Source organism: Arcticibacter svalbardensis MN12-7 (genome assembly GCF_000403135.1).
GTDB lineage: Bacteria > Bacteroidota > Bacteroidia > Sphingobacteriales > Sphingobacteriaceae > Arcticibacter > Arcticibacter svalbardensis.
Genome location: NZ_AQPN01000116.1, coordinates 1 through 96,145 on the forward strand (window position 1 = coordinate 1; position 96,145 = coordinate 96,145).

Genomic DNA, 96,145 nt, shown 5'->3' on the forward strand with positions numbered 1-96,145 from the left:
GCTCTACCAGCTGAGCTACGGAATCATACTTTTTCTTGTTCGTTTAAGCTGTTATACAGTCTCCGTTTCCGTTAAAGTGACGCAAAGATACAGCTACAGGGTTTACAGTGCAAGTATTTCCTAGTCTTTTTTGGTAGTTTTAGTATAAGCACTTCTATTTCAGTTATAAAAAATTTAATTATTGTTTCAATTACATTAATTAAAAGCAAGAATTAGGCATGTTTTACTAAATATGGCCTTCATGAAGCTGAAGTTGACATTTGCAACTATAGAAACGTTCCTGAATTACAATTCCTCCAAATTTAGAAAGAACGATAACTATTCAATTGATTGCAAAACTCTGTTCGATCAAGGCTGGTTGTTTAAGTGAAAAGTCATCACCATGATTTAGCAAAATCTCCCCCCTTATTTTTGAGAGCGGATCCATGCCTTCCCTGCCCGAAGTATCAATTGAGAAATTAAGATCGAGAATAATAAGTTCAAGGTCTTTCGTTTTGATCATTTCCATGGCCAGATCCGTATTATCTTGGCAATACTTCATATCCCGCACTTTTCAAAAGCAACAGTAATGAAGTTCTTACGGCAATATCATCGTCTACGATTAATATCATAAGAGATGTTAATATAGTTATTATTCTTCATGTAATGCTACTGCCGGATATATCGATGACGCTTGTTTTCCAGGATACAGCGAACAAGCAAAAACCAGCATATAGATAAAAATCAAAGAAAGAACAGTGCAATTAAATTAAGAGCTAATTTATCTTAAGAACAAATAAAAAGGGGCTGTTTCTAACGTATAAGAACAGCCCCTTTTTTTATTTATTCAAGTAAGGGTTGGTGGACCCTATCTTATTATCAGAAACTTAAACTGACTTCTTTACAAACTTGGTAAGAATCACAATGGTATCCCCATTAATTTTTCCTTCAAGTTGTTCAGCATTATCAGATACTAGTCTAACTTTTCGTACCATAGTGCCTTTTGGAGCAATATAGCTTGTTCCTTTTACATTGAGATTTTGAGTAAGAATAACGTTGTCTCCCGTTGTCAAAAGAATACCATTGGCATCTTTATGAATTACTTTTTCAGCTACCTGTGTATCTTCATCATTGGCCCACTCGATAAGCGATTCTTCTAAAAATACAGCGTCAACTGCATCCATTGCCCATTCATTTGAAGTTAATTTCTTCAGTATTTTATAGGAAAGAACCTGTACTGCGGGTACTTCACTCCAAATACTGCCTTCAAGACAACGCCAATAATGACTGTTTGAATAATCTCCAGCCTTAATCTGATCAAAACATTCAGTACAAAGTACCACCTGGTTTTCTACCAACTCATCCTTTTTGGGAGGTACAGTATATGAATATAGGTTATTATCCTGTTTCATGCAAAGTTCACAGGTTTGATTACTTCTGTTCTGTAATTGTGTATTTATCGCCATTGGCGGCAAAGTAATTTTAAAAAAGGGGAAAAGGACTATAAAAGTCAAATAATAAAGCTTAATTATTTACGATTTGGTGTTTGAAAGAAACAACAATGCTGTTTAATGTATTTTACGATGAAAATAATTTGTAGGATATTTACACCATGAAACTTTTCTACTTTGCTTTTATTGTTTTGCTTGCAACTTCTTGTTCAACGAAAAGAGAAGCTGATATGCTAGTTTACCATGCGAAAGTGTATACGGTTGACGAAAGCTTTAGTCTAACTGAAGCTTTTGCGGTTAAGGACGGCAAGATTATTGAAACCGGCACATCTGATTTTATTAAGAATTCGTATAAAGCAGCAAAAGAAATAGATGCTGGCGGAAAGCCAATATACCCTGGCTTTATTGATGGACATGCACACTTTTTTGGTTACGGATCAAGTTTGCAACAAGTTAATCTGATAGGTACTAAAAGCTGGCAGGAAGCAGTGGATAGGTTGACTGCCTTTGCTCAAAACAATAAGGAAGGCTGGCTCATCGGGTATGGTTGGGATCAGAATGACTGGGAAAATACAAGTTTTCCTGACAATTTGCTACTCAACAAATTGTTCCCAGACCGTCCTGTTTCTCTTTCCCGAATAGATGGACACGCAACTATTGTGAATGATGCTGCAATAAAAGCTGCAGGTTTAATGCCTGACTTTAAACTTGACGGTGGCGAAGTAGAAACAAAAGAGGGCAAGTTAACCGGTATTCTGATAGATAATGCAACAAAATTGGTAGAAAAGGTTATTCCTTCCAGGACAATCAAACAAAAAACGAAAGAACTTCTTGACGCTCAAAAAAACTGTTTTGCTAAGGGATTGACTACTGTAGCGGATTGTGGAGTCGATTATGAGGCTATTTCTTTTGTCGATAGCTTGCAGCGAGCCAATCAGTTAAAAATGCGCATTTACATGATGCTCTCTGATAAACCAGCTAACTACGATTATTTATTCAAAAATGGGGCGTTTAAGACAGACAGACTTGATGTCAGATCTTTTAAAGTATATGCCGATGGTGCGCTAGGATCCCGTGGGGCTTGTTTATTACAACCTTATTCAGATCAGCCCGGCCATTATGGTTTTTTATTAAGTGACAAAGCCCACTTTGCAGAGGTTGCAGAAAAGATCTTTGCAAAGGGTTTCCAAATGTGTACACATGCTATAGGCGACTCTGCAAACCGGGAAATATTAACCGTTTATGGGAAGGTTCTTAAAGGTTCAAATGACCGGCGTTGGCGAATAGAACATGCGCAAGTAGTCTCTCCTGAGGATTTAAAGCTTTTTAAACAATTTTCTATTATCCCTTCTGTACAATCAACCCATGCTACTTCCGATATGTATTGGGCAGGTGAAAGATTAGGTGCAGAACGGTTAAAAGGGGCTTATGCCAATAAACAACTTATGCAACAAAATGGCTGGATTATATTGGGTACTGATTTTCCGGTTGAAAAGATTGATCCGCTTATCACATTTTATGCAGCAGTTTTCAGAAAAGACGATAAAGCTTATCCAGCAAACGGTTTTCAAATGGAAAACGCTTTAAGTAAAGAGGAAACTTTAAGAGGAATGACAATATGGGCTGCAAAAGGTAATTTTGAAGAGAAAGAAAAAGGAAGTCTCGAGAAAGGCAAATTTGCTGACTTTGTTATCCTAGACCAGGATATAATGACTGCTCAGCCAAAAGATGTGCTGAAAACTAAGGTGCTGAACACATATCTAAACGGTGAGCAAGTTTTTGAGTTCGAATCTGGTGAATAGTTTTATCATATTACTCCCCTATTCTAATAGCCAATACATCCTATGTCTGTTATAATAGACACCATAAAACAAGAAAACTTCTTCCATAGCTTACTTTAATTCACAATTTTCGAATAAGATAGAGTTCTAAGACATTTTTTTACAATTTTATGATTTTAAATTTTAAAGGATCTTCCCTTCCTTGCATTTTTAATAAGATGTGGTCAAATAAATTGCGCTGAAGATATCTTACTGCACTATATGCATTAAAATTCATACTTAAATGTATAATAAAAATGACGTTTTTTATTAAAATCAAAGTTTTAGCTGTAAATTATTCTTATTGAAAATCAAACATTTGAGATGTTTTGCTTTTATAAAACCGCTTTTGGCAGGATTATAGAAACAGGGTGTTCAATCAGATTAATTAGCTCTGAAATATTAATAAGAAAATCATGTTACTAAAAATTACAAAATCTGCAATGATACTATCCTTATTAGGGATATCTTCATCTTTATTTGCCCAGGAAATGAGTTCGGATTCTACAACCCGTTTTGATAAGAAATCATTTCGTACCTGGTCAATCGGTTTAAATGGTGGTATGTTGACACATTATACTCCTTTTAACAGTAAAACTAATGGCGACTTTATGACTCCACAAGAGAGTTGGGGTTATGGTGGTTATATTAAAAAACAAATTGTTCCAGGATTTGGAATCCAAGCAGACTTTCTTGCTGGTAAATTGAAAGGAATGCGGGCAAACAGTCTTGCTACTCCTGATGCACAGAATAACAGTGGATTTAATTCACGTATTGACTGGTCAGCTGCATTAAGTGGTAATTTTACTATTGCGAACTTAAGTTTAAATCAGAAAAGAAACTTTATATCTCCTTACTTCACAGCAGGTGCAGGATATATGTCCTCTAAAGGAAACGCATATGGGGTTACCGGTGCAACTACAAATGCTTATGATGAAAACTGGTTTATACCTGTTGGAGCAGGATTTAAATTAGGCTTATCCAAAGGGGTGAACCTTGACTTAGGTTACAGCGTAAACTTTACGAAAACAAATAACCTTGATGGTGTTGCAGGTAATGCCAATGATCGTTTTTCATATGCCCATGCTGGTTTAGAGATTGCATTAGGTAAAAAGGGTACTTCACAATTACAAAACTATAGTGCCTTGGCTGCTTTACGTGAAGAAAGCGCTGCTGAAAGTGCTGATTTAAGAAGCAAATTATCTACTGCTGAACAAAACAGACTTCGTGATCAGGAACAATATGCTTCTGACATGGGTGATGATGATGCTGATGGTGTTGCTAATAAATTTGATAAATGTCCAGGAACCCCACCTAATACTGTAGTAGATGGTGCTGGTTGTCCTTTAAAAGCTCCTGCTCCTATTATCAGAGAAAAGATTATTGTAACTGAAGCAGATAAAAAAGTAGTTGGTGAAGCGATTAAAAACTTAGAGTTCGATCTTGGAAAAGCTACTATCAAAGCTAAATCTTACGAAACTTTAAATCGTGTTGCCAGATTATTAGTAGACAAAGACTTTAGCTTGAAGCTAGCTGGTCATACTGACAATTCAGGTTCTATGGCTTTAAATCTTCGTTTGTCTAAAGAAAGAGCTGAATCTGTGAAGGCTTATTTGGTGTCTCAAGGTGCCAATGCTTCTCGTATTGAAGCGACAGGATATGGTCCAAATCAACCAATATCTACTAATAAAACTGCTGAAGGCCGTCAACAAAACAGAAGAGTAGAATTTACATTGTATTAATCAAATCTTAACTATATAGAAGGGGCTGTCTCAAAAGTATGAGAACAGCCCTTTTTGTTTTTATATATTCAGGTAAGTGATTGTAAATGTTTGCTTATCAGTTTTTTACTTTTAATTGAAACCACTCTTTTCTGTTTTAAATTAGATTGTACAGAAACTATTTGTCATTACCGGTTTGAAGGCCTTCATTTCTTTATCGGTAAAGGTTCTCTTAAAGAGTTAAAAACTAATAGTAACACAATCATTTAGGAGAATCTATTTGTAATCATAAGTAGATTCAATTTCCTTCTGACGTTCAATTTAATACATTTGTAGCTGTGCCTACTAAAAGAACCAAGATACCAGAGAAGAACCCAATTGTAAAGCAAACAAGGAAAAAAAGTTCAGTTAAAAAGAAAACAAGGAAAGTATGGCCTTTAGCTTTGAAACTAGTTCTTGCAGGAATTACTCTGGTGCTATTATCTCCATTTTATTATGGGTATGTATTAAAGACAGGAACCTCCACCTGGCAATGGATTAAGGACATTGGACAAGATAGTAATTACCCTAATTATTATGATTTTGATATCCGAATTCCTAAAAAATATTCCATACATGGTATTGATGTTTCGTATGCTCAAGGAAAAATAGATTGGCAAAAAGTAAAATCTATGAAGGAAGGTGATGTCTCGATTACTTTTGCTTTTATAAAAGCAACGGAAGGACTTTTAACCGTTGACCCTTATTTTAAGCGTAACTGGCGGGAAGCTCCTAAGGCTGGAATTGTTTGCGGGGCGTACCATTATTTTCGACCGAAGAAAAGTGGCAAACAACAAGCTCGCTTTTTCTTGCAGACAGTAAATGTAGAAAATGGAGATTTGCCAGTTGTGGTTGATGTAGAAACACTTGATGGAAAAGACCCGGCAACCATGCGTAAAGAGCTTCATGATTTCATTGTGCATATTGAAGCAAAAACACATGTAAAACCGATCATATATTCAGGTTTAAGCTTTTATCAGGACTACCTGCAAGGGTATTTTGATGATCATATTTTATGGATTGCTCATTATTATAAAAAAGAACTAAAGACAAGAAACACCAATAACTGGCAATTCTGGCAACATTCTGATATAGCCAAAGTTAACGGAATCAATCATGCTGTTGACTTCAACGCTTTCAAAGGAGACCTTGCTGCCTTTCAGAAATTGATAATTAAGTCTGATGACTTAAACCGTTAATCATTTTTAGCCTTCAGATCCACCCCTATTAGGTAACCTCAACGCTATTTATTAGTAAAATTAAATATTATAATTAATTATTTAATTTTGTAAAAATGACATATTAGTAACATGAGTTAGGTAAAATTGGGTATGATAATACTTCGATTATTCATCATATCAATACTTAGTATAATTGCATATTCCTTATTAACCCAGTTCTTTTTCTGTACACAATTTAATTTCAGCGCTTCAACATCTTTTTAAGGGAAAACGCTTTATAATCCCTATGATTCATTGCGATCAGGCCAATGGTTGAAATGTAATTTTCATGCACATGCAAACGCATGGAAAGGTATAACAAATGGCAAAGGCACAGCCAAAGAGATTAACCATGCATATGATTCGCTACATTATGATGTTCATTGCATATCCAATTACCATTCCATAGATACAACAACAATTAACTCACAAATATATATTCCCGCATATGAACATGGATATAATATCTCCAAAACACATCAACTGGTGCTGGGGAATAAAAAGGTTTGTTGGTTAGATTATATTTTGCCTCAAACTTTGAGTAACAAACAAGATGTGCTGAATTATCTTTCTGCTGATACTGGTACACTTGTCATTCTCAATCATCCCAAAATAAGAAATGGGTATCGAAGGGATGATTTTTCTTATCTTACTAACTACCACTGTATGGAGGTTTTAAATCCGGCAGGAAACTCATTTCCACAATGGGATGCGGCATTGTCAGCAGGAAAACCAATATTTATAGTAGGTGATGATGACTTGCATGACATAATCAGCAAAGATCGGCTTGGCAGGATGTGTACATACGTAAAAGTAAAAGAACGCAATCAACATCAGGTATTACATGCACTCAAAAAAGGAAGAGGCTATGGAGTACTTATTGGCCCTAACCAACATCCTGATTCTATTCCTAAGTTGAACTATCTGGTATTGAAAAAAGATACCATTCAGCTTCAAATGAATACAGCGGCCTCAACTATAACCTTTACAGGTCAAAATGGGAAGATCCTTGCATCATTTTCACAAACTGCAAATGCAAAATATGTGATCCATAGTAAAGATCATTATGCAAGGGCTTCGATTAATTATCCAAATGGAACAAGCATCTATTTAAATCCTGTTTTTTACACAGATTCATATGATTTGGCTCAAACAGCTATTTATCCTGATGTTCGAACTACCTTGCTTTATCGTACCATTGGTTTTAGCCTTGCTGGAATCTGGCTATTTGGTGTATTTGTATTTATTCAGGGCAAAAGGACCATTTATATTACTCTCCCATTCAATCCTCGTACCATGTTAAAAAACAGATTTAAGAATAGAAAGAAACCTTCCTTACTCAATTAATAAAAATGGAAGTGATAGGAAAAATTTTCCTCTTCGGTTTCGTAGGGTTAATTGGTATGTGCATTGACTTTGGACTTACCTGGCTTTTCAAAGAAAAATTAGGAGTCAATAAATATGCGGCAAATACTATTGGATTCTCTGTAGCTGTTGTAAACAATTTTATTCTAAATTACATTTGGACCTTTCAGCCTGAAGACAAGAATATTCAAATTTTCTTTTTGAAGTTTCTTTTGTTTGCAGTCATCGGCCTTGGAATAAACAACTTAATCATTTACTTTTTTAATGAAAAAATTTTAGTCCCCTTCTATTTCTCTAAAGTCTTAGCCATAGGAATTGTTTTTATTTGGAATTTCACAACCAATAATTTCCTGAACTTTTAGTGCATGAAAATATCCCCGTTAGCAGTTTTAATTCTCATCTGTGTGCTTGCGCGCATGTGTATAGCCGCCCTGATCGAGTTCGGTAACGATGAAGTGTATTATTTCACCTATGCTTTACATTTGCAAAGTAATTATTTTGATCATCCGCCTGGTATTGCATTTTTAATCCGTCTGTCTACTTTAAACCTTTTGTTTCAGAATGAATTCTTTGTACGGTTAGGCCCAATTATATGTTCATGTATCGGAACTTATCTAAGCTTCAAAATTGGCAATCTGATTAGGAATGAAAGAACGGGTTATTATGCAGCGTTATTATATAATACCAGCATTTATAGTAGTATCATTTGCGGTGTTTTTATTCTGCCTGATAGTCCACAGGTAGTCTTTTGGTTATGCGGAATAGGGTTAGCTATAAAAATCATTATTCTTTCACAACAAAAGATACCTATTCCACTTCTGCTTTGGTTATTATTTGGGCTCACTTGTGGGTTTTGCATGATGTGTAAGGTACATGGTATATTCCTTTGGTTTGGATTAGGCATATATATTCTTTTGTTTGACAGAAAATTGTTAGGTAAACCTTTGTTATATCTGTCTGCTATTATTTCTATACTGGTTTTCAGTCCTGTGATAATATGGAACATCAACAATCAATTCGTAACCTGGAACTTTCATAGTAACCGAATAAATGAATCCGTCAGCTTGATTAATCTTACGACATTCATAAGAGCTTTTTTGGGTCAACTTTTTTATAACAATCCGATCAATGTGGTGCTTACAGGAGTTGCTTTATTTCACTTGCGTAAAAGCGCTTTCTTAAATAAAAACATAAGTAGAATCTTAATGTGCTTAGGGCTGCCAATTATCATCGCAACCGTATATATTTCTTTATTTAATAACGTTTTGCCTCACTGGAGCGGTCCAGGTTTTCTAACACTAAGTTTTATTGCTGCAGCTTACCTGGATAAAATTGTCATAACATCACCAAAGCGAGCATCTTTAATTTTAAAGTCAAGCAGCATATTGATTATAACTGTAATGATTGCAGGTATTTCTATTATTAACTTTTATCCAGGAACATTAGGAAAAACAAAAGAAAAAGAGTTTGGAAAAAGTGACTTTACGCTTGATATGTGGGGTTGGAGGGAATTTGGTAAACAATATGCTGTTTTTGTAACTCAGCAAAAGAAATTGAAAACTGATATACCAGAGAAGATTGTATGTAATAAATGGTTTCCGGCAGCACATATCGATTATTATGTGGCAAGACCACTTCAAAATGAAGTAATTGGTTTGGGTAGTTTGATAAATCTACATCACTATGTCTGGCTTAATCAGTATAAGTCGGGCTTAAAAAAAGGTGAGAATGCCATCTGCATGATGCCTGGAAACTACCCGGAAGATGTTTGTGAAGTATATAAAAAGTACTTTTCCTCTATTAAGCTATTAAAAGTGTTTCCGTTATACAGAGGAGGAAAAAGAACAAAGATAATTTGGGTTTATTTGTTATCTGATTATAACGGTAAAAAAGATTGATGTATTACATTTCGGAATGACTGTTCAACCGGTATCTAACACCATTCAAGGGTAAAAGCATATTGTATCAAGAATTCTGAAATGATCCTATTCCCCTTACCCTTATTTTAGTGCTTGCATATGGGGCACCACTAGTCTGCTATACCTGCACACCAGCAACCTTTCCCGCTAATGCTTGCCCTAAAGTGGGGGCGAACAAATTCAAATCACTTGATTTAACGCTCGCAATAGAACCTGTTACATCGCTTTTACGAATAGTTTGGTAACCAATGGCCACTACTTCATTCTGCATATTGGCTTGGGGCAATAACTTAACATTCAAAACAACAGAATTACTTACCGGATGTTCTTGCGTAATGTAACCTATAAAGGAGAAGACTAGTATTGCGTCTGGGTCAGCACTTATGGTGTATTTGCCATTAGCATCTGTAGTAATACCTTGAGTAGAGTTTTTAACCCGTACCGTTACACCTGGTAAAGTTTGATTTCTTTCGTCGGTAACTGTACCTGATATTGGTGCGGCCTTTATTGATAAGGTGTACGCTTTGGCTTTATAGCTTGTCAATGCAAGCAAAAGCAGTAATAATGAGAGGCCATGTTTAATTTCAAACATGGCTCAAAGATCATAGGTAATCTTTTTTTTCATATTTTTAAATGTTAACTGTTTACAAATTAGGGATAGGCAGCTGGAAGATCTTAGAGATGATTTAAACAGGATATATTAGCCCTATCCAATAGATAATTGAGGATCGAGAAAAAGCCAGATTGACTTTTTTTATTTTACATAGGCTTTTACTTAAAGTGTAGATAATTTTGAAAATTGTTAACGAATAAGATTCTTTTAGCTAATTAAGGTGAAGTGTAGATGAATTGTAAATGTTGCGGCAAAACTAGTTTACCAATTTTAAGAGAATGCTATATAATGCTTAAATTTATATTAACCCAAATATAAAAGGTCAGACGCTTTGCCTGACCTTTTTATTTGAATTTAGTCCCATCTTACCAATGAGAACGTTATATTATTTGAATGCGACAATGTGACCGCAATACTCGTTTATGGATCAAGTGGTTCATCCTGATCTATTTGTAAAGATTCTACTAGCGGATAGAATTCTAATTCGGTTTCTGAGATGCGCTTACCCAATTTGTAGGCACATATTTTAATTCCTTTTCACAGCGTTCGGCCATATTTGTAATAAAGTCTGCTTGGTATTTATCGGTTACAATGTATCCAGGCTTGTCGAACGGTATGCCATACCGGAATATCAACCGGGCATCGTTACGTATATTAGTAGTAGTATGCCGGGCATGAGGATCAATGATAATTGCATTTTCATGGATATGATGTGCCTTCATCAGATAGATCTTCATTTCAGCAGCCTCGTTATATTTAGTCTTAAAGGGGTGCACAGCTCCACCGGAAACAACTATAAAAGGTGCCTTACGTTGATTGTATTGTTTAACAGCAAGTCGGCATCTCAACATTCCTTCGCCACTTAAAGGTGTGGTTAAATTATCCGGTCCTGCACCAGGCACCAGAATATGCGAGTAAGCAAACTTACTCCAGTCAACTGTTTTTACTTTATTAAATGCAGCTTGATTCGTTAAGGATATCATCGGCTCATAATTGCCGGCATCTTGCCTTTCATTGATCTCTAAATAGGTTAATGCAGCCTGTAAAGCCGGTTCAAAAAACAACGAAGTGTTTTTAACATCAGCTAAAATAACTGTTGAGCAATCGTACATCAATATGTAATAGGCCTTGTCTTTAATATTAAAACTGATAGAATCTATAGCCGGATAATTTGGTTTTTTCGCTTCAGCATAGATAGATATAGTATTATTTACAGCAGCAGCATCCTGTTCCCCTGCTTTGATTAGCAGCTCCACAGGTGTAAAACTTTTGTAGATGTAGGTCTGGCAATGATCAACGTAGTAAGTAAAGGGTATCCTAAACAAATTATCGACGTCAAAGATATTATTCATCTCGCTAAAGATGAATAGATAGGTCGAATGGGATCTCCCGATAAAATAGATTAGCTGCTCTTGAGCTGTATATTCTTTGATACAATAAGTCCGTTAACTTTTCTCATCCTTAAATGAGTTATCATTCTTATATACACTAGAACCTTCTGGTGGATAAGGAATTGTATTTTTCAAATCGTCGATATAATCAGGATTAAATGCGGGGATGGGCATATCACCTGCTTCTCGCCATTTTTTAACTTTCTCATGTATTTCCTCTGCTTTTTCAGGTGATGGAGCATGATCCTTGGCAAGGTATAATGTCTGAGATGGAAAAGCAAAGCCAGTACCACTTTCCGTGATGATATCCATCATGCGTAAATACAAATCTTCCTGAATTTCCAGAAACTGGTCAAAATTAACAGCATGAACATAAGCGAAAACTTCCAGTTTAAGGGAGTCAGAACCAATTTCTACAAATCGTACCCTTGCTGGCGATGGATCTACTTTTGGATGCGCGTATAAAACTGAACGCAACTCCACAAGAAGATACCTGATTTGATCAGGAGTGGTTTCAAAACGTAAACCAAATGTAGGATGAAACCAAAAGCGGTCGCGATGAGCATAATTTTCAATCATGTTAGATGAAAACTCACCATTAGGAATAGTAACAATGGTACGATTAAGAGTACGTATACGCGTGGAACGCATTCCAATTTGCTCAACTGTACCCACCACATCCCCTACCTTACAAAAGTCACCTACTCTTACCGGCTGATCTGCAATAAGTGTTACACTGCCAACAAAGTTTTCTACTGTCTTTTGTGCACCAAGTGCCAAAGCAATACCTCCAATTCCTAACGCAGCTAAGCCAGTAGTAACATCAAAGCCAAAAGTGCTTAATATCATGATCACACACATGATTACGAGCGCAATCTTAGCGGCACGTCGTAGAAATAACACAGCAGATACACCCGCCTGATTACCATGTCGGGCTAAGCGCCTCTCTGCGTATCGGGATACAAAATCAACCAGCTGCCAAATAAGAAGAAGTACGGCAACGAGTAGTACCACTACGGTTATATCGCTAAAACGCTGACGGACAATGATATAGATTCCTGCTTGTCGACTGCCAATTACAAATAGCCAAACTGCTAGATACAAGCGAATCGGAAGGGCGAAAGCAGTAATAATTCCAGAGACAGGCTCAATTCTTGCCTTATGCCAAAAAAGAGGTATTACAATAATAGCTGCTTTGGTTATTCCCAAGGCTAGCAGATAGGCCACTATAATGATCAGGAGCATGGCCATCCAGTGTGCTAAGGGAACACCTCGCCATTTATTTTCCTCTAATACTTTCGGTGCTAATTTACTGAGAAGAGGTGCAGACGACACTGAATCCAGTTGTAGGGGTATTCGTTGAATAGTTTGTATGGAAAATAACCAAATAGGTCCGCCATCTGATCCTTTTGTATTCTCCAATAAAATTTCAAACTTATCTTTGTCAACGGTAGCATCACCAATATGATCAAAATTCTCACCTAAATTGTCACCTTGCTGTCCTTCCTCCTTATCACTTATCATGGAATAAGGAAATATATTGCCTTTCTGATCGAGTAACTGCTGAAGTCCTTGTGCTTGAAGCACTCTGTCTTGCTTTCTCTTTAAGGTTGAGTCTATACTAAGGTATAAAGCTGCTTTAGCGTAGTCTTCTTGCGAAACTGCTTTAATAAACCCTTCTACAGTTCCCCGGGGGGTACGTCTGCCAAGCGTATCATTGGGCCATGAGGGTTCTTGCTTTACATTTTCAGCTGTATCGTTTAAAAGCAAATTCCCTTGGGCATTCGATTGACTTGCAATACATGTTAAAATAAAGCACAGAAATAAAAAGAAGTATTTTGAAAATTGTTTTTTAAAGTATAGCATTATTAAAAAAAACAAAACTAATCTATTTTATTTAATATTGATTGTCAATGTTTTGCCATGAAAACATTACCGTAAATATCAAATAGTAGTATATATTGCGTAATTCATCTTGAGCTTGTTTTGTTAGCCTGTTTCTATTTATTTGAGCCCTTCTAAAATTCCCTGGTAAGCAGCTTTGCGCTTGTAGTTGCTATCAAAAGGAAGTGGCCAATCCGGACGGCTATACTCACCAGTGATCCAGGTATCTCCATCTGTTAAATTCCATGTAGTTATACCAAATTGTTGAGCTTTAGGTATTGCATTGTATGTTTTAACAATGAACTTATATTTTTCTGCTTGTTGTTGCGCAAGTGAAGAAGTAAAGGTCAGACTTTGATTATTATCCGGATTAACAGCAATATCAAGTTCCGCAATATGTACTTTTAATCCTGTTTGAGCAGCCGAATTTATTGCAATAGCCAGATTAGCATCCGATTGATTATACCGGGTATGCATCTGAAGCCCAATACCATTAATCGGAATTCCTCTGCTTTTTAAACCATTCACGAGTGCTAGTATCGCCTCACGCTTAACAGCGGAGTATTCATTTCCGTAATCATTATAAAACAATAAGGCATCCGGATCTGCCTCATGTGCATATTGAAAAGCTCTGGCTATATAGTCATTGCCCAATTTCTGTTGCCAGATGCTTGCCCTGAGTGTGCCATCCTCATTAATCGCTTCGTTCACGACATCCCATCAAGCTACTTTACCTTTGTAACGGCCCACAACTGTCTGAATATATTCTTGAAACATCGCTTCCCATGCCGCTGCATCACCTTGATAAGTATCCAGCCATGCTGGAGAGCGATGCCAGATAAGCGTATGACCATGTATACGGATATTATGTTCCTGCGCGAAAGATACAATGTAATCGGCATCAGTAAAATACCATGCTGTTTGTGAAGATCTGATGCGCGACATCTTCATTTCATTCTCAGAAGTCAAACTGCTCATCTCCTTCTCCACCAATGCCCTGTAGGCAGCATTGCTTTTCATTAAACCCACATTAACTGCGGCCCCCCATGGAAAAGAAGCACTACTTTTTAATGTTACTCCATCCGATTCTTCGGGAGTGATATAAGGTATTTTAGTTGCGGTGTTTTCTTTTGAGCAAGCGGCAAATAACAATAGCAGCGTTACTGCGAATAATCGTTTATAAGTTTTCATATTTGTGTTGCTTGATTTCTGTGTTACTTATATTTTCTTTCATGGCATTGTTAAAGTTTTGAAGAGTAAAGAATGCCATTTTCTTTATCCCTGTTTCAGACATTAATCCCTTACGGTTCCAGAAATTCTGATATACTGGATGTTGTCTCCTTGGAGACCTGAAATCTGTTAAAATCCAAGGGGGCATTATTTTGTCGACTTGATCTTCTTCTCCATTAACAAGCCAACAGTGAACTGATAATTAATTGATTATGTTAAAAAAGCTTAAAGAAATTATAAATCTTTAAGCTTTTTTTATTGCCCTGTTGTTTAAGAATGCACCATGTGCTACCGGTTTTATTTTATAAAATTGGAATACAAACAGTTTATCGTTTTTCGTAGTACCGCATTAATATCATTACCACCAGGAAGATAAGCCGGATTACTTCCATTGGTAATTACAACAATACCAAACTTCTCATTTGGCTCAAAAAACATAGCACTGGAAAGGCCATAAGCCGAACCGGTATGTCCCATCATTGCTTTACCCTGAATCAGGTCATGCGATCCACGGAGTGCCAAACCATAACCCCCTTCTCCCTCTGATACCTTAGTCTGCATCGTCAATGCGCTCTCTTTTGAAATGATCTTTACCCCATTATATTGCCCGTAGTTCATGTGCATCATCATGTATTTTGCCAGATCAGTAGCGGAAATCTTCATACCACCTGTAGGCGAAAATACGGGTGTACTGTAACCCATAGTATAGTTTTTGATTAATTCACTACGTGGTTCATAAGCCATAGGTGCTGGAGTTAATTTCCTTGACAGAGAATCATACTCATATAAAGTAGCAAATCTTGATTTATCTAAAGAATCCACACAATAGCCTCCGTAAAGTCCCAGTGGATCAAGGACATGACCTTTAATATACTGATCGAACCTTTCGCCTGAAGTTTTTTCTATCACAGCACCGATCATATTGTAGTTCAGGTTACAGTATTCGTATCCTGCTCCTGGTGCATAATCATTATAACACTTTGCAAAGTCCCTGCTTTTATCCGGATTAATACTATCCAGGTTAAAATAACCCTGACTATCGTTTATACTGGAGGTATGAGACATAACCATTTTTAAAGTAATCACGGTATTTGGGAATTTAGGATTTCTTACTTTAAAGCCTACCAGGTTGCTGAAATCATCGCTAAGCGATAGTTTACCTGCCTCAACCAGCTGCATAATAGAGGTAGCTGAAAAAGATTTTGATATAGACGCGATTCTAAAGAGTGCATTTTCTTTAAGCACCTTATTGCTTTCAATATCCTGAAAACCGAAGCAATTGGTATAGATGATCTTGTTATGTTTTACAACGACAACAGAAAGTCCCGCAACATCCAGATCTTTCATAATATCTTTAATTTCAGCCTCCGCTTTTTTCTTTTGAGAAAAGCTAGAAACCGAAATAGATAACATCAAGATCAGCGTAAAGAAAATTTTTAAGGAAGATAATTTGCCCATGTTCTAAAGATTTAAGACTGAAAGATAATAATTCTTAAATGAATTTGTGCCTGCTGTAAGATGATTATCCAAAGCAAATCACCTCCTATAGCCTGTTTAAATTTAAAAAGGCTTATACTTGGCATTGGATTAACAGCAGTATTTCGTGATATCCTCAAATAAAAGACAACATGCCATTTACTTCATTAGGTTTATCGCCCGCTTTATTAAAAGCATTGGCAGATCAGAATTATACATTACCCACTCCTATTCAACAAGCGGTTATACCCGCCATACTGAATAAAAAAGATATTTTAGGAATTGCTAAAACAGGCTCGGGGAAAACAGCTGGTTATGTATTGCCTGTTTTAATGAACCTTCAACATACCATTGAAACAAAAAACAGACATGTGAATGTTTTGGTATTGGTTCCTACCCGTGAACTGGCTGTACAGGTAAAAGATGTATTTCAGGTTTTCAGTCCATTCCTTACTCATCCCATTAAAACATTAGCTGTTTTTGGTGGCGTTTCAATAAATCCACAAATGATGGCTTTACAGGGTGTGCATATCCTGGTTGCTACTCCCGGTCGGTTATTGGAATTACTGGATTCAAAAGCAGTACACTTAACTGATATTGATACCCTGGTGCTTGACGAAGCAGATAAAATGCTGAATTTAGGTTTCAAGGAAGAGATGACAAGGATTATTGACTTGTTGCCTAAAAAGCGTCAGAATTTACTTTTTTCTGCTACGCTGACTGATGATATCAAACAGATAAATCAAATTGTATTAAACGACCCGCTTGTTATTAAGATAGATGCTGAGCAGGATACGATCGATACCATTACTCAAGTAGGCTACTTAGTACCTGATGAGAAAAAAGGTCCACTGTTACGTTATCTGATTAAAAAGCATGACATGAAACAGGTTTTGGTATTTGCAGCTTCCACTTACCAAACCGACAATATTGCGGATAAACTTCGCAAAAACGGAATAGATGCCAAAGCTATCCATAGTAAAAAAAGTCAGGGCGCAAGAACTGAAGCATTACGGGATTTTAAATCAGGAGAACTAAGAGTGTTAGTGGCAACGGATTTAATGGCTAGAGGGATTGATATCAACTTTCTACCTTACGTAATTAATTACGAATTACCCCGTTCACCGAAAGATTATATACACCGGATTGGAAGAACCGGACGTGCTGAAGCTCCCGGTGATGCTATATCTTTAGTAAGCCCTCAAGAATTACATCATTTTGGAATTATTCAAAAAAAGATGGGGAAATTGATTAACACGATTGATAGTGAAAGCCTTGGCTTTTAAGCTAACGTATTTTATATAGGGTTAGAACATAAGCGCATAAAAACTAGCACCTGCCTTCAAAAAGCGGGTGTTAGTTTTTATGTAGATATTCGAAGTCTAAATGAACACTCCTCCTGATACTTCAATTCGTTGCGCATTGACCCATTTGGCATCATCAGAACATAAAAAAGCCACTACACTTCCAATATCATCTGCCCGACCTACCCGGCCCAAGGCGGTACCACTAGCAATTAGCTTGTTCATCTCTGCATTATCACGCACCATACCACCGCCGAAATCAGTTTCAATAGCTCCCGGAGCAACTACATTCACGGCAATTCCACGTGCTCCAAGTTCCTTGGCCATATATTTAGTTAAGGTTTCAATAGCACCTTTCATCGAAGCATAAGCAGCGAATCCAGGAGTACTAAACCGGGCAAGTCCAGAAGAAAGATTGATAATACGTCCACCCTCATTCAGTAAAGGAAGCGCTTTCTGAGTTAGGAAAAATACTCCTTTAAAGTGAATGTTCATCAGGAGATCAAACTGCTCTTCAGTGGTCTCCTCGAAAGAAGCGTGGATCCCAATACCAGCATTGTTAATCAAAAAATCAAAATGATCGGCATCAAAGGAGGTTTTTAATAATTCACCAAGTGATGCAAAAAATGAATCGAAGCTTTTAATGTCTGCTGTATCTAATTGCAAAGCTTCAGCATGAACACCTGCCTGCTTAATTTCAGCTACAACGGACATTGCTTCTTCTTTTTTACTCTTATAGGTAAGGATTACATTAACCCCTTTTTTGGCAAGACTTAGGGCCATGTCTTTACCTAAACCTCTACTGCCTCCGGTAACCAGGGCAATTTTTTTATTTAATATCATATTTAATTTTCGTTTATTTAAATGATCTAATCTATACTATTTGTTGCTCTTAAGATATCAGAGTAGGGTAATATTTTCTATCAGGAGGATTTTTTTTACTAACCTTTTTATCGGGTCTAATACTTATTGATCAGATAAAATATGCAATAAGAATCCGGTAAAAGTCCCACTTAAACACGATAAAGTCGGACTCATACTGGATTCTTATTGCTCTCTTATTGCAGTCCTTAAGTGCAGTTTCACTAAAAGCTAGCCAGGAAACCACGAGTGAGTTCTAATTTTAGCAGAGTTACATCATTTAAAAAGAAGATTAATTATTTCAATGATATTAAATTAAAAAGAAAGGTCTGAGGTTAAATTTTAAATAAATTAAACTATTTAATTCTTATGAGGTTAAGTATGCAGTAATTTCAGCAAAACAGAATACAGGCTACTATTTCATCACTCCAAAAATAAATTTAAAATGAAAACATCTACCTATATACGGTTTAACTTCAATCTTCTTTTAACGACTTTTTTATTACTAAGCTTTTCTCTAAGTTCATGCTCTAAAAAAGTAAGATTTGATACTTCTCAAGTGGTTCCTGCGGCGCAGGGATATGTAAAGATAAGCCGGGATGATAATAAAAATTATGCTATTCAGATTGAGATTAAAAATCTCGCAGAGTCCACACGATTACATCCCCCAAAAGCTGCTTACGTGGTTTGGATGGAAACCACTGATAATGGAACAAAAAATCTGGGGAACTTAAAAAGTTCTAGCGGCTTTTTTACCAGCGGACTTACTGGAACTTTAGAGGCCGTAACTCCTTTTAAACCAAAAAGAGTTTTTATAACTGCTGAAGATCGTTCAAATATAAATTACCCTGGAACACAGGCTGTACTCAGTACCAAAACCTTTTAATATTTTGAGTAAGTAAAAGAGATTAAATGGTAGTTTCCGAGATAAACTCATACAAAAAACAGTGCTATTTATTGGGTTTTAACATTTTTATTGCGGCTATCGTTTAGTTGGTTATCCAGATTGTAAGCAGCACTTATCAAGCCCAGATGAGTGAATGCTTGTGGAAAGTTACCTAAATGTTCACCCTGAAAGCCCAGTTGTTCTGAATATAAACCTAAATGATTGGCATAACCCAGCATTTTTTCAAAGTACAACCGGGCCTTTTCCAGTTGACCCGCTTTTGACAAACATTCTACATACCAAAATGTGCACATGGAGAAAGTTCCTTCATGACTCACAAAGCCATCAGAGGCTGCAACTTGGGGTCTGTACCGATATACCAGTGAATCAGATACCAGTTCATTTTCAATTCGATCTAATGTAGAAAGCCATCGGGGATCTATAGGACTAATGAAGCGGACAAGTGGCATCAGTAAGGCAGAGGCATCTACAGTTTGTGCACCTGGATACTGCATAAAAGCTTTTTTATCTTCATCCCAGAAATCAGTATATATACTGTTGAAGATCAGGTCACGTTCTGCTTTCCATTTATCATTTAACGGAAATGAGCGCGTCTCTCCAATTTTTATGGCTCTATCAAATGCTACCCAGCACAATAATCTGGAATAAAGAAATTTCTTTCTACCACCTCTAACTTCCCAGATCCCTTCATCGGGCTGATCCCAGTTATCGCTTAACCAATCAATATGTTTTTCCAGATTCTTCCAAAAGTCGTAGGATATCGGTTCCCCGTATTTATTGTATAAATATACCGCATCCAAGAGTTCGCCGTATATATCCAGCTGCAACTGACCATAGGCATTATTACCTATTCGCACTGGAGATGACTTTTTATACCCTTCAAAATGATCCAGGATCTTTTCTTCGAGCTGCCTGTGACCGTCAACAGCATACATAATACCAAGTCGTTTCCCATGCTCTATATCATGGCAGAGTCTTTCAACCCATTGGATAAATGCTCCAGCTTCCTTCGTATATCCCAGGCGGATTAGACTATACATAGAAAATGAGGCATCTCTGATCCACGTAAAGCGGTAATCAAAATTGCGTTCAGCACCAATGCTTTCGGGTAAGCTGAACGTTGCTGCTGCAATTATTGAACCATGGTTATAGGAAGTAAGTAACTTAAGAACTAATGCAGAACGATTCACCATATCCTGCCATCTTCCCTGGTAAGTGGATTGTGCCATCCAACTTTTCCAGTAATTAACGGTTTCAAACAGACTCTCTGTAATAAAGGATTCAAAATCTCTATCCGGATCATGTTCCTTTTCCACATGCTCAAGCAGGAAATCGGCTTTTTGGTTAGGAGCTAAAGTGAAATCAGCAGTTACATCTAAACCGGATACGTGTAAAGGGACAGAGCTTACTAATCTTAAAACAGTTTCATTTTCTCCAGTGGAAGTAAAAATCACTTCTGTTTTTGATATCTGCTTTACGGTATGTGTGCTTTTTCCATAATTGAAACGGGGCATACATTTCATGGAGTACTTTACCTCACCTCGAATAGTAGTTAACCTTCTGATGAGTTCTTTACCGTTATAGAGCTCCTCGACGGGCATAAAGTCTGTAATTTCGGACACGCCATCAGGTGAGAGGAACCGTGTTAACAAAAGATTTGTATCAGGAAGATACAATTGTTTTGTTTTCATCTCTGTGAATATGGGTTTTAATTGGAATGAACCTCCCTTTTCCTCGTCGAGTAATGCAGCGAAAATACTGGGTGAATCGAAGTTTGGGAAACACATGAAGTCAATGGAACCATTTAACCCAATTAAAGCTACTGTATTCAGGTCACCTACTATTCCGTAATTTTCAATGGGTTGGTAGCTCATAGGTATTAATTAAATAAGATTTTGCTTCTCAATGCCTATTTACCTCATTTATTTTAAGGAGGAAGGTGGAACGGAATATTTTACATAAAGTGTTCCTAAACGGTTATTAAATCCCATTATTGGGCTGGTCATAACCAATACACTATCATTCAGATTAACCAGATTAGTTCCGTTGCTTCTGAGATCGGTAGATTTACCTATAGTAGAGAATGGCTTTCCTTCATTTTTCTTATCCGTAGAGGATACAATTACTCCTTTATCATTCACCACAACAATGCTCTGAAAGTTCTTTTCTTTGACCATTTCATTCATGTAAAGGTTAACCTGGCTGATGTTGCCTTGCATCATTTCGGTTCGGATTGCCCAAACAAATGGCTTAGCTAATAATTTAAGGTGCGCTTCATGAGATTGCACTATTTGGGTATTTGCTTGTTCAGTAAGCGTTTGCCGATCTTTTGCTGCATTTTTCTTTAAGCTGTTGATCTCTATAGTTTTCCATATAAAAATCCCGGAGAGAAGAACCAAGGCAATAACAATAGTTATTAAAATACCTTTGGCCTTAGGTGATCCAGATCTGACCTGCACTGATTTTTTGCTTTGTGAATCTTCGTTTGACTTATCCATTGCTATTTAAACACGCTGTTTATTCAAATGTTTCTCACAAAGAGATATTCTTATGACATACTAAATAGGGTAGAGTTTTCCTGAACTAATATGATTTAGTTCTCTAAAATTCCTTTCCAACAAATTTTACATTCCATAATGAGTTTTGGAGGAACCTCCTGAGGCTCATCCAAAACTCATTATCTATATTCCTTTGCTCATTTTTTATGCTGATTATAGGCGTATTATTCCATATATTCTAGGCATTTTCCAAATCGGCAATAACCAGTTTTTTCATTTGCATCAGTGCACCCATGACCCTTTGTGCACGTTCTGGTTCTTTTACTAATTCGCCTAACACTTTAGGGATAATTTGCCAGGATATTCCGTATTTGTCTGTTAGCCAACCACACATCACTTCCTTCCCACCATTAGTAGTAAGCTCATCCCAATAGGTATCAATTTCCTTTTGTGTATTGCATTCCACAACTAAAGAGATGGCATCATTAAATTCGAAACCATGATCAGCGGAACTGTCCATTGCCATTAGTATATACTGATTGATGTCAAATTGGGCGTGTTTGATATAATTTGTATTTTCACCTTCGCCTTCACTGTATTTTAAAAAACCCTGAATGGTAGAATGGGGAAAAAGTTGGGTATAATAATTAACCGCTTCCTTTGCTTTACCTGCGTGGGATGCCGTAAACATGAAAGTTGGAGTGAATTTCTGAGGTGTATCGGTTCTACTGCCAGTATATAGTTGCCAGGAGACCCCATATTTATCTTGCACCCATCCATATTTTGCACTCCAATTATAGCTATCCAGTGGCATTAGGGACTTTCCGCCTTCAATTAATTTTTTCCAGTATTGTTCGGTTTCTTCTGGGGTTTCACTGATGACCATAAACGAAATGGATGGATTGGGTGATGAAGATGGTCCATCATTCAGCAACATGAACCGTTGTCCACTCAATTGAATTTGAACTACATAGAAGGAGGTATTTAAAATTTTACCTTCACCAAAGGCGTTGATATAAAATTCGGCTGCTTCAGCAGTTTTGCCTTTAATCGTCAGGCAGGGATAGATTGAATTGTTCATAATTGATTGATTTTATTGAAAACTGTTTCAGAATGGCTCTTTTTTTGAATTTTATGGTAGTAGATATAGGATACCGCTAATATTGCCAATATAATAATTGGAAAGAATGCCATCATCCCAAATCCATCAATAACAGCATGAGATACACTTGCAAAAATGAAATCGAAGGTAAATCCGGCGTATGCCCATTCTTTTATGCGGCCTTTAAATACAGGAAGTAAAAGTATGGTAGCACCTGCTACTTTAAAACAATTTAGCAACACCCTGAAATAATCGGGATAACCTAAATGCGAAATACCACTTTTCGCTTGCTCCGAACCACCAAATATAGCGGGCATTACACCTTCAAATAAAACGATAAGGATGGTTGCTACCCAATAGATAATTTCATTTATTTTCATATTCCTTTGTTTTTACCATACAGCGGCATAGGTTCTGGTTCAGATACCATTCAATGCAGAATCCGTTTGCTGCGATCCTTTCATCGTGTATCAATGTCTGAAAAGCTGTTCCAATGGCGGGGATATCTTTCATGAAATCAGGTATATCTATATATAAATATTCGCCTTTTGAAATTGTTTTTGTTTCCAGAGAATGTTTGGCTAATTCTCCTTTTTGTACTTCTTCTGCAGCCGCTTTGTAAATGATGGATCCATCCTGATCGGGCCATGAAAGACCAAAATAGTTGCGATGGATATCATTAGGAAGCAAACGATGCAAAGTTTCATGTGCCTGCTGGACACCATCGGGGAAAGAGCTTGCTGTAATGCAATGGACTTGTATGTCCTCGGTTAATTGGGTTGTGTTCATTTCATTTGTAATTGATAAAGTAAAAATACAATGTCTACCACCCTTTTATCGAGTGTAACAACGACATTAAAGGGGTAAATTGCGACATATCCTTTTTATATTTATCTTGGTATAAGATAGCGCATTTTTTAACCAGTATAGGCATTCTACTATGATTAAAGTTTCTGTATATGTACCCGAAAGTTCGGTAATAGAATCGGTTACGCCCCCATATCGTGTATTTAATAGCGCCAATGAGTTTTTACAATCGATGGGCAAAGAGCCTTTGTTTGATGTTGAGTTTGTAGGACTGACCAGAAATGTAAAAGTGCTGGATGGTGAATATACCGTTACAGTAAAACGTTTATTGAGTGAGGTAGATGAAACTGATCTGTTTATCATTCCTGCATTATTGGGTGACATGGGTAAAGCTGTAGCATTGAACAAAGCCGCCATTCCTTACATACAAGAACTGCATAAGAAAGGAGCTGAAGTAGCATCTCTTTGTCTGGGTGCCTTTTTATTAGGCGCTACAGGTTTGTTAGATGGAAAAAAATGTTCCACACACTGGGCTTATTATAATGAGTTTAGATGTATGTATAAGAATATCGAAGTGGTTGATGGTACGATCATTACCGATGAGGGGAGTATTTATTCGAGTGGAGGTGCTAATTCAATCTGGAATTTGTTGTTATACATCCTTGAAAAATACACGAACAGGGAAATAGCCATATTGGTAGCTAAATTTTTTGCTATTGATATTGACAGGGACAGTCAAAATGCCTTTGCAATTTTCAAAGGGCAAAAGGCACATGCTGATGAAGCGATAAAAAAGGCGCAGGACTATATTGAACAAAATATTGAGGGAAGGATCAGTATTAGCGAACTGGCTGATATCGTAGTGATTAGCCGCCGGAGTTTTGAACGACGCTTTAAAATAGCTACTAACAATTCGGTATTGGAATATATACAGCGCATTAAAATTGAAGCTGCTAAAAGGAGCTTTGAAAAAAGTCGCAAGAATATTAATGAAGTTATGTATGATGTGGGTTATACGGATATAAAAGCTTTCCGGACAACCTTTAAAAAAGTAACGGGTTTGACACCTAATGAATATAGAAACAAGTATAATTTAATGCGCGTATTAGCAAATTAATCCTGTTCTCATAAAAGGGTTAGTTTTAGGATTTAATGTTTATTTAAGACTATTTAGCGAAATATTGAGAGGTAATGAAAGCTTTAAGATTTTCATTTTACCTATTTTCATGTTAATTAAACCAATGTATCAACTTGATGATAAATATTCCCATAATGGAGACTGGCAACGTTCCCATTTTCGACCTGCTATAAGGCTGCGGGAACCAACATGTATGCAAATAAAACAAAAAGAAACTGTTTTGGGGACAGCCCCTTTTTACTTGTGTAAATATGTTCTTAATATATGGTTACTAGAAAAATTCCTTTGGAACCAATCATTTATTTGAAGCTAAATCAGCGTATGTTAAAGTACCAGAAATACACTGATACTCAATTCATTAGTCAGTCCAGCACTAAAATTATGATTTGTTGTTTTTTCATAAGCTAACGCGGCGCTTTTTTGGTATTGGTATGAAATATTTGCCAGATCAGCTGATCTATCGAGTCGCTTAACTGGAAAGAATTCGATGCCCATATTTAATCCTTTTGAAAAGCATTTACTTTTTGGATCATATTCTGAATCCGTTTCCTTTATTGCGATTAATAATTCGTAAAAATTAAGATAGAGAGTTTATATCATTTTTAACCCTATCATAAAAATTGGAAGTATTCATAAACAAATGATTTAGTAACTCTAAAGATGCAAAAGGAGGATATAAATTATAAGAAACTTAAAGATTACTGTAATTTTGGCCAAATAGCAGAAAACAGGCAAACCTCTATTGCATAAAATAGCAGTTTTGTTCGTTATAATGGTTTTAACAAATTTTGAAAGCATTTAATACATAAAAAGCAAATTTTGAAATACACATACTCACAGATGCCCATCATTAAGACTTCTTATTTAACGTTATTCTTTGTTGTTTTTATTTTTTATTGTGCTAATGCGCAATTTGGTCAAAAAACTCAGTGGACAAAGGATGGATACGGCTTTTACAGTATTTCAGGAAACGAAATCGTACAAAGGGACGTAAAAGATCCTTCAAAACAGATAACAGTACTGAATAACCTGATGCTGACGCCTACAGGTAGCTCAATTCCTCTTCAGGTTCGGCGTTTTCAGTTTTCTAAAGACGAAAACAAAATCCTAATTCATACCAATACAAAAAAAGTATGGCGTTATGATACACGTGGTGATTATTGGGTATATGACCGGACAGCGAAAACACTGAAAAAGTTAGGGGATTCTCGTCCTGAATCCTCTCTTATGTTCGCTAAGTTTTCTCCCGATGGTACAAAAGCGGCTTATGTAAGCGGACATAACCTTTTTACAGAAGAGCTTAGTACAGGAACGATTAAACAGCTTACACAGGATGGAACGGATCGAATGATCAATGGTACATTTGATTGGGCCTATGAAGAAGAGTTTGGCTGCAGGGATGGATTTCGTTGGTCAGCAGACGGTGAAAAGATTGCTTACTGGAAGATAGATGCCCGTAGCATTCGAAATTACCTGATGCTGAATACGACCGATTCTACATATTCATTCACCATCCCGGTCGAATATCCAAAAGCGGGTGAAGATCCAAGTGCCTGCAGGTTGGCAGTAGTTGATGTGAATACAGGAAAATCTACACTGATGAATGTTCCCGGAGATCCTATTCAGCACTATATCCCTAGAATGGAATGGAGCTCCAATTCAAATCAGCTTATTATTCAGCAGCTAAACCGTAAACAGAATGAAAGCCGGATCTTGTTGTGCAATGCAACAGATGGTTCTTCAAAAGTGATTTATACTGAAAGAGACGCTGCATGGATTGATATTAAATCACGATGGAGTGCCGATGATCCTACTGGTTGGGAATGGATCAATAAAGGAAAAGAATTTATCTGGGTAAGTGAGAAAGATGGATGGAGACATCTTTACCGCGTAAACCTGGCAGGCAAAGAAACCCTGATCACTAAAGGTAATTTTGACGTAATCACCATTAGTCTGATAGATGAAAAAGCTGGATATGTTTATTTCATGGCTTCACCTGATAATGCAACTCAAGATTACTTATATCGGATAAGTCTTTCCGGTGGTAAAGCAACACGTATTAGTCCGGCTTCCCAATCAGGAACTCATAAGTATGATGTATCCCCTAATGGCAAAATTTCACTTCACTCCTTCAGTAATACCAGCATGAGCACTACCGCTCAGGTTGTCAGTTTGCCTGAACACCGGGAACTTTTAAGTGGAAATACGACAACAAGTACTAATCTGGCGAAAACAGAGTTTTTTAAAGTCAAAACTGTTGATGGTGTAGAAATGGATGGCTGGATGGTTAAGCCGCTTAACTTTGATCCTAAAAAGAAATATCCGGTATTGTTTTATGTGTATGGAGAACCGGCATCTCAAACAGTAACGGATCGCTTTGGTACTGGTTTGAACAGAGAATATGTAGGAGATATGGCAGCTGACGGATATATTTACATGTCCATTGAAAACCGTGGCGCTCCTGCACCTAAAGGCAGAGAATGGCGCAAATCTATTTATCGGAAAATAGGAATGCAAAATATTCGTGACCAGGCAATGGCTGCAAAAGAGATTTTGAAATGGCCTTTTGTTGATGCACAACGAATTGCAGTATGGGGATGGAGCGGAGGTGGATCTTCTACGCTGAACTTAATGTTTCAATATCCAGATATTTACCAAACCGGGATTGCTGTCGCTGCTGTAGGAAATCAGCTCATGTATGATAACATCTACCAGGAACGGTATATGGGCCTTCCTCAGGAAAACAAAGAAGACTTTATAAATGGCTCACCGATTACACATGCAAAAAACCTGAAAGGCAATCTCTTATATGTTCATGGTACGGGTGATGATAATGTGCATTACCAGAATGCAGAAATGTTAATCAATGAATTGGTTAAGAATAAAAAACAGTTTAGTTTAATGTCTTACCCCAACCGTTCTCATTCCATAAATGAAGGAGATGGAACTTCTGAGCATCTGGCAGAATTATTTACACGTTTTTTAAAGGAACACTGTCCTCCTGGTGCCCGTGCTGTTAGTATCGAACATTTGTAATTTCCATACCCTAAATCAAGCGATAATTGAGATCTTGATTTAGGGTACACATTTTGTTGTTTGAAATCAATAAAAACTAGTATATTTTTGAAATAATAAAATTCTAATTGTTAAAAGAACCCGATTAATAGAGGGTCTTGTTTGCATTTATTTAATTTCTGAGAATACGCGGTTTTTAATACCTATTTATCATGAAGTCCTTCCTTTCCTTATCGATCATATTGTTTGTAGCTGTTTCCTTTAGAGTGCATTCACAGGTAAAAGCACCCATACCTGTATTTACACGTAGTGACTCTCTTCGTGGGGAACTGACGCCATTACGAACTTGTTACGATATCAATTATTATCATCTGGATGTGAAGGTCAATATTGATGACCGTTTTATAAGCGGCTCAAATGAATTTAAATTTACGGCTACTACTGATTTTAAGCTCTTGCAGTTTGATTTGTTTGCTAATTTGAAGATTGAACGGATTATGTACAAAGGTAAAGAGCTGCCTTATACACGTGAATTTAACGCCGTATTTGTCACCTTTCCTACAGTAATCAATAAGGGCAAAAAGGATTCTTTCCGGGTATTTTATTCAGGATACCCTATTGTTGCCAAAAACGCTCCATGGGATGGCGGCTTTGTGTTCTCAAAAGATGCATCAGGGAAACCTTTCGTAGCTACAGCATGTCAGGGTGTGGGCGCCAGTATCTGGTGGCCGACTAAAGACCATCAGAGCGATGAAGTCGACAGCATGGCCATCAGCATCTCAGTCCCTAATGGATTAAAAGATGTCTCCAATGGTCGTTTGCGCGCAACTAAGAAACTAAAAGATGGATATACCCGCTATGATTGGTTTGTAGCCAACTCCATTAATAATTATGATGTGGCAATCAATATTGCCGATTATGCACATTTTAGTGATCAGTACCAGGGAGAAAAAGGAATGTTAAGCCTTGACTATTGGGTGCTTCCCGAAAATCTTACTAATGCAAAGATCCAGTTTGGAGAAAATGTAAAACCGATGCTTGAGGCATTTGAACATTGGTTTGGCCCCTATCCATTCTATGAGGATGGATATAAATTAGTAGAGGCTCCACACTTGGGAATGGAACATCAAAGTGCTGTTGCCTATGGAAATGGCTATAAAAACGGGTACAAAGGACGTGATCTTTCAGGTACAGGATGGGGATTAAAATGGGATTTTATCATTGTGCATGAAAGTGGACATGAATGGTTTGGGAACAATATTACTGCAAAGGATATTGCTGATATGTGGATCCATGAAAGTTTTACCAATTATTCTGAATCTTTGTTTGTAGAAAGTCGATATGGTAAACAAGCTGGCCTTGAGTATGTCCATGGTACCAGAGGTGGAATTGACAATGTAGAACCTATTTTAGGTACATATGGGGTAAATAATGAAGGTTCTGGTGACATGTATGAAAAAGGTGGGAACATGCTCAATATGATTAGAACGATCATTAATGACGATCAGAAGTGGCTGCAAATTCTTCGTGGTCTGAACAAAACCTTCTATCATCAAACAGTAACCTATAAACAGATAGTCGATTATATTAATAAGGAATCTGGCAAAAACCTGACAACAGTTTTTGATCAGTACCTGCAGCATGTAAATATCCCTGTTTTGGAAGTACGTTTTGAAAATGGTAAAATATTATGCCGTTGGATTGCTGATGTAAAAGGCTTTGACATGACAGTAAAAGTAAGAATTAAGGGAGGCCAATATCAGTTTATCCAACCTGGAACTACCTTTACAGCAATTGATTTACCAGGGGCAACAAAAGAAAACTTTGAAGCAGATAGCTTTAATTTTTACATAGGAATATTAATTGAATAATATTCCTATGTAAAAATGAATTCATCAATCGTTTATCTTCTTTAATTGAATAATCACCAATTCGGTAAGGGAAGTAAAACTTACATTTAACTATAATTAATATCCTAATCATTTGACTGATAGTTCTGTAAGAGCTGACTTAAGCCCTTTAGAACTAACGGTATTTTAGTGTATCTGCTTTTTCAGAAGATTGTACAATTCCAACCAACATACCACTGAATACCTTCATTTGAGGGAGATGAAATAATTCCAGACTAGTAGCTTCCCATTAGCTACTGCTTTGTAAGAACCTTCTCCTGATACTTTAAACTGAAGCATATTGGATAACGGGTTAGATTGGTCGTATTGCTTTTACTTTGTTTTCCCATGCTCTGCCATTTACAAATAGCTCTGCGGAAGGATAACTAGTATAACAATAAACAGGAGTAACTTCACCTTCCCGACCTGGAAATGTCCAGTGAGGCAAGATATGAAGCGTTTCTTTTGCCGTGTTACACTTACTGCGATATAAGACACCAAAGGAAATCCGGAACAAATCATTTCACCTATCTTGTTATAAACTTGTTAGTTGTCCTGAATTTTAAATAAGTACCATTTCCAATTTGTCCCGCTTTATGTATAATAATGGCTACGCATGTTTCTTTACCATCCATCTCAAATGAAATACCCGATTTGCTATCATAAACAGTATAGTCTTTACCGGCATCTTTATAGCCTTCTGTTTTCTGCACTTGAAATTCTTTCATGATGGTATCCAAAGTAGAAGTGGTATGAATCCCTTCTTTTGTTTTGAATAGAGGCGACGTTATCCTGATTTGAGCAACCAATGCTTTCGGATCATTCCCCATATCTCTTACCGTATAAATTGATACAGAATGTAAAGTAGAATCATGATTACTGTACCAGAGTGCAATAGACTTACCCATTGCCGCATCTCCCCCATCTGGTTTACCTAGTCGTTTGTACACCTCTTCGGCATCTTCATTAAGAGTGGTTTTTCCTGCAGATTTACCAGGAATTAAAAGCCAATCCTGATCCTTAAATTTCTTTAAGGTATCAACGGGGGATGTTTTGCTGTCAGATTGTGTTATAGCAATAGAGCCATCAGCGCTTTCTTTTGCTTTCTTATCAGAGGTACAGGCCAAGAAACTTGCACTTACTATAAATACTACTGAAGCTACTTTAATTACGTTCGTCATTTTAGATCTAATGTTTATATGAAACATCATTTGTGAATGATAGTTTACGCTAACGTTCCGACAACCAAAATAACGTCCTCCTTGCTAAAAAACAAAAGAAGCCCTATCTTCAGGGTTATCCAGTTTAGTACTTTTTCTATTTCCACCGATAATAACATGAATCATATTGATCTGCTCAGCGTGCAGCTCATAAAGCAGGTTATCTTGCACCCTTATTTTATTCACGTGCCCTACTCCTTTTACTTCCAGATAAGCCCATGCCGCATCTTCCTGAATTTCAAAACCGACGTAAGATAGGTTTAGCAATTTTCCATCTGCAACAATTTCAAGATGTTTCTTAACATAATCTCCTAAATACTGATCAACCAACTTCTTGTCAGATGTCTTATTGATATCCAGCTTTACCTTATATTGCTTGTTTAATGCGCTCTCCACATCATCAAAAAACATGCGACAGCTTACTTCTATCGATTTAGATTTATTATTATGCTTTATTTCAGTTACACTGACATAAAAGGGATGAAATAACAATAGGAATGATATAATTAATTGTAACATTTAGAATATTTTATAAAAATTTCATTGCAAATGAAATGATAAATTAATAGAATTGCAAAGTGCAGGACTTTAATTTATATTTTTCCTTCGGCTGGCAACATATATGCGACTGGAAAGGATACGATCATATCCTCTTTATAACCGCATTATGTGGGATCTATTTACTGAAAGAATGGAAAAAAGTATTGATACTCATTACTGCTTTCACCATTGGGCATTCCCTTACTCTAGCCTTAAATGTGTTAGATCTCATACATGTGAATACATCCATCATTGAATTTCTAATACCAGTTACTATAGCATTGACCTGTATGCTGTCTATCCTGAATACAAACCAGACTTCAACACTAAAAATTAATTATATAGCAGCCCTATTCTTTGGGTTAATTCATGGTCTTGGATTTTCAAGTTACCTGAAAAGTTTACTAGGAAGCAGTGATGCCGTTACGGGCCCCTTATTTTCTTTTAATCTGGGACTTGAATTAGGACAACTCTTCCTCGTTATTCTAATTCAATTACTCACCTTTTTAATAGTATCCGTTTTAGGCATATCCAGGCGAGACTGGAAATTATTTCTATCATCAGCTATATTTGGTATAGCCTTTATCATGTGTATCGAACGTTTTCAGCTAATTAATATCGAATGATTAAAATCTTATTCACAGCCCTACTTTTCATTACAGTGATGGATCTAAGCGCTCAAACAGACCGAAACCCTGGCTCCAACCATGGAAACAAGTTCGAGCAGCTGGAAACCATTCTGCCAAGCCCTAATAGCTACCGTTCAGCATCAGGTGCTCCCGGTCCCAACTATTGGCAACAAAGAGCTGATTATGAAATCAGTGCTACGCTGAATGACGAAACCCAGCGTTTGGATGGCTCTGAAACCATATCCTACTATAATAACTCCCCTGACCCCTTAACTTATTTATGGTTGCAATTGGATGAAAACCAGCACAGTAAAAATGCTGAAAGTGCAAAGTTCGATGGAAGTAAAATACAGGAAAAGATGGGAATGAAGCAACTTCAGGACATCATGGGGCATAATCTTGATCTTGGTAATCACATCGTGAGTATAAAAGATGCAACAAACAAAGCGCTGACCTATACCATCAATGAAACCATGATGCGAATTGAATTACCTGTTACACTGCTTCCTGGTCAGAAGTTCCGTTTCCACATTAACTGGTGGTACAATTTATCCAATCGCCTCACTACAGGAGGTCGAGGTGGATATGAATACTTCCCCGACGATGATAACTATCTGTATACCATCACCCAATGGTATCCCCGAATGGCGGTTTACAGTGATTTTCAGGGTTGGCAAAACAAACAATTTACAGGAAGAGGTGAATTCGCTTTAGCATTTGGTAACTTTAAAGTCAGCCTCAACGTCCCGGCCGATCATATTGTAGGAGCTACCGGAGAATGCGCAAACTACGCAGAAATACTTACCGCCGAACAATCCAAAAGATGGCAGCAGTCGCAAATTTCCAAAGAGCCAGTCGAAATAGTGACCCTTTCTGATGCTAAAAAAACAATGCAGCAACATTCCAAAAGCAAGAAAACCTGGGTGTTTCATGCTGAGAACGTAAGGGATTTTGCATTGGTATCCTCCCGCAGATTAGTATGGGACGCCATGGCTACAAATATTGAAGGTGGCAAAAAAGTGATGGCTATGTCTTATTACGGTCCCGAAGCCTATCCTCTTTACCGCCGTTACTCCACAAAGCTGGTGGCGCATACCCTTAAAAGTTATTCCAAACACACCTTCCCTTACCCATATCCTACTGCCATTTCTGTTGAAGCATCTAACGGAATGGAATATCCCATGATCTGTTTTAACTATGGCCGTGCCGAAAAAGATGGAACCTATAGTGAGGCAACTAAAAATGGGATGACCGGTGTAATCATTCATGAAGTTGGTCATAACTTTTTTCCAATGATCGTCAACTCTGATGAACGCCAATGGAGCTGGATGGATGAAGGATTAAATACTTTTTGTCAATTTATGGCCGAACAGGAATGGGATAACCATTATCCATCTCAACGGGGACCTGCACATAAGATTGTCGACTATATGAAGCTTCCCAAAAATGAACTGGAGCCTATCATGACCAACTCTGAAAACATTGTCCGTTTCGGTCCCAATGCCTATGCAAAACCAGCATCTGCATTAAATATATTGAGGGAAACAGTGATGGGAAGACAATTATTCGATTACGCCTTTAAAACCTACGCGAAACGATGGGCTTTTAAACACCCTACACCTTCTGATTTCTTTAGAACCATGGAAGATGCATCAGCAGTTGACTTAGATTGGTTTTGGCGTGGCTGGTTCTATGGCACAGATCCGGTGGATATCTCCATCGACAGCGTTAAACTTTTCCGCGTAGCCCAAAGTGCGGATACAGAAAGTCTAAACAACCGTAAAAAAGAAGAAAGGGACAGGCAGAATATTAGCAGCATCCGCAATAAAAGTGAGGGACAAAAGTTTACACTTGAATCAGACAGTTCACTTCAGGATTTTTATACCACGTATGACCGTTTTGCAAGCACACCCTCCGCAAAGCAAGCCTATGATGAGCTTTACAGTAAGTTATCACCAGAAGAGAAAAAACTGTATGATAGTAATAATTATTTATATCAGCTTTCATTCAGCAATATAGGAGGCTGCGTCATGCCAATCATCCTGGAATGGATCTATACCGATGGAACCACAGAAACAGAGAAAATCTCTGCCTATATCTGGAGAATGAATGAACAAAACGTAACAAAGGTATTTGCTAAAACTAAAGAAGTGAAATCAATACGTCTTGATCCTTACCGCGAAACAGCAGATATTGATGAAAGTAACAATAGCTGGCCACGGGAGTACCAACCCTCTCGTTTTGAACTTTTCAAACAACAAACTTTGCCAAGAGGATCAACTGAAGGTGGCAATCCTATGCAAAGAAAAGTAAATTAAATATAGCATGCATAAAAAAGTCAATCCCTATATGGAACTGCCTTTTTTATTCATATTACCGAATTACATGAACCGTACAAACCGTAATTCCCTACACTATGATTCCTCTTTAGTATAGATAGCCTTACCGTAATAATTTTGAAGATTCGCTTCATAAGATTCACTTATTTGCTCATCAGGCTGATATTCAGGACTATTCTTAACATGATCTACCGTACAGTTGACCATCACTGTTGAGGTATACCAATTTATATCTTTTACCCATTTAGGCGATATCAAAACCTTTTTCCCAGGAAACCAACTTCCCGTATCAACAACCATAAATACAAGGTTCCAGTTGCTGTCATCAAATATAAAGTCCACAACATCACCTATTTCCCCATCACTTGCCTTAATGTTATACCCCTTTACGTTAGCTGTACTACGTAAGTTCGAATCATATTCTGAGGTATCATTAACGGGAACCTCATTTTCTTTTTCTATTTCCTCTCCCATTGATATAGGGAAAGACGAAGCCATTCCCGAAAGTCCCATCCCACCCCAGTAACTTCCCCAGGTATAATGTTTATATAATTCAATTTCATGCTGACGGGATACTGGTTTTTCGGTATCAGTGGTTGGACTATTTTTTACCTGATCCATCGTTAGATTCACAAAAAATGTTTCAAGCTCCCAATTTGGTGTTATTACTGCCTCAGGTGAAATTAATACCTTTCTTCCCGAAAGCCAATTCCCTGTATCCACAATTAAATAACGGATCGTCCAGGTTTTATCGTCAAAATAAAACTCCTTAACCGTTCCTATTTCTCCATCAGTAGCACCAATGGTAAAACCTATTAAACTTTTAACGCTGCGTTTCATGTATTCTATTTATTAAATGATCTAATGCATATTGAAAATTCTGGCATCATTTAAAAAAAAGAAAAATTTAATTGCTTTAGTAGCAATAAATACTTTCCATAAACATTCAGAATCTACAATAAGTTCAAATAGATAACACAGGAAGACAAAAATGGTTCATTCAAATAAGATAAAAGCAATTATAAAATTAAAACTAAAAGCTTTTTACACACTGTAGTTGGTAAAATTCTTATTATAGCGCAGGAAATTATGATATTTTTTTTTATTTAATTAAATCGTTTCAATAGGAAAATTCAAAAAATCACAAAATGAAAAAGCGGCATGACTCAAATGATAGCCATACCGCAAAGTGGTAATAGTAATATTGTAATTATCAGAAATTTATCAAAACTTGAAAGCATTGAAAAACAAATTCAATCTTTTTAAAACCGATAATCAACGGAACAGGATTATATCATTTTGTCAGTAGCAACATGATAGGTAGGATCTTCTAGAATGCTCACCTCTATAACTTGATCTGCATTCTTAAGCAAGATTCGGCAATCATCACTCAAATGCCTTAAATGAAGCTTCTTATTTATTTTTCGATACCGCTCGGTCAGCTTGTTTAAAGCTTCAATTCCCGACATATCAGCAACCCTACTTTCTTTAAAATCGATAACCACCTCATCAGGATCGCCCAAAACATCAAATTTTTCATTAAAAGCGGTAACAGAACCAAAAAATAAGGGACCATAGATCTCATAATGCTTAATTCCACTATCATCCACATACTTTCTTGCCCTGATGCGCTTGGCACTTTCCCATGCAAAAACAAGGGAGGAAATAATCACACCTATCAATACCGCTAAGGCTAGATTATGCAATAACACGGTTATTCCAGCCACTACTACGATAACAAAAATATCATGTCTTGGCATTTTACCAACCAGCTTAAAGCTCGCCCACTCAAATGTTCCTATGGAAACCATAATCATCACACCTGTTAGAGCAGCCATAGGCATTCTTTCTATCAGAGGTGCGCCGAACATAATAAAAACCAGCAACATCACTGCCGCAACAATTCCAGATAAACGAGCTCTGGCACCAGAGGAAATATTGATCAAACTTTGACCAATCATTGCACATCCACCCATGCCGAAGAACAATCCGCTTAATATGTTCGCACTACCCTGTGCTACACATTCTTTATTGCCACTTCCACGCGTTTCGGTAATCTCATCAATCAAGTTTAGGGTAAGCAAACTCTCAATTAAACCAACCCCTGCCATGATAGCCGCATAAGGGAAAATAATTTTCAATGTTTCCAAACTATAAGGAACAGCAGGAATATGAAACGGAGGGAAACCACCACTTATAGAAGCAATATCCCCTACCGTTTTGGTGTCGATATTAAAACCAACTACGATTAAAAATACAACAACTATTGCCACCAGTGAAGCTGGCACTGCTTTGGTGAAACGGGGCAAAATAGCTATTATCGCAATAGTTAAGGCTACCAATCCCAGCATCAGGTATAGAGCCTGACCACTTAACCAAACTTGCTCCCCGTTCACTACAGTTTTAAATTGAACCAGCTGTGATAAAAATATAATGATTGCTAGACCATTTACAAAGCCAAACATCACAGGATGAGGAACCAGACGGATTAATTTTCCGAGTTTTAAAAAGCCCACTATCATTTGAATCAGCCCTGCCATTACAACAGTAGCAAATACATATTCAATCCCATGTGTTTTCGCTAATGCTACAATTACTACTGCAATTGCACCTGTAGCACCTGAAATCATTCCCGGACGGCCACCTATTATTGCAGTAACCAATCCCATCATGAATGCTGCATATAAACCAACCAAGGGAGGCAGACCTGCTATTATAGAAAAAGCGACAGCCTCTGGTATTAAAGCCAATGCAACGGTAAGTCCCGCAAGTATTTCAATTTTATAATCAATCTTCTGTTTTATGTCAAACAGGCGCAAGTATACTCTTCTCATATAGTAAATGAATTTGAAATGGTAAAAGGAAAAAACTAGTTTTGAAAAATTAACAGAACTTATGGAAAGTTCAAGGTGGTGTAACAGGACTCTTGTAAATACTTTTCTTCATTAATTGCAAAGTTAGAAATTTTTAATTTAATTTCAATCAAAGCATGTAATACAAAAAAGATCGAACCATTAAGTCCTTCGTTTTAATTGTTATTCTTTAATCCCACTTCAGCCTATTGATATCCCCATTCCCTTTTATATGATTTACAAATTTGTGTCTTTAGCAACATAAACTTTTGTAAACATAATTAATGAACATAATTAAATTATAAATCGAAATTTGTTCATCCTTTTTTCTGCATGTATTTAGTGCTTTGCAGTAATCAGGTGGCATCAGCACCATATCCTGATATTCCTGAAGTTGTTCATAAAGCAACGAATGCTATGATGGAAGCAGCACGTGTGCAATCTGATATTGCCTGGTTGAAAGCAGTTCCAATCATCGAAAAAGAAGCAAAAGAAGGCAAACCTTATGTTCCATTTGCTGGACGTCCAACCGATCTTCTTCAATCAGAAATTGTTGCATTTTTTCCAGATGCTGAAGGCGGTGGCACTTACTCTTTTGGTGGTCGCGGTGAAACTTATGTTGGCCGCAGGGATGATGCTATGGGAGGAAATCCAATAGGAAATATCATGATCGACCATGTTTCCGCAAGCTGGGGACTGGATGAAAATATGTCTATGTACCACCATATGTATAAAGACAGTACCGTTAAGGCAGAGATTAAACTGGGAACAGTTAACATCACCATTCAAAACTCGATCTGCTATGAAGCCCTTGATACCTTGGAACCATGCGTTCGTAAGTACACTGGGTGGAGAAAATTGTGCCTTCATACGTAATTTATGGGCTGATAATGCTGGATGTATTCCTTCAATCGGATGGAATGGTATTTTCAAATTTACCAATAACGTTGTATTTAACTGGGTAAACCGCTCAACAGATTACCTGCAACGAACTTTAAAATTCGTAGATTTACCTGTTGATTCATAAAAAGGAGGAATACATTAATGACATTAGTCAGGTTGGTAGATACCCGGTTTATAAGGGATCTCCTTATGTAGATGCAGATCATTTTTTAGTACTCCTACTAATTCTTAAACCTAGATGAGTAAATTTCTCTTTTTTACATTCGTCATGCTGATTTATGGCTTCAGTACCTCAGCACAATCACAACGTTCCGTACATGGAGTAGTGCAGGATTCCTTAGGGATAACATTACCCGGATCATCCGTAAAACTAATTTCTAAATTAGATTCTATTTATACCGCAACTGATCAGAACGGAAAATTTTCATTTCCCACAATCAAATCATCCCAATTTACGCTTACCGTAAGCTCCATCAGCTTTAAAACGTTTATCCGGGAATACACAACAGACAAGAAAAAGAACACGGTTACACTTCCCATTATCCATTTGAAAGATTCTTTCAACCAATTGAACGAGGTCGTGATCAATGTCATCACTCCTGTGGTTATCAAGGAAGATACAGTACAATATGACGCCCGTGCATATCCTGTACGCGAAGGAGATGCTGTAGATGAAATAGTAAAACGCCTCCCCGGAATGGAAGTAGACAAAGATGGAAACGTGAAAGCACAAGGCGAACCCGTTACACGAATCCGTTTAAACGGAAAGGACTTTTTTGGTGATGAAGCCTCTGCGGCACTTCAAAACCTGCCTGCAGATATTGTAAAAAATATCCAATTAATAGATGACTATGGAGAAGAGGCAAACATCTCCGGAATTAAGAGTGGTGAGCCGCAAAAGATCATCAATATCAACACAAAAGAAGACAAAAGGAATGGTTATTTTGCTCGCGCAGAAGCGGGTATGGGTTCCGCAGACCGGTATAATGGCCGGATCAGAGCTAACCGTTTCAAGGAAGATCAGCAGGTTTCCTTAGATGTAACCAATAATAACACATCCCGAAGATCAAAAGGGACAACAGAAAATACAGCGGCAATGCTGAATTATCGTGATAACTGGGGAACGAAAGTAGAAAGTTACGGAAGCTACCGTTTTAGAAAGGATGACAATAATACATTAGAACAGAAAGTAACTGAAAGTGCATTTGAGGATTATACCCGCTATGAGTATGATAATAGTAACAACAATAGCAGAAATTTTGATCACGGATTATTCTGGAACCTGGAATACAGGCCCGATAGCGCCAATTACTTCAAACTAAAGCCCCGTGCCTCCTATCAATTGGGAAGTACATCAAGTACAGGATCAACCATTACAGAACTTTTATCAGCTAGATCATTGCGACAAAGAAATTCTGCAGCCTCATCCACTTCCTCATCCTTTGGCACCGAACTATATTACAACCACAAGTTTAGTAAAAAGGGTAGAAACCTGAGTATAAGCACAGAGATCAACAGCGCACATGGAGATAATTCCAGCGACCTCAAAAATGACTATACCAATACCGATTCAGTTGGGAATACTACTCTGGAAAAACAATATCAATATCGCAACAATAATAACAAGAATACCAATGCCCGCTTAAGAATGGCCTATATTGAACCATTCAACGATAGATCAATGATTGAGATCAACTATCAATGGAACCGCAGCTCTACTAAAACTGTCAGAAATACCATGGATCTGGATCCCGTAACTGCAGAACAGGTTTTAAATCAAAATCTAAGTAATGATTATAATTACCAGTTTATCACCAACCGTGCAGGACTGAATTTTCGCCATATTGATACCAAACTAAACTATTTTGCCGGAGTTGCTGTGATGCCTTCTGTGCTAAAAGGCCAGGATTTAACCAGGGATAACGAAACTTTAAAAAAGACATTGAACTGGATCCCAAGTGCCCGTCTTGTTTATAAATTCTCCAAAAAACAATCCTTTACCGCCCGCTATCATGGTCGAAGCAATCAACCCGGATTCCGTCAGCTGCAGCCCATTACAGATAATTCAAACATACAGAATGTGCTTGTCGGAAACCCGGATCTTAAACCTGAGTTTACAAATAGTTTAGGCATGGAGTATAAACAAACAGATTGGACGTCCGGATTTGTCATGAACTCACGTGTAGACTTCAACCAGACGAATAATAAAATTGTAACAACTAAAGTAATTATTCCCGATAGTATCAAGCAGATTTCTTCCTATATCAATACCGACGGTTTCTACAATGCCCGGGCGGAATACTCATTTGCCAAGCCCTTCTCGAACAGGCAATTTACGCTGACTTATTCTGGCGGATCAAACTTCAGCAATAACATTGCTTTCACTAACAATGACAGGATCACAGGTAAGAACCTCCAGTTAAACCAGGGACTGAAGTTCAGGTTAGACATTCAGGATAAAATGAATGCCGAAATAAACACCTCCTTTTCCTACAATCAAACCCGTTATAGTTCCGGATCGCTCTCAGACAGAGAAACCCGCACCTATAGCATGGGATTAGCAGGAAGAACCTATTTCCATAAGGATCTAACACTTGGGTATAACTTTTCCAAAGATTACAATACCGGGTTTAATGCTAATGCCACCAACCCTACCCTTTTAAATTTATACCTCGATTATCGTTTTTTAAAAGGCAATGCAGCTAATGTCCGTTTTCAAGGATACGACATCCTGAACCAGAATACCGCAATATCACGTGATGTTTTCGACAATGTAATAGTGGACTCTCAGAGCAACAGGCTTGCGCGGTACTTTATGCTTACGTTCCAGTATCGGTTACAACACTTCGGAAGCTAATCCCTTAATTTTCGAAATCAATTAACCGGTATTCGCTTTCGTAGAATATATCCGCTTAAGAACGGAGCATCATTTAAAATGTATTATTTATATGGTATTCGCTTTCTTCAAAGCAAATACGAACTAATAAAAATCTAGGTTAAGTCCGACTTAAAAGACCCTACAGTTGGACTTATACTGGATTCTTACTGCTGTCTTATTGGAATCTGTAATACAGAGATTACAGGAAAAATAAATTTCTAGTTTTTTCTATACGCGAGTTCTTTTACTATACTTGTGCGTCAAATTAGAGCTATAAAGGTTCATGATTTGATACCTACCAATTCGAAACAATAGACCTAATATTCAATCTTATACCCAATGGCCAGACTCCAATTATTAAAATGATTTGGAATGAATATTTATATATCGTAATATTGCAATGTACAATTATCCATTACATTATGTCTGCATCAAATTGCGCACCCGCAAGTGAAAGAAAAAAGTTAAGCTTTTTAGACCGTTACCTTACCCTTTGGATTTTTATGGCTATGGCTATTGGTGTGTCTATTGGGTTTTTTATTCCCTCCTCATCAGGCTTTATCAATTCTTTTTCCAGTGGCACAACCAATATTCCACTTGCGATAGGACTAATTTTAATGATGTATCCCCCATTAACAAAAGTAAAGTATGACAAGATGGGCGAGGTATTTAAAGATACCAAGGTATTAAGTGTATCGTTAGTCCTTAATTGGATAGTTGGTCCATTATTGATGTTCTTTTTGGCCATCACATTTTTGAGGGACTATCCTGAATATATGGTTGGCTTAATCCTGATCGGTTTGGCACGATGTATTGCAATGGTAGTAGTCTGGAACGAACTTGCAGAAGGAAACAGGGAATATGCAGCTGGATTGATTGCTTTGAACAGCATTTTTCAGGTCTTGTTCTACAGCGTATTCGCCTACATCTTTATCACTATACTTCCACCCTATTTTGGTCTACAGGCATTAGACGTCAATATTACGATTGCTGAAATAGCAAAAAGTGTAGGGATTTATCTTGGAATTCCTTTCGCCATGGGTATAATCAGCAGATTTACATTGATTGCGCTGAAAGGAGAAGATTGGTTTCAAAACAAATTTATACCCTTTATTTCACCCATTACACTTGTGGCTCTGCTTTTTACCATAGTGGTGATGTTTAGTTTGAAGGGAGAATTAATCGTACAAATTCCTATGGACGTAGTAAGGATCGCCATTCCGCTTGTAGTATATTTTTCAATTATGTTTGTGCTTAGTTTCTTTGCTGGAAGATATTTTGGCGCCGATTATTCTAAGAGTGCTTCAATTGCCTTTACCGCAACAGGAAATAATTTCGAATTGGCTATAGCAGTCGCTATTGGGGTATTTGGAATTAACTCAGGACAAGCCTTTGCAGGAGTAATCGGGCCTTTGGTTGAAGTGCCAGCTTTGATTGCGTTAGTGAATCTGGCTTTCTGGTTTAGAAAGAAATATTTTAAAACTGCGCCTATCGTCTAAATTAAAATCAGAAATTATACTTACACCTTTTAGTTGGCTAGGGTATCTGTATAGGCTTCGTTCTGCTAGCTTAATCAGATATAGCCGTAAAGCAAGAAATACAATTAGTATAATTGCCTGAATCAGTTGTACAATGAATTAAAATTAACGATATGAAAATTGCTCTTTTCTCTGATATACATGCTAATATTCTTGCCTTTGAAGCCATGTTGCTGGATATGGACAGCCAAAAGCCTGATACTGCTTATTGCCTTGGTGATTTAGTAGGTTATAATATATGGCCCAATGAAGTTATTGCAGAGATCCGCAGACGTGGAATAGCTACATTGATGGGTAATCACGATGAGAAGGTTGAAAAGATAACCACAACAGCACAGAGTCTGCAGGAGCAAGGAAAAGACTATGCGTATCACCTGATAGATCAGGCAGGCAGAACATATTTAAAACCCTTCCTGCACATATAAGATTAGAATACAGGTTAAGCAATGGTCAGATAAATCTGGTATTTACTCATGGAAGTACCAGAAAGATAGATGAATATGTTTTGGAGGATACAGATGAAAATGATGTCCTGGATATGATGCAGGAAGCAAATGCAGATTTACTTTTCGTTGGTCATTCTCACAAACCTTATCACCGGATCCTGAAAACTACTGATGGAAGGTTCAAACATATCATTAATCTTGGCTCGGTAGGAAAACCAAAAGATAAAGATCAAAGGGCTTGTTATGTTTTGTTAACAATTCATGCAAACAGTTCGGTATGGGAAAAAGATAGCATCCACGTTGAATTTAGAAGAATTGAATACGATGTGGAAACAGCTGCAAAGGCCATCGAATCCAGTCCTCTACCTAATGAATTTGCTAAAGCCCTAAGGCTGGCAAAATAAAAACGTACATCGATACTATTAAAGATAATAATAAACCGATAAAGATTATTATTCGTATATTTACGAACAGCTAAAAATAAAAATGCCCATAATTAGTAAGTCCGATTATTTCACTAAAGAGCAAGAGCAAACAGCAAGGTTTGCTAAAGCACTGGGGCATCCTATAAGAATAGCCATTTTACAATTGTTAGATTCGAAATCTTGTTGTTATCATGGTGATATGGTAGAAGAACTTCCAATTGCAAAGTCAACTTTGTCTCAGCACCTGAAAGAACTTAAAAATGCTGGACTCATTCAAGGCAACATTACTCCTCCCACAATTAAATACTGTATTAATCACCCAAATTGGGAACTGGCTAAAAAATTATTGAACAATATATTGAAATAGATTTTTTTTGATTGCCATGTTCGTCGTTTTGCGAACTACGAACATTGCCTAACTTTATAAATTATTAGACTATGAAACAGATAAAAGTATTGGGTCCGGGTTGTGCAAAATGCAAAACCACCTACAACAATGTGCTAGAAGCTTTGAAGCAAACAAGTATTGAAGCGGAAGTAATTAAGATTGACGACATTGAAGAAATGATAAAGTACAATGTACTTACCACACCTGTCTTGCTAATTGATGATAAAATCGTTGTAAAAGGTCGGGTAGCTGAAGTCAATGAAATAAAAAACATATTACTACAATAAACTGAACCTGAAAGCAATTTTTAATAGAAATGAAATTCATTACCCTTATTAATCATGTTTGACTGGTTACAAGACTTTGCAGACTGGCTTATTTATGCAGTCCTTGGCATATCGGCTCAAAGCCATTTGGGCGAGGCTTTAGACTTCTTTGTCCTTGACACGATCAAGATCTTCATTCTGTTGATATTCATCACCCTATTCATGGGCATTATCAATTCTTATTTCCCCATTGAAAAGGTCAGAGATTTTTTAACTAAACGGAAATGGTATGGCCTGGATTATTTTGTGGCCTCATTATTTGGAACAGTCACACCATTTTGTTCTTGCTCTTCCGTACCCTTATTTATCGGATTTGTAAAAGGCGGTATTCCCCTTGGAGTAACTTTAGCTTTTCTTATTTCTTCGCCATTGGTTGACGCTGTTACCGTTGCCATGTTTATTGGCATGTTCGGTTGGAAGACTACCCTGATTTATGTGGTAAGTGGCATTATTTTATCCATGATTGCAGGGTTTGTACTTGGTAAGATGAAACTGGAATCCCTGATGACTGATTGGGTGAAAGAATTATTAAAAAACAAACAGATAGCCGATAAAGAACAGGATGAAACGCACTTAAGCTTTATCCAGCGGTTTCCAGCCATTATCAAAGATTCATTAGGGATTGTTAAAGGCGTTTCTTTGTACATAGTTGGTGGTATTGCAATTGGAGGCCTAATGCACGGTTTTATTCCCACTGGATTCTTCGAAGCTTATATCAGTAAAGAAAATCCTTTTGCCGTACCGCTTGCAGTAATTATAGGCGTACCGATGTACAGTAATACAGCTGCAATACTACCTATCATGCAGGTTTTGGTAGCAAAGGGCATTCCATTGGGAACAGCTATTGCTTTTTCCATGGCAGTTGTGGGGCTATCCATTCCTGAAGGACTTTTACTAAAAAAAGTGATGTCAACTAAAATGCTTCTCATCTTCTTTGCGGTCGTAACTATTTGTATTATCATCTCAGGCTATTTATTCAATATCATTCTATAAACCTTTAGAAATTACTATTATGAAGAATTTAAGTGTTACCATGTTTGCTATAGTTGCATTTTTGCTTGTTTCTTATACGATAAAAGCACAACAAAAAAAACAACCAGTTGCTGTAAAAAAAGCAACTATCGAAGTGATTCAGTTTCATTCAGAGTATCGTTGTATGACCTGTCATAAAATTGAAGACCTCACTAAGGCCACCTTGGCCAGTAGTTTTAAGACCATCCCTTTCAGGTTAATCAATGTAAGTGACAAGAGCAATGCAAAAATGGCGAATCAGTTTGAGGCTGCTGGTACTGCCTTATTTTTATACAATCCATCAACAGGTAAAAAACAAGACCTGACCAGTTTTGCCTTTATGAAAGCTGGAAATAAAAAAGCATTTGAAGCAGAACTTAAAAAATATATAACGGAATTCATTAAAGGTTAATAATGGATTGGTTAAATAACCTGGCACAAAATGGGGACACGCCTATATTTGCCGCTTTTGGCTTGGGCTTGTTAACGGCAATCAGTCCTTGCCCTTTAGCAACCAATATTACTGCGACCGCATATATCGCTAAAACCATTACCAGTAAACGCAAAATGCTGCTTAGCGGATTATTATACACCTTGGGTAGAATGTTTACCTACACCATATTAGGAGCTTTAATTTATTTTGGAGCCAGTAAGTTTCAGGTAGCAAAATTATTCCAAGGTAATGCAGAAAAGTTTATTGGTCCGGTCATGATATTGATCGGGCTGATTATGCTGGATGTCATTACACTAAATTTTCTATCAAAGGGCAATTTAACGCAAAAACTCTCCGATAAATTTAAAGACAAAGGGATGCTAGGGTCTTTTCTACTAGGGTTGGTATTTGCTTTGGCTTTCTGTCCCTATAGCGGTGCTTTATTTTTCGCCATGCTTATCCCAATGACTTTATCCGCTTCAGCAGGTATGGCATTACCCGTTGTATTTTCAATAGGCACAGGCTTGCCTGTTATTTTCTTTGCTTACGTAATTGCTTTTAGCATCGGAAAATTGGGCAATTATTTTAAAGCCATACAAAAAGCAGAAAAAGTGATGCGTATGGGGGCAGGTATCACATTTTTAATAGTAGGCCTGTATTACCTGAATATTTATCTTAAAATAATTAATTTAAGCCCATACTAGATCATTTAGTTTATTGAAGGATCTGAAAGCAATATCCTTTAGCTGTAGTTTGAAAAAGAAGACCGGATAATTTGTTTATCGTCCTTTTCTTTATGATAAGGAACTAAAGAAAAATTTCCCTTCCTGTCTGATTATAAAAGACATGTCCCTTACATTGATTTTTTAAGATGACATAGCTGTCTATGCCCGTACAATGGCATACGAAGATGTCATCAATATTCATTTCATTAAAGTAAGCGGATATGTTTTCTGCATCAGCCGTTTTCGCATTTTTTAAATGTAGGCCACCTATAACTCTTTGCACTGGAAGGTGAAATAAATCAGACGCACTTTTAATGATATTGGAAATTCCCCGATGTGAACAACTACTTACAATAGTTAGCTTTCCATTGTTGATTAGAGTTAAGAATAATTCATCCTCGAAAGTGTCGGGGTACCTGCCCTGCTCATCTACAATGCTCATATCATGAAAATGAACGTCATGAGGATAATGGATTTTGATTTCAGGAACTATAAATAATCCTTCATCCAGCTCGGTTAAGTGATCGATATAATGAACTCTTTCTGATGATGAAAGTAGTGCAGCATCTATCCCTATATATCTTTCTCCGTGATACTTCTTCAATAGCGCTTCTCTTTTCAGGTAAATTGGGGCATGGTCATTTTCCTGAAGGAAGTACTTAAGTCCTCCGGTGTGGTCATAGTGGCCATGACTTAAAACCAAGGCATCAACCTCTGTGATAGAGATCCCCAGTTGCTTTGCATTTTTTAAAAAAACAGCAGTCTGACCACAGTCAAAAAGGATCTTTTTATTTTCTGATTCAATATAGAAAGATAAACCATGTTCGGCAAGTAGACCTGATCTGTCGGTCATATTTTCAATAAGCGTAACTATTCTCATTTGTACATATTAATAATAATGAGCAAATGTTCAAAATAATATTTGCATTATGAGCATTTGTTCATTATTATTGTATAATTAATATGGCAAGGTTAAAGAAATCAAGGGTAATACAAAGGGCTCCATCATTTTTAGGTTTTAAGCCCTTCGGGGTTCAAAAACTTTCAGGTGAGGATGTGATCCTTCATCTGGAAGAATATGAATCTGTTAAACTTTGTGATTATGAAAACCTTACGCATGAGCAGGCAGCTAAAATCATGAATGTATCGCGGCCTACTTTCTCTAGAGTGTATCAAAGCGCAAGAAATAAAATTGCAAAGGCATTTGTTGAAGCGTCAAGCATTCTTTTGGAAGGAGGAAATTCAGTAGTCGGTATCCTGTGGTATTCCTGTCCTGTGTGCGAGCTTAACTTTTCTTCTATTATAGATGAACAGCCTGTCTGCCCCTTTTGCCTTTCAGAACATGTATGTAAAGTTGACGAACAATGATTATAGGAATAGCCATTCAGGAGAATGTATTATACTCGCGGATACATAGACAATTTGGCCGATGTCCCTGGTTTGCCATTTATGACAGCAGTTCTGATGAACTTACGTATGTAAAAAATGCGGAACAGGATAGTGTGAAAGATGCAGGATTAAACGTTGCTTCTATGCTGATAGCAGAGGGGGTTACTAAAGTAGTGGCTGGTCGTTTTGGTATCCTGACAGCAGATTATTTAAGAGAGCAACGAGTGCAAATGATTATTCCACTGAAGGATGAAATGACACTGGAAGGTCTTCTGGAAAATATTAATCCGGCTAGAGTAAGTAAACAAAAATTATAGATATGAAAATAGCAGTTGCAGTTTTAGGAACTACGGTTTCTGAGCATTTTGGAAGTGCAGAATCAATCAGGATATTTAACCTGGATGCTGAGAACAATATTACAGAGACTGAAACGATACAGGGTTCAGGTGAATGTGGATGTAAATCAGGAATGGCTGGAATTTTGGCAGAGCGGGGCGTAAAGGTATTACTAGCAGGAAATATGGGTGGAGGATCACATACGCTGTTGGAGCGAAATCATATAGTAGTTTATAGGGGCTGTTCAGGCGAGGTGGCGTTAGTATTGGATAATTTCCTTAACGGTAGCTTAACTGATCAGGGAGGTAACTGTGCTGAACATGATGATCATCATCACCACGAAGGACATGAATGTAACCATCATCATCAATGATCACTTGTATAACTAAATTGAGGGTTCAATATTGCGATACAGACCAGATGGGGTTTGCTCATCACTCTAACTATGTGAAATATTTTGAGCTGGCCAGAATGGACTTGCTGCGAAATATAGGAATTTCCTATTTCTCTATTGAAGATGCAGGTTTTATCATGCCTGTAGTGGATGTTAGGATACACTATAATAATCCTGCTTTCTTTGATGATGAACTGGTGATTGAAACACAGCTTCCTGATCCAACGGGAGCAAAAGTTGTCTTTCATTATAAAGTACACAATCAAGAAGGAAAGCTGATCTGTCAGGGAGAAGTGGCACTTGCGTTTGCCAGTAAGGAGAGTAAAAAGGCTTGTCATCCTCCAGTTTTTTTTATGGATGCAGTTCATGGTGCTGAGGTTTCGGTTTAGTTATAGGTGCTAAGAAAATTTCCACATCCTGAGATGTTCAAAAAAAAGAATAATACTAAATCCTGAAGTATGGAAAGATTAGAGCGGCAACAATCTATATACGCTGGAACTTCTTTATTCCTTCAAACTTGTTACAAGGGACCATTTTCAGTATAAGAAGGAACTTTTAAGGCACAGAGTACTTTTTCTAAGGGACAAAAATTTGTAACAGAAGACTGAAGTAAATTAAACCCGATAAATGCAGCCAGCCATAGCCAGTTCGTGCTGATAGTGAGGGCCAATAAAGTGCTGATTAAAACAAGTGAGCCGGCAACGGCTCTGATAATACGTTCTCTCATTTTGATATTTTTAATAGTTAAAATTATTGAATTGTTTTCCTCATCATTTTATAATATAGAAGGGGAACAACAAGCAGGGTGAGAAATGTGGATGTAATCGTCCCTCCCATCAAGGATATCGCTAAGCCTTGAAAGATAGGATCAAATAATATAATTACTGCACCCAGGGCAACTGCTCCGGCTGTTAATAGGATTGGCGTAGTCCTAACTGCTCCCGCCTCGATTATGGCTTGCTTTAACGGAACACCCTCCTTTAAACGAATATTGGTAAAGTCAATTAATAAAATGGAATTTCGAACCATCACTCCTGCTAGTGCAATAAAGCCGATCATAGATGTTGCTGTAAAATACGCATTGAACATCCAGTGACCTAAAACAATGCCAATTAATGATAATGGAATAGCGGCCAGCATAACTAAGGGTACTGTAAAGTTTTGAAACCAACCTACAATTAAAATATATATCATGATGATTACCACCGCAAAGGCAATCCCCAGATCACGGAATACTTCATACGTAATTTGCCATTCGCCATCCCATTTTAAGCTGTAATTATCTTCCATCTCTGGTGGATGGGTATACTCTTCATTTAGTGAATAACCTTTAGGTACTTTCACTGATCCTAGCTGATCTGAGATTGCAGAGATCGCATAGGAAGGACTTTCCAGGTCACCAGCCATATCTGCTAACACATAAACAACCTCTTTCTGATTTTTACGATATATACTTTTTTCTTTGATTCGCTTTGTTACAGTAATCAAATCTTTAATTGGAACCGCATTGCCTGCTATACCAATTACATTCAGGTCAAGTATATCGTCTAAGCTTGATTTATCTGCATCGCTCAATTGTAAGCGAATAGCGGTTTGATTGAATGAAGAAGGTTGTGCTATATTTCCTACTGTCATGCCAGATAAAGCTCCGTTAACGGTTGCCACGATTTGTGCGGTAGCGATGCCATAATGCATGGCCTTTTCTTTGTTCACTTCAAAATTATACTCCGGCTGATCTGCTTCAACCATCCAGTCTACATCTACCACATCATTGGTATGATTAACTATACCTTTCAGTTGATCGGCAATTTTGATTTGCTCTTTATAATTGGGGCCATAAATTTCTGCTACCAGCGTGGACAGTACTGGAGGACCTGGTGGCACTTCTACAATTTTAACATTGGCATTATATTTTTTAGCGATCTTTTGTATCGGGATCCGCATCTCTTTAGCAATAGCATGGCTTTGCAAACTACGGTCTTCTTTAGCGACAAGGTTTACTTGTATATCAGCCACATTATTGCCCCGTCTTAAATCGTAGTGACGTACTAATCCGTTAAAGCTAATAGGTGCAGATGTGCCGATATAAGACTGATAGCTAGTCACTAGAGGCTGACTGGAAACATAACTGGCAATATCCTTTGCTACAGCTTGTGTTTTCTCTAAAGTTGTTCCCTCAGGCATATCAATGATGACCTGAAATTCATTTTTATTGTCAAAGGGCAGCATTTTTACCGCAACGGCTTTAGTGTAAAACATGGAAAGTGTAAGCAGTAATACCGCCACGATACTCAGGATAGTAGTCCATCGTTTTTTACGAGATTCCAATAGCGGCGAAATAAAAGAACGGTAGATCTTATAAATGCGCGAATCTTCTAATACTTCCGCTTTGCTTTCTTCATGAACAGCACCCTTTTTTTCTTTTTCACGAAGGAATATATAACCCAGATAAGGGGTTAGCGTTAATGCGACAATCAGTGATAAAAGCATGGCTATGGAGGCACCAATTGGCATCGGGCTCATATAAGGACCCATCATACCTGATACAAAAGCCATAGGCAATACCGCAGCGATTACGGTGAATGTGGCCAATATAGTGGGGTTACCAACTTCATTTATAGCGTAGATGGCTGCCTTTAATGGTGGGAGCTTTTTCATTTTAAAATGCCGGTGCATGTTTTCCGCTATGATAATAGAATCGTCAACCACAATACCCGTGATAAATACCAAGGCAAAGAGGGTAATTCGGTTCAGCGTATAATCCATGAAATAATAGGCAAACAAGGTCAGGGCGAATGTTACCGGAACGGATAAAAACACAACCAATCCTCCCCGCCATCCCATAGCGAGCATGACAAACAGCGTAACAACGACAATAGCTATAAACAAATGGAATAACAATTCAGATACTTTATCAGATGCTGTTTCCCCATAGTTCCTTGTCACCGTTAGATGCACATCATCAGGTAAAAGTTCCTTTTTAAGATGTTCAACTTTATTCAGGATCTGTTCAGAAAGCTTCATGGCATCTGCACCTTTCTTCTTGGCAACAGACAAGGTTATAGCCGGGTAATTTGATTTAAACGCCTGAGCATTTTTAGCATCGGCCTTTCCATAACCAAATAAAACATATTGATTGGGAGTTTCAGCACCTTCCTCTACATGAGCGATTTGCTTTAGATAAACAGGTTGTTCCTGGTTAATGCCTACAACCAAATTGGCCACGTCATCTGAGCTACTTAAAAAATTGCCGGTTTCAACTGAAAATGCGGTATCATGCATTAAAAGGTCGCCACTATGCAGTTGTAGATTGCTTCCCTGAATCTGTTTGCTGAGGGATAAAAAATCAACACGGTTTGCGGCCATCTTATTTTTATCCAGTACTACTTTTATCTCCCGGCTACGACCACCTAAAACAGTGATATCCGAAACATCAGGAATTTTCTTAATTTCATTGTTCAGTTGCTGCCCGATTTGTTTCAGCTGATAATCATCTACTTTATCGCTCCATAATGTTAAACCAAGTACCGGTACATCATCTATGGCTCTGGTCTTGATCAATGGAAGTGTCACCCCCTGAGGCATTTTATCCATATTTTTCATCAGCTCACTATAAAGCTTCACCAGAGAGCGTTCAACATCTTCGCCCACATAAAACTGGACGATCAGCATTGCCTGTCCCTGCATGGAAGTAGAATACACATATTCTACACCTTTAACATTAGAGATCATTTTTTCTAAAGGGGCAGACACTTTAGTCTCTACATCTTTAGGAGAGGCGCCAGAATAACCGATAAATATATCCGCCATCGGTACCTGTATCTGAGGTTCTTCCTCACGAGGTATTAAAAAAGTACTGTAGCCACCTATCAATAAAAAAGCAAACATGAGCAATATGGTGAGTTTAGACTGTAAAAATGCCTTTGCTATGTTTCCAGAAAATCCGTTTTTCATCTGATCTAATTATTTACTTTGATTGCAGAACCATTGAATAAGCGGCCATCTGCACTACTGATATATTTCTCCCCGGGAGCCAATCCGCTTAATACTTCTACTTGATTTCCTGTTGTTTTTCCAAGTCGCACCCAACGCAAGAGAGCTGTATTGCTACTACTAATTGTATATAAACCTGTCAGCTGATCTTTATTTTCAATACAGGAGAGCGGAACCATTACCCTAACATCTTTTACCTGGGCGGTATTTTTTACAGCAATAGATACATTGGCATACATGCCTGCATACAAACCTTGCTTTTTTTGATCAGGGATCTGCACCTTGACTACATATTGGCCACCAGTAAATTGTGATGATTGATTAATCTGGCTAATTGTTCCTGCAATTACCTTATTTGCCGCTTGGATACTGATAGTAGCTGCTTCTCCTTGATGAATTTGGCTAATTACATTTTCAGGAACAGATGCACTAACCTGGTAACTTCCGTTTTGCTCAATGGTTAATAGGGGCATTCCAGGACTAGCCATACTACCTTCATCAGCTAACTTCTGTGTTATAATGCCTGCAAAGGGAGCTGTTAAGTTGGTATACTTGAGCATGGCATTGACTTCATTACGCATTTGCTTTGCGCCCTCCAGTCTTGATTTTGCAGCCAAGTATTGGAGCGTTACATTGTCAAGCTCCTTTGCAGATGCACTTTGCTGTTTGTATAATGCAGTAAAACGTTCATGATCTTTTTGTGCGTTTTTAAATGCAGCTTCTGCTTCAGCAATCATCGCAGTCGTTTGTCCCTTTTTAGCCTGGATATCCTGATTGCTGATTGTTACCAGTAACTGACCCTTACTCACCTGATCACCCACCTTTACGTTCAGCTTAGTGATATACCCCATCACCCTTGTACTGATATTTGCGGATTGGACTGCCTCAACCTGACCGCTTACTTGTATGGAATTTTGCTGTCCGGCAGATGATGATGAAGATCCAACAGTTACCTGTATCGCCATTCCTGAATCTTTTTTTTCTGCTAATTCCTTATCGCTAGAAGAGCAGGCGCCAAGTAGCAATAATCCTGTACCAATGCAAACTACTGCAGTCTGGTTTAATTTAATTCTTATATTCATGTAAATAGTTTATTTAGTAGTGGATGTAGTTAAAAATTGGACGTATGCTTTAGTCACATTAGACGTAAAGACAGCTTGTGCTAAATCAAATTTCTGTTGTGAGAGTTGAGATTCTGCCATCAACACATCTGTAGTGTTTTCCAGTCCCTGCTGATAGCGGTTTTGTAAAATCCGTAAAGCTTCTGAAGATTGTTCAATTGAGGCCATTAGCTGAAGGATTTCGTATTTGGCATCTGCCAGGGCCCGGAGAGACTTATCCAAATCCAACTGACTTTGTTCCTTTTGCTGAGCGAGTTGGATGCTGAGCTTATCACGCTCTAACCTTTGCGCCACAATGGTGTTTTTAGTCTTGCCCCCTTTAAAGATGTCCCATGATAGTTGCAGTCCCGCAAAATAAGAATGTGCTCCAAAACCAGTGAGCTGACTGTCATTATACTGATAATTGCCAAAAGCATTCAACTTTGGCAGGTAACTCATCCGGGTTGATTTAATCATCAGATTGGAAGATTCAATCGCTTTTTGCATGGCCATAAAATCTGCTCTTGAAGAATCAATTTGTTGATTTGTATTACTTTCCTGTATTTGATCGTTAGATTGGGAACTGGTTTTGTAGATCAATCCCGTTTTTTTGCCCATTAATAAACTAAGGTAATCCGAGGCGTTACTGATTCCACTTTTAGATTTGGAAAGGTTGCTTTCCAACGTTGTAACATGAACCCGAGCATTCAACACATCTGTTTTTTGGATTAGACCCTGTTTGAAATGATTATCAGTAAAGTTGTAAACAGATTTTACAGTTTTCAATGCATCCTCTAAAACTCGGGAAGCCTCAAACGCTAATTGCAGTTGCAGGTAGGCCTTTTGCACTTCAAAAGTTAAGTATTCTTTCGTACGAAGTGTTTTGAACTTATAAAGCACTGTTTGTTTTTCTGCCCCTTTTCTTTTGTACAGTAAATCCAGATTGATCAGGGGTTGCTGTACTTCGAGCTTACCCATAAAATCAGTGGTACCGGAAGGATGATTTAGCAAGTCGGGATTGAAATCGTTTTGTGTAATGGTTCTTTGTTGCAGATTAAAACCAAAAGCGTTAAGTGGATTATCTGTGCTCATTGCGGAATAAGACGCAGTAACCTGAGGCAAAAAAATAGCTTGAGTTTGTTTATATTTAGCTAAAGCAATATTTTCATCCAGCTCAGATGTTTGAAGATCTTTATTTGCAGCTAATGCAGCAGTAATGGCTTCATTTAAGCTTAAATTTGTAGTGATTTCCTGTGCTGTAGTTTTTGTACTGAACGCATTTGAAAGCACAATACAGATAACAGCTACCAGATTCAAATATTTTTTTCTGTTCATTAACTTATATTTGAAACAAAAGTACCTTGCTTATAAGATGGAATCAGTAACATATGTTACTTAGGCTTCCAGAGCTTAAAGAAGAGTAAGAAAGGTTTCAAATACAGAGATTACTAGCGTGTTAAGAGAAAATCTTTAACCGACGTTTTTATCAGAAGGGTAAATGCGAAGGAGCTGGTGTATACTAACCCATTAAGAACATTACTATAGAACTTTAGTAATCATTATTTTATCAATACGGGTTCCATCCATATCCACAACTTCTAAATCAAACTTATTCCATCTGATCGTTTCACCTGTTACCGGATAATGATGAAGATTTTCCAAGATCAATCCTCCCAAAGTGGTAAATCCTTCGGGATCTTTTTCGTCTCTTATACCAAAGTAGTTTATGAATTCATAATAAGGATATTGGCCATCAGCTAACCAGGAGGTGTCATTACGTTGAATGATTTCTAAATCATCCACTTTTACATCGGTAGACATGTCACCTAAAAGCTCCTCCACGACATCCGTTATCGAAAGCGCACCTTGTATGGATCCATATTCATCTACTACAATAACCATATGAATTCTATTTTTCTTGAACTTTTCAAGAACTTTATAGGCAGGCATATTTTCTTGTACGTATTGTGGCTTTTCTATAATGCTATTCAAGTCGAAGTTGGATCCTGAAAAGCTTGATGTAAAAATATCATTTACTGATACAAGTCCTATCAGGATATCAGGAGACTTATTAATTATTGGATATATAGTATGAGGATTTGCTTCAATTTTACTTTTTATTTCTGCGATATCGTCATTTATGTCTAAAAATGTTAATTCGGAACGATGCGTCATGAGTTCACCTGCTTTCCGGTCTCCTAATGCAAATACCCGGTTGACTATATCCTCTTCAATTTCCTGGATTTCCCCGACACTGGTACTATCCGCAATAATTGATTTAATTTCTTCCTCAGTTATAATTCCATCCTGCTTTTCCCTAATACCTATAACCCCCAGAACTAATTCGCTACTTTTTGCTAAGAGCCATATAAAAGGTTTAGTAATTGCGGAAAGAATATTCATGGGACTGGCAACCAGCATAGATATAGATTCCGGAAATGCCAATCCTATCCGTTTAGGAATTAATTCACCAAATACGATAGAAAAATAGGTGATAATGAATACGATAAAAATTACGGAAAGCGTATGAGCGTAAGGAGCCAAAAATGGAATTTGGTTTAAGTAGAAGATAAATTCAGCAGTTAATTTTTCACCACTAAAAATACCGGTTAGAATTCCTATAAGAGTAATACCTAATTGAATTGTAGACAAAAATGTATTCGGGTTACCTGCAAGTTCAAGTGCTTTGCGTGCATTTTTATTCCCTTTGTTTGCCGCACTCTCTAATGTAAATCTCCGGGAGGACACCAATGCGATCTCACTCATGGAAAAAACGCCATTTAGTATGATCAGCAAAGCAATTATTAAAATTTCCATCTTCAAAAGTACGGTTATGAATGGTAAAAATGGGTAAAACCCATTTAAAGCGTATATCAATATAAGGATGCTATCAAAAAGACAGCATTCATCTGATGATCTTGTTTTGTATTTGGTATAGTTGGTATGTTTATTGCATAAATTGATTAACCTTAATCAAACAATGACACCGGCAAAAAAAAGCCAATATTAATTTCTTAAATAATGAAAAATCTCTCACTCTTATTATTACCACTAATATTACTTGTATCCTGTACCAAAGATGACCTTACACCTACTATAGTAATTGACAAAAAAGCAGTTGAATTAAAGTATGATGGTCAGTATCAATTCAAAATATCCCATGGTTCAGAAAGTATTGATGCTTCTTCATTAATTTGGACATCAAGCGATGAAACTGTAGGAACAGTAAGTTCATTAGGATTATTCGAAGCCAATAGAATAGGTACTACAACAATTAAAGCAAAGGGTACTGGCATAAATGTATCCTCTGAAATAACCATTACTCCTTATAGTACATTATTTAATGAGCCTGTTTTGGGTTTCGGTGAGACCCTGCCCTACATAAAAAGCAAAGAAGCTAGAACTTTAAATACTGAAGTATCAGATGGTTTACTTTATAATGGAGAAAATTCTAAAATAAGAAATGTGATGTATCTTTTTGAAGGAAGTGTACTGAAAAGCTCTATTGTTTTACTTGCTAACACCGATGCTGTTTCAGCAGAGGCAGTTAGCTTTTTAATGGAAAGATATACTTACTTAGACGAAAGCAATGGTATTCATATATTTACTAATAATAAAGTTGCTGCGGGGTTAAGTAATGATGATAATTTAGGATTAAACATTATATACATAAAAAATACGTCTACATTTTCTAGTATTGCCGCAATAAAAAAAGCTTTTAATAATCAAATTAGTGGTGCAAAGATGAAAAAATTGAAGCTTAATTAATAGTTAATGTTGTTTTACGGATTGTAAAGATTGACTAACAGCATAAGTTGTGCCATTGATCTTTCTTCCCTTACTTGATGAATAAATTCCCCTAAAATACTATAACCGCTATTTCTAAGAACTCTAAATATAATTTAGTCCTATATGATGAAGTTTGATAACATGGAAAAACTTTCAGCTACTCAGTCAACCCGTTTAAGAAACATAGCCTTGTTTCTTTTAATGATCGTCTTAATTGTATTGGTTGCTCATGAAGGTTATGATTTTGGCCAGTGGCTGAAGAAGTAGCTTCATTTTTTATTTCAAAGGGATAAGATTTCAATCATATCCTTACAGTAGACTTTGCCTTTTGCAATGACCAGCTCCCCTTTGTCATGCATCACACGCATGGTTCGAATAACCGTTTCCACCCGTAAACCTGTCATATCTGCAATTTGCTGTCTGGTTAATTTGAGTTGAGTTCCATCCGTATAAAAGTTCTTGTTTTCGGATTTTAGATAATTTAGTAGAGTAGCAATTCGGTGTTCCGGACTATGAGAGGAAAAAGACTTAATAATTAAAAATTTAAATCGTAGTCTTTTAGCGAGCAATTTGGTAAAGGCCAAACTTATTTCACCATTTTCTTTGATCAGTTTAAGAAATTTGGATTTTGATAACCGTATCACTAAACTTTCTTCATCAGTGATGGCTGTTGCAGCATAAGTCCCATCATCAAAGATTGGAATTTCACCAAAAGATTCTCCTGGCTCAACAAGGGTGTGAATAAATTCCTTACCATCATTATCTACATTCACCCATCTGGCTTTACCACTTACCAGTTGATGATAATAGAAACATGACTGACCTTCAGCAAAAATCGTTTTCCCGATACCGAATTTTTTATATGTGGCTCCCCAAACCAGCAACAAGTTAATATCAATCATTATGTATAAAAGGTGATTTAAAACTATGAAAAAATAAAATGACTTAAATTTTCCTGTTATGTCAAGCTATATATACAGAAATCAATGTTTAATCGAGAATCAGGCATATGTGCCTGCACACTCAACAATCATGCCTCAAAATGTAATCACAACGTAAATATTTATTTCTCTTTATGATTCAACGCATAAAAAAACGAGAAATGACTGAGTAGTTTTGTTTACAAATCACAGATCAAATATACATCTTATGAAAAAACTTATCATACTCAGCGTTTTGGTTCTTTTTATAACAATCATCGCTTCATGCGGAGGTAGTAACAATTCTGGAACTTCATCTGATTCAATTGCAAATGCAGGAGGAGCAGCTGCTAATGAAGATGGAACAGAAAACCCGTCATATGATCCTAAGAGAGGAGAAGGAAAATTTTCGAGTGTCGATTTAGGCACTTCACTTGATGCGGCCAGAGCTGAAAGCGGCGATAAAGTTTACCTCGTTAAGTGTGGTGCTTGTCATAAACTGACAGATGAAAAACTAGTTGGACCGGGATGGGCAGGTGTTACCACTCGTCATGCTCCCGAATGGATTATGAATTTTATTACAAATACGGATGCCATGATTGATAAGGATCCTAAGGCTCAGGCTCAACTTGAATTATGTCTTGTGCGGATGCCTAATCAAAATTTATCTGATGACGATGCAAGAAACCTGCTTGAGTTTATGCGTAAAAATGATGGTGTTAAATAATTTTTCCTTTTGAATAGAAACCCAGGGCAATGATATTCATATGCTCAAATAATCCGATAAGTCAAAAATGATACTAAACAAAAACAAGGTACTTGGACTAGCTGCCCTTGCACTGTTATTTAGCATGAATGCATGCAAGCCAAAAAATGCAGGATCCGTGGTAAGCGGAGATGCTGCTGCCCAAACCTATGTTGCTCCTGGGAAATACGATGAATACTACAATTTTGTTTCGGGTGGGTTCAACGGACAGGTTAGTGTTTACGGATTACCGAGTGGACGACTTCTGAAATTGATACCTGTTTTTTCAGTATTTCCAGAAAATGGTTATGGTTATTCCGAAGAAACGAAACCAATGTTGAATACTTCACATGGAATGATTCCCTGGGATGATCAGCATCACTTAGACTTGTCGCAAACAAATGGTGAGATTGATGGTCGATGGTTGTTTGCAAATGCTAATAATACACCTCGAGTGGCAAGGATTGATTTGAAAACTTTTCATACGAACGAAATTATTGAACTCCCTAATAGTGCAGGGAATCACTCCTCTCCTTTCATAACTGAAAATACGGAATATGTGATTGCAGGTACGCGGTTTAGTGTTCCACCAGATGATAAAAATGGAGATGTTCCGATCAATAGTTATAAGAAAAATTTCAAAGGTACTATTAGCTTTATTAGTGTAGATAAAACTAGTGGAAATATGGATATTGCCTTTCAATTGCAATGCCCTGCTGTGAACTTCGATTTGAGTCATTCAGGAAAAGGGGTATCAAGCGGATGGTTTTTCTTTAGCTGTTATAATACAGAACAAGCAAATACCTTGTTGGAAGTTAATGCTTCTAAGCGCGATAAGGATTTTATTATGGCAGTAAACTGGAAAAAAGCAGCTGAATTAATTAAAGCTGGTAAAGGAAGGAAACAAGCTGTCAAATATGCAAGTAATCGTTATAATGAAAAAACACAGACTGCAACCTCTACTATCAAGACTCAGGTAACTGTTTTGGATGTGAAGGATTTCCCTGGATTGGTTTATTTTATTCCTTGTCCTAAATCTCCGCATGGTTGCGATGTTGACCCTTCAGGAGAGTATATCGTTGGTAGTGGTAAATTGGCCGCTTTGGTTCCTGTGTTTAGTTTTTCTAAAATTCAGAAAGCAATAGCAAGCAAAGCATTTGCTGGTACTTATGATGGGATTCCGGTAATTAAGTATGAAGCCGCATTGTATGGTGAAGTAAAAAAACCAGGATTAGGCCCATTACATACAGAGTTTGATGATAAAGGCAATGCTTATACCACCATGTTCGTTTCAAGTGAAATTGTAAAATGGAGTCTTAAAGATTTAAAGGTATTGGATCGTCATCCAGTATACTATTCTCCGGGTCACTTAATGATTCCAGGTGGAGATACACGGAAACCTACTGGAAAGTACCTGGTTGCCTACAACAAAATCACCAAAGATCGTTTTTTACCTACAGGGCCTGAATTAGCTCAAAGCGCACAGTTGTTTGATATTAGCGGTGACAAAATGAAACTACTTTTAGACTATCCTACAATCGGTGAGCCTCATTACGGTCAAGCGGTTAAAGCGAGTGTGATCCGTGATCAGTCTGTCAAGTTCTTCAAAATAGAGGATAATAAAAACCCATATGTATCTATGGGAGAAGGTGCTACCAAGGTAGTTAGAGAAGGTAAAAAAGTACATGTATATATGACTGCGATTCGCTCCCACTTGACTCCTGATAATATTGAAGGGATTAAAGTTGGTGATGAAGTATATTTCCATGTCACCAATATTGAACAGGATTGGGATGTACCACATGGTTTCGCCATTAAAGGTGCTAAAACAGCGGAATTACTTATACTACCTGGTGAAACGGCAACACTAAAATGGCTTCCAGAACAAGCTGGCATGTATCCATTCTATTGTACTGATTTCTGTAGTGCTTTACACCAGGAAATGTCCGGTTATGCCAGAGTATCTCCTGCAGGTAGTAATGTTCCATTAACCTTTAGTACTGGTACCAATATGCCTAAAGAAACAAATACCGTTGAAACACAAAATACGGCTTCAAATTAACATTAAATAAAGAGAGATGGATAAACATGCAACGACATAATTGCATTTATCTTTCTCTCTTTTTTACGATTATGTTATGAAAAATATTAGAATTACAACAGAAGTCAGAGCATTACTTTTAGTATGTGGACTTGGTTTAATAGCTGTTTTATTTACTCCAATATGGCGAATAGATTTAGATGCTCCACAATATCCCGAAGGGCTGCAGATGTTTATTCATGCGAATAAACTATCTGGAAATGTAGATATCATAAACGGGTTAAATCACTATATAGGCATGAAAACGCTCCATGCAGAAGATTTTGTAGAATTTAAAGTGCTGCCTGGTATAATTATCTTTTATGCTTTATTATTTTTAGCTGTCGCCTATTTTGCAAGAAGGAAATGGATGTATGTTCTATTTGCTCTTTTTGTCGGCTTTGGTGCTCTGGCTATGGTTGATTTCTGGAGATGGGAATATGATTACGGCCATAATTTAAATCCGGATGCGGCTATTATCGTTCCTGGAATGGCTTATCAGCCACCTTTAATCGGGTTTAAACAATTATTAAACTTTGGAGCCTACTCAATTCCAGCGACTGGAGGATTTATATTTATTGCTGTAGGCGTTATTTTATTGGGTTGCGTGATCTATGAATGGAAGAAAGGAAAACGGTTAGCTACTAAAACCAACGTAATGGCCGTAAGCGCTGGATTATTTTTCTTATTAATTACCAGTTGTAATACAGAACCCTTGCCTATTCGAATTGGAAAGGATAATTGCGACTTTTGTAAAATGACTATCAGCGATAATAGGTTTGGCGCTGAAATAGTGACTAAAAAGGGGAAAACTTATAAGTTTGATGATGAGCATTGTATAGTCGGTTTCATTAATGCAAAGACCGTTACTCAACCGGAGATACATGCTGTTTATTTTACTAATTTTCTTCACCCACATGATTTAATAAAAGTGGAAGACGCTGTGTTTTTACAAAGTCCTTCTTTGAAGAGTCCAATGAACGGAAATATAGCTGCCTTTAGTAATGAAGACAGTTTAATTAATGCATTGCCCAAATTTAGAGGGAACAAGATATCCTGGGAGGATATGCAAAAGTGAAGTTTCTTTTATTCATCATCCCCTTACTGATTTGTTACTCTGCAAAGGCAAAAACAATACATGTTGGGTCGAAGTGGAAATATAAAAATGTAACTGCGGGTATTCAGGCGGCTGAATCTGGTGATACCGTGCTTGTGGATGCAGGTCATTATAAAGAAAAAAATCTGATTATCCGAAAAAGCATCGTCCTGAAAGGATTGAACTATCCTGAATTAGATGGAGAAAGTAAATATCAAAACATTTCTGTATTTGCTAGAGGGGTAGTGATAGATGGTTTAAAAATTACGCATTCAGGAATCTCAAGTTTAGAAGATTTAAGTGGTATCAAGATCTACGATGGTCATGATGTAAGTGTAAAGAACAATTTTCTAGAGGATACTTTTTTTGGCATTTTTATTGAAAAAGGCGAGAATTGTACAATTGAAAACAACAAAATTACAGCCTTCAATAAGACAGAGCAGCAAAGTGGCAATGGCATTCACTGCTGGCAGGCCAAGGGAATACGCATCATTGGCAATACGGTTACAGGTCACAGAGATGGAATTTATTTCGAATTCGTAAATAAATCTTTTATCAGGGGCAATACTTCCACTTCTAATATCAGATATGGTTTACATTTTATGTTTTCGAACGACGATACTTATGTTAGTAATACATTCAGTAATAACGGATCAGGAGTGTCTGTAATGTTTTCCAATAGAATCAGAATGTTAAATAATTCCTTTAAAGAAAACTGGGGAGATGCTGCTTATGGCATATTGCTTAAAGAGATTTCGGATGGATATATGGAAGGAAATCGCTTCACAAAAAACACCACTGCAATTTATATGGAAGGTGCCAATCGGATTCACATGAAAAAAAATACTTTCCAAAACAATGGATGGGCATTAAAAATTCAGGCCAGTTGTATGGGTGTAGTGTTGGAACGTAATAATTTTATTGGTAATACATTTGATGTAGGTACAAACGGTTCATTGGTGCTGAATACGTTTAAGAATAATTATTGGGATAAATATGAAGGTTATGACCTGAATAAAGATCGTATAGGGGATATTCCCTACCGTCCGGTTAGTATGTTTTCTATGATAGTGGAAAAATATCCGACGGCTATGATCTTGTTTAGAAGTTTTATTACCACTCTTTTGGATAAAACAGAGAAAATATTGCCTAGCCTAACTCCAGAGAATTTAAAAGACAATGCACCTTTAATGAAAAAAGCTTTTTAACAACTATGATTATTGCAACTAATATAACCAAGCAGTTTGGTAAATTAAAGGCACTTGATAATGTATCCACTAGCTGCAAGGAAGGTGAATGTATCGCTTTAATTGGTCCTAATGGATGTGGTAAAACAACTTTAATTAAGTCCATTCTTGGAATGGTGGTGCCCGACAGCGGGGTCATTACATTTAGGGGAAAGGATATTAAAAATCAATGGGAATATCGGGATGAGATTGGCTATATGCCTCAAATTGGTAGATATCCGGACAATATGACTATCGGACAGGTATTGGATATGATAAAAAATATCAGGAATAAAAAAACCGCATTGGATGAAGATCTTATTGAATCCTTTCTGCTGCGTGAGATACTGGATAAAAGAATGAAAACATTATCGGGTGGAACACGGCAAAAGGTAAGTGCAGCTCTGGCCTTCCTATTTAATCCGGCCGTCCTTATCCTGGATGAACCTACAGCTGGACTTGATCCATTGGCTTCTGAAATATTAAAGGAGAAAATCATTAAAGAAAAGGGTAAACTTATTTTAATCACTTCTCATATATTGAGCGAATTGGACGATGTAGTGACCCGAATCATCTATATGCAGGATGGAAAGCTACTGTTTAATAAAAGCATTGAGGACCTGAAACAAGATACCGGAGAAGTAAAATTAGCTAAAGCGATTGCTCAGGTAATGAAAATATAATCCCATGAAGAAAATTATAAAATTTGTCATAACTGATATATTACGCAACAGGACAATGATGGTTTATACTTTGTTTCTATTAGCTTCCTCATTTAGTGTATTTAGTCTGGAAGATAGCAACAGTAAAGGATTACTAAGTTTGTTAAATATTATCCTGATCGTGGTTCCTCTGGTCAGCATTGTTTTCTCCAGTATATATGTCTACAATAGTGCCGAGTTTATTGAACTACTGGTCAGTCAGCCTTTAAAACGTAAATCCATATGGCTCAGTATCTTCGGGGGACTGGCTGCCTCATTATCTATTGCGTTTTTTATTGGAGCAGGGATTCCGGTTCTAATTTATCAAGCCAATATGATAGGCTTAACGATGATCGTAGTAGGTATCATGCTGAGTATCATTTTTGTGGCCATAGCGATGCTGGCCGCAGTGAAAACAAGTGATAAAGCGAAAGGTATTGGAGCAGTAATTATGCTATGGCTCTATTTTTCGTTAATGTTTGACGGACTGGTTTTGTTCCTTTTGTTTCAATTTGCCGATTATCCAATTGAAAAGCCGATGATCGGAATAAGTGCGCTTAACCCAATAGATCTCAGCAGGATAATGATTTTGCTTCAGTTGGATATATCTGCTATGATGGGTTATACTGGGGCAATATTTAAAGATTTTTTTGGCACCTTCACTGGAATATCATTTTCTATTATCGTGTTACTTTTATGGATAGCTTTGCCCGTATGGTATTCTACCCATAAATTCAATACAAAAGATTTATAAATATGAAAAGACATCCATCACTTGCGCATCTGTCCCGGGAACACCATGGTGCGTTAATACTCTCTAAATTATTGCAGAAAGATGCTCCGGCATATAAAGGACTTCCAACCGGTCTGGAAGAGAAAGCAGCATATGCTTCAAACTTTTATGAAGAAGATTTGGTAACACATTTTGCAGAGGAAGAGAAGATTCTTAAAATGGTTGTTGGAATTCAGCCAGCACTTGATGTCTTAATAGAAGCTATTTTCAACGAGCATCAGGAACTTCATTCGCTGTTCAAATTAATAAATGAAAATCCGGACTTAGCTGTACATCTGAATGAAACAGGTAAGAAACTGGAAGATCATGTACGTAAAGAAGAACGTGAATTATTCCCGATGATTCAGGAATCCTGCACGGAAGAGATGATGATTGCAATTGATAAATCCTTATCTGCTAAATGATGAAGAAGGATATTGAAGATAGGGTTGACATTCAATTGCTTGTGGATCAGTTCTACGCTAAAGTAATGGATGACAAAGATCTCGGATATATTTTCAGAGAATTGGCTAAAGTTGATTTGGTCACACATTTGCCTATCCTTTACGATTTTTGGGAAAACGCTATTTTGTTTACAGGTAATTACGAGGGTAATCCGATGGAACTGCATAAACACCTGCATCATATTATGCCATTAGATGAAACTCATTTTAACATTTGGAATAAATTGTTCCTTAGTACAGTGGATGAATTGTTTAAAGGACCCAAAGCTAATTTGGCTAAGGAACGCGGAGTTAGTATCTCAAATACCATTAAGGAAAAGTTAAAGATCATTGCTTAGGATTAACATCCACCCTATTTTTGATACAACTGTAAAACATCATAGCTATGCCAGCGAATAGAATAATTGCAGCAGTAAAAAGCATCAGATCAATATGGGGAATGATTGTATAATTCAAGGCGGTTATCCCTTGCATCATTAAAAGAATTTCGTTGATTATAATACCTATAACAAAAACACATACACCGGTTAAGAAATTTCTTTTGACAGGTACAAGTTTGAAAGAAAGAATATAACCTATAATAAAAACGCTTATTACTGCTAATAGAACTAAATGCAGGTAACCGATAACAATTGGTCTGAAGCTATAAGATAATTGACTCAAAGCTGGGTGAACTGAAGCAGATTGCAACAGAAGCTTAATTGACAATGCTATTGCTGAAAGCAGTAATAGCACCAGCCCAGGTTTGGAGAACTCCCGACGGATAAATGCCCTATTATTTGAGATCAACTTTAGCATAAGTCCCCACCCAATTAACTGTGCAACCGCTGCCACTAGAGTGATATAAGTAATGCCTGGAATTTTGATCCACATAATCGATAAAAAGTAGGCAGGCAGACAGGCAAAACAAAAGAGTATGAAGATAAGGCGTAACGTTTTAGTTGCCGCCTTAATCTGTTCCAGTCTGGATACAAGAAGCCCCATACCAGCAAAGAAGAACCAGCCATTGTACTGAAAATGAAGAAAGAAGTAAATAGCGGAAAGATGACCATTTTGGTTACTTATAGCGTTTGCCATCATATAAGCCAGGGAAAAAACACCTATAGAGGAGATTACACTAAATAACAATGCGACTTTAAACCAGAGATGACTCACCTTTTTTAATTTTATTTGGGCTAAATCTTTCCAATAATAAATTGCAAAGAAGTAAGATACCACAATAGACAGGCTGGAAAAAGTGATAGAATATAAACCATAACCCTGGAGCATAAAACTAACCATCATTCCATAGGCCGTAATCAGGTTAGCATACAGTAGCCAATAGTATCTTTTCACGATCTGGGGACCTAAGTTTAAACTAAGGTAATGGATCAGCAGAACCATTAGTGTTTGGGTGATCCAACCTGAAAAAGCAAAATGCGAATGGCTGTGTAAAGCAAATTTCTGCTCTACAAATGGCAGATAAAAGGCAATTTTATACCTTAAAATAATGCCCAGACTGGCAACAAGGAGTAAATTAAAGAAGGAAATAGTAAGCCACTTAGGGGTAAAACCAAACATGTATATCGCTAATTATTTAATTAAATTTCTTTGAATATTAATCCGTGCTATTCATATTCAAAGGCTCAAGACAGCTTAAGGATGCTTAATTGACACTTTACACAAATATAGCAACAATAAAAAGCAGGAATTGATAAGCAAATGATATTTATATCCGGCATTGCATAGGATTTGAGAAGTCCTGGTGTCTAATAGTTAAAGAGCAGGTTCAATTTGAGTTCTGTGTTTTCTAATCCTTGAAATAAAATGAAAAATATAAGACTTGGAAATTATGTAATATGGGTTCTGGCACTACTGGTTATTCCGCTTTACTTCTTATCGGTTGAAGTGGAAAAAGGTCATCATAATATGTCTCCTGCAATAATGGATTTGAATATGGTTATCGCCTTGATGGCCTATTCTATGTTCACTCTCTCCTTCGTGCTGTCTGCCCGGATTAAATGGCTGGAGCGTTATTTTGGTGGATTGGATAAGATGTATCAAATGCACCATAGGATGGCTTTAATTGCCTTTATATTGATGCTGTCTCATCCGTTTCTGCTTGCGATCAGATGGATTCCAGGCAATTTTGTTCGATTCCTTTTATCCATTTTCCCTTTGCATCGTCGGCTGGAGGTAAACTTAGGAAGTTATGCATTATGGGGAATTATCCTGCTCATGGTATTTACGCTTGTAATTAAGCTGCCTTACCGAAGCTGGAAAATAAGTCACAAATTTATGGGACTATTCCTGATAGTTGCCCTCTTGCATACTTTTCTACTGATATCTTTTTCAAACAATCCAATACTATGGATATATTTATGCTTTATTTCTGGTCTGGGAATAGGTGCATTTCTTTACCAGACGGTATTTTTCAGCCTATTTAATAGTGGTTATTCCTATAAAATAGATGCTATTGAAAAGGTTAATGAAAGGATTATGACCATAGAATTTAGTCCTGTAGGTAAGAAATTACATTTTACCTCTGGGCAGTTCTGTTTTTTCGATTTCTGTTATTCAGGCATTTCAAAAGAATCCCATCCTTTTACCCTATTCCCAACAGGGGATGGCAATTCAATACAAATTATGGTAAAAGCGTTAGGAAATTACACAAAGGTATTACATCGAACGCTTAAACCTGGGGCAAAGGTACTGCTTCGTGGACCCTATGGCTCTTTTGATTTTAGAGAAGGGAAAAAGGATCAGGTATGGATAGCCGGAGGGGTTGGTATTGCTCCATTCATCAGCTGGATCAAAGATTTAAAGCAACGTCCTTTTCCTGATTTAAATGCTGAATTGTACTATTGTGTTCATCAGCAAAATGATGCTGTTTATATGAATGAGATGAGATCCTTCGAAAATGACTTTAAAGGTTTCCATTTACATTTAATATGTACTGAAGTTGATAATAAATTAAAAATTAGGGATATCCCTGGATTGCAAAATAAGAATATTTTCCTCTGCGGTCCTCAAATAATGAGTAAGTCTTTTATAAAAGATTTTAAAGCAATGGGTATCTCTCCGCACTTGATTCATTATGAAAACTTTGATTTTGGATAAGCTATTCTATCACGCATGAGCGATCTGGACCTGATTAGGAGAATCCGGGACGGCAATGTGAACTGTTATGAAGAATTGGTAAATAAATACCAGCAAATGATCTTTAGGGTTTGTATAGGTTTCGTACACCAAAAGGATGATGCGGATGACCTGAGTCAGGACATATTTATCAAGGTTTTCTTAGCGCTTCCAAAGTTCAATGGCAAGGCTGGTTTTTCAACCTGGTTATACAGGATCGCCATAAATGCCTGTCTCAATTTTAAGCGAAAAAATTGCAAAGCTATTTTTTTAGTGCATTATGGTGAACTAGAGGAAATATCGGTGCAAACAGACAGGCTCTTTAATGAGCAGGATGCAGGTGCCGATCAGTTATTAATTGAAAAGGAAAATGCAGAATACGTGCATCAGGCAATAAGAGGACTTCCGGAAAAGCAACGTGTTGCCTTTGTGTTGTGTAAATATGAAGATCTTTCTCAAAAAGAGATTGCTGAGATCATGAAATTGTCAATTGGTGCTGTTGAGCAATTATTGCAACGAGCAAAAGCTAATCTGCAGAAACAACTTCTGGTCTATTATAAGACAAATTATCGCCAGATATAAGAAATTGAGTATATAATTTAATTCGAATACAGATGAAATTAAATGGGTCTAAAAGTATAAAAGAGCTAGAGGAGATAATAGACAGAGTAATTGAACAGGATAAAAAGACTGCTTTTAACTCCTTTATGGTTGAGAAAGTATTGCTTCGATTACAAGGCAAGCAAGTGGTCATTGTTCCTTTATATCAGAAGGCTCTTCAAACTGCAGCATTTGCGGCTTGTATACTTCTGGCAGTATCATTGGGGATCTTTCTTGGTGAAACATATAGCAACGACAAGATTTATACCCATCCGTATGAAATTACGGCTGATGATTCACAGATCGAGCGACTGGATATTTTAACCGCTCAATAAATAAATAAAAATGCGTATAGAGGATAAAAATAAATTTTTAACATGGGCTGTAGTGGTATTGGCGCTTTTGAATTTGTCTACCATCGGAACTATCGTATATCATATCATAACAGAAAAAAATGAGATGAGTAAATCATCGGAACGTTATGCGTCGCCTTTGAATGGTCAGGATTTCATAGAAACGCTGGACTTTACTCATGAACAAAAAGAGCAGTTTTGTTTGCTGAACGACTCGTTCAGAGCATCAGTAAGGGATATTAATAAAGAGCTGGACCTGCATAAAAATAGCTTATTTACCGAGCTGCGAAAGGCAAATACAGATACTGTTGCTTGCAACCGTATCTCCGATGAAATAGGAGTTCTTCATAAATTGCTTAAGGTGAAAACATACCAATTTTATCTTGATGTTAAAAAAACATGCAGGGCTGACCAACAGGAAAAGCTTAACGCTGTGTTTGCCCCCATTTTTACTTTTGATGAACGTCTGGGGTCAAAATATGGGAAAAAAGGCCATCATGAACGAAGTCATCATTAATTGGTCAATCTACGCTACGTAACAAAAGTTACTTAGGAAGACCATTATAACTGCTATTTTTGATTTAAACAAGACAACAGTGGAGATAACAGGTTATGCAGCTTCAATTTTAATAGGACTATCATTAGGGTTAATTGGTGGTGGTGGCTCCATCCTTACGGTTCCTATTTTGGTTTATTTTTTTTATGTAGATCCTGTACTAGCATCTACTTATTCCTTGTTTGTTGTAGGCATTACAAGTTCTGTAGGTGCATTCAGTCATTATCAGAAAGGAAATGTTAATTTCAAATTAGCGCTTCTTTTCGGTATTCCATCTCTGATTGCTGTATTTACGATGCGTAAATGGATCATGCCGTTAATTCCCTTTGACTTAATTAGGATTGGTAGTTTTGACTTGACCAAGCCTATATTACTCATGCTTACTTTTTCGGTTTTAATGATTGTTGCCTCCTTTTCGATGATCAGTAAAAGCAATAAAAAATTAGCAGCTGAAACCCCTGTAAATTATATGAAACTGGTCGCACAAAGCGTTGTGGTAGGATTAATAACTGGGTTTGTAGGTGTGGGAGGAGGCTTTTTAATAATACCTTCACTCGTTGTTTTTGCGAGACTTCCAATGAAAAAGGCAGTTGGGACTTCATTGATGATCATGACATTGAGTTCACTACTAGGTGTCTTAGGTGATGTAAGTCGGCATGAATCAATAAATTACATGTTTCTAGCCTCCTTTTCTGCTTTTGCTATCATCGGGATACTTGTTGGTAGCTACTTGACCAGATATATTCAGGAGAACAAATTAAGACCGGCATTTGGATGGTTTGTACTTGTTATGGGGTTTTTTGTTCTCATCAGCACACTGAAAAAATAAGAATAAACTGATTTGTAACATAAGTTACGAAGACCTTAAGAATATGTTCCGAACTTTGATTACCAACAATAAGATACAGCTATGAAAATTGAACAATTTGAAGATAAAGACCTCTCCCATTATTCGTATGCTATATTAAGTGAATGCGAAAGGGAAATAATTTTAATAGATCCGTCCAGAAATGTAGCTCCTTATTTAGACTATGCAGAAAAGAATGAAGCTAAAATTGTAGGGGTAATTGAAACACACCCTCATGCTGATTTTGTTAGCGGACATTTGGAACTGCATGAAAACATGGGGGCTTCAATCTATTGCTCTAAACTTGTAGCTGCCAACTATCCGCACCTTACTTTTGATGATGGGGATTTCCTGATAGTTGGAAAAATTAAACTAAAAGCGATAAGTACACCTGGTCATTCCCCAGATAGTATCAGTATTGTTTTGGAACATAATGGCGTAGATAAAGCGGTTTTTACTGGTGATACGTTATTTATTGGAGATTGTGGCAGACCTGACCTGCGGGAAAGTGCGGGTAGTATAAACATGGAAAGAGTTGAATTGGCCCGGCTGATGTATAATTCGCTACGTGAAAAACTCATGCAATTGGCTGATGATGTGATGGTATATCCGGCTCATGGTGCCGGATCATTATGTGGAAAAGCATTAAGTGAGGCAAATTACAGTACGATAGGCGCTGAAAAAATAAGTAACTGGTCATTGCAGCGTATGCCTGAAAATGAGTTTATTCACCTGCTAATGGAAGATCAGCCGTTTGTTCCCAAATACTTCCCTTATGATGTGGAACTGAATAAAAATGGTGCTCCTTCTTTCAGTTTATCTATTGAAGAAGTTAATATTAGTCATGACAAGGTGGATCCATTGGTTTTAGAACCAAAAGTTGTGGTTATAGATACGCGTCCAGCTGATCAATTTAAGAAGGGTCATTTATCGGGATCCATCAACCTGATGGCAAATGGAAAGTTTGAAACCTGGTTAGGATCTCTAATATCTCCAGGGGAGTATTTCTATCTTGCGGCAGACAATCATGTGTTATTGAAAAAATTAATCGAGCGCACAGCGAAAATCGGGTATGAGCCATTTATTAAGGAGGCCTTTCTTATAGAGAATGGTTCTATAAAAATGGAAGAAATAGATCTGGATCAGTTTAGTAATAGCAGAACTGCTTATACCATTATTGATGTACGCAGTTCTGCTGAAGCTCAGGAGCAACCAATCTTCGATCATGCGGTCAATATCCCTTTACCGGAACTACGGGAAAGACTTGACGAGATTCCAGTAGGTAAACCCATTGTAGTGCATTGCGCTGGAGGATATAGAAGTGCTGCTGCGAGTAGCATCATTGCTGAAAATACATTAGATAAGGTCTTTGATTTGGGTGATCAGATTAAGAATTTTATAGAGGAAAAACAAAATCAATTGTAAACCATTAAGAGCTCAAACATGAAGCAAACCATTTTAACCAACTGGACATTTAGTAGAGGGTTTCGTTTAATTATAGGAATCGGGATTATTGTACAAGCTATCCTTTCAAGAGACCTGGCGTTTAGTTTAGTAGGACTTTTATTTTCCAGCTTGGCTGTATTTAATGTAGGCTGTTGTGGTTCAGGTGGATGTGCAGTGCCGACTAAGAATTTTACTCCATCAAAAAAAGATTCAAACTATGAAGAAGTGGTATAATAGGCATTCCCTGTATAATTTAAAAAACTAGCAATGATGAATTTGTTTAAACAGTTATTTGTTGGCGGTACTACCGTTGATTTAGCGCATATTATTAATGAGGGAGCATTTTTAGTTGATGTACGGTCTCCTGGAGAATTTGCCTCTGGACATGTGAAAGGCTCTGTAAATATCCCCTTGGATAGGGTAAATGCACAACTCTCCAAATTCCAGAACAAGAAAAACATTGTTGTCTTTTGTCAAAGCGGAGGAAGAAGCAGTCAGGCAAAATCTATATTGGAACAAAGCGGACTTACCAATGTCGTGAACGGGGGTACCTGGAATAAGGTCAATCAGTTTGTTAAGTAAATCTGATTAATGCTGAAAAATGATTTAAAGCATGGATTATCAAGTAATTAGAAATAGCATATCATGACCACAAATAAAATACAGGAAAATCAAGCGGCAAGCTTTCATAAAAGAAAATGGGTTTCCTTTTCAAATATCAGCACGGTTATATTATTTGTTTTTGTAGTGACTCTATTCATAAGTCCCAGTGTGAAGGGACGGGTAATTCAAGGTTTAATGAAGGTAGGATTGTTCCAACCGGATATACCGGATAAGCCAAGTGAAAATCATCAGGTTGCAGTCGTTCAACAAGCCGCTTCTCCCGAAGTGCTATTTACAGATGATGAAGGAAATACAGTTAAACTTTCAGAACAAAAAGGAAAAGTAGTGTTTATGAATTTCTGGGCTACCTGGTGCCCTCCCTGTATTGCTGAAATGCCTGGAATCAACAGTTTATATGAAAAATATAAGAACAATGATAAGGTATTGTTCCTGATGGTAGATGTGGACAGTAAGATGAAAAAGTCAACTGCATTTATGAAAAGGAAAGAGTTTAGCTTACCGGTTTATCTAGCAGCCAGTGAAATGCCGTCTGAGTATTTTGCAGGATCTATGCCAACAACGGTTATTTTAGATAAATCTGGAAATATTGCATTTCATCATGTTGGAGGTGCAGATTATAGTAATCCGAAAGTCGCTGAATTTATCAATAAGCTGATTAAATGAAAGAGATAAGTTTTATTTAAAAGTTTAAAGAAGTCAAAATGGATTATATTTTGACCTCTTTAGATTAAAAATGACCTCTTATAAGTGGTTTTCTAACACCATACCGTATACATCTGCTGTTTCGATAAAATTACCACCACATTCTTCAAATTCATGAAGTATTTCGAGTGCATGATCTTCATTAACGGTACCCCAGTCTTGCACTTCCAAGTTGCCAAGTACCAAGTCCTATTTCTGAGATCTGTACCTCATTAAACTTTCTAAAGTTCATAATTTCAATTATGCAAAATCAATTAGGTGTTTTTCATTTATACACAAATGATTTTGCATAATTAAAATTAAAAGGATAATTACATGTACTTCATTGCTTCGTAACCGAGCAATCTTCTCCACAAGGCTATCTGACCAATACAATTGGCTTCCCTATAAGTAGTGAAAGCAATTAAATCGAAGTTGGTCATAGTTTGGCCTGGCATCATCTCAAAAGTACTGTCAAGCTTTTCGTCGTCAGCATTCGCAAGTTCCTCCTTGAGAATAGGTGATATAAACTTCCAGTCCTTTTTAAAATCATCAAGTGGAGGATAGGCAATATTTTCCTGAATTCCCTTATGATCTTTAAAAAGTTCATCAGCTTTCTGTTTGTGATCTGCACCCAATAATTTAGCTAGTTCAAATCTTTCTTGTACAAGGCTACCTGTGAGCCAGGTAATATGATTGGCTTTTGTTTCCAATCTTCTATGTGCGTCAATATCGGAAATTCCTTCAAGCGCACTTTCAAAAAAAGTAGTGTGCATATCATAAAGCACAAGAAGAGAAGACAATCTGCTGCTTACTGTTTGTAATTCCATTTTAATCAGATTTATTTTAATGTTATTTATTTATTTTTAAGTTGCTTCCAGGATGGATAGAATGTTTCCGGCCGGATCTTTGAACCAGGCGATGTTAGGTCCATCTCCACGGGCAATACCCTTATCATCAGTCTTCAAATCGGGTTCATTATATCTTTCAAAAGTAACACCTCTTTGAGACAGTTCTTTTACAGCTGTGTCAATTTGATCAACTGGAAAATTAAGTACAGTGAACGTTGCCGGAGTATGATTAGGCTTATGATAGGCCAGGATCTTATATCCTCCTACCAGATCCAATTCAAGAAAGCCCATTTCATTTTCAACCACTTTTAATTCAAGAACTTCGGAATAGAACTTTTTTGCTGCTTGCAGATCGTCGATGGAGAAACTGCTGAATATTTTTGATTTTTTAAACATATTTAATGATTTAGTAAAAAGAATAGTATTTAAGTTTTATAGGTTGGATATAAACAAATATACCAATGGAGTTTTCAAAATGTGGGGGTTAATCGGGACGATAAAGGGGTTAATTGCGACAAATAATGCTTCGCTGGGTATTTTTAACACAATAGCTAGTATTAGCTATTGTGTTAAAAATGTAAGATGTCTAATTTTAGTTAGAACCTTCTTTAAAACATCTACTTACAAACATTAAATAACTATGGAATCTATTTCACAGCGTAGCTGGTTTATAGCCTACACCTATCCTAACTTTGAAAAGAAAATTTATGGAGAACTGATCAGGAAGAATTTAAAAGCTTATTTGCCGATGCAGCGGGTTATTCGGGAATGGAGCGACCGTAAAAAAGAAATACAGATGCCCTTATTTCCTAATTATATCTTTATCAATACGACTGAAAAAGAAAGAATTAGCTTTTTTAAGATAAATGGCATTTTAAAGTTTATTTCATTTGATGGAAGACCAGCTGTGATCTCTGACAATGAAATTGTTAACATAAGACGATTTGAAGATACTATTTTTGAAGTAGAACCTCACCTGATAGAGGGTGAGGACGTAATGATTGTAAAGGGTCCTTTTACCGGTCTATGTGGTACGTTGTTTTCAAAAAAAGGGAAAAGCCGGTTTGGAATTAGGTTATTGGCAATAAATCAATCCTTGTCCCTTGAAATTGATATCAGCTGTATCCGGAAAATTTAATTCTATCTGAATTACATTGAATCCTTATACATGAAAATAACCCTTTCATCCTTGCATTTATAACATAAAATCAAAACCTATTTATTCTCATCTGGTTATTAAGAACATAACACATAATCATGAATAGTTTTTAAGAAAAAATAAAAAAGTTACTTACGGAAGCCTGTCTAGTTGAATATCCTATAACTATTTATATGAACCATCTGATTATTCATTTGCCTGATGGAGACTTTATTCAAAATACTAAAAAGTTGGAGAGTCAAATAGTTGAATGTGCAAATACGCATCTTCAGCAGAGAGAAGAAGATATCCTCATAGAGATGCAATGTTCAGCCAAAGACTACTCCTTTAAGCTAAAGAAAATTTAATAGAGCGGATTAATAATAGCTATTTCAGGCCATCTTCCAGCCATAACCTTGACCCACCTTTGATCCCATCTTTGTTGGAAATAATCTTTATATTATCATCCAGTTTAAAATTAAGTTTATCAGCATTTCCGCCTCCTATGTAAAGACGATCATAATTAAACACTCTTTTTAGAACTTTCAAAACCCTTTCCATCCGCTTGTTCCATCTTACTAAACCTTTATCATTTAAAACCTCATCTCCTATATACGTGTCGTAAGTTTTGTTTTTTGTAAAGGGATGCTGAGCAATTTCAAGATGAGGGAGTAAATGTCCGTTGAGCAATAGTGCTGATCCGAAACCTGTACCGAGGGTAATTACCATTTCAAGACCTTTTCCGCTTACAACACCTAAGCCCTGCATATCAGAATCGTTTACCAACCGTACCGGTTTTTTTAAAGAGTCGCTAATCAGCTTCCTAAGATCCACATTTTTCCACAAATTAGTGTCCAGATTAGGAGCAGTAAAAATGACACCCTCCTTCACATATCCGGGAAAACCAACAGATACCTTATCATAAGAAATAAAACCCTTCAGCAGTGTATTAATAGCTTCCAGTAACTTTTCAGGATTTGCGGGATCAGGAGTTTTAACCTTTTTATACTCCTGCAATAGCTCCCCGTTTTGATCCAAAACAGTTGCTTTTACGTTGGTTCCGCCAATATCAATAGATAGTATTTTCATTTCTTGAGAAGTATTTTCCATGTGTTGCAATATAAACAATGTGTGCTTTTCAAACTCATGATACCTAAAATAGTTTAAAAAGAAATAAAATGAAATTCTCATCCACATCTCATATTCCTTCGAATACTAAAAAAAGCGCTATTTAGCTAAAGGTTATCCCGATATTTATATAGCAATACAAATAGCTAATCAAAAGACGTTTATACACTATGGAAACTAAAGAAAAACTTCAGGAAGCATATATTAAATACGTATTAACAAACGGGGAACAACCTAAAACCGTATTTATATTTGCTAAAGAAAATGACATGGCCGAGGAAGAGTTTTACAATCATTTTACCTCGTTCGAAAGTATGGAAATTAGCATCTGGGCAGGACTCATGAACACAACTATCGCAGAAGTGAAAGCTCAGGAGGTATGGAGTCAATATACTTCAAGAGAAAAGGCGCTCAGCTTATTTTACAGCTTCATTGAATTACTAAAAGGAAAGCGAAGCTTCGCTATTTTTAGTTTAAAAAATGCCCCAGGTAGTATCGGCAATAAAAAACTACTGCAGGGATTAAAGTCTAAATTTGAAGTATTCAGTGCTGAAATTATACAAGAAGGAATTGAATCAGGAGAACTGATGGATCGCCCATTTTTTGCCAATAAATACAAAGATGCACTATGGATCCAGTTTGGTTTTGTACTCAACTTCTGGTTGAAAGATACCTCACCGGGATTTGACAAAACCGATCAAGCAATAGAAAAAGGAGTGAATGTTACCTACAACCTTTTCCAACGGTCACCACTTGATGAATTACTTGACTATGGGAAATTTCTTGCAAAAAACACGAATGTTAAAATGCCATTTTAGATGATTGAAAAAGAAGGAAAAGAACAAAATAGCATACCCACCAGTAAGGTAGAACGCTCCACACAATTTGTTAAAACAGGATTTAAAATTGGCGGAAACTATGTAAAACATTATTCAAAAAAATTATTTAACCCTAATTTGACGAAGGATGAGCTGAATGAGGATAACGCTGCAGATATTTACGAATCTTTAAGTAAATTAAAAGGCAGCGCATTAAAAGTAGCTCAAATGCTAAGTATGGATAAAAGCATATTGCCTAAGGCATATGTAGATAAGTTTTCCCTTTCTCAATATAATGCGCCACCCCTATCAGGCCCTCTTATCGTGCAAACCTTTCATAAATTATATGGCAAGACTCCTGATCAGGTTTTTGATAAATTCGATCTTAAATCCAGTAATGCTGCCTCTATTGGTCAGGTGCATCAGGCCGAATTGCATGGAAAGAAACTTGCCGTAAAAATTCAATACCCGGGAGTAGGTGACTCTATTTCCTCTGATCTGAAGCTTGTGAAACCTTTTGCCTTTCGTTTATTAGGTATGAGTGAAAAGGAGCTGAATGTATATATGAACGAAGTTGAAGAGCGCTTGCTGGAAGAAACAGATTATGAATTGGAACTCAAGCGTTCCATTGAATTTTCTAAGGCCTGTTCTGTATTAAATAATATTGTTTTTCCCACCTATTATCCAGAATTATCTACCAAAAGAACCATCACGATGGATTGGCTGGAGGGGAAACATTTAAAGGAATATTTGCAGACTAATCCATCACAGGAGGAGCGCAATACCATTGGTCAGGCATTATGGGATTTTTACAATTTTCAGCAGCATGAGTTACGTGCCGTACATGCTGATCCTCATCCGGGAAATTTTATGATTACTCCAGATGGAAAGCTCGGTGTAATAGATTTTGGATGTATCAAGGTGCTACCGGATGAGTTTTACTACCCGTTTTTCTCCTTGTCTTCTAATGGCTTTTTTGAAAGTAAAGAAAAGACACTACAAGCGTTCAGAGAACTGGAAATGATTCAACCAAACGATACACCAGCTCAAATTGAATTCTATCATGAAGTATATTGCCAAATGATTACCTTATTTGCCAAGCCCTATACGAGTAATACTTTTGATTTTAGCGAAAATGCGTTTTTTGATAAACTTTACAAGTTCGGGGAAATGCTGTCAAAAATGCCTGAATTTAAGCAAGCACGAGGAGTAAAACACTTCATATATGTCAATCGCACTAACTTTGGCTTGTACAACATTCTTCATGAGCTAAAAGCAATAGTACGAACAGATACCTATGTTCCGCAATTAGCATTACAAGATTAACCTCCTTTGATGAACACACAGCAGCAGTATTCCAATCAGTTTCTATCCAGCAAAAGGTTAAGAGGAGATGCTGAAGTCGAATTATTTATAAGTAGGAATTTTTCTGATCCGATAACAAAGACAGCACTATCCGGCTGGTTAAGTCAAATTAAGCAGAACTCGACGTTGAGTCCCCTACCAGATGAATATTTGGGAGAAACTTTCATTAGCAATGCCCAGAAATTACCGGTATGGGCAGATAAAAAGCGAATGAAGAATGGTTCCAGGTTTTTTGTGCAGCACGCAGAGCAAATTATGCAATTATTAGGATTACTTTCCTTGCCTTACTGCTACGCTGCTGCGGATGGTGCAATGGTTCTTTATCTTACAGAGCTCCTGAAAAGCAATGCAGGCAAACGTCTTACTGATACAGCTGAATTTATCTGGGATGTGATGGCACCTAACGCTTTTGAAATAGATGGTAAAGGATTTGCCAGTTGTTTAAAAATTAGGCTTACTCATGCAGCTGCTCGTTATTATACGCTCAAAAGTGGTAAGTGGGATAGCGCCATGGGTTTCCCTATTAATCAGGAAGACATGGCAGGTACTAATTTATCCTTTTCACTCATCGTTATTCGCGGACTTCGCAAACTTGGTCATAGTATTTCTTATGAAGAACAGCAGTCTTTTTTGCATCTATGGAACGTAATTGGTTATCTTCTTGGTCTTGAGGATGACCTGCTTACACAGGATGGAAAATCTGCTCATGCACTGGAGCTAGCCATCCGTAAAAGGCATTTCAAGATCTCAGAACAAGGATCAGAACTAACCCGGGTATTAATCTCCTATTTCGATAGCGCCACCCCATCGAATATTTCACTTAAGGATATACATCAGCTGATGCGTTATTTATTAGGAGATGAGATCGCAAACCTATTAAATATTCCCAATTCATCAATCCCTCTTTATTTGCCATACCTTTTAAAAATAACCAGCAATTTCCCGAATTTAAAAAACAAAATTCCATACAAGCAGAAATATAATTCCTTTATAAGAACAACTGCTTAGATAGTTAAATGCATTAAATTATCGGTAATAAGCACGATATTATTGAATTATAGTCTTTTTTACCGATAATGGAGATAGTGTAGTCTCCGGATACTAAACGCATCGTATTTATGAGCAACACAGGTAGCATAGCTTTACATCCTTAAAGGAATTATCAAAGAAAGAACTACCAGATAAATCCGCTAGTTCAAAGAAACAGGATTGAAAAATCGAATATAACTGTCTGAATTAAAAAGCACCCTAAATCAGAATCAGTAAAACAACGCCTGTTACCAGAGTAAGTTACAACTGAATTTAGTAGCAAATTAGAAGATATGAAATCAAATACAATTATATCCTAATTGAGATAAAAAAATTCTTTTTTGCCCCATTAAAATGTCCTCTTTGGGTATCTTAAAACGGTAATAAACAGTTAATTTTGATTATTCAAATAATATCTACTTAAATAAGATGGGAAATAGTATTTTGCAAAAACAGCCAATTATAATAGAAGAAGTGTTCAATACTTCTGTTTCAACTGTATGGAAAGCAATCACTGACAAAGATGAAATGAAGATCTGGTATTTTGACCTTGATGAATTTAAGGCAGAGAAGGGTTTCAAGTTTCAATTTAGCGGTGGCGCAAGTCCTGAAGAGCAATACTTGCATCTATGCGAAGTAACTGATGTTATTCCTGAGAAAGAATTAATATATAGCTGGTCATATGATGGTTACCCTGGAAAGTCGTTTGTAATGTTTGATTTATCAGAGCAAGGAAACAATACCCTACTTAAATTAACCCATAGTGGACTGGAAACGTTTCCTCAAGAAAACCCTGCTTTTTCTGCTCATAACTTCCAGCTTGGCTGGAATGAAATAATTCATAATTCCTTGAAAAAATTTCTAAAACAATAAAAACTATCAATAGAATATATTGTTAAAGTCAAATTTATATAAAACCCTTATCATCCAAACACAAAAATGTTAGTCAGATCATTGTGCCGGATTATTAAGTCTTAAAGAAACTATTTGACTTTTATAAGTGGCGGATTATTATGAGGTTGAGAGCAAAAAAAACTATTCTTCTATTAAAAGAGCATATATGAATCTGAACCCTATACATATTGCATTAGCTTTTGATGATAAATACATCACCCATTTTTTTGTTGTCATTACATCTGTCTTCTATAATAATCCTGATAACATCTTCCACCTCCACATCATTGCAACAGGACTCAATTTAGAACAGAAAGAAAAAATCATAAATTTCGTACATCAGCATCATGGAGAAATTAGTTTTTATGAGATCAATGCAACCCAACTGCAGGGATTAACGGTCCCTGAAAATTCATATCTTTCAATTGCTGCCTATTACCGGTTATTTTTTCCTTTACTATTGCCAAAAAAAATAAATAAATTATTGTACGTTGATTGCGATCTTGTTGTACATGGAAAATTGCAGGAGCTTTATAATGTAAATTTAGGCACCTTTCCCTTTGGAGCAGTTGCAGAAGTAAACTCTACTAAAAACAGGCCTGATCTAGGGATATATGAGGAAGGCATATATTTTAATTCCGGAGTTATGCTGATGAACATTCCAGAGTGGAAAAAGCAATCGATTACTGAAAAAAGCATTCAATTTATTTATGACTACCCCGAGAAACTAAAATATCTGGATCAGGATGCACTGAATGTAGTAGCGGAAAATAATTACTATCGCATCGATTCAAGGTTTAATGTGCTACCAAACGATATCCCAAAATATATCTTCAAGCGCGAATATGACCAGTTTTTAAAAGATAAAGTGATCATACATTATACTTTAAAACAAACCAAACCTTGGAGCATCTTCAGCAATCACCCTTACAAAAAATTATATAGATTTTACTTCAAGAAGTCGCCACAATCAAAAGATAGCATTTTTGTGGATGTAGAGATGACCCCTACTTTTATGAGGCGACTAATAAGATCACGAAAAAAACAGATCCAAAAGAAGTTATCACAAACGAGCAGTACATTAGTTAAATTGCATATACTATTTAATTTCTTTCTTTCTATAATTGATATCTACTAGTTGTTTAGCTCTAATACTCCTTCAATACAAGAATAAAGATCGTCTAAATCAAAGGGCTTTGCCAAATAGGCATTTGCTAAAATATCATCTGCAATTTTTTCTATATTAGGATGTGCAGAAAAGAGAACAAATGGTATGTTTTGATAAGCATCAAAACTTCTGATTTCATTTATAATTTCTGGTGCCTCTCTTGGACCTATAGAATTATCGATCAAAATAAGATCAGGAAGAAAATCATGCAGGGAACTAATAATATGGAAAGCTTCATTCAGTACCATCACTACATATTCATCTGCAAGTGCCATTTCTACTGTAAAACCAATATCATAATCATCTTCAATAACTAATATTTTTTTCATCTTATTAATCAAGAGTTGAATGCTGTACAAACCAAAAATCATAAATAGACTGCAAGCAAATCACCAGGTTTAAATATCCGGAAGGTTTGGTTACATAAGCATTAGCGCCAAATTCTAGAGCTGCTTTAATATCTTTTGGATTAGCAGATGTAGAAAAAAGCACAATGGGCATATACCTGAAGTAAGGAAGATCTCTTATTTCTTTAAGTAAATCTATACCTGATAGGCCCGGAAGATTCAAATCTAATAAGATAAGCTTTGGTTTAAAATTTTCAATAGCCATCTGAGTTAAAATATCCAAAGATTCTCTCCCATTTTGAACAATCTGTATAGATACTTCATTCTTTAACTCTTGCACAGCATTTTCCATAATAAATGCAAAATCTATGTCATCTTCTACAAAAAATAAGTCTGTATTATTTACCATTAAGAATTTACAAATGACAAGTAAAAAGTAGTTCCCATGCCTAATTTGCTTTCAAACCAAACCCTTGCGTGATGTTTTTCTATGATGCGCTTTACTATCGCTAGCCCCACTCCTGTTCCCTCAAAATCTTTTACATTATCCATACGCTTGAACAACTCAAATACAAGTTTATAATATCGATCGTCAATTCCAACCCCATTATCCGAGATCGTATAAATAGTTTCTTTATCAAGTTTGACGCCATTAATATTCACCACAGATGGTGTAGATTTAGCTGAATATTTTACAGCATTATTAATCAGATTAGTAAAAACCTGATTGATCATAACGGGATCTCCTTGAATGTCGGGTGTATCTCCAATATGAAATTCTAAATCTTTAGGTTGTAAACCCACTATAACGTCTTCTTTAATTTCATTGATCAAATGAGTCATATCAATTGGAGCAGTTTGTACATCTGCCTTGCCTATCATGGAATATTTCAGTATTTCTTTGATTAACAAATCCATTCTATCAGCACATACTTTTATCCTATCTAATACTTTTCTTGCATTATCATCAAGGCTTTTGTTATTAGTTATTAAAAGCTCAGAATAGGTCTTTATAGAGGATAAAGGTGTACGCAAGTCATGAGAAACAGTAAAACTAAATGTGTCTAATTCCTCGTAAGCATGTTTAAGCTTTTCGTTTAACAGGCGAATCTCATTTGCTTTTCTAGTAATCACATAAATAACATGTTCGCGCAAATTTACTACGGCAGCAATTTCTGCTCTATTCCATTTTTCCGAAGTATTCTTAACGATATCGGTCCAGCCATCAAATGATTTTCTTGGAGATAATGTTAATAATCCATTTTCACTTTGCTCTACCGGCTTTTCTGGGTTACCTGCCCAGGTTAAAGTTTGAATCTGCTCCGGTTTAAACCAGATAATAAATTCACCAAGCTCTCTCGAAAGCATGCAAGCTAAAATTCCACTACCAATCTGACTATAGATTTTTGAAGCCGAAAATATTTGAGGAAACCGGTGGGTATAATAAACAGAGTCAGACATGTTAATCTTAAGCCATTCAACAATCTCTTCAATTTGTTCTTCATTAGGCGTGTCACCAATGCGAGTTATCTTATTCTCGAATACTAATACTGCCCCTGTCGCCGAATTGATGTCTTTAATTGATATGTTATCCCTAAATAAAGCTTCATTGATGTTGGTTTCTTTTTCAAGATGTTCAATAAGCTGATTTACCCCTTGGTTTAAATAAGTAAACTTTTCACTATCTTCTTCACCTTGCCGGTATTCTAGTGCTGACGAAAGTATCTGCCCTAATAATTTTGCTGCATCACGAGCCTTATAATTGATAAACTTAGGTGAATAATTGTGACATGCAATAAGTCCCCATAATTCACCATGAGCAAGCAATGAGATACTAAAGCTTGATTCAACACCCATATTTTTCAAATACTGGATATGAATTGGAGATACTGCCCTTAAACAAGAATGAGTAAGATCAAGAGGTATATTCTTCAATTTATCGGTAATGATAGCAGAATTAATAGAATTTACATCCGCAATAATACGAGTTAAATTAATTTTATAAAGCTCCCTTGCCTGCTTTGGAATATCTGAAGCCGGATAATGAAGCCCCATGAAAGGCGCCAAAAAATCTTCCTTAGCCTCCGCAACAACTTCTCCATGCCCGTCTTCACCAAACTTATAGACCATTATTCTGCCATAACCGATAATCCTTTTAATTTCAGTAGCTGCTTTTTGCAACATGGCATCTAACTTTTTTACAGAAAGAATTTCGGATATAGATCGCCCAATAGTTTGCTGCACATCAATGTTGACATCTGCAGCTGCAGGCTCAAACTCCAGTATTTTGTTGTCACCGGAGGAAGTCACAATCATGAAATAAGGCTGAGAATTTAGCTTAAGCAAGAATGGATTGATCGCTTCCAAACCATTTGCATAATTCCTAACAGTAATTAACTGGCTTATTGTTAATTCAGATTCCAATGTATCCAGGTTAAGCTTCTCTTCCAATTCAGAAAGAGACTTTCCCAGGTAATTTTTCCCTTCATCGCGAATATAAACATGTATATTTTCACTGATATAGGTAATGATATGCGTTTCCGAATTGACAGCAACTAAAAATCCATGTGACTGAATCTGACCTAATATGTGAATGGGCTCTATATCACAATTAGTCAGATTAACATTGTACGCATTCATAAGTATGGATTTTAAGAATAATTTATTGTAATAAAAGCCAAAAAAAACCAACTATTCATCGAGGTTAAGCTAATTCAAGCTGATGCTTGACTTTTAATCTAATGTGGCTTTAAGTAAAGATGAACATTAATTATCCATTTATAGCTTATTTAGCAGAAGTTGTTCATTTATAAACCATTTCAATTTATAAAGTTTTATCCTAATGAATAAATCAATAGTTTTCTCTTTGTTTTAAGAAAGGACCAACACTCAGGTCAGCCATCTAAGATCTGGGATGAGTAAAAAAATCAGAATAAAATAAAAAACCCTAACTTGAGCCCCATAAATGCATATATAAACGATATGCAGGAGGTCTATTTTTAGCCTCTATAAATTAATCACGAAATGGAATTAAAAGATTTACTTCCTACTGCCCTTTGGAAAAACTTTGCAGATCTGAATGCAATCCCAAGGGCTTCTAAAAAGGAAGAACGTGTTATTGCTTTTGCAATGAGTTATGGCAAAAGTTTAGGGCTTGAAACCCGGAGGGATGCCATTGGTAATGTGTTGATTAAAAAGCCAGCCACGGCAGGAATGGAAAACCGTCAAACTGTTGTTCTCCAGTCACACCTGGATATGGTGCATCAGAAAAACAGTAATATTAACTTTGATTTTGAAAACCAGGGCATCAACATGTACGTAGATGGCGATTGGGTTAAAGCAAAAGGCACTACACTAGGATCCGATAATGGGATTGGTGTAGCGGCAATTATGTCTTTGCTTGCTTCTACCGATATCCCGCATCCAGAATTGGAAGCTATGTTTACGGTTGATGAGGAAACAGGAATGACAGGTGCCACACAAATGGATCCAGCAAACTTTAGCGGTCGTATATTACTGAACCTGGATACCGAAGAGGATGATGAACTGACTATTGGCTGTGCTGGCGGCATTGATACCAATACCAAAGGCTCCTACCAGGAAATTCCTGTTCAAGAGGGCTATGTCGCGTTCGAAATTATAATCCAGGGACTACTTGGTGGACACTCTGGAACAGAAATACATCTGGGCAGAGCGAACGCCAACAAACTGATGAATCGTTTACTCTATAAAGCGCTGCAATCCTTCGATCTTAGGTTAGCCAGTTTAGATGGAGGAAGCCTCCGTAATGCGATTCCAAGAGAATCAAAAGCATTAGTTTTAATTCAGGATTCCGATAAAGAGCTTTTCTTAACTTTTGTTTCTCAATTTACCGATCTCCTGAAAAATGAATTCAAAACCATTGAAAAAGACCTTACTATAAGTTGCAAAAACGCAGAAAAACCTGCATTAGTCATGAATCCCGACTATTTCAAAAAGCTTACACAGGCTATTTATGCAGTTTCAAATGGTGTTTTTCGCATGAGTCCTGATATCGAAGGTTTGGTAGAAACTTCCACGAACCTGGCCAGAGTACTTGTCAAGGATGGGACTTTCATCACTCAATCTCTGCAGCGAAGCAGTGTGGAAAGCAGCAAAGAAGATGTAGCCCTTTCCGTTCGCGCTGCTTTTGAAAGCATAGGATCTGAAGTCACTCAAAACGGTGATTATCCAGGATGGAAACCTAATGCTGATTCTCCCTTATTGAAATTAATGTTGAAGCTTTATCCTGATCATTTTAAGAACGAACCTCAAGTTGGTGCTTGCCATGCAGGATTGGAATGTGGCATTTTAGGAGGTCATTTCCCAGGTATGGATATGGTATCATTTGGTCCCACTATACGTGGAGCTCATTCACCTAATGAAAAAGTACAAGTTTCTTCAGTTGTGAAATTTTACGAATACTTACAACATATCCTTCGGGAAATTCCTTTAAAATAAATAAGCCAAAAGCTTATTATTAGAATAATTTCTTAGCATTATTATGACGTATTAAATACTCAACTCGTATTTGATATTTCATAATAATGCTCTATCTTCATTGAAAATACCTTGAAGAACATGAAGTTAAATCTATTAAGCACTGTCCTGTTGTGTTGTATAACATTTTTAGTTTCCGCACAACCTCAACCCGCTGACCAAATCAAAACAAACACTGGACCTCTGATAATATCACCAGTCAAACATGCATCGTTGGTCATCACATGGAATAAAAAGACTATATATATTGACCCAACAGGTTCTGTAGCACAATATAAAAACTTTGCAGCTCCAGACCTGATCCTGATCACTGATATCCACCCAGATCATTTGGATCCTAAAATCATAGACACACTAAATACTTCAAAAACACTTTTTGTAGTACCACAAGCAGTGGCAGATCTGCTTCCTGGAGTAGAAGCCGCAAAAATCACTGTGTTAAATAACGGCAATGAAAGCAGCAAGCTTGGAATAAAAATAACAGCAATTCCCATGTATAACATTCCTGAAACGCCAGACTCCAGACATCCTAAAGGTCGCGGTAACGGTTATATCTTAAACATCGGTGGCAAAAATATCTACATTTCAGGAGATACCGGTGATACAAAGGAAATGCGTGCGCTTAAGCATATCGACGTTGCCTTTGTATGTATGAACCTTCCTTATACCATGGATATTAATCATGCCGCAAGTGGTGTTCTCGCCTTTAAACCCGCTATTGTATACCCATACCATCACAAGGGACAGGATATCAAGGCGTTTAAAAAGCTAGTGAATGACAAAAATCCAAAAATAGACGTGCGGTTAAGAAACTGGTATCCCAACTAATCACCATCATTTAACACTTACTTTTTTCATTTCATCACGACCATAGAATACAGGAAAGTACATCATTTCAGCCTTTGCAGGATTTAAAATATAATCCCCATCATAGCGTGGCATCAATTTTATTAAATAGGTGTACTTTCCTTCTTTAAGTTTCCTGCAGAAGATGCTAACCCTGCTGTTGCACCAGTAGCTTCGCATCAGCATCTAAAGTAGAATCAGCCGTACCAGATTTTCTTCTTTCTCCGGAAACTGGGAGATCAGATTATACTCTATCAATAGGAAAAACTTGAAAAATAAATATCATGCAAAATATTTTCAGAGACTTTTATAACTAACAAAAATATGATAGTTATAAAAGCACTTTTTAACATCTGAGGTATTTATTTTTGATTTTTTCACGCAACAGATACTTTGAGTAAAAGTAACGTATTGTAGCGTTCCAGTAAATCGACATACTTATCTTTCCAGAGATCCTTATTAGTTGACGAATCGGGTTCTTCACCTACACTGTTCAAAAAAGATGTCTTTCTGAATCCCTTTTGGAAATCCTCTGGAGTAAAGAGCTGAGGAAGTTCTTCTGAGAAATCATGGTTGATAACACAACCAATTCTGTAAATAATTTCCGGCTTAAGTTGTTGCTGATTAAACCAGTTATAGACTGATCGCCTGTTTACGTTTGTTAAACGAGCTACATCGCTTATAGAGTGTCCGTTTCTTCTTACTACTTTTTCGATAATTTGTCCGTGATGAATTAACATGTTTGAGAGCGTTAATAATTTAAATATTAGAGACCAATTCTTACTTTTTGATTTATTCGATATTATGAGTAATCATTTCTTCATGTGTGCAATCTTTTGCTCAGTTTACTCTCTCTCTTCATATGTATTTAATGACAAAGATCATATACAAAAGCATATATTACTCACATTCTATAAGATATAGACAATATCTGTACCGATATTATGCTAATTGATAAACAGTTATTCACATATATGAATAATTTTTATTTAAGTTGAGAAATTCATAATCAAAGTTTCTCAACTATTAATTCAATAAGATATAAGTATAATACTGATATATAGATACTTATTTAAATAAAGTATCTATATAATAAGTCAAAGTCTAAATCCGAATTTTAACTTACCGACAATAGTTGAATACAGCCTAAACGAAAGACTATTCAAAAGAGCGCCAATAAAAACTAGAGAGACCCCCAGGTATAAGGCTAGCTTAATTTTAAATATAAGTCCCAAAAATAAAATAAACAGCGCTCCAACCACGCTTATATAAAATGGCAGGAGACCATTGCGACGTTTAGCATTTAAAAAAAGAGTGAAAAGATTTATTCCCATCACACCACAAAATACCGGCAAGAGCCAGGGACTATAAGGAATGGTATTCAATCCCGCAACTCCAAACATACTCAGGTAGACGGCCCAACAGATAGGACATTTTGGAAAAAACGCTACGATAAGGGATGGTATGACAGATAAAAAATCACCGAATGTCTTAATAATAAAATTCCTATAATACTGAAACAAAACAGGCTTGGTAGCATTAGAAATGGCATTTTTGACAGCATCTAACACTTCATTTTCTTCCCATTTCAGATGAGTGAAACTTCGAATCACCTTTCCATGTTGATCTAATAAATAAAGCTCTATCCTATGCTGATTTACTATTGAACCTGAGTAATTGACACCAAGACTAAAATACTTTCTGAGCGCCGTATAGCTATCTGGATCAGCTCTCAAAAACCTATTATTTATATCAAAAACGAAGCGTCTATTTTCTCCATACACTTTTAATCTGGAGGCAATATCATATTCCGGATCATAAGTTATAGCCACTGTTTTTACTAATTTTTGAATTCCATCAGCTTCTAAAGTCCTTCGTAATTGTACTAATCGTGTAATCGTAGCCGAACATTTATTCGGGTTATTACATCGGGTATAGAAAAAAGCTACAAGAGTAGGCGTTCCCTTAAAAAATTGATTAAAACGAAAGCTTTCTTTATTCTGATCTTCTAATACCACCTTCCGAATATTTGAACCAGAAGATTTAGAATTAACATCCATATCGAAAGAAATGGAACAACATGAGGAATTTATTTCCCGAACATCCCCACGGATACACTGGATAGTTTGCTCAATTTCTGACTTCAACTCGGTACTGGCATAAAATTCAGTCCCAAGTGACATCTGTTCAAGCGATGCTACCGCATCCTGAGCATAAGCACCTAACCAGCTTAAGGTCAGAAACAATTCTTTTAATGCAGTTGTATAATTAACCATAGAGCCATCCGGTTTATACATTTCAAATGTAACCGCATCATCCATATCCCGAATATTACGGATGGCTTTAAGGAGAAAAGGCACCAATTGCTTACTTGGCGGATCCATTCCTCTAAGTGCTTTTGCTGCCGCTGCAACTGTATACACATCAATACCGTTCTCTAATTCCTGCAATACATAGAGAATAGCAGACTTTGGAAGTCCCACAGTTTCGAAGTTTGCTAAAATATAGCCCCTGATCCGAATGACCTGGTTGGCACCCCTATCCTGATATAAAGGATGTCGTTCCGATAATAAATCAACCAATAATTTTCTACGATTCGGAAATTTTTGAATTGTATTGACAAACTCTGCTATTTCCTCCTCGGGAGTATCCTTGTTGAAGTGTTCAGGTGCAGGCATCGTATCAGAAAAAGGCATCATATCTTTTACTATTTAGCACGACGTTGTTCAGCGGAGCTCTTAAAATCCGCAACCATCTTCCTTAAACCTGGTGATGAAACACGTTTTTGGACATTATCAAGCTTCTTCTTAAAATCAACATCATTTAAGGCTCCGGCATCCATAGAGAATGTGAGTGTATTTAGCATAGCTGCTTTTAACTCCTCATTTTCATTTGGATCCAATATCATTTTTTTAGCATAAACCTGAATGTCTCCAGGATTTAAATTCTCTAATGCAACTGCACATGCATGCCTTGTTTCAGGATCTTCTTTTGTATTCTGCATCGTTCTCCACAATAAATCTTTAGAATCAGGGTCAGCAGCAAGATTACGTAGCGCTTCTTTTTTACTCTGTAAATTAGGTGGATTTGTGGCTATTTTCCTTAGAACAGGATAATGTTCGGCATGAAGATCATAAGCAAGAAGCTGAATGGCTATTTCAGGCTTCGTTATCGCCGCTTTAGGTTCATTTAACCCATCTATAAGCTTTTTCTGTATAAATGCGTCATTGTTCATCGCAAGGTATTCCATAGCGGGTGCTCTTAAGTCATTATCTTCGACCACTACTTTCCTTAATACATTAAAATACGCAGGCCGCTTCGAAGGAAAAACGATAGAACCAAAACTGGTCGTTTGCAAAACGGACAGTGCAGCACTTCTAAGTGGTATAGGTGGTTTTTCATTATTTAAAATAGAAATTACCTCATCCATCAATTTCTCATTGACGCCCACTTCATTAACTAATCCTTCAAGGGCTGCCGCACGGATTTTTCCATTTTGCTTATCATCCCGCAAAATCAGCTGTGCCTTTTGCACATCTTCTTCTTCATTAAACGTTCCGAAGTTTTCGAAGGCCGTCAATCGTTCTTTATCTGATTTATTTATATTTAAAAAATCAGCGATTGCACTTGCCCTTTGTTTTTTTGTATTCTCTATTTGTTTTAAAAGTTCTGTCTTATAATCATCCATAATTTTTCAATTAAAAGTATTAAACAACCACGGTTGAATGGTCATACCTTACACCGTGATAATCAAATCCTAGGTTAGCAGATAGGTTTTTTTGTCCGTGGTAATCAATCATGCTTTTCAAGTCGGGAGTCTGAGAAGGAACAGTTAAAAAAGGTGATAACGGAAAGGTAGTGTTGGGACCAGTAATTGGTCGTGGTTGTACGAAAATTCCGTTCCAGGGCCACATCGTATCGTCAGAGAAATTGCCGATTCCGAATTCTCCCCCAACAGTGGAATTACCACTTCCCAGGTGCGGATATGCATTTATATCAATAGGATCAAATCGCTGCCCGGTCATAATCCATTGCCATTTTGCCCATAGGCGATCTACATTAGAGTGTAACATAAAAAATAAAGGATCGGCAGGAGCCTTACCAATATCAGATATTTGTCCAGTAAAGCTAACGTGGGCAGAACCATGTGGATCTGTTTCCATTGTACAAAACCCGGTCCTTTTAGTTCCTACAAAAGTAGCGAAGGCTGTTCCAAGAGCCAATGTTTCAGCTTCATTATTCTTTACATTAGAAGCCGCTTTCGTGGACGTATTAAATTTCGCCACACGTCTTATCCTTCCTACACCCTGCCCAAATATCATAGGCTGCCAATTAACTAAAGGATTAGTATTACTAAAAGTAACGGCACCAGAGGCATCAGCGGTGCCCATAAAATCAACATTAAACACCTTCGGAGCCGGGTCATCAAATTTCCAATAGGGAATCGTAACGCTTGGATCGATCTCTTGTAATTTTCGCTCAAAATCTAATAAATAAGCTCTATGCCACACCAAAAAAGAACTTCGTTTGTGTATTTCAGGATCAGCACCAGAAGTATGCATGTTCTGAAAATCTATATATTTCCCTTGTTGGTTAAGGATTACAATAGCAGAAAGAAATTTGTTTCTTTCTGTATCAGTCAGCCCATTTGCATTTTTTCTTACCCGAACCATTAATGCTTTTTGACCCAGTTCAACATTGGTCAATTTACTGACTATTTTAATGATACAGTCCTTGTCTAACGAACTTGCCTTCCCCTTATCTTGATTAAGATCGAATTTTCCAGAAATATAAAAACTAGCTGGTACAGAATCATTAGGAATATCAATTTCCAATGTATCCGTCACGGGATCTCCTATTTCCTTTTTAAAAACAACCTGCCCCCCTTTAGCAGTATCCAGGTTTTTTAATATTACCCTTTGACCAATAATGTCTGTTGATGAGATCTGACAAGGGTGAGGTGACCAACCCACATAGTCAGCCAATGGATTCGCAGAATTATTAATAAGAATGTTAATGCTCATTTAATTGGATTTAAGATGTTCAAGGATTAGTAATCAAGTCGAAAAACCGAAACCTATATGAAGGAGTAGACCGGCAATTTCCGGAAACCTTTTAAATTGCTTTGGCAATTTTATGTTTTATTAGCGATTGTTATTTGAGTTATTTTAAAGTTTGGTTCGTTTAGTATAATTTTAATGATAGAATTTATTTACATAAATGTCTAAAAGAAAATTTATTACAGCAATAGCTATATCTAGCTATTTTACAGCAAAAAAAAACTATAATCATCCACAACATGTTTTGGTCTATCTTTGAAAATTATAGAGAATACATGGATAATTTGAAAAACCAGCAGAACGAAAAATACACTTTTGTGCAAATTTTGATTCCTTACGATCAGCGCTACAGCGATAACATGGAAAATCAACAAAAACAAATTAATGCTGCTTTAGATAAATTTCTTTTAAAAATTAAACCTTCATCCTATCGAATCATTAATGCTCAACTGGTTTTCCTACCTGAAACAGATCAATATGGGTTGAGTACCAGTGCAACAATTCAGCATGTGCTGCATATAGCGTATACATAATAAGAGTGCTGCCTTATTCCCAAGTTTATGGCCACAATACAACTGTTGATATATCACGCAATCAATTAATAAAAATACCTGTATTCAAAACAACCATTTTGCAAGATGGTTATATAGATTATCTTCTAAATGAAAAATCTAATAACCGTATGAAAAACGAAACCGGTACCGAACCAAAGTTCACTACCAAAACATCGCCTAAAGCTGAACCAGCATTACAAGAATTGTTCATGGACAGCATAATGGATATTTACTGGGCAGAAAATCATCTTGTAAAGAACTTACCAAAAATGATCGATGCAGCAACATCCAGTAAACTTAAAACAGCCATAAACGATCACCTCGCACAAACCAAAACGCATGTAACCCGCCTGGAACAAGTATTCGAGTTGTTAGGTGAAGATGCATTGGCTAAAAAGTGCGACGCAATGGAAGGTCTTGCAAAAGAAGGTGAAGGCATTGTTGAAAGCACAGAATCGGGAACAGCAACCCGGGATGTAGGAATAATACTTGCCTCACAGAAAATAGAACATTATGAAATTGCTACTTACGGTGGTCTAACTCAACTGGCTAAAACATTGGGCCATGATGATGTGGCAGAGCTGCTGTATCAAACGCTTACCGAAGAAAAAGCAGCAGACCAGTTACTAACCGATGTCGCTGAAAATGACATTAATTTCAAAGCATCAGAAGAAGCGTAAACCTACAATAATAATGGCAACCAAAAAAGTTACTGATAAAGGCGTTGACGCCACTGGCGACACCAAGAATTTAGATAAAGGTGTACAACCCGCTAATCTTAAAACAGAAAACCTGGCCCCACATACAGCAGATGCTACAGGTGAACTGATGACCACAAATACAGGATTGAAAATCAACGACGATCAAAATTCTTTAAAAGCAGGTGATCGTGGCCCAACATTACTAGAGGATTTTATCCTGCGTGAAAAGATCACCCATTTCGACCATGAGCGCATCCCGGAACGTGTGGTACATGCACGCGGATCAGGTGCACACGGTGTTTTTAAAGTTTATGAATCATTGGCACCTGTAACTAAAGCACTTTTCTTAAACGATACCGAAACAGAAACACCAGTGTTTGTGCGTTTCTCTACAGTGGCAGGTTCAAGGGGATCTACAGATCTGGCCCGTGATGTACGTGGCTTTGCGGTCAGATTTTACACAGAGGAAGGCAATTTTGATCTTGTAGGGAATAACATGCCGGTTTTCTTTATACAGGATGCTATTAAGTTTCCTGATCTGATTCACGCAGTAAAACCAGAACCTGATAATGAAATACCCCAGGCAGCATCAGCACATGATACCTTTTGGGATTTTATATCGTTAACACCCGAATCTGCTCACATGATCATGTGGGTTATGAGTGATCGTGCCATACCACGCAGTTACCGCATGATGGAAGGCTTTGGTGTTCATACCTTTCGATTGGTAAATGCCGAAGGACTGAGCAGTTTTGTTAAATTTCATTGGAAACCCTTACTTGGCGTACATTCAGTGGCATGGGATGAAGCTCAGAACATATCCGGTAAAGATCCTGATTTTCACCGCAGGGACTTATGGGATGCAATTGACAGCGGTGCATTTCCTGAATGGGAACTAGGCGTACAAATTGTGCCCGAAGAAGACGAATTTAAATTTGAATTTGACCTGCTTGATCCAACCAAAATTATACCTGAAGAACTCGTGCCAGTACAACGGGTAGGTAAAATGACGCTTAACCGGAATCCGGATAATTTCTTTGCCGAAACAGAGCAAATCGCGTTTCATTTAGGACATGTCGTACCGGGTATTGATTTTAGTAATGATCCATTATTACAAGGGCGATTATTTTCGTATACGGATACACAACTGACACGATTAGGAGGTCCTAACTTCCAGGAGATTCCTATCAATAGGCCGATTGTGCCGGTTCATAACAACCAACGCGATGGCTTTATGCGACAAACCATCAACAAAGGCAAAACAAGCTACAGTCCCAATGCGATCGGTAATAATGACCCCCGTCAGGCTACAGCAGCCGAAGGTGGGTTTGTGACCTACCCCGAAAGGATTTCCGCAAGCAAGGTAAGGGCAAGAAGTAAAAGCTTTTTCGACCATTTCAGTCAGGCACGATTGTTCCTCAATAGCCAGTCTGAACCAGAAAAAAATCACCTCACTGATGCTTTATGTTTTGAGTTAGGTAAAGTAAAAACGGTAGCTATCCGTCAGCGCATGCTGGTTTTTTTAGCGCAGATAGATAAAGGCCTCGCTGCCGAAGTAGCCTACGCTCTTGGTTTGCATATCCCTGAAAAGCTGGATAACGAATTGAATCAAAATATTCCAGCAGATGCTGATCCAGCTGATTACGCATCACTCCAGGTAGAAGGCTCTTTAGCTAAATCCGATGCTTTAAGCATGGTTAATACGGTTAAAGACAGCATCCAAACCCGAAAAGTGGCCATACTCGCTGCTGATGGTGTAGATGAGAATTCTTTAAATACCGTTAAAGCAGCAATTGAAGCAGCTGGAGGCATAACAGAAGTTATTGCACCTCGTTTAGGCTTTCTAACCTCTGCAAATGATGAAAAGATCCATGTAGACGAGAGCCTTCTTGGTGCAGCATCGGTATTATTTGATGCTGTATATGTACCTGGCGGACTAAATAGTGTGGCAACTTTGGAAGCTGATGCGGACGCCGTTCACTTCTTAAATGAAGCATTTAAACACTGCAAAGCTATAGCTGCTGCTGAGCAAGCCATGCAGGTTATAGAAGCCACTTACTTTAGCAAGAAAATCGATAACGATGAAGGGGTCATTATAAGTGCTGACGCCGAAAAGCTAGCCACAGAATTTATTGACGCCATCAAACAGCATCGCTTCTGGGAAAGAGAAAAGCCAAGGAAAATTCCGGCTTAACAAGCTTAAATTAAACAAAAACG

95 protein-coding genes and 1 pseudogene are annotated in these 96,145 nt (G+C 37.0%); 58 read left to right on the forward strand and 38 right to left on the reverse strand.

From position 1 onward, the window contains the following. Positions 1-322: 322 nt before the first annotated feature. Entirely contained in the window at positions 323-541 is a 219-nt protein-coding gene (locus ADIARSV_RS15875) for a hypothetical protein (protein ID WP_016196633.1), read from the reverse strand. Between the two features lie 325 nt (positions 542-866). Continuing rightward, positions 867-1,445: a PhnA domain-containing protein gene (locus ADIARSV_RS15880; RefSeq protein ID WP_040300377.1), complete on the reverse strand. Its 579-nt coding sequence runs from the start codon at positions 1,443-1,445 to the stop codon at positions 867-869. Positions 1,446-1,591: 146 nt separating this feature from the next. Between ADIARSV_RS15880 and ADIARSV_RS15885 the strand changes: the two genes are divergently transcribed. The 6 genes from ADIARSV_RS15885 to ADIARSV_RS15910 all read left to right on the forward strand — a co-directional run bounded on the left by ADIARSV_RS15885 (position 1,592) and on the right by ADIARSV_RS15910 (position 9,493). Continuing rightward, a complete protein-coding gene (locus ADIARSV_RS15885; protein WP_016196635.1) occupies positions 1,592-3,232 on the forward strand; it encodes an amidohydrolase in 1,641 nt (546 codons plus the stop codon). A gap of 434 nt (positions 3,233-3,666) precedes the next feature. After that, a complete protein-coding gene (locus tag ADIARSV_RS15890; protein ID WP_040300379.1) occupies positions 3,667-4,992 on the forward strand; it encodes an OmpA family protein in 1,326 nt (441 codons plus the stop codon). Between the two features lie 317 nt (positions 4,993-5,309). Further along, the gene (locus ADIARSV_RS15895) at positions 5,310-6,209 is read left to right on the forward strand and encodes a glycoside hydrolase family 25 protein (protein WP_016196638.1); all 900 of its coding nucleotides are present in this window, start codon (positions 5,310-5,312) and stop codon (positions 6,207-6,209) included. A 276-nt stretch (positions 6,210-6,485) separates the two neighbouring features. Further along, entirely contained in the window at positions 6,486-7,577 is a 1,092-nt protein-coding gene (locus ADIARSV_RS15900; RefSeq protein ID WP_016196639.1) for a CehA/McbA family metallohydrolase domain-containing protein, read from the forward strand. Positions 7,578-7,582: 5 nt separating this feature from the next. After that, positions 7,583-7,957 carry a GtrA family protein gene (locus tag ADIARSV_RS15905; protein WP_083936605.1) on the forward strand — a complete coding sequence of 125 codons (375 nt, stop codon included), beginning with the start codon at positions 7,583-7,585 and terminating at the stop codon, positions 7,955-7,957. A gap of 3 nt (positions 7,958-7,960) precedes the next feature. Further along, on the forward strand, positions 7,961-9,493 hold the full coding sequence (locus ADIARSV_RS15910; RefSeq protein ID WP_016196641.1) for an ArnT family glycosyltransferase: 1,533 nt from the start codon (positions 7,961-7,963) through the stop codon (positions 9,491-9,493). Positions 9,494-9,632: 139 nt separating this feature from the next. Here the strand turns inward: ADIARSV_RS15910 and ADIARSV_RS15915 are convergent, their stop codons facing one another. The 5 genes and pseudogenes from ADIARSV_RS15915 to ADIARSV_RS15940 all read right to left on the reverse strand — a co-directional run bounded on the left by ADIARSV_RS15915 (position 9,633) and on the right by ADIARSV_RS15940 (position 16,090). Further along, positions 9,633-10,058 (reverse strand): carboxypeptidase-like regulatory domain-containing protein, encoded by a 426-nt coding sequence (locus ADIARSV_RS15915; RefSeq protein WP_235048435.1) that lies wholly within the window; start codon positions 10,056-10,058, stop codon positions 9,633-9,635. Between the two features lie 548 nt (positions 10,059-10,606). Continuing rightward, positions 10,607-11,479 (reverse strand): YdcF family protein, encoded by an 873-nt coding sequence (locus tag ADIARSV_RS21940; RefSeq protein ID WP_083936606.1) that lies wholly within the window; start codon positions 11,477-11,479, stop codon positions 10,607-10,609. A 93-nt stretch (positions 11,480-11,572) separates the two neighbouring features. Then, positions 11,573-13,384 (reverse strand): mechanosensitive ion channel family protein, encoded by a 1,812-nt coding sequence (locus ADIARSV_RS15925; protein ID WP_016196644.1) that lies wholly within the window; start codon positions 13,382-13,384, stop codon positions 11,573-11,575. 138 nt (positions 13,385-13,522) lie between these two features. After that, positions 13,523-14,593 (reverse strand): annotated as a pseudogene (locus tag ADIARSV_RS20785) (endo-1,4-beta-xylanase). A gap of 336 nt (positions 14,594-14,929) precedes the next feature. Next, on the reverse strand, positions 14,930-16,090 hold the full coding sequence (locus ADIARSV_RS15940; RefSeq protein WP_040300387.1) for a serine hydrolase domain-containing protein: 1,161 nt from the start codon (positions 16,088-16,090) through the stop codon (positions 14,930-14,932). Between the two features lie 170 nt (positions 16,091-16,260). On the opposite strand from ADIARSV_RS15940, the gene ADIARSV_RS15945 reads away from it, so the two are divergent. Further along, positions 16,261-17,394 (forward strand): DEAD/DEAH box helicase, encoded by a 1,134-nt coding sequence (locus ADIARSV_RS15945; protein WP_016196650.1) that lies wholly within the window; start codon positions 16,261-16,263, stop codon positions 17,392-17,394. A gap of 96 nt (positions 17,395-17,490) precedes the next feature. Here ADIARSV_RS15945 and ADIARSV_RS15950 read toward each other — a convergent pair whose 3' ends face one another. Beyond that, positions 17,491-18,255, reverse strand: coding sequence for an SDR family NAD(P)-dependent oxidoreductase (locus ADIARSV_RS15950; RefSeq protein ID WP_016196651.1), 765 nt, complete (start codon positions 18,253-18,255; stop codon positions 17,491-17,493). Positions 18,256-18,718: 463 nt separating this feature from the next. Between ADIARSV_RS15950 and ADIARSV_RS15955 the strand changes: the two genes are divergently transcribed. After that, positions 18,719-19,159: a hypothetical protein gene (locus ADIARSV_RS15955; protein ID WP_083936607.1), complete on the forward strand. Its 441-nt coding sequence runs from the start codon at positions 18,719-18,721 to the stop codon at positions 19,157-19,159. Between the two features lie 68 nt (positions 19,160-19,227). On the opposite strand, the gene ADIARSV_RS15960 is transcribed toward ADIARSV_RS15955, so the two are convergent. From ADIARSV_RS15960 to ADIARSV_RS15980, 5 genes are all read right to left on the reverse strand, one after another. Next, a complete protein-coding gene (locus ADIARSV_RS15960) occupies positions 19,228-21,054 on the reverse strand; it encodes a glycoside hydrolase family 15 protein (RefSeq protein WP_016196653.1) in 1,827 nt (608 codons plus the stop codon). Between the two features lie 48 nt (positions 21,055-21,102). Beyond that, positions 21,103-21,678, reverse strand: a complete 576-nt coding sequence (locus ADIARSV_RS15965) for a hypothetical protein (protein WP_016196654.1) — start codon at positions 21,676-21,678, stop codon at positions 21,103-21,105. 238 nt (positions 21,679-21,916) lie between these two features. Next, positions 21,917-22,759 carry a VOC family protein gene (locus ADIARSV_RS15970; protein WP_016196655.1) on the reverse strand — a complete coding sequence of 281 codons (843 nt, stop codon included), beginning with the start codon at positions 22,757-22,759 and terminating at the stop codon, positions 21,917-21,919. Beyond that, complete coding sequence (locus ADIARSV_RS15975; protein WP_016196656.1) at positions 22,756-23,160, reverse strand: DoxX family protein; 405 nt, start codon at positions 23,158-23,160, stop codon at positions 22,756-22,758. Before ADIARSV_RS15975 ends, ADIARSV_RS15970 begins: the two co-directional genes overlap by 4 nt. Next, a complete protein-coding gene (locus ADIARSV_RS15980; protein ID WP_040300389.1) occupies positions 23,147-23,569 on the reverse strand; it encodes a hypothetical protein in 423 nt (140 codons plus the stop codon). The genes ADIARSV_RS15975 and ADIARSV_RS15980 overlap by 14 nt, the downstream gene beginning before the upstream one ends. A 151-nt stretch (positions 23,570-23,720) precedes the next feature. Between ADIARSV_RS15980 and ADIARSV_RS15985 the strand changes: the two genes are divergently transcribed. The 3 genes from ADIARSV_RS15985 (at position 23,721) to ADIARSV_RS16000 (ending at position 29,611) form a co-directional block, all read left to right on the forward strand. After that, entirely contained in the window at positions 23,721-24,704 is a 984-nt protein-coding gene (locus ADIARSV_RS15985) for a GlxA family transcriptional regulator (protein ID WP_040300390.1), read from the forward strand. Positions 24,705-25,565: 861 nt separating this feature from the next. Next, on the forward strand, positions 25,566-27,761 hold the full coding sequence (locus ADIARSV_RS15995) for a S9 family peptidase (protein WP_016196660.1): 2,196 nt from the start codon (positions 25,566-25,568) through the stop codon (positions 27,759-27,761). A gap of 191 nt (positions 27,762-27,952) precedes the next feature. Further along, entirely contained in the window at positions 27,953-29,611 is a 1,659-nt protein-coding gene (locus ADIARSV_RS16000) for a M1 family metallopeptidase (protein WP_016196661.1), read from the forward strand. A gap of 331 nt (positions 29,612-29,942) precedes the next feature. On the opposite strand, the gene ADIARSV_RS22930 is transcribed toward ADIARSV_RS16000, so the two are convergent. From ADIARSV_RS22930 to ADIARSV_RS16010, 3 genes are all read right to left on the reverse strand, one after another. After that, positions 29,943-30,146, reverse strand: coding sequence for a DUF4982 domain-containing protein (locus ADIARSV_RS22930; protein ID WP_083936608.1), 204 nt, complete (start codon positions 30,144-30,146; stop codon positions 29,943-29,945). Between the two features lie 10 nt (positions 30,147-30,156). Continuing rightward, positions 30,157-30,810 (reverse strand): hypothetical protein, encoded by a 654-nt coding sequence (locus ADIARSV_RS16005; protein ID WP_016196663.1) that lies wholly within the window; start codon positions 30,808-30,810, stop codon positions 30,157-30,159. Between the two features lie 84 nt (positions 30,811-30,894). Then, complete coding sequence (locus tag ADIARSV_RS16010; protein ID WP_040300396.1) at positions 30,895-31,368, reverse strand: DUF6702 family protein; 474 nt, start codon at positions 31,366-31,368, stop codon at positions 30,895-30,897. Between the two features lie 59 nt (positions 31,369-31,427). On the opposite strand from ADIARSV_RS16010, the gene ADIARSV_RS16015 reads away from it, so the two are divergent. Further along, on the forward strand, positions 31,428-32,015 hold the full coding sequence (locus tag ADIARSV_RS16015) for a HupE/UreJ family protein (protein ID WP_016196665.1): 588 nt from the start codon (positions 31,428-31,430) through the stop codon (positions 32,013-32,015). Next, entirely contained in the window at positions 32,012-34,336 is a 2,325-nt protein-coding gene (locus ADIARSV_RS16020; RefSeq protein ID WP_040300398.1) for a M1 family metallopeptidase, read from the forward strand. The genes ADIARSV_RS16015 and ADIARSV_RS16020 overlap by 4 nt, the downstream gene beginning before the upstream one ends. Before the next feature lie 96 nt (positions 34,337-34,432). Here the strand turns inward: ADIARSV_RS16020 and ADIARSV_RS16025 are convergent, their stop codons facing one another. Both ADIARSV_RS16025 and ADIARSV_RS16030 read right to left on the reverse strand, forming a co-directional pair. Next, complete coding sequence (locus ADIARSV_RS16025) at positions 34,433-35,197, reverse strand: PRC-barrel domain-containing protein (protein WP_016196667.1); 765 nt, start codon at positions 35,195-35,197, stop codon at positions 34,433-34,435. A gap of 449 nt (positions 35,198-35,646) precedes the next feature. Beyond that, positions 35,647-37,191, reverse strand: coding sequence for a SulP family inorganic anion transporter (locus ADIARSV_RS16030; protein ID WP_016196668.1), 1,545 nt, complete (start codon positions 37,189-37,191; stop codon positions 35,647-35,649). A gap of 351 nt (positions 37,192-37,542) precedes the next feature. On the opposite strand from ADIARSV_RS16030, the gene ADIARSV_RS16035 reads away from it, so the two are divergent. The 10 genes from ADIARSV_RS16035 (at position 37,543) to ADIARSV_RS16075 (ending at position 46,261) form a co-directional block, all read left to right on the forward strand. Next, entirely contained in the window at positions 37,543-38,085 is a 543-nt protein-coding gene (locus tag ADIARSV_RS16035; RefSeq protein WP_052017035.1) for a hypothetical protein, read from the forward strand. 265 nt (positions 38,086-38,350) lie between these two features. Next, positions 38,351-40,969: an outer membrane beta-barrel protein gene (locus ADIARSV_RS16040; RefSeq protein WP_083936609.1), complete on the forward strand. Its 2,619-nt coding sequence runs from the start codon at positions 38,351-38,353 to the stop codon at positions 40,967-40,969. Between the two features lie 443 nt (positions 40,970-41,412). Then, on the forward strand, positions 41,413-42,489 hold the full coding sequence (arsB, locus tag ADIARSV_RS16045) for an ACR3 family arsenite efflux transporter (RefSeq protein ID WP_016196673.1): 1,077 nt from the start codon (positions 41,413-41,415) through the stop codon (positions 42,487-42,489). A gap of 152 nt (positions 42,490-42,641) precedes the next feature. Further along, a complete protein-coding gene (locus ADIARSV_RS22935; protein WP_016196674.1) occupies positions 42,642-42,953 on the forward strand; it encodes a metallophosphoesterase family protein in 312 nt (103 codons plus the stop codon). 35 nt (positions 42,954-42,988) lie between these two features. After that, positions 42,989-43,378 carry a metallophosphoesterase family protein gene (locus tag ADIARSV_RS22940; protein WP_262482253.1) on the forward strand — a complete coding sequence of 130 codons (390 nt, stop codon included), beginning with the start codon at positions 42,989-42,991 and terminating at the stop codon, positions 43,376-43,378. Between the two features lie 82 nt (positions 43,379-43,460). Continuing rightward, positions 43,461-43,766, forward strand: a complete 306-nt coding sequence (locus ADIARSV_RS16055; protein WP_200864766.1) for an ArsR/SmtB family transcription factor — start codon at positions 43,461-43,463, stop codon at positions 43,764-43,766. 71 nt (positions 43,767-43,837) lie between these two features. Continuing rightward, positions 43,838-44,074: a thioredoxin family protein gene (locus tag ADIARSV_RS16060; protein ID WP_016196677.1), complete on the forward strand. Its 237-nt coding sequence runs from the start codon at positions 43,838-43,840 to the stop codon at positions 44,072-44,074. 54 nt (positions 44,075-44,128) lie between these two features. After that, positions 44,129-45,106: a permease gene (locus tag ADIARSV_RS16065; RefSeq protein ID WP_016196678.1), complete on the forward strand. Its 978-nt coding sequence runs from the start codon at positions 44,129-44,131 to the stop codon at positions 45,104-45,106. Between the two features lie 19 nt (positions 45,107-45,125). Further along, a complete protein-coding gene (locus ADIARSV_RS16070; protein WP_016196679.1) occupies positions 45,126-45,536 on the forward strand; it encodes a nitrophenyl compound nitroreductase subunit ArsF family protein in 411 nt (136 codons plus the stop codon). Positions 45,537-45,538: 2 nt separating this feature from the next. Next, complete coding sequence (locus ADIARSV_RS16075; RefSeq protein ID WP_016196680.1) at positions 45,539-46,261, forward strand: aromatic aminobenezylarsenical efflux permease ArsG family transporter; 723 nt, start codon at positions 45,539-45,541, stop codon at positions 46,259-46,261. Between the two features lie 103 nt (positions 46,262-46,364). On the opposite strand, the gene ADIARSV_RS16080 is transcribed toward ADIARSV_RS16075, so the two are convergent. Next, positions 46,365-47,162, reverse strand: a complete 798-nt coding sequence (locus tag ADIARSV_RS16080) for an MBL fold metallo-hydrolase (protein ID WP_016196681.1) — start codon at positions 47,160-47,162, stop codon at positions 46,365-46,367. An 83-nt stretch (positions 47,163-47,245) separates the two neighbouring features. On the opposite strand from ADIARSV_RS16080, the gene ADIARSV_RS16085 reads away from it, so the two are divergent. From ADIARSV_RS16085 to ADIARSV_RS16100, 4 genes are read left to right on the forward strand one after another with little or no spacing between them, the layout of a single operon-like run. Then, positions 47,246-47,650, forward strand: a complete 405-nt coding sequence (locus ADIARSV_RS16085) for a DUF134 domain-containing protein (RefSeq protein WP_016196682.1) — start codon at positions 47,246-47,248, stop codon at positions 47,648-47,650. After that, positions 47,647-47,988, forward strand: coding sequence for a NifB/NifX family molybdenum-iron cluster-binding protein (locus ADIARSV_RS16090; protein WP_016196683.1), 342 nt, complete (start codon positions 47,647-47,649; stop codon positions 47,986-47,988). The genes ADIARSV_RS16085 and ADIARSV_RS16090 overlap by 4 nt, the downstream gene beginning before the upstream one ends. 2 nt (positions 47,989-47,990) lie before the next feature. After that, positions 47,991-48,380, forward strand: coding sequence for a NifB/NifX family molybdenum-iron cluster-binding protein (locus ADIARSV_RS16095; protein ID WP_016196684.1), 390 nt, complete (start codon positions 47,991-47,993; stop codon positions 48,378-48,380). Beyond that, positions 48,377-48,790, forward strand: a complete 414-nt coding sequence (locus ADIARSV_RS16100) for an acyl-CoA thioesterase (protein WP_040300402.1) — start codon at positions 48,377-48,379, stop codon at positions 48,788-48,790. The genes ADIARSV_RS16095 and ADIARSV_RS16100 overlap by 4 nt, the downstream gene beginning before the upstream one ends. A gap of 131 nt (positions 48,791-48,921) precedes the next feature. Here ADIARSV_RS16100 and ADIARSV_RS16105 read toward each other — a convergent pair whose 3' ends face one another. The 5 genes from ADIARSV_RS16105 to ADIARSV_RS16125 form a co-directional block, all read right to left on the reverse strand. Then, a complete protein-coding gene (locus tag ADIARSV_RS16105; RefSeq protein WP_016196686.1) occupies positions 48,922-49,128 on the reverse strand; it encodes a YgaP family membrane protein in 207 nt (68 codons plus the stop codon). 23 nt (positions 49,129-49,151) lie between these two features. After that, positions 49,152-52,355 (reverse strand): efflux RND transporter permease subunit, encoded by a 3,204-nt coding sequence (locus ADIARSV_RS16110; RefSeq protein WP_016196687.1) that lies wholly within the window; start codon positions 52,353-52,355, stop codon positions 49,152-49,154. A 5-nt stretch (positions 52,356-52,360) separates the two neighbouring features. Further along, positions 52,361-53,476, reverse strand: a complete 1,116-nt coding sequence (locus ADIARSV_RS16115) for an efflux RND transporter periplasmic adaptor subunit (RefSeq protein ID WP_016196688.1) — start codon at positions 53,474-53,476, stop codon at positions 52,361-52,363. A gap of 9 nt (positions 53,477-53,485) precedes the next feature. Beyond that, a complete protein-coding gene (locus tag ADIARSV_RS16120) occupies positions 53,486-54,829 on the reverse strand; it encodes a TolC family protein (RefSeq protein WP_016196689.1) in 1,344 nt (447 codons plus the stop codon). A 204-nt stretch (positions 54,830-55,033) separates the two neighbouring features. Then, a complete protein-coding gene (locus ADIARSV_RS16125) occupies positions 55,034-56,311 on the reverse strand; it encodes a hemolysin family protein (RefSeq protein WP_016196690.1) in 1,278 nt (425 codons plus the stop codon). A gap of 204 nt (positions 56,312-56,515) precedes the next feature. On the opposite strand from ADIARSV_RS16125, the gene ADIARSV_RS16130 reads away from it, so the two are divergent. Continuing rightward, positions 56,516-57,262, forward strand: coding sequence for an Ig-like domain-containing protein (locus ADIARSV_RS16130; protein ID WP_016196691.1), 747 nt, complete (start codon positions 56,516-56,518; stop codon positions 57,260-57,262). A gap of 162 nt (positions 57,263-57,424) precedes the next feature. Beyond that, a complete protein-coding gene (locus ADIARSV_RS22945) occupies positions 57,425-57,550 on the forward strand; it encodes a hypothetical protein (protein WP_262482251.1) in 126 nt (41 codons plus the stop codon). 14 nt (positions 57,551-57,564) lie between these two features. On the opposite strand, the gene ADIARSV_RS16135 is transcribed toward ADIARSV_RS22945, so the two are convergent. Next, positions 57,565-58,185, reverse strand: coding sequence for a Crp/Fnr family transcriptional regulator (locus ADIARSV_RS16135; RefSeq protein WP_016196693.1), 621 nt, complete (start codon positions 58,183-58,185; stop codon positions 57,565-57,567). Between the two features lie 247 nt (positions 58,186-58,432). Between ADIARSV_RS16135 and ADIARSV_RS16140 the strand changes: the two genes are divergently transcribed. The 8 genes from ADIARSV_RS16140 to ADIARSV_RS16175 all read left to right on the forward strand — a co-directional run bounded on the left by ADIARSV_RS16140 (position 58,433) and on the right by ADIARSV_RS16175 (position 65,625). Next, positions 58,433-58,930 (forward strand): c-type cytochrome, encoded by a 498-nt coding sequence (locus tag ADIARSV_RS16140; RefSeq protein WP_016196694.1) that lies wholly within the window; start codon positions 58,433-58,435, stop codon positions 58,928-58,930. Between the two features lie 67 nt (positions 58,931-58,997). Beyond that, the gene (gene nosZ, locus ADIARSV_RS16145; RefSeq protein WP_016196695.1) at positions 58,998-61,010 is read left to right on the forward strand and encodes a Sec-dependent nitrous-oxide reductase; all 2,013 of its coding nucleotides are present in this window, start codon (positions 58,998-59,000) and stop codon (positions 61,008-61,010) included. 76 nt (positions 61,011-61,086) lie between these two features. Continuing rightward, complete coding sequence (locus tag ADIARSV_RS16150) at positions 61,087-62,106, forward strand: nitrous oxide reductase accessory protein NosL (protein WP_016196696.1); 1,020 nt, start codon at positions 61,087-61,089, stop codon at positions 62,104-62,106. After that, positions 62,103-63,332, forward strand: coding sequence for a nitrous oxide reductase family maturation protein NosD (locus ADIARSV_RS16155; protein ID WP_016196697.1), 1,230 nt, complete (start codon positions 62,103-62,105; stop codon positions 63,330-63,332). The genes ADIARSV_RS16150 and ADIARSV_RS16155 overlap by 4 nt, the downstream gene beginning before the upstream one ends. 5 nt (positions 63,333-63,337) lie before the next feature. After that, positions 63,338-64,033 carry an ABC transporter ATP-binding protein gene (locus tag ADIARSV_RS16160; RefSeq protein ID WP_016196698.1) on the forward strand — a complete coding sequence of 232 codons (696 nt, stop codon included), beginning with the start codon at positions 63,338-63,340 and terminating at the stop codon, positions 64,031-64,033. Between the two features lie 4 nt (positions 64,034-64,037). Further along, positions 64,038-64,805: an ABC transporter permease subunit gene (locus tag ADIARSV_RS16165; RefSeq protein ID WP_040300405.1), complete on the forward strand. Its 768-nt coding sequence runs from the start codon at positions 64,038-64,040 to the stop codon at positions 64,803-64,805. A 2-nt stretch (positions 64,806-64,807) separates the two neighbouring features. Next, positions 64,808-65,248: a hemerythrin domain-containing protein gene (locus ADIARSV_RS16170; RefSeq protein ID WP_052017037.1), complete on the forward strand. Its 441-nt coding sequence runs from the start codon at positions 64,808-64,810 to the stop codon at positions 65,246-65,248. Next, the gene (locus ADIARSV_RS16175) at positions 65,245-65,625 is read left to right on the forward strand and encodes a group III truncated hemoglobin (RefSeq protein ID WP_200864767.1); all 381 of its coding nucleotides are present in this window, start codon (positions 65,245-65,247) and stop codon (positions 65,623-65,625) included. Before ADIARSV_RS16170 ends, ADIARSV_RS16175 begins: the two co-directional genes overlap by 4 nt. Here the strand turns inward: ADIARSV_RS16175 and ADIARSV_RS16180 are convergent. Next, on the reverse strand, positions 65,615-66,847 hold the full coding sequence (locus ADIARSV_RS16180; protein WP_016196702.1) for a hypothetical protein: 1,233 nt from the start codon (positions 66,845-66,847) through the stop codon (positions 65,615-65,617). The two genes, ADIARSV_RS16175 and ADIARSV_RS16180, sit on opposite strands and share 11 nt — an antisense overlap. Positions 66,848-67,093: 246 nt before the next feature. On the opposite strand from ADIARSV_RS16180, the gene ADIARSV_RS16185 reads away from it, so the two are divergent. The 9 genes from ADIARSV_RS16185 to ADIARSV_RS16225 all read left to right on the forward strand — a co-directional run bounded on the left by ADIARSV_RS16185 (position 67,094) and on the right by ADIARSV_RS16225 (position 73,493). Next, positions 67,094-68,386: a ferredoxin reductase family protein gene (locus tag ADIARSV_RS16185; RefSeq protein WP_016196703.1), complete on the forward strand. Its 1,293-nt coding sequence runs from the start codon at positions 67,094-67,096 to the stop codon at positions 68,384-68,386. A gap of 15 nt (positions 68,387-68,401) precedes the next feature. Continuing rightward, the gene (locus tag ADIARSV_RS16190; protein WP_016196704.1) at positions 68,402-68,986 is read left to right on the forward strand and encodes an RNA polymerase sigma factor; all 585 of its coding nucleotides are present in this window, start codon (positions 68,402-68,404) and stop codon (positions 68,984-68,986) included. Positions 68,987-69,018: 32 nt separating this feature from the next. Continuing rightward, positions 69,019-69,339 (forward strand): hypothetical protein, encoded by a 321-nt coding sequence (locus tag ADIARSV_RS16195; RefSeq protein WP_016196705.1) that lies wholly within the window; start codon positions 69,019-69,021, stop codon positions 69,337-69,339. Positions 69,340-69,349: 10 nt separating this feature from the next. Further along, complete coding sequence (locus tag ADIARSV_RS16200) at positions 69,350-69,874, forward strand: hypothetical protein (protein ID WP_016196706.1); 525 nt, start codon at positions 69,350-69,352, stop codon at positions 69,872-69,874. 79 nt (positions 69,875-69,953) lie between these two features. Then, on the forward strand, positions 69,954-70,742 hold the full coding sequence (locus ADIARSV_RS16205; protein ID WP_016196707.1) for a sulfite exporter TauE/SafE family protein: 789 nt from the start codon (positions 69,954-69,956) through the stop codon (positions 70,740-70,742). 81 nt (positions 70,743-70,823) lie between these two features. Further along, on the forward strand, positions 70,824-72,185 hold the full coding sequence (locus tag ADIARSV_RS16210) for an MBL fold metallo-hydrolase (RefSeq protein ID WP_016196708.1): 1,362 nt from the start codon (positions 70,824-70,826) through the stop codon (positions 72,183-72,185). Positions 72,186-72,203: 18 nt separating this feature from the next. Next, a complete protein-coding gene (locus ADIARSV_RS16215) occupies positions 72,204-72,440 on the forward strand; it encodes a hypothetical protein (RefSeq protein WP_016196709.1) in 237 nt (78 codons plus the stop codon). Between the two features lie 33 nt (positions 72,441-72,473). Further along, positions 72,474-72,788 carry a rhodanese-like domain-containing protein gene (locus ADIARSV_RS16220; protein ID WP_016196710.1) on the forward strand — a complete coding sequence of 105 codons (315 nt, stop codon included), beginning with the start codon at positions 72,474-72,476 and terminating at the stop codon, positions 72,786-72,788. Positions 72,789-72,851: 63 nt separating this feature from the next. After that, positions 72,852-73,493: a TlpA family protein disulfide reductase gene (locus tag ADIARSV_RS16225; protein ID WP_016196711.1), complete on the forward strand. Its 642-nt coding sequence runs from the start codon at positions 72,852-72,854 to the stop codon at positions 73,491-73,493. A 78-nt stretch (positions 73,494-73,571) separates the two neighbouring features. Here ADIARSV_RS16225 and ADIARSV_RS21635 read toward each other — a convergent pair whose 3' ends face one another. The 3 genes from ADIARSV_RS21635 to ADIARSV_RS16235 all read right to left on the reverse strand — a co-directional run bounded on the left by ADIARSV_RS21635 (position 73,572) and on the right by ADIARSV_RS16235 (position 74,758). Continuing rightward, entirely contained in the window at positions 73,572-73,718 is a 147-nt protein-coding gene (locus ADIARSV_RS21635; protein WP_016196712.1) for an aldo/keto reductase, read from the reverse strand. Positions 73,719-73,843: 125 nt separating this feature from the next. Next, complete coding sequence (locus ADIARSV_RS16230) at positions 73,844-74,341, reverse strand: hypothetical protein (protein ID WP_016196713.1); 498 nt, start codon at positions 74,339-74,341, stop codon at positions 73,844-73,846. Positions 74,342-74,377: 36 nt separating this feature from the next. Further along, a complete protein-coding gene (locus ADIARSV_RS16235; RefSeq protein ID WP_016196714.1) occupies positions 74,378-74,758 on the reverse strand; it encodes a VOC family protein in 381 nt (126 codons plus the stop codon). A 244-nt stretch (positions 74,759-75,002) separates the two neighbouring features. Between ADIARSV_RS16235 and ADIARSV_RS16245 the strand changes: the two genes are divergently transcribed. After that, entirely contained in the window at positions 75,003-75,500 is a 498-nt protein-coding gene (locus ADIARSV_RS16245) for a UpxY family transcription antiterminator (RefSeq protein WP_016196715.1), read from the forward strand. 194 nt (positions 75,501-75,694) lie between these two features. Further along, positions 75,695-75,868: a hypothetical protein gene (locus ADIARSV_RS21945; RefSeq protein ID WP_160166679.1), complete on the forward strand. Its 174-nt coding sequence runs from the start codon at positions 75,695-75,697 to the stop codon at positions 75,866-75,868. Positions 75,869-75,887: 19 nt separating this feature from the next. On the opposite strand, the gene ADIARSV_RS16250 is transcribed toward ADIARSV_RS21945, so the two are convergent. Beyond that, positions 75,888-76,610, reverse strand: a complete 723-nt coding sequence (locus tag ADIARSV_RS16250; protein ID WP_016196717.1) for an ROK family protein — start codon at positions 76,608-76,610, stop codon at positions 75,888-75,890. 188 nt (positions 76,611-76,798) lie between these two features. On the opposite strand from ADIARSV_RS16250, the gene ADIARSV_RS16255 reads away from it, so the two are divergent. The 5 genes from ADIARSV_RS16255 to ADIARSV_RS16275 all read left to right on the forward strand — a co-directional run bounded on the left by ADIARSV_RS16255 (position 76,799) and on the right by ADIARSV_RS16275 (position 81,872). Beyond that, a complete protein-coding gene (locus ADIARSV_RS16255) occupies positions 76,799-77,446 on the forward strand; it encodes a TetR family transcriptional regulator C-terminal domain-containing protein (RefSeq protein WP_016196718.1) in 648 nt (215 codons plus the stop codon). Next, positions 77,447-78,772, forward strand: coding sequence for an ABC1 kinase family protein (locus ADIARSV_RS16260; RefSeq protein WP_016196719.1), 1,326 nt, complete (start codon positions 77,447-77,449; stop codon positions 78,770-78,772). It begins immediately after the preceding gene. 9 nt (positions 78,773-78,781) lie between these two features. Next, positions 78,782-79,819 (forward strand): oxygenase MpaB family protein, encoded by a 1,038-nt coding sequence (locus tag ADIARSV_RS20795; protein ID WP_016196720.1) that lies wholly within the window; start codon positions 78,782-78,784, stop codon positions 79,817-79,819. Between the two features lie 450 nt (positions 79,820-80,269). Continuing rightward, on the forward strand, positions 80,270-80,713 hold the full coding sequence (locus ADIARSV_RS16270; protein ID WP_016196721.1) for an SRPBCC family protein: 444 nt from the start codon (positions 80,270-80,272) through the stop codon (positions 80,711-80,713). A 187-nt stretch (positions 80,714-80,900) separates the two neighbouring features. Beyond that, a complete protein-coding gene (locus ADIARSV_RS16275; RefSeq protein WP_016196722.1) occupies positions 80,901-81,872 on the forward strand; it encodes a glycosyltransferase family 8 protein in 972 nt (323 codons plus the stop codon). Here ADIARSV_RS16275 and ADIARSV_RS16280 read toward each other — a convergent pair. The 3 genes from ADIARSV_RS16280 to ADIARSV_RS16290 are packed head-to-tail and all read right to left on the reverse strand — an operon-like array spanning position 81,869 to position 84,889. Next, the gene (locus tag ADIARSV_RS16280) at positions 81,869-82,231 is read right to left on the reverse strand and encodes a response regulator (RefSeq protein WP_160166680.1); all 363 of its coding nucleotides are present in this window, start codon (positions 82,229-82,231) and stop codon (positions 81,869-81,871) included. The two genes, ADIARSV_RS16275 and ADIARSV_RS16280, sit on opposite strands and share 4 nt — an antisense overlap. A 4-nt stretch (positions 82,232-82,235) precedes the next feature. Next, positions 82,236-82,658 (reverse strand): response regulator, encoded by a 423-nt coding sequence (locus ADIARSV_RS16285; RefSeq protein ID WP_016196724.1) that lies wholly within the window; start codon positions 82,656-82,658, stop codon positions 82,236-82,238. Then, the gene (locus tag ADIARSV_RS16290) at positions 82,658-84,889 is read right to left on the reverse strand and encodes an ATP-binding protein (protein WP_016196725.1); all 2,232 of its coding nucleotides are present in this window, start codon (positions 84,887-84,889) and stop codon (positions 82,658-82,660) included. The genes ADIARSV_RS16285 and ADIARSV_RS16290 overlap by 1 nt, the downstream gene beginning before the upstream one ends. A gap of 384 nt (positions 84,890-85,273) precedes the next feature. Here ADIARSV_RS16290 and ADIARSV_RS16295 point away from each other — a divergent pair, with 384 nt between their 5' ends. Both ADIARSV_RS16295 and ADIARSV_RS16300 read left to right on the forward strand, forming a co-directional pair. Then, positions 85,274-86,728 (forward strand): aminoacyl-histidine dipeptidase, encoded by a 1,455-nt coding sequence (locus ADIARSV_RS16295; protein ID WP_016196726.1) that lies wholly within the window; start codon positions 85,274-85,276, stop codon positions 86,726-86,728. 120 nt (positions 86,729-86,848) lie between these two features. Further along, complete coding sequence (locus tag ADIARSV_RS16300) at positions 86,849-87,595, forward strand: MBL fold metallo-hydrolase (protein ID WP_040300408.1); 747 nt, start codon at positions 86,849-86,851, stop codon at positions 87,593-87,595. A 6-nt stretch (positions 87,596-87,601) separates the two neighbouring features. On the opposite strand, the gene ADIARSV_RS21640 is transcribed toward ADIARSV_RS16300, so the two are convergent. The 5 genes from ADIARSV_RS21640 to ADIARSV_RS16320 form a co-directional block, all read right to left on the reverse strand. Beyond that, the gene (locus tag ADIARSV_RS21640; RefSeq protein WP_152439926.1) at positions 87,602-87,793 is read right to left on the reverse strand and encodes an alpha-2-macroglobulin family protein; all 192 of its coding nucleotides are present in this window, start codon (positions 87,791-87,793) and stop codon (positions 87,602-87,604) included. A gap of 197 nt (positions 87,794-87,990) precedes the next feature. Continuing rightward, entirely contained in the window at positions 87,991-88,353 is a 363-nt protein-coding gene (locus tag ADIARSV_RS16305; RefSeq protein ID WP_016196729.1) for a helix-turn-helix domain-containing protein, read from the reverse strand. Positions 88,354-88,710: 357 nt separating this feature from the next. Further along, complete coding sequence (locus ADIARSV_RS16310; protein WP_016196730.1) at positions 88,711-90,312, reverse strand: SCO family protein; 1,602 nt, start codon at positions 90,310-90,312, stop codon at positions 88,711-88,713. An 8-nt stretch (positions 90,313-90,320) separates the two neighbouring features. After that, positions 90,321-91,301 carry a hypothetical protein gene (locus ADIARSV_RS20800; protein WP_016196731.1) on the reverse strand — a complete coding sequence of 327 codons (981 nt, stop codon included), beginning with the start codon at positions 91,299-91,301 and terminating at the stop codon, positions 90,321-90,323. A 19-nt stretch (positions 91,302-91,320) separates the two neighbouring features. Beyond that, complete coding sequence (locus tag ADIARSV_RS16320) at positions 91,321-92,637, reverse strand: tyrosinase family protein (RefSeq protein ID WP_016196732.1); 1,317 nt, start codon at positions 92,635-92,637, stop codon at positions 91,321-91,323. A gap of 311 nt (positions 92,638-92,948) precedes the next feature. Between ADIARSV_RS16320 and ADIARSV_RS16325 the strand changes: the two genes are divergently transcribed. The 3 genes from ADIARSV_RS16325 (at position 92,949) to ADIARSV_RS16335 (ending at position 96,122) form a co-directional block, all read left to right on the forward strand. Beyond that, the gene (locus tag ADIARSV_RS16325) at positions 92,949-93,206 is read left to right on the forward strand and encodes a hypothetical protein (RefSeq protein WP_016196733.1); all 258 of its coding nucleotides are present in this window, start codon (positions 92,949-92,951) and stop codon (positions 93,204-93,206) included. 149 nt (positions 93,207-93,355) lie between these two features. Further along, positions 93,356-93,907: a YciE/YciF ferroxidase family protein gene (locus tag ADIARSV_RS16330; protein WP_016196734.1), complete on the forward strand. Its 552-nt coding sequence runs from the start codon at positions 93,356-93,358 to the stop codon at positions 93,905-93,907. A 13-nt stretch (positions 93,908-93,920) separates the two neighbouring features. After that, entirely contained in the window at positions 93,921-96,122 is a 2,202-nt protein-coding gene (locus ADIARSV_RS16335) for a catalase (protein ID WP_016196735.1), read from the forward strand. The last annotated feature ends 23 nt before the right edge of the window (positions 96,123-96,145 follow it).

What these genes read in the sequence shown, in the direction of transcription:
- ADIARSV_RS16055 (WP_200864766.1), top strand. Translation starts at nt 43,461, where the DNA reads ATGCCCATAATTAGTAAGTCCGATTATTTCACTAAAGAGCAAGAGCAA.
- ADIARSV_RS21640 (WP_152439926.1), bottom strand. Translation starts at nt 87,793, where the DNA reads ATGCGAAGCTACTGGTGCAACAGCAGGGTTAGCATCTTCTGCAGGAAA.
- ADIARSV_RS16040 (WP_083936609.1), top strand. Translation starts at nt 38,351, where the DNA reads ATGAGTAAATTTCTCTTTTTTACATTCGTCATGCTGATTTATGGCTTC.
- ADIARSV_RS15940 (WP_040300387.1), bottom strand. Translation starts at nt 16,090, where the DNA reads ATGGGCAAATTATCTTCCTTAAAAATTTTCTTTACGCTGATCTTGATG.
- ADIARSV_RS16105 (WP_016196686.1), bottom strand. Translation starts at nt 49,128, where the DNA reads ATGAGAGAACGTATTATCAGAGCCGTTGCCGGCTCACTTGTTTTAATC.
- ADIARSV_RS16100 (WP_040300402.1), top strand. Translation starts at nt 48,377, where the DNA reads ATGATCACTTGTATAACTAAATTGAGGGTTCAATATTGCGATACAGAC.
- ADIARSV_RS15885 (WP_016196635.1), top strand. Translation starts at nt 1,592, where the DNA reads ATGAAACTTTTCTACTTTGCTTTTATTGTTTTGCTTGCAACTTCTTGT.
- ADIARSV_RS16285 (WP_016196724.1), bottom strand. Translation starts at nt 82,658, where the DNA reads ATGGTAAATAATACAGACTTATTTTTTGTAGAAGATGACATAGATTTT.
- ADIARSV_RS16170 (WP_052017037.1), top strand. Translation starts at nt 64,808, where the DNA reads ATGAAAAGACATCCATCACTTGCGCATCTGTCCCGGGAACACCATGGT.
- ADIARSV_RS16325 (WP_016196733.1), top strand. Translation starts at nt 92,949, where the DNA reads ATGGATAATTTGAAAAACCAGCAGAACGAAAAATACACTTTTGTGCAA.
- ADIARSV_RS16070 (WP_016196679.1), top strand. Translation starts at nt 45,126, where the DNA reads ATGAAGAATTTAAGTGTTACCATGTTTGCTATAGTTGCATTTTTGCTT.
- arsB (WP_016196673.1), top strand. Translation starts at nt 41,413, where the DNA reads ATGTCTGCATCAAATTGCGCACCCGCAAGTGAAAGAAAAAAGTTAAGC.
- ADIARSV_RS15875 (WP_016196633.1), bottom strand. Translation starts at nt 541, where the DNA reads ATGAAGTATTGCCAAGATAATACGGATCTGGCCATGGAAATGATCAAA.
- ADIARSV_RS21945 (WP_160166679.1), top strand. Translation starts at nt 75,695, where the DNA reads ATGAACCATCTGATTATTCATTTGCCTGATGGAGACTTTATTCAAAAT.
- ADIARSV_RS20795 (WP_016196720.1), top strand. Translation starts at nt 78,782, where the DNA reads ATGAACACACAGCAGCAGTATTCCAATCAGTTTCTATCCAGCAAAAGG.
- ADIARSV_RS16125 (WP_016196690.1), bottom strand. Translation starts at nt 56,311, where the DNA reads ATGGAAATTTTAATAATTGCTTTGCTGATCATACTAAATGGCGTTTTT.
- ADIARSV_RS16215 (WP_016196709.1), top strand. Translation starts at nt 72,204, where the DNA reads ATGAAGCAAACCATTTTAACCAACTGGACATTTAGTAGAGGGTTTCGT.
- ADIARSV_RS15980 (WP_040300389.1), bottom strand. Translation starts at nt 23,569, where the DNA reads ATGAACACAACCCAATTAACCGAGGACATACAAGTCCATTGCATTACA.
- ADIARSV_RS20800 (WP_016196731.1), bottom strand. Translation starts at nt 91,301, where the DNA reads ATGGATGATTATAAGACAGAACTTTTAAAACAAATAGAGAATACAAAA.
- ADIARSV_RS16220 (WP_016196710.1), top strand. Translation starts at nt 72,474, where the DNA reads ATGATGAATTTGTTTAAACAGTTATTTGTTGGCGGTACTACCGTTGAT.
- ADIARSV_RS15975 (WP_016196656.1), bottom strand. Translation starts at nt 23,160, where the DNA reads ATGAAAATAAATGAAATTATCTATTGGGTAGCAACCATCCTTATCGTT.
- ADIARSV_RS16020 (WP_040300398.1), top strand. Translation starts at nt 32,012, where the DNA reads ATGATTAAAATCTTATTCACAGCCCTACTTTTCATTACAGTGATGGAT.
- ADIARSV_RS16255 (WP_016196718.1), top strand. Translation starts at nt 76,799, where the DNA reads ATGGAAACTAAAGAAAAACTTCAGGAAGCATATATTAAATACGTATTA.
- ADIARSV_RS16190 (WP_016196704.1), top strand. Translation starts at nt 68,402, where the DNA reads ATGAGCGATCTGGACCTGATTAGGAGAATCCGGGACGGCAATGTGAAC.
- ADIARSV_RS16280 (WP_160166680.1), bottom strand. Translation starts at nt 82,231, where the DNA reads ATGAAAAAAATATTAGTTATTGAAGATGATTATGATATTGGTTTTACA.
- ADIARSV_RS16290 (WP_016196725.1), bottom strand. Translation starts at nt 84,889, where the DNA reads ATGAATGCGTACAATGTTAATCTGACTAATTGTGATATAGAGCCCATT.
- ADIARSV_RS16030 (WP_016196668.1), bottom strand. Translation starts at nt 37,191, where the DNA reads ATGAGAAGAGTATACTTGCGCCTGTTTGACATAAAACAGAAGATTGAT.
- ADIARSV_RS15890 (WP_040300379.1), top strand. Translation starts at nt 3,667, where the DNA reads ATGTTACTAAAAATTACAAAATCTGCAATGATACTATCCTTATTAGGG.
- nosZ (WP_016196695.1), top strand. Translation starts at nt 58,998, where the DNA reads ATGATACTAAACAAAAACAAGGTACTTGGACTAGCTGCCCTTGCACTG.
- ADIARSV_RS16090 (WP_016196683.1), top strand. Translation starts at nt 47,647, where the DNA reads ATGATTATAGGAATAGCCATTCAGGAGAATGTATTATACTCGCGGATA.
- ADIARSV_RS16075 (WP_016196680.1), top strand. Translation starts at nt 45,539, where the DNA reads ATGGATTGGTTAAATAACCTGGCACAAAATGGGGACACGCCTATATTT.
- ADIARSV_RS16175 (WP_200864767.1), top strand. Translation starts at nt 65,245, where the DNA reads ATGATGAAGAAGGATATTGAAGATAGGGTTGACATTCAATTGCTTGTG.
- ADIARSV_RS15970 (WP_016196655.1), bottom strand. Translation starts at nt 22,759, where the DNA reads ATGAACAATTCAATCTATCCCTGCCTGACGATTAAAGGCAAAACTGCT.
- ADIARSV_RS21940 (WP_083936606.1), bottom strand. Translation starts at nt 11,479, where the DNA reads ATGAATAATATCTTTGACGTCGATAATTTGTTTAGGATACCCTTTACT.
- ADIARSV_RS16140 (WP_016196694.1), top strand. Translation starts at nt 58,433, where the DNA reads ATGAAAAAACTTATCATACTCAGCGTTTTGGTTCTTTTTATAACAATC.
- ADIARSV_RS16305 (WP_016196729.1), bottom strand. Translation starts at nt 88,353, where the DNA reads ATGTTAATTCATCACGGACAAATTATCGAAAAAGTAGTAAGAAGAAAC.
- ADIARSV_RS16230 (WP_016196713.1), bottom strand. Translation starts at nt 74,341, where the DNA reads ATGGAATTACAAACAGTAAGCAGCAGATTGTCTTCTCTTCTTGTGCTT.
- ADIARSV_RS16025 (WP_016196667.1), bottom strand. Translation starts at nt 35,197, where the DNA reads ATGAAACGCAGCGTTAAAAGTTTAATAGGTTTTACCATTGGTGCTACT.
- ADIARSV_RS16000 (WP_016196661.1), top strand. Translation starts at nt 27,953, where the DNA reads ATGAAGTCCTTCCTTTCCTTATCGATCATATTGTTTGTAGCTGTTTCC.
- ADIARSV_RS22945 (WP_262482251.1), top strand. Translation starts at nt 57,425, where the DNA reads ATGGAAAAACTTTCAGCTACTCAGTCAACCCGTTTAAGAAACATAGCC.
- ADIARSV_RS16060 (WP_016196677.1), top strand. Translation starts at nt 43,838, where the DNA reads ATGAAACAGATAAAAGTATTGGGTCCGGGTTGTGCAAAATGCAAAACC.
- ADIARSV_RS15965 (WP_016196654.1), bottom strand. Translation starts at nt 21,678, where the DNA reads ATGGATAAGTCAAACGAAGATTCACAAAGCAAAAAATCAGTGCAGGTC.
- ADIARSV_RS16135 (WP_016196693.1), bottom strand. Translation starts at nt 58,185, where the DNA reads ATGATTGATATTAACTTGTTGCTGGTTTGGGGAGCCACATATAAAAAA.
- ADIARSV_RS16085 (WP_016196682.1), top strand. Translation starts at nt 47,246, where the DNA reads ATGGCAAGGTTAAAGAAATCAAGGGTAATACAAAGGGCTCCATCATTT.
- ADIARSV_RS15945 (WP_016196650.1), top strand. Translation starts at nt 16,261, where the DNA reads ATGCCATTTACTTCATTAGGTTTATCGCCCGCTTTATTAAAAGCATTG.
- ADIARSV_RS16150 (WP_016196696.1), top strand. Translation starts at nt 61,087, where the DNA reads ATGAAAAATATTAGAATTACAACAGAAGTCAGAGCATTACTTTTAGTA.
- ADIARSV_RS16185 (WP_016196703.1), top strand. Translation starts at nt 67,094, where the DNA reads ATGAAAAATATAAGACTTGGAAATTATGTAATATGGGTTCTGGCACTA.
- ADIARSV_RS16270 (WP_016196721.1), top strand. Translation starts at nt 80,270, where the DNA reads ATGGGAAATAGTATTTTGCAAAAACAGCCAATTATAATAGAAGAAGTG.
- ADIARSV_RS16320 (WP_016196732.1), bottom strand. Translation starts at nt 92,637, where the DNA reads ATGAGCATTAACATTCTTATTAATAATTCTGCGAATCCATTGGCTGAC.
- ADIARSV_RS16275 (WP_016196722.1), top strand. Translation starts at nt 80,901, where the DNA reads ATGAATCTGAACCCTATACATATTGCATTAGCTTTTGATGATAAATAC.
- ADIARSV_RS15905 (WP_083936605.1), top strand. Translation starts at nt 7,583, where the DNA reads ATGGAAGTGATAGGAAAAATTTTCCTCTTCGGTTTCGTAGGGTTAATT.
- ADIARSV_RS16160 (WP_016196698.1), top strand. Translation starts at nt 63,338, where the DNA reads ATGATTATTGCAACTAATATAACCAAGCAGTTTGGTAAATTAAAGGCA.
- ADIARSV_RS16235 (WP_016196714.1), bottom strand. Translation starts at nt 74,758, where the DNA reads ATGTTTAAAAAATCAAAAATATTCAGCAGTTTCTCCATCGACGATCTG.
- ADIARSV_RS16260 (WP_016196719.1), top strand. Translation starts at nt 77,447, where the DNA reads ATGATTGAAAAAGAAGGAAAAGAACAAAATAGCATACCCACCAGTAAG.
- ADIARSV_RS16330 (WP_016196734.1), top strand. Translation starts at nt 93,356, where the DNA reads ATGAAAAACGAAACCGGTACCGAACCAAAGTTCACTACCAAAACATCG.
- ADIARSV_RS16065 (WP_016196678.1), top strand. Translation starts at nt 44,129, where the DNA reads ATGTTTGACTGGTTACAAGACTTTGCAGACTGGCTTATTTATGCAGTC.
- ADIARSV_RS16120 (WP_016196689.1), bottom strand. Translation starts at nt 54,829, where the DNA reads ATGAACAGAAAAAAATATTTGAATCTGGTAGCTGTTATCTGTATTGTG.
- ADIARSV_RS15910 (WP_016196641.1), top strand. Translation starts at nt 7,961, where the DNA reads ATGAAAATATCCCCGTTAGCAGTTTTAATTCTCATCTGTGTGCTTGCG.
- ADIARSV_RS16250 (WP_016196717.1), bottom strand. Translation starts at nt 76,610, where the DNA reads ATGGAAAATACTTCTCAAGAAATGAAAATACTATCTATTGATATTGGC.
- ADIARSV_RS15995 (WP_016196660.1), top strand. Translation starts at nt 25,566, where the DNA reads ATGCCCATCATTAAGACTTCTTATTTAACGTTATTCTTTGTTGTTTTT.
- ADIARSV_RS15960 (WP_016196653.1), bottom strand. Translation starts at nt 21,054, where the DNA reads ATGAGCTACCAACCCATTGAAAATTACGGAATAGTAGGTGACCTGAAT.
- ADIARSV_RS16095 (WP_016196684.1), top strand. Translation starts at nt 47,991, where the DNA reads ATGAAAATAGCAGTTGCAGTTTTAGGAACTACGGTTTCTGAGCATTTT.
- ADIARSV_RS16195 (WP_016196705.1), top strand. Translation starts at nt 69,019, where the DNA reads ATGAAATTAAATGGGTCTAAAAGTATAAAAGAGCTAGAGGAGATAATA.
- ADIARSV_RS15880 (WP_040300377.1), bottom strand. Translation starts at nt 1,445, where the DNA reads ATGGCGATAAATACACAATTACAGAACAGAAGTAATCAAACCTGTGAA.
- ADIARSV_RS16130 (WP_016196691.1), top strand. Translation starts at nt 56,516, where the DNA reads ATGAAAAATCTCTCACTCTTATTATTACCACTAATATTACTTGTATCC.
- ADIARSV_RS16180 (WP_016196702.1), bottom strand. Translation starts at nt 66,847, where the DNA reads ATGTTTGGTTTTACCCCTAAGTGGCTTACTATTTCCTTCTTTAATTTA.
- ADIARSV_RS16010 (WP_040300396.1), bottom strand. Translation starts at nt 31,368, where the DNA reads ATGTTACAATTAATTATATCATTCCTATTGTTATTTCATCCCTTTTAT.
- ADIARSV_RS16300 (WP_040300408.1), top strand. Translation starts at nt 86,849, where the DNA reads ATGAAGTTAAATCTATTAAGCACTGTCCTGTTGTGTTGTATAACATTT.
- ADIARSV_RS16225 (WP_016196711.1), top strand. Translation starts at nt 72,852, where the DNA reads ATGACCACAAATAAAATACAGGAAAATCAAGCGGCAAGCTTTCATAAA.
- ADIARSV_RS16210 (WP_016196708.1), top strand. Translation starts at nt 70,824, where the DNA reads ATGAAAATTGAACAATTTGAAGATAAAGACCTCTCCCATTATTCGTAT.
- ADIARSV_RS16310 (WP_016196730.1), bottom strand. Translation starts at nt 90,312, where the DNA reads ATGATGCCTTTTTCTGATACGATGCCTGCACCTGAACACTTCAACAAG.
- ADIARSV_RS16005 (WP_016196663.1), bottom strand. Translation starts at nt 30,810, where the DNA reads ATGACGAACGTAATTAAAGTAGCTTCAGTAGTATTTATAGTAAGTGCA.
- ADIARSV_RS16335 (WP_016196735.1), top strand. Translation starts at nt 93,921, where the DNA reads ATGGCAACCAAAAAAGTTACTGATAAAGGCGTTGACGCCACTGGCGAC.
- ADIARSV_RS16200 (WP_016196706.1), top strand. Translation starts at nt 69,350, where the DNA reads ATGCGTATAGAGGATAAAAATAAATTTTTAACATGGGCTGTAGTGGTA.
- ADIARSV_RS15925 (WP_016196644.1), bottom strand. Translation starts at nt 13,384, where the DNA reads ATGCTATACTTTAAAAAACAATTTTCAAAATACTTCTTTTTATTTCTG.
- ADIARSV_RS16080 (WP_016196681.1), bottom strand. Translation starts at nt 47,162, where the DNA reads ATGAGAATAGTTACGCTTATTGAAAATATGACCGACAGATCAGGTCTA.
- ADIARSV_RS15955 (WP_083936607.1), top strand. Translation starts at nt 18,719, where the DNA reads ATGAAAACATCTACCTATATACGGTTTAACTTCAATCTTCTTTTAACG.
- ADIARSV_RS16035 (WP_052017035.1), top strand. Translation starts at nt 37,543, where the DNA reads ATGTATTTAGTGCTTTGCAGTAATCAGGTGGCATCAGCACCATATCCT.
- ADIARSV_RS22935 (WP_016196674.1), top strand. Translation starts at nt 42,642, where the DNA reads ATGAAAATTGCTCTTTTCTCTGATATACATGCTAATATTCTTGCCTTT.
- ADIARSV_RS15985 (WP_040300390.1), top strand. Translation starts at nt 23,721, where the DNA reads ATGATTAAAGTTTCTGTATATGTACCCGAAAGTTCGGTAATAGAATCG.
- ADIARSV_RS16295 (WP_016196726.1), top strand. Translation starts at nt 85,274, where the DNA reads ATGGAATTAAAAGATTTACTTCCTACTGCCCTTTGGAAAAACTTTGCA.
- ADIARSV_RS16165 (WP_040300405.1), top strand. Translation starts at nt 64,038, where the DNA reads ATGAAGAAAATTATAAAATTTGTCATAACTGATATATTACGCAACAGG.
- ADIARSV_RS15950 (WP_016196651.1), bottom strand. Translation starts at nt 18,255, where the DNA reads ATGATATTAAATAAAAAAATTGCCCTGGTTACCGGAGGCAGTAGAGGT.
- ADIARSV_RS16115 (WP_016196688.1), bottom strand. Translation starts at nt 53,476, where the DNA reads ATGAATATAAGAATTAAATTAAACCAGACTGCAGTAGTTTGCATTGGT.
- ADIARSV_RS16245 (WP_016196715.1), top strand. Translation starts at nt 75,003, where the DNA reads ATGGAATCTATTTCACAGCGTAGCTGGTTTATAGCCTACACCTATCCT.
- ADIARSV_RS16110 (WP_016196687.1), bottom strand. Translation starts at nt 52,355, where the DNA reads ATGAAAAACGGATTTTCTGGAAACATAGCAAAGGCATTTTTACAGTCT.